96 protein-coding genes and 4 pseudogenes (1 of these 100 running past the window's edge) are annotated in these 92,751 nt (G+C 30.1%); 60 read left to right on the forward strand and 40 right to left on the reverse strand.

Translation table 11 applies throughout. From position 1 onward, the window contains the following. On the reverse strand, positions 1-229 hold the 5' portion of the coding sequence (locus tag AJ884_RS04440; RefSeq protein WP_002854354.1) for a DUF362 domain-containing protein. 56 nt of this gene lie to the left of the window's left edge; only the first 229 of its 285 coding nucleotides appear in the window; it begins with the start codon at positions 227-229; its stop codon lies off the left edge, out of view. 204 nt (positions 230-433) lie between these two features. Here AJ884_RS04440 and AJ884_RS04445 point away from each other — a divergent pair, with 204 nt between their 5' ends. After that, complete coding sequence (locus AJ884_RS04445; RefSeq protein ID WP_002854219.1) at positions 434-1,030, forward strand: peroxiredoxin; 597 nt, start codon at positions 434-436, stop codon at positions 1,028-1,030. A 118-nt stretch (positions 1,031-1,148) separates the two neighbouring features. Then, a complete protein-coding gene (flhB, locus tag AJ884_RS04450; protein WP_002861110.1) occupies positions 1,149-2,237 on the forward strand; it encodes a flagellar biosynthesis protein FlhB in 1,089 nt (362 codons plus the stop codon). Between the two features lie 5 nt (positions 2,238-2,242). Here flhB and motB read toward each other — a convergent pair whose 3' ends face one another. The 3 genes from motB to polA are packed head-to-tail and all read right to left on the reverse strand — an operon-like array spanning position 2,243 to position 6,421. Further along, complete coding sequence (gene motB, locus AJ884_RS04455) at positions 2,243-2,986, reverse strand: flagellar motor protein MotB (protein WP_002861111.1); 744 nt, start codon at positions 2,984-2,986, stop codon at positions 2,243-2,245. Between the two features lie 2 nt (positions 2,987-2,988). Continuing rightward, positions 2,989-3,765, reverse strand: a complete 777-nt coding sequence (gene motA, locus AJ884_RS04460; RefSeq protein WP_002854170.1) for a flagellar motor stator protein MotA — start codon at positions 3,763-3,765, stop codon at positions 2,989-2,991. 16 nt (positions 3,766-3,781) lie between these two features. Next, on the reverse strand, positions 3,782-6,421 hold the full coding sequence (gene polA / locus AJ884_RS04465; protein WP_070233660.1) for a DNA polymerase I: 2,640 nt from the start codon (positions 6,419-6,421) through the stop codon (positions 3,782-3,784). Between the two features lie 161 nt (positions 6,422-6,582). Here polA and AJ884_RS04470 point away from each other — a divergent pair, with 161 nt between their 5' ends. Then, complete coding sequence (locus AJ884_RS04470; RefSeq protein WP_070233659.1) at positions 6,583-7,944, forward strand: MFS transporter; 1,362 nt, start codon at positions 6,583-6,585, stop codon at positions 7,942-7,944. Then, complete coding sequence (locus AJ884_RS04475; protein WP_070233658.1) at positions 7,941-8,948, forward strand: nucleoside hydrolase; 1,008 nt, start codon at positions 7,941-7,943, stop codon at positions 8,946-8,948. Before AJ884_RS04470 ends, AJ884_RS04475 begins: the two co-directional genes overlap by 4 nt. On the opposite strand, the gene AJ884_RS04480 is transcribed toward AJ884_RS04475, so the two are convergent. The 6 genes from AJ884_RS04480 to AJ884_RS04505 form a co-directional block, all read right to left on the reverse strand. Beyond that, positions 8,904-9,347 (reverse strand): YqaA family protein, encoded by a 444-nt coding sequence (locus AJ884_RS04480; protein WP_002859441.1) that lies wholly within the window; start codon positions 9,345-9,347, stop codon positions 8,904-8,906. The genes AJ884_RS04475 and AJ884_RS04480 overlap by 45 nt on opposite strands. Beyond that, positions 9,347-9,943: a hypothetical protein gene (locus AJ884_RS04485; protein WP_070233657.1), complete on the reverse strand. Its 597-nt coding sequence runs from the start codon at positions 9,941-9,943 to the stop codon at positions 9,347-9,349. Before AJ884_RS04485 ends, AJ884_RS04480 begins: the two co-directional genes overlap by 1 nt. Then, on the reverse strand, positions 9,924-10,631 hold the full coding sequence (locus AJ884_RS04490) for a hypothetical protein (protein ID WP_002894535.1): 708 nt from the start codon (positions 10,629-10,631) through the stop codon (positions 9,924-9,926). Before AJ884_RS04490 ends, AJ884_RS04485 begins: the two co-directional genes overlap by 20 nt. A 19-nt stretch (positions 10,632-10,650) precedes the next feature. After that, positions 10,651-11,202: a hypothetical protein gene (locus tag AJ884_RS04495; protein ID WP_002870756.1), complete on the reverse strand. Its 552-nt coding sequence runs from the start codon at positions 11,200-11,202 to the stop codon at positions 10,651-10,653. A 1-nt stretch (position 11,203) separates the two neighbouring features. Then, positions 11,204-14,026: an excinuclease ABC subunit UvrA gene (gene uvrA, locus AJ884_RS04500; RefSeq protein WP_070233656.1), complete on the reverse strand. Its 2,823-nt coding sequence runs from the start codon at positions 14,024-14,026 to the stop codon at positions 11,204-11,206. Between the two features lie 73 nt (positions 14,027-14,099). Then, complete coding sequence (locus AJ884_RS04505; RefSeq protein ID WP_070210135.1) at positions 14,100-14,885, reverse strand: sulfite exporter TauE/SafE family protein; 786 nt, start codon at positions 14,883-14,885, stop codon at positions 14,100-14,102. 122 nt (positions 14,886-15,007) lie between these two features. On the opposite strand from AJ884_RS04505, the gene AJ884_RS04510 reads away from it, so the two are divergent. From AJ884_RS04510 to AJ884_RS04550, 9 genes are all read left to right on the forward strand, one after another. After that, the gene (locus AJ884_RS04510) at positions 15,008-15,133 is read left to right on the forward strand and encodes a hypothetical protein (RefSeq protein WP_002854718.1); all 126 of its coding nucleotides are present in this window, start codon (positions 15,008-15,010) and stop codon (positions 15,131-15,133) included. Positions 15,134-15,302: 169 nt separating this feature from the next. After that, positions 15,303-16,553: an anthranilate synthase component I family protein gene (locus AJ884_RS04515; RefSeq protein WP_002861115.1), complete on the forward strand. Its 1,251-nt coding sequence runs from the start codon at positions 15,303-15,305 to the stop codon at positions 16,551-16,553. Continuing rightward, entirely contained in the window at positions 16,550-18,151 is a 1,602-nt protein-coding gene (gene trpD / locus AJ884_RS04520) for an anthranilate phosphoribosyltransferase (protein ID WP_070210136.1), read from the forward strand. Before AJ884_RS04515 ends, trpD begins: the two co-directional genes overlap by 4 nt. Then, positions 18,138-18,737, forward strand: coding sequence for a phosphoribosylanthranilate isomerase (locus AJ884_RS04525; RefSeq protein ID WP_002854429.1), 600 nt, complete (start codon positions 18,138-18,140; stop codon positions 18,735-18,737). Before trpD ends, AJ884_RS04525 begins: the two co-directional genes overlap by 14 nt. Then, entirely contained in the window at positions 18,734-19,912 is a 1,179-nt protein-coding gene (gene trpB / locus AJ884_RS04530; protein ID WP_002857405.1) for a tryptophan synthase subunit beta, read from the forward strand. The genes AJ884_RS04525 and trpB overlap by 4 nt, the downstream gene beginning before the upstream one ends. After that, entirely contained in the window at positions 19,905-20,654 is a 750-nt protein-coding gene (gene trpA / locus AJ884_RS04535; protein WP_070233655.1) for a tryptophan synthase subunit alpha, read from the forward strand. Before trpB ends, trpA begins: the two co-directional genes overlap by 8 nt. 70 nt (positions 20,655-20,724) lie before the next feature. Then, positions 20,725-21,147 (forward strand): chemotaxis protein CheX, encoded by a 423-nt coding sequence (locus AJ884_RS04540; protein WP_002854524.1) that lies wholly within the window; start codon positions 20,725-20,727, stop codon positions 21,145-21,147. Beyond that, positions 21,147-21,455, forward strand: coding sequence for a flagellar motor switch protein FliN (gene fliN / locus AJ884_RS04545; RefSeq protein ID WP_002824739.1), 309 nt, complete (start codon positions 21,147-21,149; stop codon positions 21,453-21,455). The genes AJ884_RS04540 and fliN overlap by 1 nt, the downstream gene beginning before the upstream one ends. Then, positions 21,456-22,253 carry a hypothetical protein gene (locus AJ884_RS04550; protein ID WP_070233654.1) on the forward strand — a complete coding sequence of 266 codons (798 nt, stop codon included), beginning with the start codon at positions 21,456-21,458 and terminating at the stop codon, positions 22,251-22,253. Here the strand turns inward: AJ884_RS04550 and AJ884_RS04555 are convergent. The 5 genes from AJ884_RS04555 to plsY form a co-directional block, all read right to left on the reverse strand. Then, positions 22,250-23,710, reverse strand: a complete 1,461-nt coding sequence (locus tag AJ884_RS04555; protein WP_070233653.1) for a Ppx/GppA phosphatase family protein — start codon at positions 23,708-23,710, stop codon at positions 22,250-22,252. The genes AJ884_RS04550 and AJ884_RS04555 overlap by 4 nt on opposite strands. Next, entirely contained in the window at positions 23,710-23,955 is a 246-nt protein-coding gene (locus tag AJ884_RS04560) for a YfhL family 4Fe-4S dicluster ferredoxin (protein ID WP_002854647.1), read from the reverse strand. Before AJ884_RS04560 ends, AJ884_RS04555 begins: the two co-directional genes overlap by 1 nt. Positions 23,956-24,067: 112 nt before the next feature. After that, positions 24,068-24,739: a homeostatic response regulator transcription factor HsrA gene (gene hsrA, locus AJ884_RS04565; RefSeq protein ID WP_002857553.1), complete on the reverse strand. Its 672-nt coding sequence runs from the start codon at positions 24,737-24,739 to the stop codon at positions 24,068-24,070. A 78-nt stretch (positions 24,740-24,817) separates the two neighbouring features. After that, positions 24,818-25,135 (reverse strand): dihydroneopterin aldolase, encoded by a 318-nt coding sequence (locus tag AJ884_RS04570; protein WP_002857609.1) that lies wholly within the window; start codon positions 25,133-25,135, stop codon positions 24,818-24,820. After that, entirely contained in the window at positions 25,120-25,728 is a 609-nt protein-coding gene (gene plsY / locus AJ884_RS04575; protein WP_002921511.1) for a glycerol-3-phosphate 1-O-acyltransferase PlsY, read from the reverse strand. The genes AJ884_RS04570 and plsY overlap by 16 nt, the downstream gene beginning before the upstream one ends. A 199-nt stretch (positions 25,729-25,927) precedes the next feature. Here plsY and AJ884_RS04580 point away from each other — a divergent pair, with 199 nt between their 5' ends. The 4 genes from AJ884_RS04580 to hemJ all read left to right on the forward strand — a co-directional run bounded on the left by AJ884_RS04580 (position 25,928) and on the right by hemJ (position 29,284). Further along, on the forward strand, positions 25,928-26,953 hold the full coding sequence (locus AJ884_RS04580; protein ID WP_070233652.1) for a cytochrome-c peroxidase: 1,026 nt from the start codon (positions 25,928-25,930) through the stop codon (positions 26,951-26,953). 94 nt (positions 26,954-27,047) lie between these two features. Beyond that, complete coding sequence (gene glmM / locus AJ884_RS04585; protein WP_070233651.1) at positions 27,048-28,385, forward strand: phosphoglucosamine mutase; 1,338 nt, start codon at positions 27,048-27,050, stop codon at positions 28,383-28,385. Next, positions 28,378-28,848, forward strand: coding sequence for a signal peptidase II (gene lspA, locus AJ884_RS04590; RefSeq protein ID WP_070233650.1), 471 nt, complete (start codon positions 28,378-28,380; stop codon positions 28,846-28,848). The genes glmM and lspA overlap by 8 nt, the downstream gene beginning before the upstream one ends. Then, a complete protein-coding gene (hemJ, locus tag AJ884_RS04595; protein WP_070286472.1) occupies positions 28,832-29,284 on the forward strand; it encodes a protoporphyrinogen oxidase HemJ in 453 nt (150 codons plus the stop codon). Before lspA ends, hemJ begins: the two co-directional genes overlap by 17 nt. On the opposite strand, the gene AJ884_RS04600 is transcribed toward hemJ, so the two are convergent. Continuing rightward, a complete protein-coding gene (locus AJ884_RS04600; protein ID WP_070233648.1) occupies positions 29,281-30,627 on the reverse strand; it encodes a coproporphyrinogen III oxidase family protein in 1,347 nt (448 codons plus the stop codon). The genes hemJ and AJ884_RS04600 overlap by 4 nt on opposite strands. A gap of 127 nt (positions 30,628-30,754) precedes the next feature. Here AJ884_RS04600 and cmeU point away from each other — a divergent pair, with 127 nt between their 5' ends. Beyond that, positions 30,755-31,006 carry a CmeU family protein gene (cmeU, locus tag AJ884_RS04605; RefSeq protein WP_002861128.1) on the forward strand — a complete coding sequence of 84 codons (252 nt, stop codon included), beginning with the start codon at positions 30,755-30,757 and terminating at the stop codon, positions 31,004-31,006. A gap of 22 nt (positions 31,007-31,028) precedes the next feature. Here the strand turns inward: cmeU and cmeC are convergent, their stop codons facing one another. From cmeC to ccoG, 5 genes and pseudogenes are all read right to left on the reverse strand, one after another. Next, positions 31,029-32,507 (reverse strand): multidrug efflux transporter outer membrane subunit CmeC, encoded by a 1,479-nt coding sequence (cmeC, locus tag AJ884_RS04610; RefSeq protein WP_070233647.1) that lies wholly within the window; start codon positions 32,505-32,507, stop codon positions 31,029-31,031. Then, positions 32,500-35,622 (reverse strand): multidrug efflux RND transporter permease subunit CmeB, encoded by a 3,123-nt coding sequence (gene cmeB / locus AJ884_RS04615; protein ID WP_079860145.1) that lies wholly within the window; start codon positions 35,620-35,622, stop codon positions 32,500-32,502. The genes cmeC and cmeB overlap by 8 nt, the downstream gene beginning before the upstream one ends. Next, positions 35,622-36,734, reverse strand: coding sequence for a multidrug efflux RND transporter periplasmic adaptor subunit CmeA (gene cmeA, locus AJ884_RS04620; protein WP_070233645.1), 1,113 nt, complete (start codon positions 36,732-36,734; stop codon positions 35,622-35,624). Before cmeA ends, cmeB begins: the two co-directional genes overlap by 1 nt. Before the next feature lie 94 nt (positions 36,735-36,828). Next, positions 36,829-37,461: a multidrug efflux system transcriptional regulator CmeR gene (gene cmeR, locus AJ884_RS04625; RefSeq protein WP_002861132.1), complete on the reverse strand. Its 633-nt coding sequence runs from the start codon at positions 37,459-37,461 to the stop codon at positions 36,829-36,831. Continuing rightward, positions 37,448-38,825 (reverse strand): annotated as a pseudogene (ccoG, locus tag AJ884_RS04630) (cytochrome c oxidase accessory protein CcoG). Before ccoG ends, cmeR begins: the two are co-directional and overlap by 14 nt. A gap of 159 nt (positions 38,826-38,984) precedes the next feature. Between ccoG and rpsU the strand changes: the two are divergent. From rpsU to AJ884_RS04670, 8 genes are all read left to right on the forward strand, one after another. Continuing rightward, positions 38,985-39,197, forward strand: a complete 213-nt coding sequence (gene rpsU, locus AJ884_RS04635) for a 30S ribosomal protein S21 (protein ID WP_002780697.1) — start codon at positions 38,985-38,987, stop codon at positions 39,195-39,197. 116 nt (positions 39,198-39,313) lie between these two features. Further along, complete coding sequence (locus tag AJ884_RS04640) at positions 39,314-39,919, forward strand: UPF0323 family lipoprotein (protein WP_002870776.1); 606 nt, start codon at positions 39,314-39,316, stop codon at positions 39,917-39,919. 9 nt (positions 39,920-39,928) lie between these two features. Continuing rightward, positions 39,929-41,098 (forward strand): glutathionylspermidine synthase family protein, encoded by a 1,170-nt coding sequence (locus AJ884_RS04645; RefSeq protein ID WP_070233643.1) that lies wholly within the window; start codon positions 39,929-39,931, stop codon positions 41,096-41,098. 3 nt (positions 41,099-41,101) lie between these two features. After that, a complete protein-coding gene (locus AJ884_RS04650) occupies positions 41,102-42,037 on the forward strand; it encodes a D-2-hydroxyacid dehydrogenase (RefSeq protein ID WP_070233642.1) in 936 nt (311 codons plus the stop codon). After that, positions 42,027-42,518, forward strand: coding sequence for a YajQ family cyclic di-GMP-binding protein (locus tag AJ884_RS04655; protein WP_002854188.1), 492 nt, complete (start codon positions 42,027-42,029; stop codon positions 42,516-42,518). The genes AJ884_RS04650 and AJ884_RS04655 overlap by 11 nt, the downstream gene beginning before the upstream one ends. 8 nt (positions 42,519-42,526) lie before the next feature. Further along, complete coding sequence (locus AJ884_RS04660; RefSeq protein ID WP_044778510.1) at positions 42,527-43,003, forward strand: hypothetical protein; 477 nt, start codon at positions 42,527-42,529, stop codon at positions 43,001-43,003. A gap of 10 nt (positions 43,004-43,013) precedes the next feature. Then, positions 43,014-43,838, forward strand: coding sequence for a hypothetical protein (locus AJ884_RS04665; RefSeq protein WP_044778512.1), 825 nt, complete (start codon positions 43,014-43,016; stop codon positions 43,836-43,838). Beyond that, positions 43,838-45,550 carry an AAA family ATPase gene (locus AJ884_RS04670; RefSeq protein WP_044778513.1) on the forward strand — a complete coding sequence of 571 codons (1,713 nt, stop codon included), beginning with the start codon at positions 43,838-43,840 and terminating at the stop codon, positions 45,548-45,550. Before AJ884_RS04665 ends, AJ884_RS04670 begins: the two co-directional genes overlap by 1 nt. Here AJ884_RS04670 and AJ884_RS04675 read toward each other — a convergent pair. The 7 genes and pseudogenes from AJ884_RS04675 to AJ884_RS04705 all read right to left on the reverse strand — a co-directional run bounded on the left by AJ884_RS04675 (position 45,515) and on the right by AJ884_RS04705 (position 50,315). After that, positions 45,515-46,087 carry a ferric reductase-like transmembrane domain-containing protein gene (locus AJ884_RS04675; RefSeq protein ID WP_044778515.1) on the reverse strand — a complete coding sequence of 191 codons (573 nt, stop codon included), beginning with the start codon at positions 46,085-46,087 and terminating at the stop codon, positions 45,515-45,517. The two genes, AJ884_RS04670 and AJ884_RS04675, sit on opposite strands and share 36 nt — an antisense overlap. Beyond that, the gene (gene msrP / locus AJ884_RS04680; protein WP_044778516.1) at positions 46,087-46,980 is read right to left on the reverse strand and encodes a protein-methionine-sulfoxide reductase catalytic subunit MsrP; all 894 of its coding nucleotides are present in this window, start codon (positions 46,978-46,980) and stop codon (positions 46,087-46,089) included. The genes AJ884_RS04675 and msrP overlap by 1 nt, the downstream gene beginning before the upstream one ends. Before the next feature lie 57 nt (positions 46,981-47,037). Beyond that, positions 47,038-47,715, reverse strand: a pseudogene (pyrF, locus tag AJ884_RS04685) (orotidine-5'-phosphate decarboxylase); the annotation flags it as partial. Then, positions 47,712-48,110: a transcription antitermination factor NusB gene (gene nusB, locus AJ884_RS04690; protein ID WP_002854405.1), complete on the reverse strand. Its 399-nt coding sequence runs from the start codon at positions 48,108-48,110 to the stop codon at positions 47,712-47,714. The gene nusB and the pseudogene pyrF, both read right to left, overlap by 4 nt. Further along, positions 48,110-48,574 (reverse strand): 6,7-dimethyl-8-ribityllumazine synthase, encoded by a 465-nt coding sequence (gene ribE / locus AJ884_RS04695; RefSeq protein ID WP_002870785.1) that lies wholly within the window; start codon positions 48,572-48,574, stop codon positions 48,110-48,112. Before ribE ends, nusB begins: the two co-directional genes overlap by 1 nt. Then, complete coding sequence (gene kdsA / locus AJ884_RS04700; RefSeq protein ID WP_053872456.1) at positions 48,571-49,386, reverse strand: 3-deoxy-8-phosphooctulonate synthase; 816 nt, start codon at positions 49,384-49,386, stop codon at positions 48,571-48,573. Before kdsA ends, ribE begins: the two co-directional genes overlap by 4 nt. Then, complete coding sequence (locus AJ884_RS04705; protein WP_002861143.1) at positions 49,383-50,315, reverse strand: DMT family transporter; 933 nt, start codon at positions 50,313-50,315, stop codon at positions 49,383-49,385. Before AJ884_RS04705 ends, kdsA begins: the two co-directional genes overlap by 4 nt. 100 nt (positions 50,316-50,415) lie before the next feature. Here AJ884_RS04705 and der point away from each other — a divergent pair, with 100 nt between their 5' ends. The 5 genes from der to pflB are packed head-to-tail and all read left to right on the forward strand — an operon-like array spanning position 50,416 to position 56,956. Next, on the forward strand, positions 50,416-51,798 hold the full coding sequence (gene der / locus AJ884_RS04710; RefSeq protein ID WP_002861144.1) for a ribosome biogenesis GTPase Der: 1,383 nt from the start codon (positions 50,416-50,418) through the stop codon (positions 51,796-51,798). Continuing rightward, a complete protein-coding gene (locus AJ884_RS04715) occupies positions 51,785-52,282 on the forward strand; it encodes a shikimate kinase (RefSeq protein WP_002861145.1) in 498 nt (165 codons plus the stop codon). The genes der and AJ884_RS04715 overlap by 14 nt, the downstream gene beginning before the upstream one ends. Further along, positions 52,279-53,238 (forward strand): tryptophan--tRNA ligase, encoded by a 960-nt coding sequence (trpS, locus tag AJ884_RS04720; RefSeq protein WP_070233641.1) that lies wholly within the window; start codon positions 52,279-52,281, stop codon positions 53,236-53,238. The genes AJ884_RS04715 and trpS overlap by 4 nt, the downstream gene beginning before the upstream one ends. Positions 53,239-53,248: 10 nt before the next feature. Further along, on the forward strand, positions 53,249-54,484 hold the full coding sequence (serS, locus tag AJ884_RS04725; RefSeq protein WP_070233640.1) for a serine--tRNA ligase: 1,236 nt from the start codon (positions 53,249-53,251) through the stop codon (positions 54,482-54,484). Between the two features lie 9 nt (positions 54,485-54,493). Then, positions 54,494-56,956: a motility protein PflB gene (gene pflB, locus AJ884_RS04730; protein ID WP_070278293.1), complete on the forward strand. Its 2,463-nt coding sequence runs from the start codon at positions 54,494-54,496 to the stop codon at positions 56,954-56,956. 30 nt (positions 56,957-56,986) lie between these two features. Here the strand turns inward: pflB and AJ884_RS04735 are convergent, their stop codons facing one another. The 7 genes from AJ884_RS04735 to AJ884_RS04765 all read right to left on the reverse strand — a co-directional run bounded on the left by AJ884_RS04735 (position 56,987) and on the right by AJ884_RS04765 (position 63,152). Beyond that, entirely contained in the window at positions 56,987-57,622 is a 636-nt protein-coding gene (locus AJ884_RS04735; protein WP_070276415.1) for a hypothetical protein, read from the reverse strand. A 97-nt stretch (positions 57,623-57,719) separates the two neighbouring features. Beyond that, the gene (gene pyk / locus AJ884_RS04740; protein ID WP_070276417.1) at positions 57,720-59,162 is read right to left on the reverse strand and encodes a pyruvate kinase; all 1,443 of its coding nucleotides are present in this window, start codon (positions 59,160-59,162) and stop codon (positions 57,720-57,722) included. A gap of 48 nt (positions 59,163-59,210) precedes the next feature. After that, on the reverse strand, positions 59,211-60,557 hold the full coding sequence (locus tag AJ884_RS04745; protein ID WP_070276419.1) for an FAD-dependent oxidoreductase: 1,347 nt from the start codon (positions 60,555-60,557) through the stop codon (positions 59,211-59,213). A gap of 118 nt (positions 60,558-60,675) precedes the next feature. Beyond that, positions 60,676-61,305 carry a type III pantothenate kinase gene (locus AJ884_RS04750; RefSeq protein WP_070276421.1) on the reverse strand — a complete coding sequence of 210 codons (630 nt, stop codon included), beginning with the start codon at positions 61,303-61,305 and terminating at the stop codon, positions 60,676-60,678. Next, complete coding sequence (locus tag AJ884_RS04755; protein ID WP_002859475.1) at positions 61,292-61,582, reverse strand: hypothetical protein; 291 nt, start codon at positions 61,580-61,582, stop codon at positions 61,292-61,294. The genes AJ884_RS04750 and AJ884_RS04755 overlap by 14 nt, the downstream gene beginning before the upstream one ends. Next, positions 61,579-62,577, reverse strand: a complete 999-nt coding sequence (locus AJ884_RS04760; protein ID WP_002869933.1) for a hypothetical protein — start codon at positions 62,575-62,577, stop codon at positions 61,579-61,581. Before AJ884_RS04760 ends, AJ884_RS04755 begins: the two co-directional genes overlap by 4 nt. Next, positions 62,574-63,152 carry a hypothetical protein gene (locus AJ884_RS04765; protein ID WP_002895444.1) on the reverse strand — a complete coding sequence of 193 codons (579 nt, stop codon included), beginning with the start codon at positions 63,150-63,152 and terminating at the stop codon, positions 62,574-62,576. Before AJ884_RS04765 ends, AJ884_RS04760 begins: the two co-directional genes overlap by 4 nt. Positions 63,153-63,295: 143 nt before the next feature. Here AJ884_RS04765 and gatC point away from each other — a divergent pair, with 143 nt between their 5' ends. From gatC to AJ884_RS04805, 8 genes are all read left to right on the forward strand, one after another. After that, positions 63,296-63,580 (forward strand): Asp-tRNA(Asn)/Glu-tRNA(Gln) amidotransferase subunit GatC, encoded by a 285-nt coding sequence (gatC, locus tag AJ884_RS04770; RefSeq protein ID WP_002858734.1) that lies wholly within the window; start codon positions 63,296-63,298, stop codon positions 63,578-63,580. Between the two features lie 67 nt (positions 63,581-63,647). Next, a complete protein-coding gene (locus AJ884_RS04775) occupies positions 63,648-64,211 on the forward strand; it encodes a CvpA family protein (protein WP_002869932.1) in 564 nt (187 codons plus the stop codon). Between the two features lies 1 nt (position 64,212). Next, positions 64,213-64,686 carry a Fur family transcriptional regulator gene (locus AJ884_RS04780; RefSeq protein WP_002854230.1) on the forward strand — a complete coding sequence of 158 codons (474 nt, stop codon included), beginning with the start codon at positions 64,213-64,215 and terminating at the stop codon, positions 64,684-64,686. Next, a complete protein-coding gene (gene lysS, locus AJ884_RS04785; RefSeq protein WP_002869930.1) occupies positions 64,687-66,192 on the forward strand; it encodes a lysine--tRNA ligase in 1,506 nt (501 codons plus the stop codon). It begins immediately after the preceding gene. Next, positions 66,189-67,433: a serine hydroxymethyltransferase gene (locus AJ884_RS04790; RefSeq protein WP_002870802.1), complete on the forward strand. Its 1,245-nt coding sequence runs from the start codon at positions 66,189-66,191 to the stop codon at positions 67,431-67,433. Before lysS ends, AJ884_RS04790 begins: the two co-directional genes overlap by 4 nt. After that, positions 67,430-67,975: a DUF1882 domain-containing protein gene (locus tag AJ884_RS04795; RefSeq protein ID WP_002870803.1), complete on the forward strand. Its 546-nt coding sequence runs from the start codon at positions 67,430-67,432 to the stop codon at positions 67,973-67,975. The genes AJ884_RS04790 and AJ884_RS04795 overlap by 4 nt, the downstream gene beginning before the upstream one ends. A 13-nt stretch (positions 67,976-67,988) precedes the next feature. Next, complete coding sequence (locus tag AJ884_RS04800; protein WP_004313898.1) at positions 67,989-68,825, forward strand: SPOR domain-containing protein; 837 nt, start codon at positions 67,989-67,991, stop codon at positions 68,823-68,825. Continuing rightward, positions 68,822-69,610, forward strand: coding sequence for a shikimate dehydrogenase (locus tag AJ884_RS04805; RefSeq protein ID WP_070233630.1), 789 nt, complete (start codon positions 68,822-68,824; stop codon positions 69,608-69,610). The genes AJ884_RS04800 and AJ884_RS04805 overlap by 4 nt, the downstream gene beginning before the upstream one ends. 51 nt (positions 69,611-69,661) lie before the next feature. On the opposite strand, the gene AJ884_RS04810 is transcribed toward AJ884_RS04805, so the two are convergent. Further along, positions 69,662-70,561, reverse strand: coding sequence for a membrane lipoprotein lipid attachment site-containing protein (locus AJ884_RS04810; protein ID WP_070233629.1), 900 nt, complete (start codon positions 70,559-70,561; stop codon positions 69,662-69,664). A gap of 89 nt (positions 70,562-70,650) precedes the next feature. Between AJ884_RS04810 and lgt the strand changes: the two genes are divergently transcribed. The 11 genes and pseudogenes from lgt (at position 70,651) to AJ884_RS10255 (ending at position 82,827) form a co-directional block, all read left to right on the forward strand. Continuing rightward, positions 70,651-71,466 (forward strand): prolipoprotein diacylglyceryl transferase, encoded by an 816-nt coding sequence (gene lgt, locus AJ884_RS04815; RefSeq protein WP_070233628.1) that lies wholly within the window; start codon positions 70,651-70,653, stop codon positions 71,464-71,466. A 67-nt stretch (positions 71,467-71,533) separates the two neighbouring features. Further along, positions 71,534-72,316, forward strand: coding sequence for a fumarate reductase cytochrome b subunit (locus tag AJ884_RS04820; RefSeq protein WP_002854660.1), 783 nt, complete (start codon positions 71,534-71,536; stop codon positions 72,314-72,316). Then, complete coding sequence (locus AJ884_RS04825; protein ID WP_002861159.1) at positions 72,300-74,291, forward strand: fumarate reductase flavoprotein subunit; 1,992 nt, start codon at positions 72,300-72,302, stop codon at positions 74,289-74,291. The genes AJ884_RS04820 and AJ884_RS04825 overlap by 17 nt, the downstream gene beginning before the upstream one ends. Beyond that, positions 74,284-75,009 carry a fumarate reductase iron-sulfur subunit gene (locus AJ884_RS04830; RefSeq protein WP_002854302.1) on the forward strand — a complete coding sequence of 242 codons (726 nt, stop codon included), beginning with the start codon at positions 74,284-74,286 and terminating at the stop codon, positions 75,007-75,009. Before AJ884_RS04825 ends, AJ884_RS04830 begins: the two co-directional genes overlap by 8 nt. Positions 75,010-75,036: 27 nt before the next feature. Then, the gene (locus tag AJ884_RS04835) at positions 75,037-77,223 is read left to right on the forward strand and encodes a dynamin family protein (RefSeq protein ID WP_070233627.1); all 2,187 of its coding nucleotides are present in this window, start codon (positions 75,037-75,039) and stop codon (positions 77,221-77,223) included. After that, the gene (locus AJ884_RS04840; RefSeq protein WP_070233626.1) at positions 77,213-79,042 is read left to right on the forward strand and encodes a dynamin family protein; all 1,830 of its coding nucleotides are present in this window, start codon (positions 77,213-77,215) and stop codon (positions 79,040-79,042) included. The genes AJ884_RS04835 and AJ884_RS04840 overlap by 11 nt, the downstream gene beginning before the upstream one ends. Then, entirely contained in the window at positions 79,042-79,746 is a 705-nt protein-coding gene (locus tag AJ884_RS04845; protein ID WP_044780457.1) for a tetratricopeptide repeat protein, read from the forward strand. Before AJ884_RS04840 ends, AJ884_RS04845 begins: the two co-directional genes overlap by 1 nt. Positions 79,747-79,881: 135 nt before the next feature. After that, on the forward strand, positions 79,882-80,610 hold the full coding sequence (locus tag AJ884_RS04850; RefSeq protein WP_070233625.1) for a gluconate 2-dehydrogenase subunit 3 family protein: 729 nt from the start codon (positions 79,882-79,884) through the stop codon (positions 80,608-80,610). 1 nt (position 80,611) lies between these two features. After that, positions 80,612-82,333, forward strand: a complete 1,722-nt coding sequence (locus tag AJ884_RS04855) for a GMC family oxidoreductase (RefSeq protein WP_070233624.1) — start codon at positions 80,612-80,614, stop codon at positions 82,331-82,333. A gap of 170 nt (positions 82,334-82,503) precedes the next feature. After that, a pseudogene (locus AJ884_RS10095) lies at positions 82,504-82,590 on the forward strand (hypothetical protein); the annotation flags it as partial. A 31-nt stretch (positions 82,591-82,621) separates the two neighbouring features. Beyond that, positions 82,622-82,827, forward strand: a pseudogene (locus tag AJ884_RS10255) (hypothetical protein). A gap of 61 nt (positions 82,828-82,888) precedes the next feature. Here AJ884_RS10255 and AJ884_RS04870 read toward each other — a convergent pair. Further along, positions 82,889-83,593 (reverse strand): putative metalloprotease CJM1_0395 family protein, encoded by a 705-nt coding sequence (locus AJ884_RS04870; RefSeq protein ID WP_070233623.1) that lies wholly within the window; start codon positions 83,591-83,593, stop codon positions 82,889-82,891. A gap of 106 nt (positions 83,594-83,699) precedes the next feature. On the opposite strand from AJ884_RS04870, the gene AJ884_RS04875 reads away from it, so the two are divergent. Next, positions 83,700-84,062, forward strand: a complete 363-nt coding sequence (locus tag AJ884_RS04875) for an HIT family protein (protein WP_002857306.1) — start codon at positions 83,700-83,702, stop codon at positions 84,060-84,062. Positions 84,063-84,136: 74 nt separating this feature from the next. Then, positions 84,137-84,709 carry a YceI family protein gene (locus tag AJ884_RS04880; protein WP_002870418.1) on the forward strand — a complete coding sequence of 191 codons (573 nt, stop codon included), beginning with the start codon at positions 84,137-84,139 and terminating at the stop codon, positions 84,707-84,709. Positions 84,710-84,713: 4 nt separating this feature from the next. On the opposite strand, the gene AJ884_RS04885 is transcribed toward AJ884_RS04880, so the two are convergent. Both AJ884_RS04885 and AJ884_RS04890 read right to left on the reverse strand, forming a co-directional pair. Then, positions 84,714-85,670: a hypothetical protein gene (locus AJ884_RS04885; protein WP_070233622.1), complete on the reverse strand. Its 957-nt coding sequence runs from the start codon at positions 85,668-85,670 to the stop codon at positions 84,714-84,716. A gap of 60 nt (positions 85,671-85,730) precedes the next feature. Continuing rightward, positions 85,731-85,940, reverse strand: a complete 210-nt coding sequence (locus AJ884_RS04890; protein ID WP_002778401.1) for a transcriptional regulator — start codon at positions 85,938-85,940, stop codon at positions 85,731-85,733. A gap of 168 nt (positions 85,941-86,108) precedes the next feature. Here AJ884_RS04890 and AJ884_RS04895 point away from each other — a divergent pair, with 168 nt between their 5' ends. From AJ884_RS04895 to AJ884_RS04920, 6 genes are all read left to right on the forward strand, one after another. Continuing rightward, positions 86,109-86,336 carry a superinfection immunity protein gene (locus AJ884_RS04895; protein WP_002855619.1) on the forward strand — a complete coding sequence of 76 codons (228 nt, stop codon included), beginning with the start codon at positions 86,109-86,111 and terminating at the stop codon, positions 86,334-86,336. An 8-nt stretch (positions 86,337-86,344) separates the two neighbouring features. Then, the gene (locus AJ884_RS04900; RefSeq protein ID WP_002818736.1) at positions 86,345-86,977 is read left to right on the forward strand and encodes a toxin-antitoxin system YwqK family antitoxin; all 633 of its coding nucleotides are present in this window, start codon (positions 86,345-86,347) and stop codon (positions 86,975-86,977) included. A gap of 12 nt (positions 86,978-86,989) precedes the next feature. Then, a complete protein-coding gene (locus tag AJ884_RS04905; RefSeq protein ID WP_070233621.1) occupies positions 86,990-87,406 on the forward strand; it encodes a hypothetical protein in 417 nt (138 codons plus the stop codon). Positions 87,407-87,535: 129 nt separating this feature from the next. Beyond that, positions 87,536-89,113: an ABC-F family ATP-binding cassette domain-containing protein gene (locus AJ884_RS04910; RefSeq protein ID WP_070233620.1), complete on the forward strand. Its 1,578-nt coding sequence runs from the start codon at positions 87,536-87,538 to the stop codon at positions 89,111-89,113. Further along, a complete protein-coding gene (locus AJ884_RS04915) occupies positions 89,103-89,438 on the forward strand; it encodes a hypothetical protein (protein ID WP_002859498.1) in 336 nt (111 codons plus the stop codon). Before AJ884_RS04910 ends, AJ884_RS04915 begins: the two co-directional genes overlap by 11 nt. 74 nt (positions 89,439-89,512) lie before the next feature. Beyond that, positions 89,513-89,896, forward strand: a complete 384-nt coding sequence (locus AJ884_RS04920) for a hypothetical protein (RefSeq protein ID WP_070233619.1) — start codon at positions 89,513-89,515, stop codon at positions 89,894-89,896. 43 nt (positions 89,897-89,939) lie between these two features. On the opposite strand, the gene AJ884_RS04925 is transcribed toward AJ884_RS04920, so the two are convergent. Beyond that, a complete protein-coding gene (locus AJ884_RS04925; protein WP_070233618.1) occupies positions 89,940-90,524 on the reverse strand; it encodes an IMPACT family protein in 585 nt (194 codons plus the stop codon). 126 nt (positions 90,525-90,650) lie between these two features. Between AJ884_RS04925 and AJ884_RS04930 the strand changes: the two genes are divergently transcribed. Both AJ884_RS04930 and AJ884_RS04935 read left to right on the forward strand, forming a co-directional pair. Beyond that, on the forward strand, positions 90,651-91,877 hold the full coding sequence (locus AJ884_RS04930) for a hypothetical protein (RefSeq protein ID WP_070233617.1): 1,227 nt from the start codon (positions 90,651-90,653) through the stop codon (positions 91,875-91,877). After that, positions 91,870-92,607 carry a hypothetical protein gene (locus AJ884_RS04935; RefSeq protein WP_044778549.1) on the forward strand — a complete coding sequence of 246 codons (738 nt, stop codon included), beginning with the start codon at positions 91,870-91,872 and terminating at the stop codon, positions 92,605-92,607. Before AJ884_RS04930 ends, AJ884_RS04935 begins: the two co-directional genes overlap by 8 nt. Positions 92,608-92,751: the final 144 nt, after the last annotated feature.

The raw sequence follows: 92,751 nt of genomic DNA on the forward strand, positions 1-92,751 counted from the left end.
TTGGTTGTCCTGATTCTACAGCACTCCAAACTATACATCCATCTGTTGGGCAAGCGCTAGCACAGGCTGGTTGATCATTATGTCCTACGCATTCAACGCATTTGTTTGCATAAACATAATATCTATCTTCACCTTCTGGATTGTTAGCATCATCAACGATAGCACTCACTGGACACTCATCAATACAAGAACCACAAGCAATACATATATCTGTAATTTTTACAGCCATTTTTTCTCCTTTTTAATATTAAGATTTAAATGATTTTAGCATAAAATTCTTAAATAAGGTAAATTTTGATAATCAAAATTTACCTTATTTGATAATAATTATAACTTTCTTAAATTTTTAATATTATTTTGGATATTTAAAAAAAAATAAAGATTTAAACGATATAATTTCGTTATCAATAAAATTTATTATTTAGGAGAAAATATGATAGTTACTAAAAAAGCTTTAGATTTTACTGCTCCAGCGGTATTAGGAAACAATGAAATTGTTCAAGATTTTAATCTTTACAAAAACATAGGCCCAAAAGGAGCGGTAGTATTCTTTTATCCAAAAGATTTTACTTTTGTTTGTCCTTCAGAAATTATAGCTTTTGACAAAAGATATCAAGAATTTAAAAACCGCGGTATTGAAGTAATTGGAATTTCAGGAGATAATGAATTTTCACATTTTGCTTGGAAAAATACTCCAGTAAATCAAGGTGGTATTGGTCAGGTTAAATTTCCGCTTGTTGCTGACTTAACTAAGCAGATTGCTAGAAATTTTGATGTACTTTATGCAGAAGCAGTTGCCCTTCGTGGTTCGTTCTTGCTTGATGCTGATGGAACAGTTCGCCATGCTGTGGTTAATGATTTACCACTAGGTAGAAATATAGATGAAATGTTAAGAATGGTTGATACTATGCTTTTTACAAATGAGCATGGTGAAGTTTGTCCTGCAGGATGGAATAAGGGCGATGAAGGTATGAAAGCTAACCCTAAAGGCGTGGCTGAATATCTTGGTAAAAACGAAGCTAAACTTTAATTTCTTAGTATAAAGCCTCTTCATGAGGCTTTTTCTTCATTTTTATTCTTTAATTGAAATTCATAAATTTTCTACTATAATTTTACACACATATTAAAATTTTTACTTAGGCTAAAATATGGCAGGCGAAGATCAAGAAAAAACAGAAGAACCCACGTCCAAAAAGATAGAAGATGCGCGTAAAGAAGGTAATGTTCCAAAGTCTCAAGATGCGGCAGCTATTGTAACTTTGATAATTGGAGTAACTATAACTTTACTTATGATGAGTTTTATGGGCGAGAGAATTGTAAATTTATATAGATACTATCAAAGTTTTATTGGTGTTGAATTTGATTTGCGTATTATTCAAGCCATTATGATTAAAAGCATTTTTGAGGTTTTAATTATTCTTGCACCTATTGTTTTAAGTATTATGATTGCTGGGGTTTTGGGAAATATTATGCAATTTGGTTTTATTTTTACAACTAAACCTATTATGCCAAATTTAGGAAAAATCAATCCTCTAAAAGGTTTAAAAAACCTTTTTTCATTGAAAAAAATTGTTGAAAGTATAAAAATTATTTTAAAAGTGGGTATTGTTTTTACTATAGCTTTTATAGTTTTACTTAAATTTATGCAAGAGCTTCCAAGAGTTGAGCTTTATACTATGGTTGCACAGCTTACTTGGCTAAGAGACAGAGCTATTGTTTTAGCAGCTATTGTTATAGTTGCTTTTTTAATTATTGCTGTTTTAGATGTTTTTTTGGTGCGTTTTCAGTATTTTAAAGGTTTGCGTATGAGCAAACAAGAAATAAAAGATGAGTATAAACAAATGGAAGGAGATCCTCAGGTTAAAGGTAGAATTCGTAGACTTCAAATGGAAGCTGCGCGTCGTCGTATGGTTCAAGATGTTGCAGGTGCGGATGTGGTGATCACAAACCCAACGCATTATGCCGTAGCTATTCGTTATGATACAAGTAAAGAACAAGCCCCTAGGGTTGTTGCCAAAGGAGTGGATTTTCTCGCTCTTCGCATAAAACAAGTAGCCTATGAAAATAATGTTGTGGTTTATGAAAATCCTCCTTTAGCAAGAGAGCTTTATAAAGCTTGTGATGTTAATGATCTTATTCCTAGGGAAATGTTTAAAGCTGTAGCTGAGGTGCTAGGATTTGTTTATAATACAAATAATAAGAGTCGTTTAGCTGGTCAAGTAAAAAAAGGAAACTAAAACTTTTAAGGTGTTTTAGTTCCTATTTTATTGATAAGTTCAAGAACAGATTTTTGAGTGCTTGTATCTGCTGTATCGACTTTAAAATATATTTCTACTCTATTATTTTCTAAGGCTTGCGGATTTCCATTGATGGGATTATTAAGCCCGTAGCTTTTAATGCTAATATTTTTCAAATTTGCTCCACCTTCTATAAAATATTTTAATACATTTTCTGCTCTTTGGTAGGCGAGTTCATAACTTCTTATAATAGAGTCGCTATTGTCTGTATAGCCTCTAATTTCTATTTTTGCTTGAGGTGGCAAATATGTTGTTAGTTCAGCCATACGTTTTAAATAATCTTGTATATCAGCTGAAACGATTTGAGCGCTACCTCTTTCAAATTCAACTTTGGATGGAAGGTTAAGAGCAACCTGATTGTCGCTTTGATCTAGAGCCGCTTGAAGACGTTTGATGGTTTCTTGCTGTGTCATAGTCATTTGTTTTAACGATTTGAGTTCATCACTTTCTTCTTTTGCTGCACCCTTATATTTTTCTTGGGTTTTGCTCTCTTCTTTGACTGTTTGAGTAGAGGTATAATCAAAGATTTTAACAAATTCGGTTTTTAAAGCCTCTACTTTAGCAGGATTTGTTTTAGAAATTGCCCAAAGAGCAATAAAAAGCGCCAAAAGCAAACTTAGAAAGTCTGCATAAGGTACAGCCCATTTTTCACCTGCAGGACATTCTGGACATTTATGTTTCTTGGCCATTTTTAACCTTTGTCAAATTGTGAAATTTTTGGATCATCGTGACTTAAGAAATTAAAAAGCTTAGCTTCCAAATCTCTAGGATTCGCACCTTCTGCAATTCCTTTTATGGCTTCAGTGATGACAATTTGCTCTTTTACAAGATCCATTCCATTAGCTTTCATTTTTCTTCCCCAAGGTGCAAAAAGCGCATAAGCACCAAAAATCCCAGTAACCGTAGCTGTAAAAGCACCTGAAATACCCGCTGCCATTGCTTGAGGATTGTCTAGCAATTTAAGAGCTAGAATAAGACCAAAAACCGCTCCAACAAGTCCCATGGTAGGGCAAGTTTCTCCAAATACTATCCAATATTCTGCACATTCTTTATAATGCTCTTCAAGTTGTTCGGTTTGTATTTCCATGCTTTCGTGAATTTCTTCAAAGCTTTTACCATCTACAAGCATCATCATAGCATTTTTTAAAAATTCATTTTCAATCTCATTGGTTCTTGATTCTAATGCTAAAAGCCCATCTCTTCTTGCAATAATGGCAAATTCTATTAACTGGGCTATCCTTTCAGGTAGATTTACTCCAGAGCCTTTAAAGACAACTTTGAGTTCTTTATAAGCTGCTTTTACAATTTTTTTATGTGTAGAAGTCATTGCACAAAATGCAGCTGTTGGCATAACTATAAGAAAGGAAGAAAGATGTACAACATGTAAAGGATTACCACCTTCTAGTATATCTCCTACTGAAATACTAGTAACTGCAAGCACCATTCCCAGTATGGTTGAAAGATCCATATAAATATCTCCTTGATTATTTTAAATCGCCCCAATTTTTGGCAATACTTGAGCTTGTTTTTAATTTTATTTTTAATTTTACTATATTTTCCATAATATCTCTAGTTTTTTTTACAAAATTTTCACATAAATCATCTTTTACTTCAAAAATTAATTCATCATGAATTTGCAAAATAAGCTTTTTGTCTTCATTTAATTCTTTATTGATTTCTAGCATTGCAAGTTTGATTACATCTGCTGCTGAACCTTGCAAGATTGAATTAATGCTTTCTCTTTCATACATGGCAATTTGCATAGGTTTTGCATTTTCAAAATCAAAATAACGCTTGCGACCGCTTAAAGTAGTGATAAAACCATTTTGTTTAGCTTCGTTTTTAACTGTTTCAAAATATTTTTTAATGCTAGTAAAATTTTCAAAATATTTTTCTATATAAGATTTGGCTAAATGAGCTTCTATTTTTAAATTTTGACTTAAAGTTTTATAGCCCATGCCATAAATAAGTCCAAAATTTATACTTTTTGCAACACTTCTGGTTTCATAATTGCTTTCTCCAAAAATCATTATAGCTGTTCTTGCATGTATATCTTCATCGTTAGCAAAAGCATTTAAAAGTTTTTCATCTTCGCTAAAATGTGCAAGCATTCTCAGTTCGATTTGAGAATAATCAAGAGAGATAAAACTAAATCCATCTTTAGCTACAAAGCAAGATTTATAATCTTTTGCGTATTGTCCGTGTGCAGGAATATTTTGCAAATTTGGATCTTTAGATGAAAGGCGACCCGTTGCAGTTCCAGTTTGTAAAAAACTTGAGTAAATGCGTGAATTTTCATCTTTTAACGCTAGTTTTAACAAAGGTTCGCAATAAGTGGAATAAAGTTTGGCAAGTTCTCTATAATCTAAAATTTTGGCAATTACAGGATGTTTATCTAAAAGTGCATTTAAAACTTTTTCATCGGTAGAATATCCTGTTTTTCCTTTTTTTCCACTTGGAAGTTTAAGTTTTTCAAAAAGTATATCACCTACTTGTTTAGGTGAGTTTAGGTTAAATCTATCCTCACAAAGAGTATAAATTTCTTCACTTAAATTTTTGATTTCATTTTCAAATTTTTTCATAAGGGCTTCAAGTGCATTTGTATCAAGCTTTATGCCATTTTCTTCCATCATCATAATGATTTTAATGAAATCAAATTCACAGTTTTTAGCAAGTTCTAATAAAGGAGTTTCAAGATTTTTTAAAAAATAAAGATAAAATCTTAACGTGATATAAGCATCTTCTGCGGCGTATTTGCAAGCTTTTTCAAGTTCTACACTTGCAAAATTTTCTCCTTTTTTAACAAGGCTTTCAAAATGCAAGGTTTCGTAATTAAAAAGTCTTAAGGCTAAATCATCCATATTTACTCTTAAAGAAGGATTTTTAAGCCATGCTAAAATCATTGTATCTGCGTATTTTTGAGGTAAATTTAATCCAAAATTATTTTGAATGATTTTAAAATCATATTTGAGATTGTGCCCTATAACAAAATGATTAAAGATTAGTTCTATGGCTTTTTTGGCATTTTGCAATGAGATTTGCTCACCTACTCCAAGATAATTATGAGTTAAAGGCACATAAAAGGCTTCGTTTTCACTCATACAAAAACTAAAACCAACAATTTTTGCCTCTTTTGTATCAAGTCCTGTAGTTTCGGTATCAAAAGCAATAATACTTTCTTTATCAAGAGTATTTAAAATTTCAAAAAGTTTGTTTTCATCTTGTATTAAAGTGGCTTTAAAACCTAAATTTTTATCTTTATTATCAGGATTTTGACGCAGTTTTTTAAGCAAAGCATTAAGTTCGTAATGTTCTAAAATTTCAAGTATTTTTAAAAGAGGTTCTTCATCAGGATAAGTGGCTTTTTCTATAAGATCTTGCACTTCTAAATTTTCATACAAAGAAGCTAATTTTTTGCTTAAAAATGCATTTTCCTTACCCTCTAAAAGCAAATTACGACTTCTTTCGTTGCGTACTAGGGTTAAATTTTCATAAATTCCTTCTATGCTGCCAAATTCATCAAGTAAGGTTTTGGCTCCTTTTGCGCCTATACCTTTAACGCCTGGAATATTATCAGAACTATCTCCGCAAAGAGCTAAAAAATCTCTGATTTGATGAGGTTTTACTCCGTATTTTTCTAAACACGCTGCTTCATCATAGTCGTTTTTAGAAATAGGGCTATAAATACTTGTTTTACCATCTTTTATGAGTTGATAAAGATCTTTATCTTGAGTGATAATGCGTACAAAAATATCCCTATCTTCACAAGTTTTTACAAAAGAAGCGATGATATCATCGGCTTCATAACCTTCCCTAGAAACGCTTATAAAACCCATTTTTTCTATCATCTCTATGCAAATTGGAATTTGTTCTAGAAGTTCAGGTGGTGGTGGAGTGCGATTTTGTTTATAGTTTGGATCAATTTCGCTACGAAAAGTTTTTCCTTTGGAGTCTAATGCAAAAACAATATAATCACTTTTATGTTCATTTTTTAAGCTATAAATAAAATTTGCAAAACCGCTAATCATTCCACTAGCTTGTCCTTGTGAATTTTTAAAACCTTTTAATGCGTAGTAAAGTCTGAAAAAAAATCCAAAAGTATCGATAATAGTTAAAGTTTTCATAATAATTTCTTCTTTTGATAAAATATATTTTTAAGTTGTATTATTTCAAAATTTTGCTTAAAATGTCTACAATTTAAGATCTTTAAGCAAAAACACTGCAATTTTTAGCCATAATTACAAATTATTTATAAAAAAATATATTAAAATATAAGGATAATGTAATGACAAATCAGCAAATTGATGGAATTGCGGATAAGAATTTTAACACACCTAAAGGTAGGAAAGTTTTTAAAAAGGCAGTTTTTTCTTGCTGGTTGGGAACTGCTATGGAATATGCAGATTTTGCACTTTATGGTTTAGCAGCTGCAACAATTTTTTCAGAAGTGTTTTTTCCTGAGCAAACTCCAGTAATTGCACTTTTGCTTAGTTTTGTAACTTATGGCATAGGTTTTATTGCAAGACCTATTGGGGCTTTGTTTTTTGGTTATTTAGGTGATAAACACGGAAGAAAAAATGTTATGATGGCTACAATAGCTTTAATGGGAATTTCAACTACTCTGATAGGTTTTATTCCAAGTTATGCAGTGATTGGTGTTTGGGCGCCTATTTGTTTGGTTGCATTGCGTTTTATGCAGGGTTTTGGTGCGGGAGCTGAACTTTCAGGTGGAACAGTTATGCTTGGAGAATATGCTCCTAGCAAGAGAAGAGGGCTTGTTTCTTCTGTGATTGCTTTAGGATCAAATAGCGGAACTTTGCTTGCGTCTTTTGTATGGCTTTTGATGGTACAAATGGATGAAGCAAGTTTTAAAGAATGGGGTTGGAGAGTTCCTTTTATGGGAAGTATTTTAATCGCTCTTTTTGCTGTATATATTCGTTTTCATGTCAAAGAAACCCCTGTTTTTGAAAAGCAAAAAAATGAAATGATGAAATTGCGTCTTAATAACGAAAAGCATATAAAAAAAGATGAAAGAAGTTTTTGGCAAAGAAGTCGTGCTTTTTGGACTATGGTGGGCTTAAGAATAGGCGAAAATGGACCTTCTTATCTTGCGCAAGGTTTTATTGTAGGTTATGTGACTAAAATTTTACTTTTAGACAAATCAGTTGCTACTACAGCGGTAATGATAGCTTCATTGGTAGGGTTTTTAGTTATTCCTTTGGCGGGTTATTTAAGTGATAAATTTGGAAGACGTATTACTTATAGAATGTTTTGTTTGCTTTTAATGATTTATGCTTTTCCTGCTTTTATACTTTTAGATAGTAAAAATGAAATTATTGTGATTTTAACTATTATTGTAGGTATGTCTTTAGCATCTTTAGGGATTTTTGGTGTGCAAGCGGCTTGGGGTGTGGAGCTTTTTGGGGTAAAAAACCGTTATACAAAAATGGCTTTTGCTAAGGAGCTAGGTTCTATTCTTTCAGGAGGAACAGCGCCTATGGTGGCTTCTGCTTTACTTGCGTATTATGGCACTTGGTGGCCTATTGCAACATATTTTGTATTAACTGCAAGTATAGGTTTTGTGACTACATTTTTTGCGCCAGAAACTAGAGGTAGAGATTTAAATAAAATAGAAGATGCGATATGAGACTTATTTTAGACACGGACATAGGCAATGCTATTGCAGGAGCAAATACTGATGATGGTTTAGCACTTGCTTTGATTTTGTCATCTAAAGAAATCAAACTTGAAATGCTAAGCACAGTTTGCGGTAATGTTCCAAGCCTTGTTGCCTATAGTGTGGCTAAGGATTTATTTAAACGTTTAAATTTAAATATCCCCGTTTATTTGGGAGCGAATGAAGCCTTAAAAGAATCAAGTAAAGCTTGGCGTCAAAGACTTGATGAAAGTGTAAAAAATTTTAAACTTGAATATCTTTGGGAAAATATAAAAAGTCCTGAAATTTTAGAAAATATAAATCCTGATGCGATTTTTAAAATGGGTGAGTTAGTGAGTAAAAATCCTAAAGAAATTTCTATTTGTGCGATAGGACCTTTGACAAATATCGCTATGGCTATGAAAATTTTTAAAGATTTTGATATAAATCTTAAAGAGCTTTTTATTATGGGAGGCAGTTTTGATATGCCTTATTACACTAAAGATACAAATTTTGGTTTTGATCCTGAGGCGGCTAGTATAGTGCTAAATTCAAGAGCTAAAATTACACTCGTACCTTATAATGCAACCATGCAGACTTTATTGACTCATGAGGATTTAAAAGAGTTGCAAGGTAAGAATATTTTATGTGATTTTATCGTTGAAACTTTAGGTGTTTGGATTGATTATGCCTCTAAAACACGTGGTACAAAGGGAACTTGGATACATGACGCTTTAACGATAGCTTACGCATTAGATTCTAGTATTGCAGATTTTGATGAGTGTTATGCTGATGTTATTTGCGATAGTTCTTTGGCAAGAGGTATGAGTTGGCGTTGTTTTAAAGAACCAAAAATGAGTATAGGGGTGGATTTAAGCACTAAAAATTGTGTTAAAATTTTAAAAAATGTTAATAATGCAAAGCTTTTAGAGTTGATAAAAATGAGGCTTTTAAAAGGAGTTTGCTATGAAAATTATGAAAGCATAACGACTTAATTTTCCAAGTAAGATAAAAAATATAGTTTTTAAAAAAGAATATTTTGCAAAACCAAGTCCCAAGGCAAAAAGATCTCCTACTAAAGGCAAAAAAGTAAAAAAAGCAAATATACTTCCAAATTTAGCAAAATTAGCATTGAAATTTTCTAATTTTTTCAAGGATTTGCTAAAGTATTTTTCTAAAATTTTTTCTTTTCCAAAATACGCTAAAGCATAAGTACTTAAACTTCCTAAGGTATTACCCAAAGTGGCTACGATAAGTACCAAATTCGGATTAAAATCAAGTTTTATAAAGCCTAAAACAAAGGCTTCACTTGCTAAGGGTAATAGTGTGCTTGAAAGAAAACACACCATGAAAAGCCCTAAATAGCTAATATCATTATATAAAAAATCAAACATTAAAACTCTTTTTTACGCATTAAAATAAACAAAATAAAAAGATGGATAGGAAATAAAAAAGATTTGATAATTTCAAAATACAAATTTAAATTTCCAAGATCTAATCTTAAAAAAATAGCACCTACAATGATAAAAATAAAATAAATTTTGAAAAGATGGCTTTGAAAAAATTTATCTAAAAGAAATATATAAATAAAAGAAAGAATAAAAGCTAAATAAATGAAAAATTGCCATAAGTTAGCGTTTTCTAGATGAAAATACATATCAATACAACAAACAAACATTATATAAATAAAACAAAAAGCCAAAGGAAATATCAATTTTTCTTTTCTAAAAATAAAAAAATAAAATAAATGTATAAAACAAAATAAAATTAGCAGTAAAAAAGTTAAAATAGAATTTAAAAAACGCAAATTTTCTCTTAGATGATAAAGCTTTTGATCGGCTAAATTTAGCATTTGAAGGTTTTGCGGCGGTAATTCATAAAGGCTATAATCAATGGTTAAATAGTGATTAAAAACAAAAACTAAGGTGATTTGACTTAGGCTTAAAAAGATAACAAATAAAATACTATAGTTAAATATTTTCTTTTTCATTGGATAAAAGCTTTAAATTTGGGATAAATTTGATATTTTGGTTTTTACTAAGTGCGAAAGCAAATAGGGCGTAATAAATGACAAACAATAAGCCTGTAAAGAAAAAAAACATAAACAAAGTTATGGCTAAAGCAAGTGAAGGCTTGCTATGAATTAAAAAAAGCATAAATATAAAAACAATTATCAAAATCATACTTTTAAAAATAAAACATAAGAGAAAATAAATTTGATTTTCACATAAAGCTCTTAGTGTTTTAAAAAATATAAAAGTACAAAAAATGGCTACTATAAGACATAAAAAAGAAAAGCTATATAGAGCAATACGCGTCTGACTGAGAGGATAAGCACTCATAATAAGAATTAAGTTAAACAAAGCGATAAATTGAGTGCTTGCAGCTATAAAAAAACTTATCAACAAAACTTTACTTTTACTTGTAAAATAAAGTTTTAAAATCATAATTGAATAAGAAATTAAAAAAATCACACAAAAAATTATAGTTAAAATGTTAGCGATAGAATCAAAATTATACAATTTTAAATCATAGATAAAATCAAGAACGATAGGTAAAAAATAAAAACAAATTGAAAGTAAAAAACTTATAAAAACTATCCAAGCAAACTTTTTAACGCTTTTAAAATCATTTTGTCTTCGAATTTCAAACATTTGATGAAAGTTTAAATTTGACACTTTTCTTCTTTAAAATATTTCAATCTAGCTTTTTTAAAATTTTATACCTTTCAAAGGCATAAGCAAAACTCAAAAAATGCAAAGTAAGGAAAAGAAATAAAAGGCTTGATTTATAGACAAATATAAAAGATAAAAATGCCAAAAGCATGCACAAAAATGCAAATAAAAAAGACATTTTCACTTCTTTAAAAAGCAAAGCAAGGGTAAGTGAAAATAAAAAATAAAAAACGAAAAATAAAGCTAAAAGCCCTAAAAATAAAATTTTATTTTCCAAAAGAAAAAAAGATGCACCAAGGTTTATAATGGCAAGCAAAAAATAAATTAAAATCTTATTAGAAGAAAATAAAAAATGAATTCTGACCACCATAAAAATAAAAGCAAGAACTATGTAAATACAAGAAAAGAAGCATAAAAATATACCGCCAATATAAAGAATTTCGTTCCCAGCTTCATATGAACTCGTCACCCCTTCATAAGAAAAAAAGTAATAAAAATTATATAAAGCACAGAAAAATATATAAACACTTAATCTTTTAATCTTAAAAAATGCAATTTTTTGTTCGTGTGTCATTTCAACTCCTTGCGTTTTTAAGCTCTAGATCTAAATAATATCCTGTATAGGATTTTGTTTTCTTATGCTCTTTAGCGACTTTTTCCACGCTTCCTGTGCTTATAACTTTTCCACCTTTAACTCCGCCTTCAGGCCCCATATCGATAATATAATCAGCATTTTTAATCACATCTAAATTATGTTCTATCACAAAAACAGAATTTTTAAGATCAACCAAATGTTGTAAAACTAAGATGAGTTTATTAACATCTTCAAAATGCAGTCCTGTTGTAGGTTCATCAAGTATATAAAGCGTTTTTCCTGTATCGCTACGACTTAGTTCTTTAGCAAGTTTGATTCTTTGTGCTTCACCCCCGCTTAAGGTGGTGGCATTTTGTCCTAGGGTTAGATAATCTAAACCCACTTTTACTAGAGTATCTAATTTTTGTTTGATTTTAGGAACGGCTGTAAAAAATTCACTCGCTTCTAAAACACTCATATTTAAAATTTCGCTGATATTTTTACCCTTATATTTGATTTCTAGCGTGGCGTCATTGTAGCGTTTGCCCTCGCAAGTATCACAAACTACCATAACATCAGGTAAAAAATGCATTTCTATTTTGATTTCTCCATCTCCGCTACATTTCTCACATCTTCCACCCTTGACATTAAAAGAAAAGCGTCCTGCTTTATAACCACGCATTTTGGCTTCTTTGGTGGCGGCAAAAAGATTTCTGATTTCATCCATAGCACCTGTATAGGTAGCAGGATTTGAACGTGGTGTGCGCCCAATTGGGCTTTGATCAAGATAAATGACTTTATCAAGTTTTTCAAGTCCTTCTATTTGCACTCCGCCAAGTTTTTTAACTTTTTTCGCACGGTTTAATTCCTCTTGTGCAAAAGGAAGTAGGGTTTGAAGTATCAAAGAACTTTTTCCAGAACCTGAAACTCCCGTTATAGCGACTAAATTTTGTAAAGGAAATTTTACGCTTAAATCTTGGATATTGTTAATATTTACATTTTTAAGTTCAAGCCATTCTTTTTGCGTTCTGTTTTGAAGTTGTGAAATTTGTTTTTTACCATTCATATAAAGTGCAGTTTCACTTTTGCTTTTTAAAAGTTCTTTATAAGTTCCACTAAATACAACTTCACCCCCAAATTTTCCTGCTTTTGGACCAATATCTACGATAAAATCAGCTTCTTCTATGGTCATTTTATCATGCTCTACGACAATTAGAGTATTGCCCTTTTGTTGTAAATTTCTTAAAGTTTTAATCAGTTTTGCAGTATCTCTTTCATGAAGTCCTATGCTAGGCTCATCTAAGACATACATCACTCCACTTAAACCACTGCCAATTTGTGAAGCTATACGGATTCTTTGTGCTTCACCCCCACTAATCGTTCTTGCATCACGCCCTAAAGAAAGATAACCTAGCCCCACATCATACAAGAAAAACAATCTTTCGTTGATTTCTTTTAGGATAGGTTTAGAAATAAGTTTTTGCTGCTCGCTTAAATAGGAAAAATTTTTCTCATCTGCAAAAAAGGCCGTACTATCTTCTATGCTCATATCTAAAATTTCATCCAAGCCTTTTTTGGCTACTTTCACGGCTAAACTTTCGGGTTTTAAACGATGCCCACCACAGTCTTTGCAAATTTTTTCACTCATATATTCGGCTAAATCTTTTTCATCTTTTAGCATTTCATAAGCCATTTTAACCACGCCTTCAAAAGTGCGTTTTAGACGATTTCTTTTCCAAAGAAATTCTATAGTTTTGGCATTACCATATAATACAAGGCGTTTTTGCTCTTCGCTTAATTGCATAAAAGGTATTTTGATAGGAATTTCATTTTGTTCGCAAAAGGCGATTAGGAATTTATAATAATAACTTTTGTTAAAACCATACATGATTTTAACAGCACCATTTTCGAGGCTTAAATTTTCATCGATGATTTTTTTCATATCTAAAGTATAACGAATTCCAAGTCCATCACAAGCTTCACATGCTCCTTTTGGAGAATTAAAAGAAAAGCTTAAAGGTTCAAGTGGAACAAAGGAAATTTTACAATCAAAACAAGCGCAGTGTTCGCTAAAATGATAGTGTTTATTAAGATTTATTTCTTCATGATTTAAAACTTCTATTTCTATTTCTCCAAAGCTTTCTTGTAAGCCTTTTTCTATATCGCTTGCAAGGCGAGAAAGTAAATCTTCTTGAATTTCAAGTCTATCTATGACAAGTTTAATGGTGTGTTTTTTGGTTTTAGCCAGTTCAATTTCTTCATCAAGTCTTACTAAAACTCCATCAATTTGAGCTCTTACATAGCCTTTGTTGCGCAAATTTTCAAGTAAATCTGCATAAGTTCCTTTTTTTTCTCGTATGAGTGGGGCGTAGATGATGATTTTTGCACCTTTTGGAAATTTTAAAATTTCACTGACTATATCACTTGCACTCATAGATGAGATTTTTTGTCCACATTGATGACAATGTTGAATGCCAACTCTTGCATATAAAAGTCTTAGATAATCATAAATTTCAGTGATGGTTCCCACGGTCGAGCGTGGATTTTTAGAAGTAGTTTTTTGATCTATGGCAATGGCTGGAGTTAAACCTTCGATTTTATCGACATCAGGTTTGCCTACCTTATCTAAAAATTGTCTGGCATAAGCACTTAAACTTTCTATATAACGGCGTTGTCCTTCAGCATAAAGAGTGCCAAAAGCAAGGGTTGATTTTCCACTTCCACTCAGTCCTGTAAAAACAATGAGTTTGTTTTTGGGAATTTCAAGGTGGATATTTTTTAGGTTATTTTCTCTTGCACCAATGATTTTGATGGTATCGTTCATAGTCTTTCCTAAACATTAAAATAAATTTAAGATTTTAGCATAATAATATTAAAAGAACTTGGATAAATCCAAGTTAAAAATTTATAAGATTTAGCTTATTAAGCAAAGAGTGGGTGGTTCCAAGTATTGATAAGGCATATACGCAAAGTAAAATTTTTCTATGAGCTGAAATATGCATTTTTTCTATGATTTTAATTCCTATAAAAACTCCAACCATAGAAGCTATACCTACTAGTATTCCTTTATGAATAACTTCAGAGTCTATAACTCCAGAATTTGAAAAAGATATAACACCAGAGACTGAAGCAAAAATAACAAAAAACAAGGATAAGGAAACAACTTTTTTACTATCATAGCCTAAAAAATAAGCTAAAATTGGAGCAATTAAAAGTCCACCACCAATTCCCAAAGAAATAGCAAAAATACCAGTAAAAGCTCCAGCAATAAATAAAATGACATTCTTTACCCAAACGCTTCTTTGAATTTGCACAATGTTTTCTTTAATTCCAAAAGCATATTTGATAAAAAATATACAACTTACCGTCAAAAATACGCTAGTAAGAGCTACATCGCTTAAAGCTTTTAAAAGTATTCCGCTAAAGCTTGCCCCTATGAGCCCTCCAAAACCTATCATAACACCATCTTTAAGATTTAGATTTTTTTTCTTATAATTAATATAAGAGCCAAAAACTGCTGCAAAAATCATTTGCAATACTGAAATTCCGATAGCATGGTGAGCGCTTGCTCCAAGTGCGAACATAGAAGGAACGATAATCATACCTCCACCAATGCCAAAAAGTCCAGAAGCAATACCTGAAATGATTCCTATGATTAGATAAGGTAAATCTGTGATTTCCATAGCTTTTCCTAAAAAATATTAAATATTTCAAATACGGAATAATTTTATCTTATTAAGCTAAGTATTATCTTAGTTTTTTAAAACAATAGAATATTTTTTTGGTAACTTTAAGCATCGTAAAAATGTTTCAAAATATTATAAAATATAAAGATTTTATAATATTTATTTTAAATTTAAAGCAAAATTTATATTTATTGATTAAAATTAACTTAGACTTTAAAAATTTTCATAAAAGTCTTAATTTTTGAAATATTTTATAAGAAAGGTAAAAGATGAGTGAAAATGATTTTTTTGGTAATTCTTTGATTTTAAAACTTACACACACTCTTCGCTCTTGGCGTTTCTAAACTTCTTTTTATCTAAATTTTTTCTTTAGTATTATTTTTATTTATTTTATTTTTTTAAAAAAGGCCTATTATGTTTGTTAAAAATGTAAATTTTTATTACAGACAAATCCTTGAAAAATTTGAAAATTCTTATTTTGCAGAGGATTTGACTAAGGTAATTATAGGGATTGATTGTGATTATTTAGATGCTAATGAATTATCATTTAGCGAGTTTAAGGCAAAATATTATGAAGCTTTAAGTAAGAATAAAATTTGCGACTTTGCTGGATTTTTTGGAGTTTTTAGTGCGAATTTTGTATCTTTGTTTGAGAAAATTCCACTTTCTTCTAAGAAAAATTATGATTTTCCTTTATTTTTATTTGCCAATGCTAAAGCTTATTTGATTTATGAGAAAAATAGTAAGATGTTTTTTAAATTTGGCGCTTCAAAATATTTTGAATATTTAAAAGATGATATTGAACCAATTAAAAAGAAACAAAAAAATGCTTTTGAAATTTTAAATTCTTTAGAAGATGAAAAAAATGATTTTTTAAAAATGTGTGAAAAAGCTAAAGAATATCTTTTAAGTGGAGATATTTTTCAAGTGGTCTTAAGTAAGCAACTTTGTATCAAGCATCAAGTAAATGCTTTTGATTATTATGAGAGTTTAAGTGCTTTAAATCCAAGCGCTTATATGTATTATTTTCCAAGTAAATATGGTGTTGTTTTGGGTTCTTCTCCAGAGTTTTTATTGAAAATTAAAAAAAGAGAGATTTATTTAGCCCCTATTGCTGGAACTAGAAATTTGGAAAATAACTGTGATCTTTTAGCTTTAGAAAAAGATCTTTTAAGTGATGAAAAAGAACTTAGTGAACATAAGATGCTTGTAGATTTAGCAAGAAATGATGCTTCTAAATTTGGCGCTCAAACAAGAGTGGAAAATCTTTTTTCTATTATTAAAAATAAATTTGTAATGCACATAGTGAGTGAAGTGTATGCCAATATGAAAGAAGATGCGAGTATTTTCGATGTGATTGAAGCAGTTTTTCCAGCGGGAACTTTAAGCGGAGCTCCTAAAATAAGAGCTTTAGAGATCATTAGTGAGCTTGAAGATTGCGATCGTGGAATTTATGGTGGTGCGGTAGGATTTTTAAATTTTAACGAAGACATAACTTTAGCGATTTTAATTCGTTGCGCTTTTTTTACTCAAGATAAGGCTTATTTGGCAAGTGGGGCGGGTATTGTTTTGCAAAGTGAGAGTCAAAAAGAATATGCAGAAATTTGTGCTAAACGCAAGGCGCTTTTGGTAGCTTTTGAAAATTTAAAAAAGGAAAATCAATGATACTTTTAATTGATAATTATGATTCTTTTGTTTTTAATGTCAAAAGCATGTTAGAGCAACTCAGCAATGATGAAATTTTAGTAAGAAGAAATGATGAAATTTCTCTGAGTGAAATTAAAAATTTAAATCCTACTCATATTATTTTAAGTCCTGGTCCAAAGCATCCAAGTCAAAGTGGGATTTGTCTTGAAATTTTTAAAGCAAGGCTTAATATCCCTGTTTTGGGCATTTGTTTAGGACATCAAGCTTTAGCTTTAGCTTTTGATTCTTTAGTGGTTAAGATGCAAGAGCCTATGCATGCAAAAAATTCTTTGATAAAACAATGCAAGGAAAATGAATTATTTTCTAATTTGCCTCCAAATTTTAGCGTGATGCGTTATCATTCTTTAGAGGTTAAACAGCTTAGTGATGAGCTTGAAATTTTAGCCCTTGATGAGAAGGGTGTGATTATGGCTTTGGGACATAAAAATTTACCTTATTATGGTGTGCAATTTCATCCTGAAAGCTATTTTAGTGAATATGGCTTACAGCTTTTTTCTAATTTTTTAAAACAAGATATAAAAAAATCACAAAAACAAGAAAATCCTTTAAGTTTTTATTTGCAAAAAATGAGTGAAAATCATTTTTTACAAAGCGATGATTTTGAGCAAATTTGTAAGATTATTATGTCTAAAGATTATGAAATTTTACAAGTGGCGGCTTTGTTGATTTTAATCACAGAAAAGTCTTTAAACGAAAAATCTTTAAGTGCTTTTGTAAGACAAATTTTAAGATATTCTCAAACTTTTAGTGATGAGAGTGAGATGATTGATATTTGCGGAACAGGTGGAGATGGTTTTAAAAGTATCAATGTTTCTACGACTAGTGCTTTTATTTTAGCAGCTTTAGGGGTAAAAGTAGCCAAACACGGAAATCGTGCCATTTCAAGTTCTAGCGGAAGTACAGATGTGTTAGAAGCTTTAAATATAACTACTCTAAACACTTTAGAATCAGTTTTAAAACAACTAAATAATCAAGGGCTTAGTTTTTTACATGCTCCATTTTTTCATCCTTTAGTAGGAGAACTTAAAGAGATCAGATCAAGACTTGGAGTAAGAACGGTTTTTAATGTTTTAGGTCCTTTATTGCACCCTAATTTAAAGTTAAAATATCAACTTATGGGAAATTATCACGCACCTGTGCATAGGCTTTTGATAGAGGTTTTAAAAAATTTAGGACGCAAAAAAGCTTTAGTGGTAAGAGGAAATGATGGTATGGATGAGCTTAGTATTTGTGATGAAAGTAAAATTTATGAGCTTTGTGAGGGAGAAATTTTAGAGTATTCTATCTGTCCTGAACAATTTGGTTTTAAAAGAGCTTTTCATAGTGAAATCATAGGATCTAGTGCATATGAAAACGCTAAGGATTTAAAAGATATTTTAAGTGGTAAAATGCAAGGGGCAAAATTTGATTTAGTAGTTTTAAATGCTATGTTTGCACTTTATACAGCCAATAAAGCAAGTTCGCCTTTAGTGGCTAAAGATATGATTTTAGAAGCCATTTATTCAGGTAAGGTTATAGAGTATTTTAAGGAGTATCAAGCTTATGCTAAAGCTTAAAATTTGTGGCATTAAAGATGAAAAAAATGCTAAAGATTTAGCTTTTTTAAATATTGATTTTTTTGGACTTATTTTTGCTAAAAGTCCAAGAAGAGTGAGTTTAGAACAAGCAAGAAATTTAAGTGCAATTTTTCATGAAAAAGATAAAAAAGTTGTCGGTGTTTTTGTAGATGAGAATTTGGAACAAATTTTAAGATGTATTCAAGAAGTTAAGCTTGATGGAGTACAAATTTATCGCACTATTACCAAAGAAGAATTTGAAATTTTAAAGGTACAAAATGTTTTTGTATGGCAGGTGATAAGTGTGGAAGATAGTTTAGATTTAAAAAGTGAAATTTTTGCTGATTTAGTGCTTTTTGATGCTAAGGGAATTTTAAAGGGCGGTAATGGAATAAGTTTTAATTGGACTTTATTAAGTTCTTATACTAAAGATTTTGTATTAGCTGGAGGCATAGGTTTGGATAATATTCATAAGGCCGTAAAAACAGGAGCTAAAATTTTAGATCTTAATTCAAAACTTGAAGATGAAAAAGGCTTAAAAGATATCAACAAAATAAAACAAATTTTAAAGGAGCTGAAAAAATGAAAAAAGCATATTATGGGGATTTTGGTGGGCAGTTTTTGCCTGAAAGTGCAATGTTTGCTTTAAATGAGCTAGAAAGTGCTTTTTTGAAATTTTCTAAAGATAAACTCTTTAAAAAAGAATTAAACGAGCTTTTAAAAACTTATGTGGGGCGTCCTACTCCGCTTTATTTTGCTAGAAATTTAAGCAAAAAATATCAGCATGAAATTTATTTAAAACGCGAGGATTTAAATCATACTGGAGCACATAAAATCAATAATGCCATCGCTCAAGCCCTTTTAGCAAAAAAAATGGGAAAGAAAAAAATCATAGCAGAAACAGGAGCAGGTCAACACGGACTTGCAACAGCCACTGCAGCAGCACTTTTAGGACTTGAATGTGAAATTTATATGGGGGCAACTGATGTACAAAGACAGGCTTTAAATGTTTATAAAATGGAGCTTTTGGGTGCTAAAATTCATGCAGTACAAAGTGGGCTTAAAACTCTAAAAGAAGCTACTACTGCAGCTATTCAAGCTTGGGTTGGAGATATTAAAAATATTTTTTATGTGGTTGGAAGTGCGGTAGGTCCTTATCCTTATCCTAAAATGGTAACCCATTTTCAAAGCATTATAGGAAAAGAATGCAAAATGCAACTTCAAAAACTCAATAAAAAAGTAGATTATATTATTGCAGCTGTTGGGGGTGGAAGCAATGCAGCTGGGATTTTTTATGATTTTATCAAAGATGAAAATGTTAAACTTATAGGTATTGAAGCAGGGGGGCTTGGCATCGATACACCTTATCATGCAGCGACTTTAAATAAGGGAAAAACAGGCATTATTCACGGTATGAAAACCAAGGTTTTACAAGATGATTTAGGCAATATCTTGCCTGTGCATAGTGTTTCTGCAGGGCTTGATTATCCAGGAATTGGCCCTTTGCATGCTTTTTTATTTGAAAGTAAAAGAGCGCAATATCATGCTATAAGTGATGAAGAATGTATGCAAGCTTTAAAATTACTTTGCAAAGAGGAAGGTATTATTGCAGCGATTGAAAGTTCGCATGCTTTAGCGTTTTTAGAAAAACTTTGTCCAACTTTAAAAAAGAAAAGCGTGATAGTAGTAAATCTTTCAGGTAGGGGAGATAAGGATATGCAAATGATTAGAGATTATAAAAAAGGGGTGATTTATGGTTGATTTTAGAAAATTTTATAAAGAAAATGCAAATGTGGCTTATACGGTTTTAGGTTATCCAAATCTTCAAACAAGTGAAGCTTTTTTGCAAAGATTGGATCAAAGCCCTATTGATATTTTAGAACTTGGTGTTGCTTATAGTGATCCTATTGCCGATGGTGAGATTATTGCAGATGCGGCAAAAATAGCTCTTGATCAAGGTGTAGATATTTACAATGTTTTTGAGCTTTTAGCTAGGGTAAAAACTAAAAAAGCTTTGGTTTTTATGGTTTATTATAATTTAATTTTTTCTTATGGTTTGGAAAAATTTGTGAAAAAAGCAAAATCTTTAGGGATTTGTGCTTTGATTATACCTGAATTAAGTTTTGAAGAAAGTGATGATTTAATTAAAGAGTGTGAAAAATATAATATAGCTTTAATTACACTTGTAAGTGTTACAACCCCTAAAGAAAGGGTTAAAAAGTTAGTAAAACATGCTAAAGGTTTTATTTATTTATTAGCAAGCATAGGTATTACAGGTACTAAAAGTGTCGAAGAAGCAGTCTTACAAGATAAAGTAAAAGAAATCAGATCTTTTACAAATTTGCCTATTTTTGTAGGTTTTGGCATTCAAAATAATCAAGATGTAAAAAGAATGAGAAAAGTTGCTGATGGAGTGATTGTGGGAACTAGCATAGTAAAGTGTTTTAAACAAGGAAATTTGGATATAATAATGAAAGATATTGAAGAAATTTTCAAAAAATAAAATTTTAAAACATATTTTTATTTTATATTTACTATAATTTTAAATTAAGTTTTTTATAAAGGTGGTAGCTATGTTAAAGATTCTTGAGTATTCCATCACTCATTTTTGCGAGCATATCTTAAGACTTCGCATTGAAGCAGCTCAAGATATAAGCGGTGAACTTTATGGAGCGAGTATTCCTATCATGGGCAAAAGCGAAGGAGAATGTAATTTTTATTTATTTTTTCCAAAAGAATTTTTAAAAAAAATTGCAGAAATTTTAATTAATGATGAAAAATTTAAAGAAGATGACTGGTGCGATTTAACTAAAGAATGTGCCAATCAGATTATAGGTTATGCTAAAAATTTGTTAAATGATGCTAAGGGTGATGACGAGTATAAACTTGGAATTCCCGAATATTTAGGAAAAGTTGATTTTTCTGAAATAGTTCTAGATGAAGCTTTAACTTATAAATTTGAAAATTGTTATTTTAGAATAGGATATTGCAAATAATGAGCGATGATATAGAGTTTAACATTCATCATGGGCTTTTACAATCTTATGAAGATATCTTAGATATTACAGTAGATTTTGTAAGCGAGCTCGGAACTACAAATATGAGTGTAGCAGAGCTTTTAAAACTTGAAGTAGGTTCGGTTATTGATCTTGAAAAGCCTGCTGGAGAAAGCGTTGAGCTTTATATCAATAAAAGAATTTTTGGCAAAGGCGAGGTTATGGTTTATGAAAAAAATCTCGCTATAAGAATTAATGAAATTTTGGATTCTAAGACTGTGCTTCAATACTTTAAAAAAGAAATTTAAATGAGATTACTAGTATTATTTTTTTTAATTTTACCTTTATATAGTGTTGAGCTGATTAGTTATAATATCTACGATAGAAATGATCGAGTAGATTTAATGCTTTCTTTTGATAATGCTTATAATGGCAATATTTCTCAAAAAAAAGAAAAAAATTTAACTCTTTTAACTTTTAGTGATTTAACGTATTCTAAAGATGAATTAAAAGAACTTAACTCTCAACTTGTAGATAAAATTAGTATTAGTTCTAAAAATAATAATACCTATATTATGCTACAAAACAAACAAAATATTAATTTAGAACTTAGCTCTATCAATGATAAATTTGGAGTAAGGATACGAGCTATAGAGCAAGGGAAAGCAAATATCGAATCTGCACCTACAACAACTGCGAATAATTCTCAAGAATTAATGCCTAAACCAAAAAGTACAAGTTTAGAAGGGTATGATTATACAAATTATATCTTAGTAATGCTGATTTTAGTTATTTTGTTAATAGTGCTTTGGTGGTTTAAAAAGACTATGGTTTATAAAAATAACAATGTTTCTAGAGATTTTACTATGATTTTCCAAAGATTTTTAGATAAAAATAATCAACTTGTTGTTTTTGATCACGCTAATAAACGTTATACAATGATAATAGGTAATTCCAATGTGCTTTTAGAAAGTGTTGAAATTCCAGAGGAACAAACAATAAAACATACAGAAAAAACAGAGAAAAATTTTGATTCTTTTTTTGAAGAGAATAAAAAAAGAATTCAAAATCTTATAGAGCAGCGTCAAAAAGGTAAAAAATCTTAAATTTTTTGATTGATTGCTAATGCTATGGTAGCTGGTTTTGCAATTTTTTTGAGCTCATCTTTGGGTAAATTAAGAATTTTGTTTTCTTGATATATATAAAGAGTATTGTTTGCAAAAGCAAAATCAATCTTATCTTCATTTGTGCTTAAAGTTTTAGCTAGGCACAAAATAAAATTAAGCCATGAAATGGTATGAATATTGGGTAAAAGTTGTTTATAGGGTTCAAGATTATAAGGATTAACTTTTTTTCCATTAAGCTTAATAATGCTAGCAATTAAAGCTTTTTCTTTATGTGAAAATCCATAATTTAATCCACCTAGTACAAAATGAGCAGAGTGTTCATTAGCAAAATAGAAATTTAAATATTCTCCAATATGGCATAATTTAGCAGCATTTAGTAAAGTATGCTTATAGTTATCGTTAAGTTTATGAAGATTTTTAAGGGTTGTAAAAATTTGCAGAGCAAAATGTGGAGTTTTATTTTTTTGTTTTGATTGTAAAAATTTATCTTGTAAACATTTTAAACTGGGATTGAAATTTGGTGGAAATGTGATTTTAGGACGAAGCAAATCTTGTAAATAAACTCCTTCTCTGATTCCAACCCCACTCGTGATAACTTGTTTGGCTTTTATTTTTTCCGCAATCTTTAAAAAAATAAATATACCCTCTTTAATGGTATCAAAACGATCCTTTTTTATTCCAAAATTGATTAAAGAGTCTAAGTTTGAATTAAAAATTTTTAAAATATGTCCTTTTTCTTCATCTAGCATATAGCGAAAATCATGTAAATTTTTCAGTGGATAGGAATTTTTTTGCATGATGGAATTAGATATTGCTCTTAAGCTTCCACCTATTGCAATAAGGTTTTGATTGCAAAATTCTTTAGGAATTTGTTCTAAAATTGGTTTTATAAATTCTTCTAAAGAATCCATTTTTCCAGTATCATAGAACAATTCTTTTAGCCTAACAGTGCCAATATCAAGAGATATACAAGAAATAATTCTATTATTTTTTATTAAACACAATTCACTAGAACCACCACCTATGTCTAAAGTGGTTCCATCCTTAAAAGGACTTAATAAATTTAAAGCCGCAAGACCACCTAAGTAACTTTCGCTTTTTCCATCTATACAGCGTATATTTAAAGACAGATTATCTTTGATTCTTTTAATGAAATTTTTTGAATTTGGGGCATCTCTTAAGGCTGATGTGCCTACTATAAATATTTTTTTGCACTTATGCTTTAAAGCGCATTGTTTGAAAAAAGCTAAGGCATCTTCGGCTCTTTGCATGGCTTCTTCTTGGAGAATTTTGCCATTATTATAAGCATTTTCTCCAAGTCTTATTTTGCGTTTGTATTCGCAAGTTGTATAAAAACCATATCTAGAAGTTTTTTCAAAAATCACCATTCTAATGGAGTTTGAGCCAAGATCAACAACGGCTGTTTTTTTTGCCATTAAAATTCTCTATCTCTATGTTTGAGTTTTAATTCTTCTATAGTTTCTACATTATCAGGATCAGGAATGATACATTCATATGGGCAAGCAACAATACAGGCAGGCTCTGAAAAATCATTAACGCACTCTGAACAAAGATCAGGGTCTATTACATAAATTGGACTATTTTCATAAATAGCTTCATCAGGACATTCTTCTCTGCAAGCATCACAACATACGCAGTCTTTTGTAATTAAAAGAGACATCATAACCTTTCAAAAATTTAAAAAATAATTTTAGTTTATACAATAACAAAACTTAAATAAAATATAAAAATAGAAATAAAGATAAATTTTTTGCACCGAAGGTGCAAAATTGTTAAGATTTTTTAGGGAAGCAGAAACGGTATCCTCTACGACGAACTGTTTCTATGGTAGATATGTTTAACGGTTTATCCATTTTTTGACGAATTTGATTGATAGCTACTTCGATAACATTTGGAGTTACTAGCTCAGGTTCTTCCCAGATGGCATCTAAAAGTTGTTCTTTGGATACAATTTGATCCGAATGTCTTGCTAAGTGCGTTAAAACTTCAAAAGGTTTTCCTTTAAGTTCTATATCTTGACCTTTATAAGTAATTTTTTCCTCATCTGGATCAATAACTAAGTCTTCAATTTTAATAACATTGGTTCCACCAAGTCTTAGTCTTGCTTCAATTCTTGCGAGTAGAATATCAAAATCTAAAGGTTTTTTAACAAAATCATCGGCTCCAGCTTTCAAAGCTTTGATTTCTGTTTCTTTGTCTGTTTTTGAAGACATAATCATAACTGAAGTTCTTGGAGATTTATGCTTAATAGTGTTAACAAGTTCCGCTCCATCTCCATCAGGTAAAGTCCAGTTTGCTAAAACTAAATCATAATGTCTAATGCCGATAAAGTATTCTCCATCTTTAAAATTTTCAGAAGAATCGGTTTGATAACCAAATTCATTAAGATTGTCTATAATTGTTTTATTTAGGCTAATCTCATCTTCTATAACTAAAATTCTCATTTGTTCTATCCTTATTAAGAAAAATTTAAAGAATTATATCATAGCTTAAGTAAATGTTTAGATATCTTTAAAAAAAAATTAATATTTTTTTTTCAATTTAACCCCAACTGTAGCATTTTTTATTATATGGGGTTTGAAAATTTTTATGTTAAGATTGGTTAAATTAGGAAAATCTTTTTTTAAATTTAAGCTTACAAAGTCTAAAGACTCTTCAAGGGTGTAAAATTCTTCTTTTTTATACCATTTTTTAATTTTGGTAATTACCTCTGCATAATTTAAAAATTCATTTGCTTTAGCTTTAAGCTTGATAATAATTTTTTGTTTTTTCCTTCTTTCGAAATCTAATATACCGATGATACACTTAAAGTGAAATTTTATTTTTATATGACTTTGCATTCTTCTTTAAAAATCAATCTTTTAATATTAGGTAGATGTTTATATACTATAATAAAAGCGATAATGAAAACGGGTGCATGTGTATGAATTTCTAAGTCATAATTAAATATAAAAGAACTTACAACAAAAGCAAGTAACGCTGCTAAAGAAGCTAGCGAAGATATTTTAAAAATTTTTCCAATAACCACCCATACAATAAATGCTGTAAGCACTTCCAATGGAAGCAAAACTATCATAGCACCTGCTCCTGTTGCTATGCCTTTTCCTCCTTCAAATAACAAGTAAATTGAAAAACAGTGTCCAAAAATAGCCAAAACTGCCACGCTCCAAAGCAAAGCTTGATCATAATGAAGAAATTTTAAGATTAGTAAAGGAATAGCTGCTTTTGCAAAATCTAAAATTATTGTAGCAATGGCAAGTTTTTTTGCTAGTTTGGGATTTTTTTCTTTTACTACTCTTAAAACATTGGTTGCCCCTATACTTTTTGAACCTTCTTTTTTGATATCAGTTTTAGCAAAAAATTTAGCTAGGATTAGCCCAAAAGGGATTGAACCTAAAAGATATATAAAAGCGTAAATTATTAAATTTTCCATAATATCCTTTTCAAATCATCTTAAAATTTTAAGATTTATAACTAAAAATTATATCTTATGAAAATAAATAAACAAAAAATAATTTTTAAGATAAAAATAGTATTAATTAATTATAAATATTTTTTAATAATATTTATTTTTATTTAAGCTCTAAATGATTATTATTTTATTTTAATTTATCTTTAATAGGAGTTTGTAAATGAAAGTAAAATCATTGCTAATCGCATCCTTAGTTGCTTTTTCAAGCTTAAATGCTGCAAGTCTTATAGATGAAGCTAAAAATTCAGGTCTTGTTGCCTTACCAAAAGATCAAAAAGGCGTTGATGAAATTTTGAAACAAAATGGAGTAAAGGCTAGTGAATTTACTCTTGAAAAAGCAGAGCTTGGTAAAAAGCTTTATTTTGAACCACGCCTTTCAAAAAGTGGTATCATTTCTTGTAATACCTGTCATAATGTAGGACTTGGTGGAATAGATGGAATCAGTACTGCAATAGGTCATAAATGGACAGCAAATCCCCATCATTTAAATTCACCAACAGTTTATAATGCAGTTTTAAATAGTACTCAATTTTGGGATGGTCGTGCAGGTACTCTAGCTGATCAAGCTAAAGGTCCAATCCAAGCTGATCCTGAAATGGCAACTCCTGCTAAACTTGCAGTAGAAAAAATTTCATCTTTGCCTGAATATGTGAGTGAGTTTAAAAAAATCTATGGTAAAAGCGGTGTAAATTTTGACAATATTGCTGATGCAATTGCAAATTTTGAAAGAACTTTGATCACTCCATCTCGTTTTGATAAATTTTTAGAAGGCGATGAAAAAGCTTTAACAAAAGAAGAGCAACAAGGTTTAAAACTTTTTATAGATAAAGGTTGTGTAGCTTGTCATAATGGTGTGAATTTAGGTGGCAATATGCAAGCGTTCGAAGTTGCTGGTAAATATAAATTTGCAAATTTAGGCGATTTTAAAGGTGATGCAAATGGCATGGTAAAAACTCCAACTTTAAGAAATGTTGCTGAAACTGCTCCATATTTTCATAATGGCGCTATTTGGAATCTAAAAGATGCTATTAAGGAAATGGGTAGTGTGCAACTTGGCATTAAAATTTCTGATAAAGAAGCAAAAAGTATTGAAACTTTCTTAAAATCTTTAACAGGAACAAAACCAGCAATTGTTTATCCACAACTTCCTATTTCTACTGAAAGAACTCCTAAACCTGAACTATAAGGTTCTAAACAAGCTCTATTTTTAGAGCTTGTTTAAATTTCTTTATCTTAGCTTTGTTATAATTGTCTTTAAATTTTTGCTAGAAAGGTTTGCAATGAAACTTTTTGGAACCGATGGAGTTCGTGGAAAAGCGGGTGAATTTTTAGATAGTTTTTTGGCTATGCGTTTAGCAATGGCTGCGGGTATTTATTTTAAAGATAAAAGTATTACTAATAATATCTTAGTAGGAAAAGATACAAGAAGAAGTGGCTATATGATAGAAAATGCTATTGTTTCAGGGCTTACTTCTATAGGATATAATGTTATACAAATTGGTCCTATGCCAACTCCTGCGATTGCATTCTTAACTGAAGATATGCGTTGTGATGCAGGGATTATGATTTCAGCTTCTCACAATCCTTATTATGACAATGGTATTAAATTTTTTGATGCTCATGGAAATAAACTCAGTGAAGATATAGAGAAAAAAATAGAAGAAATTTATTTTGATGATAAGCTTATACAAGCCTCTAAGGTAGATATGGAAAAAATTGGTCAAGCAAAAAGAATTGATGATGTTATAGGAAGATATATTGTTTCTATTAAAAATTCTTTTCCAAAAGATCTTACTTTAAAGTCTTTGCGTGTGGTTTTAGATGTGGCTCATGGGGCAGCTTATAAGGTAGCACCTACTGTTTTTAAGGAATTAGGCGCTGAAGTTATAGTAATGAGCGATAAACCTAATGGACTTAATATCAATGAAAATTGTGGAGCTTTGCATCCTGCAAACTTAGCTGCTGAGGTAAAGCGTTTGCGTGCAGATGTAGGCTTTGCTTTTGATGGTGATGCAGATCGTTTGGTGGTTGTAGATGAAAAAGGCGAAGTGGCTAATGGAGATAGTTTATTAGGGGTTTTAGCACTTTATCTTAAAGAACAAGGTAAATTACAATCAAGTGTTGTAGTCACTATAATGAGTAATGGTGCTTTAAAAGAATTTTTAAATAAACATGGTATAGAACTTGATACTTGTAATGTGGGCGATAAATATGTGCTTGAAAAATTAAAAGCTAATGGTGGAAATTTTGGTGGAGAGCAAAGTGGGCATATTATTTTTAGTAATTATGCAAAAACTGGAGATGGTTTGATAGCTGCTTTGCAATTTAGTGCTTTAATGCTTTCTAAGAAAAAATCTGCAAGCTCTATTTTGGGTCAAGTCAAACCTTATCCTCAGCTTTTAACCAATCTTAAAATTGCAGAAAAAAAAGATTTAGATAAAATTAAAGGTTTAAAAGAATTAAAAAAAGATTTAGAAAATAAAAATATTAATACCTTATTTCGCTATTCTGGAACAGAAAATTTGATAAGACTTTTGCTAGAAGCTAAAGATATTAAGCTCTTAGAAAAAGAAATGAAAAATGTTGTGGAGTTTTTTAAGAAAGCTTTAAATGGCTAAAACTTTTAAATTTATTTTTTATTTTTGGGGTGTCTTTGTTTTGGTTTTTGCCCTTGATCAATGGGTAAAATCCTTAACTTTAGCAGGACTTAGATGGCAGAGTGAATACTTAGATTTAACTTATGCTCTAAATACAGGCGTAGCTTTTTCAATGTTGAGTTTTTTAGAACATAATTTAAAATATTTACATCTTGCTTTAATTGGCGTGCTTTTTATTTATCTTTTTTGGCAAAAAACACTTTTAAAAACTCATAATATAGCTTTTGGAATGATGCTTGGTGCTGGTGTTTCAAATTTATTGGATCGTTTTATACATGGAGGTGTAGTGGATATGTTTTTTTGGCATAAATGGTTTAATTTTGCTATTTTTAATGTTGCAGATGTCATGATAAATATAAGTGTGGCTTTGATTTTAATACAAGAAATATTTAAAAAAAGGAAAAAAGATGACAGAATGGATTAATGATTATTATTTTTGGATTAAATGGGTGCATTATTTGGCATTTGTTTCTTGGATGGCGGGTCTTTTTTATTTACCTCGTCTTTTTGTGTATCATGCTGAACATAAAGACAATAAAGGTTTTGTCGAGATTGTAAAAATTCAAGAAAGAAAACTTTATTTTTATATACAAACTCCTGCAATGATTGTGACTTTAATCACAGGAAGTTTAATGTTGCATGCTCATAAGGAAGTTTTAATGGTAGGTTCGGGTTTTATGCATGTTAAACTTGCCTGTGTTACACTTTTGATTATTTTCCATATACATAATTATTATTGTTTAAAAGCTTTAGCAAATGATACTTCTGCTAAAAGTGGGAAATATTTTAGAATTTATAATGAATTCCCAACTATAATGTTTATTATTATCGTTTTAATGATGGTTGTTCGCCCCTTTTAGTTTGTCTCCGCTTTAAATTCCATACTAGCGGAGTTAAGCGGATCAATATTTTCTTTCATGATATCGATATAATCTTTATTTTTAAGACGCTTATCATCTCTAAATACTGCACGCACAAGATCCATTCCTATGTAAAAATCTTTCATTAAAACCACAAAAAGATATTGACCAAATTCGGTTGCGATTAAAGCATTTTGATCTTTTATGATGGCACCACTTGTTTTAAGCCCTAAAAGTTCTATGAAAAGTTCTTTTTCGAGGTTGCAATTTAGAGTTTTATTAAATTTATCAATTTCTATTTTCCCTGAAAAAATTTCAGTTAAAAAGACATATTTGATAATCTCTTTTTTATCAAAACAAGCTTTGGCTATATTAGCATTTTGTTTTTCTTGTATAAATTTAGCATAATCATTTAGATTAAATGCATTAATTAAAAGCTCCCCATCTAAAAAGCTAAAAGCCCCGCTGCCTACTCCTAGGTATTCATGATGAGAACTGACATATTCGTCATTAAGCTTGTTTTTTTCTAAAGAAAAACTCCAACCATTGTTTTGGGTATAGTCTTTAAAAAATTCGCATATGATTTGATAATAAGTAAATTCATTATCTTTAATGCTCACTCCTAGACTTTTAGCGATATTATCTTTGGTAAGATTTGATTTCATTAAAGGATAGGTTGTGATTTGTTGTGGGGCTAAATTTGTAGCAATTTCTAAGTCATTTAAAAGTTGTTTTTCGCTTTGTCCTGGAAGATTGAAAATAAGATCTATACTAAAAATAGGTAAAATTCCTAAAGCTTTTGAAATTTTTTCTTGAAGTTCTTTAGATGAACCAAATTTATTATATCTTGCCACTTTTTTTAAAGTTTCATCATCAAAACTTTGAATTCCGCAACTTAAACGATCAATTATACCTTTAAACATAAAAAGCTTATTTGGATCAATATGATTTGGATCACTTTCGCATGAAATTTCTTTTATATTAAATAATTTTTTACAAAATTCTAAGGTTTTTAATAATTCCTCTTCGTTAATCAGTGTTGTACCACCACCCACATACATGGAAGTAAAATCAAAACCTTTATCTTTCATGATTTTAATTTCTTCTCTAAGATTTTGAAAATACACTTTGGCTAAATTTTCATCATAATAATATTTATGAAAGCTACAATAAGGACAAAAAGTATGGCAAAAAGGTACATGGGCATAAAGCATATAGCTTTTGTCTTGTTTTGGAATTTTTTCTTCGGGTTGTTTTAAAAGTTCGACATTGAAACCTTTTTGGAGGGATTTTTCCATCATAGTATGAGAGTATTTTAAAGCTAAATTTTGAAATAAATTCATAAGTGGCCTATATATTAAAATATTTAAGATATAACTTTATCAATTTTTAGCTAAAATAGGAGTAAATTTTTTATTTCTTAAATAAAAAATGGGATTAAGTTTTTAAATTATTTAAAAAGGATATAAAATGGATAAAGCCAAAATTGTTCAAAATTTAAATGCTTTGTTTAAACAAAGAGCAGAGTTTTACTCTTATTTTGATGAAAATATTGCCAAAATCAATAATACTGAAGTATTTGATTTTAAGAATGCTAAAAATTTAAATCCAGAAGAGGTATATAGGCAATTTTATCATTTTGATTATGCTATAAGAAAATTATTGCCTGCTATTTACAAGGCTTATGAAATTACAGATGCAGATTTAGACAAAGATTTTTAATTTATTTAGAGAATAGAATAAACTATTCTCTAAAAGACATATCTAAATTTTTTGATTCTTCTTTTATATTTTTACTCATATCTTCGCTTTGCTCAAATCCTCCACCAAATGCTTTGATTACATCTACTATGGAATTAGCATAAGAATATTTAGTATTATTAAAAGCAACCGCAGCATTAAGCCAATTTTGACGTGCTTCTAAATAATCTTGCAAAGACATTTCTCCTATATCATAGCGTTCTTTAGCAATTTCATAGATTCTTTTGTAAGATTGTTCGCTTGCTTGTGCATTATCGTATTGTAAGCGTATAGTTTTTCTAGCTACTAAAGCATAGCGAATTTCTCCAAAAGCAGTAATCAAAGTATTTTGATAATTTACAAAAGCTTCATCTTTATTAAGCTTAGCTAAATTTACATTTTGGTAAATTTCACCCCAATGAAAAATAGGCAGAGTAAAGTTTCCACCTATATTCCAAGTCTTAGAACCTCCTTTAACCAAGGTATCTAAATCCCCACTTTCAAATCCCAATAATCCTGTTAAAGAAAGACTAGGTAAGAAAGCCGTGCGAGCTACTCCAACAAGATAATTTTGCTGAGTTAATTTTTCTAAAGAAGAGCCAATATCTGGACGTTGAAGCAAGATGGTACTTGAAATTCCAGTTGGAATGTCAAATTCTTTAAGATTAAAAACTTGATAGTTTTGATTTTTGTAAAGTATGTCATTTAAATCATTTGAAGTTAAAATTTTTAAAGCTTTAAGGTAATTTTCTTTATTTAATTTTGCTTCATTATATTGCAAAGCCATACTTTCTAAGTTGGCTCTTGCTTGAGCAAGTTCATATTCACCTACAGCGCCAACTTGAAATTTTTCATCATTAATCCTATAAATTTCTTTTGCAGATTCATAGGCTTCTTTAAGAGCATTTTCATTTTCATAAGCATTTACAAGATTAAAATAAGTTTGAACCGTATTTGAAATAACAGAAAGTCTTGCAGCTTCATAATCATACTCACTTGCTTTAAAGCCTGATTTTGAGGCGCGATATGTATCGCGATATTTTCCCCAAAGATCGATTTCATAGCTTAAATTAAGCCCCATTTTAAAATCATTACCGTAACTTACTTCCCCGGTTCGATTGCTTGGAGCATTTATAGCTGTTTTTGAACGATTACCGCTTGCGCTACCATCAAATTTTGGCAACAAACTGCTAAAATCTATACCTAATTGAGCAGCAGCTTGTTCCATGTGTATGAAGGCAAGTTTTAAATCATTATTATTTTTAAGTGCTAAATCAACCACTTTATTTAAATTTTCATCATCAAAATCTTTCCACCAATTTTTTGTGATAGAGCTATTGTTTTCTTTTTCCCAGGATAAGGCTCCAAACTTATTATCAATGCTATAGTTTGCTTCGGGAATATTTAAATTTGGACTTAAAGAGCAAGCTGAAATCAAAAGAGTAAAACTTGCTATAGCACTAATTGAAATTATTTTATTCATGAACCTTACCTCTTTTTTTATCTAGCCATTCATTAAAATTTTCTAAAAGATAGAAAAATAAAGGCACAAAGAATATCGCTAAAGTTGATGCTGCGATCATTCCACCAATAAGCCCTGTTCCTAAAGAGTGTCTTGAAGCACTTCCTGCTCCTGTTGCGAAAATCATTGGCAAGACCCCAAAAGTAAATGCCAAAGAAGTCATTATGATAGGACGAAAACGAAGTTTTGCTGCTGCAACAGCTGCTTCAAAAACTCCTTTGCCTTTTTTAAAGCGCTCTTCCATTGCAAATTCTACGATCAAGATAGCATTTTTAGCTGAAAGTCCAATCAAGAGCAAAAGTCCTGTTTGAAAATATATATCATTGCTAAATCCTCTTAAATATACCAATAAAAATGATCCAAATACCGCAAAAGGCACAGCTGTTACAACTGCTAAAGGTATAAGCCATCTTTCATATTGGGCAGCTAGAATTAAGAAGACAAATATCATCCCTAAAGCAAAAGCATAGCTTGCTGTTCCTTTGCTAGAAACTTCTTGATAGGCTGATCCACTCCAAGCTATGGAATAATCATCCCCTAAAGTTTCTTTTGCTACTTGAGCAATCGCTTCTATAGCTTGACCTGAAGTATAACCTGGTGCGGGTTGACCTTGAACTTGTGCCGCTGGGAAAAGGTTGAATCGTTTTACATCATCAGGCCCTGAACTTCTTTGTAAAGTTAAGAAAGAATCAAGTGGTATCATTTTTCCATCGTTTGATCTTACAAAAATATTTTTTAATGCATCTTGTGTATTTCTAAAATCACCTTTTGCACGGATATTTACTTGGAAGTTTTTGCCTAACATAGAAAAATCATTAACATAATAAGTGCCTATAGTTGCATTCATTGTGTTAAAAACATCTTGCATGTTAAGATTGTAGTGTTTTAATTTATCTCTATCAATTATAAGCTTGTATTGAGGGAAAGTTGTATCAAGGGTTGTTCTTACTCTTGATAGTTCTTTTCTTTGGTTGGCTACAGCAACAAGTTTATTTACATCTTTTTGTATTTCATCATAACTTTTTCCACTTTTGTTTTGAACATACATTTCAAAACCACCTGTGATGCTTAATCCAGGTATAGGAGGTAGGCCTATAAATATACTTGAAGCGTTGCGATCAAAAGCAAATTTTTTATTAAGTTCCATGGCGATTTCATCAGCACTCACATTTCTATCTTTCCAATCTTGCAAGCCTATAAACATTGCAGCAGCGTTTTCTTTTAATGAGCTTGTAAAAAGATCAAATCCTATCATAGCCATTGCATCTTTAATTCCATTGGTTTTTAAAACTTCTTGACTTATATGATCAACTTCTGAGATTGTTCTATGAAGTGCTGAAGCCGAAGGAAGATTAATAATGCCAATCATCAAACCTTGATCTTCTTCAGGAACTAAAGAGCTTGGTACAGCTTTATAAAGATAAAAAATTGCCCCAAGCATAATACAAAAAATTAAAACAAAGCGAATGGTTCTTTTTAAAATATATGCTACTCCTGTGCTAAATACAGAAGTACTCCAATCAAAAAAATCATTAAATTTCTTTACAAATTTAAATGGCTCTCCTTCATTACGTCGTAAAAAGAGTGCACATAAAGAAGGTGTTAAAGTAAGAGCAACAAAACCTGATATGGCTACAGATATTGCTAAGGTAAGGGCAAATTGTCTTTGAATTTCTCCAACAAAACCTGATATAAAAGAAACGGGTATAAAAACAGCACAAAGTACAAGAACAATTGAAATAACCGGAGAGCTAACTTCTTGCATCGCTTGGATAGCAGCATCTTTTACGCTTATTTGTTCATTTTCGTGTAAAATCCTATCGATATTTTCCACAACTATAATTGCATCATCTACAACAATCCCTATAGCTAAAATCAAGGCAAAAAGCGTAAGCAAGTTAATACTAAAGCCTAAAACATAAAGTCCAGCAAAAGTTCCTAATAATGAAACAGGTACTGCTATCATAGGAATAAGCGTTGCACGGAAATTCTTTAAGAACATATACATAACAATGATAACTAAAATTAGAGCTTCAACAAAAGTTTTAATTACTTCTTTGATTGATTCTATCACAAATTTTGTTGTGTCGTAAGGAATTTTATATGTTAAACCTTTTGGGAAATTTTTTGAAAGTTCTTGCATTTTAGCCTGGACAAGTTCTGCTGTATGCAATGCGTTTGCCCCTGATTGAAGATTGATTATAATCGGAACTGCATCATTGCCATTTAATCGTCCTTGTGAGCTGTATTGCTGTGATCCTATTTCTACATCAGCTATATCTTTAAGTCTTAAAAATGATCCATCATCATTTGTTCTTAAAATAATATTTTCAAATTCGCTAGGATTTTGTAGTCTTCCTTGCATAGTGATTGAATAAACATAAGGGGATTTTTGAATTACGGGCTCTTCGCCAATTTTACCAGTTGCGTATTGAGCATTTTGGTCATTAACCGCAGAAATTACATCAGTAGCTGTGATTCCAAATTTATTTAATAAATCAGGTTTTAGCCAAATTCTTAAAGAATAATTACGATTTCCTATAGCGTTTGCATCCCCAACTCCCGGAACTCTTTTTAACTCATCTAAAACATTTAAAGCGATGTAGTTGTATACATCCACTGCACTCATTGAACCATCATTTGAATACATAGAAATTGCAGCAAGTGTTGCTGAAGAAGTTTTTCTAACAGTTACTCCAAGTTTTTTAACTGCATCTGGCATTTTTGCAGTTGCAGCTGAAATTCTATTATTAACATCTATAGTGGCTTGATCGGGATCTGTGCCGATATCAAAATAGACAGTCAAACTCATAGTTCCTGAAGAACTTGAAGTTGAATCCATATAAATCATATTATCTGCACCATTGATTGCATCTTCGATAGGACTTGCAACCGTTGAAGCAATGGTTTGTGCATCAGCTCCTGTGTAAGTTGCGCTTACCTTAACCGTAGGAGGAGTTAAAGAAGGATATTGTTCTATGGGTAAATTTGTAAGACCGATGACTCCAGCTAAAGAAATGATAATTGCAACAACTGAAGCAAAAACAGGTCTTTCGATAAAAAATTTAGAAAACATTATTGTGCTCCAATTTCTTTAACTTCGCTACCAACTTGAATTTTTTTAAAGTTATCTAAAATGATTTTGTCGCCATTTTGTAATCCTTTGTCAATGATAGCGTATTCATTGTTTTGGTAGCTTATATGTACAGAAGATTTTTCTACTTTTCCATTTTTAACAAGAAGAATATAAACATCATTTTGATCTTGTTTAATAGCTATTTGAGGCACTTTAAAGCCATTTTTTTGTATAAAACCTTCTGAAGTAATTGTTGCAAAAGCACCCGGTAAAAGTGTTGAGTTGTTGTTATCAAATACAGCTTTGGCTTTTACTGTTCCACTATTAGCATCTATAACGGAATCAATAAAATAAAGTTTGCCTTGAACGGTTTCTCCATTAAGATTTAAATTTGCATGAATGCTGTCTAAATCCCATTTTCCGCTTTGAGTATTGCGGACTAAATTTAGTTTATCTGTATCTGAAATAAAGAAATCTGCGTAAATAGGATTTAAATTTGTAACTCTAACTAGTTCAGTTGTTGAAGCACTTACATAATCCCCTATATTAACTAAAGCATCTCCTATAGTACCATCAAAAGGAGCTTTTATTTCGGTATGATCTAGATCAATTCTTGCATTTGCAAGTTGTGCTCTAGCAGTTGTTAGACTAGCTTTTGCATTATTAAATGTAGCAAGAGAAGAGTCGTATTCTTTTTGAGAGATTGCATTTTTGCTAAAAAGAGCCTTGGAACGATTAAAATCCTTGCTCGCGTTTTCAAAAGTTGCCTTAGCCATTAAAGCTTGTCCGTAAGCTGAATCAACGCTAGCTTTAAATTTATCTTGCTCTACAATAAATAATGTTTGTCCTTTTTTTACCTTATCTCCAGCCTTAAAAAGTTTATTTACTATTACGCCACTAACTTGAGGTTTTATAATAACATCATAATCACTGACAAGTTTAGCAGGATAAGTAAAACTAAGTGGCAAATCTTCAGATTTAGCACTCATTGTTGTTACAGGTTGAGGCGGCATTTGTATTTTTGGTGCTTCTTCTTTGCTACAAGCAGTGAGTAAAAGCACAACACTTAAAGCTAAAATAGTTAAAATAGTATTGTTTTGAAATAATTTCATGGTTTTGCCTTGAAAAATTAAATTAAAAATTGTAATATTTATTACAAAAATTTTTGGCTAATTATATCTTAATTTTGGTTAATAAAATTATTTTTTAAGCTTTGGAACCATTGATCCCATTTAGAAAAACGTTTACAACAAATTCAACATGTTCTTTTTGTTCTTTTTTATTTTTCAAAGGAGCATTAATTAAAACATTAAGATGATGATAAGGTTCTTTTAACATAGTGCAAAAAAGAACAGCAAGTTTTTCTGCGTTTTTTTTCATATAAGAATTATTTTGTTGCTTAAAAAAATCCATAAGTATGTTATAGGAAAAATTTTGTTGATTGTTTTCTATCCAATTAGCAAGGTGTCTATCTTTATCATAAACTTGAGAATAAACAATTTTACCAAAAGCTACAGCTTCTGGTTGATTAAAAATTTCTATAAAAGTTAAACCAAAAGAAGTTAAAATTTCTTTTAAAGTACCATTTTCAATTTCTTGTGTTTTGGAATAAATAAGATGAAAATGTTTTTTACATATGTCATCTAAAATTTCAAAGAATAATCCTTCTTTGCTTTTAAAACTATTATAAATATTAGAATAAGATCCTCCGGATAATTTAATAATATCACTCAAACTTGTTTCTTGGTAACCTTTTGTTAAAAAAAGCTCTAAGGCCACTGCTTTGATTTTCTCTTGTCTAGCTAAAACTTTTTGTGATGGTGTTCTATTTGAGTTCATTTTTTATCCTTTGTAAGAGTGTTTTTGGGGTATACAAATATACTTTTTCTAAAAACCGAAATTTTTTCATTATCTTTTGCATAAGCTTTTATATGTAAAGGAAAGATTATATCTTTTTTATCGTTGTTTGCTAAATTTTTTGTAGCTTTGATAACAACTATTTTTTTAACTTGTTCTCCTGCTTTTAATTTAAAAGGTTTGTTTGGTCTTATGATTTCAATTCCATCATTTATTCCTTCTAAATTTGCTGTAAAATAATATTCATGAGGTTTAGAATCTGTATTTTGAAACAAAAAGGTATAAGCATTTGAAATGACTAATTTACCTTTAACATTTGAAATATTATATAATTCACTACTACGATTGATATTTAAAAGCATGCTTTCTTTTTTGCTTCCCATGATAATTAAAGCCAATAAAGCAATTAAAAGAACTATAAAATATGCTATCGTTCTAAATCTTAAATAATGAACCTTAGAACGCGTTTCAATAGCTTTTGCACTTGTCCAATTGATCAAACTTGGACGATTAAATTTGCTTTGTACCTTAGAACAAGCATCGGCACATTCAAGACAATTAATACATTCAAGTTGCATTCCTTTGCGTATGTCAATATGAGTTGGACAGATGCTAACACAGGCTTCACAACCTATGCATTCTCCTTCAGGCGGTTTTTTATGAAGTTTGATGTGTCCATCATAAATCAAACCCCCGCGTTTTTCATCGTAGATCACTTGCATTGTATCATGATCAAACATTACAGATTGTATTCTTGCATAAGGACAGACATAAATACAAAATTTTTCTTGTAAATAGGTAATATCCAAAGTAAAAAGTAAGCTAGCACAAAATAAAACTCCAAGTAAAAGTAGATGCTCACCAGGATTTTGAATATAATTGAAAAAATCTTCAGGAGGAATAAAGTACCAAAGTAAATTACTAACAGCAACTAAAGATATAAAATAAAAAATTATTACTCCAAGAAATTTTTTAAAATATTGTCCCTCATATTCTTTTTGTTTATTATTAATATTTTTGCGAATTTTAAGAAATTTAGTTTGTATAATATCCCTATATATAACTCTAAAAATCGTTTGTGGACAACTCCAAGCACACCAAATTCTTCCGCCTAAAGTTGTAATAAAAAAAATAAATAAAAAAAGAAATATAAGAATAAAAGGCATGAGATAAAATTCTTGTGTTGAAAAAGAAATAAAAAATAGGTTTAATTTAGAGTGATCAAAACTTAAAAGAAAAAAATGATTTTCATTAATTCTTATGAAAGGTAGAGCAAATATGACAATACTTGCAATTAAATATATAAAATATCGTTTTTTTGTATAGTTTGTAATGTGTCCTTGCATTTTTAGACCTTAATTATAATTTTTAGCACTTTGTAACTAAAGATTATAGCCGATAAAAACTAAAACAATTTTTAAATGCTTTCTAAGTTAGAATTAATAAGAAGTGTTTTATAATTATATTTCACAACAAAAATTTACACATGAAAGGTGGTGAGGACTGTGCCAGGAATCAAGGTGCATCCTAACGAGTCTTTTGATGAAGCGTATCGTAAATTCAAAAAGCAAGTAGATAGAAATCTAGTTGTAACTGAAGTAAGAGCAAGAAGATTTTTCGAGCCTATGACTGAAATTCGCAAAAAACAAAAAATTTCAGCACGCAAAAAAATGCTTAAAAGACTTTATATGCTTAGACGCTACGAGTCAAGACTCTAACCCAAAAGCCCGAAAGGGCTTTTTTTATACCTACAAATCTTCATTCGGTATTAAAAAGTATTTATTATTTTTTGTTAAAATTTCTAATTTAAATTTTCTGTTTTTAGGATAAACTTATGAAAAAAATCAAAAAAATCATTCAAATTGGTATGATAGGTGGTTTAGCAGCTGTTGCTGGAGGTGCTTTAGCAGGTTGTGGAAGTAATAATGACAATGCAGATACTTTAAATCAAGCAGCTAATGTTCAAGGAGCTTTTGTAATTATCGAAGAAACAGCTCCAGGGCAGTATAAAATCAAAGATCAATATCCAAGTGATGAAACAAGGGTAGTTTTAAAAGATCTTAATGGTACAGAAAGAATTTTATCCAAAGAAGAAATGGATGCTTTGATTAAAGAAGAAGCAGCTAAAATTGATAATGGAACTTCAAATTTAACTAAAGACAATGGACAAATCAGTAGTGGAGGATTGAGTTTGGGAGAAACTTTACTCGCAAGTGCTGCAGGCGCTATTTTGGGAAGTTGGATAGGTTCAAAACTTTTCAATAATCAAAATTTTGCCAACCAACAACGCGGTGCTTTTTCAAATCAAAGTGCTTATCAAAGGAGTGTTAATAGTTTTAATAAAGCAGGTACAACAAGCTCCGCTTCAAGTGCTAAAAAATCAGGTTTTTTTAGTGGAGGCTCTAAAGCCACAAGTTCTAGTTCTTCTTTTGGTTCTTAAGGATAAATAATGCAATTATTACAAGTAGACAAACTTCAAAAAGATTATTTAGAAAATATAGGTTTTTCTTGGCATACAGATGAAGATGGAAGTGATTATATTAGCAATAAGTTAGTTTGTGTTAAGGAAAGTGAAGTTAATGCTTATTATGAAGCGGTAAATGAGCTTTATGATATGTTTATTGCTGCAGCGCAAGAAGTGATTGACAATGATCGTTTTGATGAGCTTGGAATCCCTTTTAATCTTATTGATGCGATTAAAATGAGTTGGGAAAATGAGGTTCATTGGCATTTATATGGGCGTTTTGATTTAGCGGGTGGGCTTGATGGTAAGCCTATAAAACTTATAGAATTTAATGCTGATACCCCTACTGCTCTTTTTGAAAGTGCGATTTTACAATGGGCACTTTTAAAACAAAATGGAATGGATGAAAGCGCACAATTTAATAGCATTTATGAAAGTTTGATGGATAATTTTAAAAGACTTATTACCCTTGATGAAAGTGTTGAAGAGTTTGAAGAGCATTACCAAGGGTGGAAAATTCTTTTTTCAAGTGTTGCAGGAAGCAAAGAAGAAGAAATCACTACAAAATTACTTTCCCATATAGCCAATGAAGCAGGTTTTCAAACTAATTTTTCCTTTGTAGATGAGGTAGAATTTAGTGAAGAAGGAATTTTTAAAGAGGGTGAAAATTATGAGTATTGGTTTAAGCTTATTCCTTGGGAGGATATAGCTATAGAAGAGGGTGAACTTGCTATGCTTTTAACTCAGATCATGCGTAATCAAAGAGCGATTATTTTAAATCCTGCTTATACGCTTTTATTTCAATCTAAGGGAATTTTAAAAATTTTATGGGAGCTTTATCCAAATCATCCATTACTTTTAGAAACAAAAGATACTCCTTTAGAGGGTAAAAATTATGTTAAAAAACCTGTTTTTGGTAGAGAAGGTGCAAATATCAGTATAATTAAAGATGGAAAAACTTTGCATGAGAATGTAGGTCCTTACGGGAATAATAAGGCTATTTATCAAGAATATGTAGAGTTTAATTCATGTGAAAACGAATACTATCAAGCAGGTGTTTTCTTTGCTTATGAAGGGTGTGGCTTAGGATTTAGAAAAGGAGGACTTGTGCTTGATAATTATTCTAAATTTGTAGGACATATTATAAAGGATTGAAAAATGAAAATTGTTTGTTTAGATGCGGCAACTTTAGGGGATTATGATTTAAGTGTTTTTGAAAAATTTGGTTCTTTGCAAATTTATACTACAACAAATAAAGAGCAAACCATAGAGCGTTTAAAAGATGCTAATGTCGCCATGACAAACAAGGTTGTAATTGATAAAGATGTGATTGATGCTTGTAAAAATTTAAAACTCATTTTAGAAACTGCTACAGGGGTTAATAATATCGATATTGAGTATGCTAAAGAAAAAGGTATTATTGTAAAAAATGCTGCTGGGTATTCTACCATGAGTGTTGTACAACATACTTTTGCGTTTATGTTTACTTTTTTAAATCAAGTGCTTTATTATGACAAATGGAGCAAAGAGGGTAAATGGTGTGAAAGTTCTATTTTTACAGATTATAGTAGAATTTTAAACACCTTAAGTGGTAAAAAACATGGTATTATAGGTTTAGGAGCTATAGGTAAAGAAGTGGCAAAAATTTCAAAGGCTTTTGGAGCCGAAATTTATTATTATTCTACGAGTGGAGCTAATAAAAACGCAGATTTTGTACATTTGGAATTAAAAGATTTATTGAAAACTTGCGATATTATAAGTATCCATGCACCTTTAAATGAAAAAACTAAAAATTTACTCACCTTTGAAGAATTAAAGCTTTTAAAAGATAATGCGATTTTGATTAATGTAGGAAGAGGTGGGATTATCAATGAAAATGATTTAGCTAAAATCATAGATGAAAAAAATATTCGTGTAGGGCTTGATGTTTTAGAAATTGAACCTATGATGAAAAATCATCCGCTTTTAAGCATTAAAAATAAAGAAAATCTTATTATCACCCCTCATGTTGCATGGGCGAGTAAGGAAGCTTTAAATGCTTTAATGGATATAGTTTATAATAATTTAAAAGAATGGATAGAAAATGGCAAGTGAACATAGTTTTGATATTTCAGCAGCTTTAGATAAGCAAGAGTTAAAAAATGCTTTTGAACAAGCTAAAAAAGAACTTGATAGTCGTTATGATTTAAAAGGAATTAAGTGTGAGATTGATTTAAGCGAAAAAGAGAGTATTTTTAAACTCAGTTCTTCTAGTGAAGGAAAACTTGATGTTCTAAAAGATATAGTGATTTCTAAACTTATCAAAAGAGGAATTAATCCTAATGCTATTAAAGAGCTTTCTCGTGAAAGTGGAGCAATGTTTCGTTTAAATTTGAAAGCAAACGATGCTATTGATAGTGAAAATGCTAAAAAAATCAATAAAGCTATTAAAGATAGCAAGCTTAAAGTTAACTCTTCGATTCGTGGTGAAGAAATTCGTGTTGTAGCAAAACAAATCGATGATTTACAAGCTGTGATGAAGCTTGTAAAAGAGCTTGATTTAGAGTTAAATATCAGTTTTAAAAATCTCAAATAAGGTTAAATTTGAAACATTGTTTAGCTCTATGTTTTGTTTTTTTTCTTTGTGCTTGTAGTGTGAAAAATCAAAATTTTTCAAGTCAAAGCTTGATGGTTTTGATTGCTTCTCCTATGATAAAAATCAATGATGCAGCTTTTTTAAAAAAAGAAAATAATGCTTTAAATTTGGAAGTTTATAAACTAGGGCAAGCTTTTTTTGAACTCAAAATCAAGGATAAAATTTGCATCAATGCAGTGTGTTATGATAAAAAAGTGTTTAATCAAAAATTTTTTAAAAATGTATATTATGATGATATTTTAAGTGATATTTTAAAGGCAAATGCTTTATGGCGGGGTAAAAATTTAGAAAAAACTGATTGTGGTTTTGAGCAAAATTTAAAAGCAAAAAATTATGAAATTTTTTATCAAGTTTGTGATAATAAAGTAAGTTTTTTTGATAAAATTTCACATACTAAAATTATCTTAACGCATATTCAAAATTGAAGGATAGAGTTTGAAATTTTTTTTACTGGTATTTTGCTTTGTCAATCTAGCTTTAGCACAAGTTTATAAAGGTGAATTGTATTTTTATCATTTGCAGGATAAAGAAATTTTTGCCATAGTTTATGATAATGCACCTATGACTCCACTTTTTGACAGGGATAAAAATCAAACAAGTTCTAGTTTTTTAATTATTGATGATATAAATGGAAATTTAGAGATTCCGCTCGTTAAGACAAATGATTTTTGGCAGGATGAGCGTAAAAAATATAAAATCAATTCTTCTAAAATGCTTACATATGATAATAAAAATTTTCAAGGAGAAAATTTAGGAACAACTACTTTAGAACTTGTTGAAACGCAAGATGGCATTCGTATAAAGCGTAGTCTTGATTTTATAGGTTTTAATGATGATTTTAAAGAATTTCATCCTGTTCATAAGGGTGTATTTAGTTTTGAACAAATTCGCCAAAAACCTATTTTTTTACAAGATGGAAAAATTAGTTTTGAAGAATGGTATTATTTTTATGAAGATGGTATGAGTCGTGCTATTTTAGAGTTAAATAATTTTGTTTATGATATTAATGCTCACGCATTTGTAAAACTAAATGATTTGTATAATACTGAAAATAAAAAATTTCAAAATCTTTTACATGAGAAGCTTAAAAATACATGTGATGAGTGTTTTGAAGATCTGCAAAATTTACAATTTAATAATAATTTTTTGCTTAATAATGGAAAACTAAAAATTTGTTATCTACCTTTTGAAGGTCATTTTTTAGATGAAAATATTTGCGTAGAATTTAACGAAGATGAGCTTAAGGAATTTAAAAAATAATGGAAAAATTAAAAAATTTTTTAAGTTTGAAAAATATAGAAGATACCCAAATTTATAAAGAGCTTAAGTGTGCTAAAAATGAGGCTTTGATTCTTAGAGAGCTCTGTAGAAATTATGTCGTTTCTATTTCTTCTATCAATGCCTTTACTTTATTATCGACAGTTTTTGGAAATGATAAGTATCTTTATCTTGATGCTTTGGAGGATTTAAAAAAACTTATCGAAAGAGGTTTTGTAAATCAAAATTCGAGTTTTTTTAAAAGTTTAGAAAATAATAAAACTCAAACATTAACTCTTGCCTTATTGCAAAGCGAGCTTAGTCTAAGTGAATATTTTTTAGAATTTTTAGAAGCAAAACCTCGTTTAAACTTTGAGAAACAAGAGGCTTATGCAGATTATTTAGAATATTTAAAAGATGAATTTGTGCGTATTCAATTATACGAAAGATTAAGTTTTATACAAAAAAGTGCTTATAATAGTGAAATAAAAAATCAAATTAAACTTTATGAAAAACATATCAAAGAAAGACTAAAAAAAAGTAAATTTTATAATGTATTGGCTGATATTTTTAAAGAATACAATCTTGAACATAAAGAACAAATTATTTTTCTAGCACTTTTAAAAGAAGAATACGCCTTAAGTAATGAAAGTTCGATTTCTAGAGAAATGAATTCTTTACTTTCTTTAATCAGTGAAAATGATTTAGAAAGGCATAAAAATAAAAAACTATTACAAGAAAATGCTCCTCTTTTAAACTTAATCGAGTATGATGAATATTTAAATGCTTTTGGAGATATTTCTAAAAGTTTTTTTATTATTGATGAAATTTTACAAAGAATTATAAATTTTGAACCAAAACAAAGTAAAAAAATCAAAATTGAAAGTGTTTTAAAAGATCAGGATATTTTTGAGCTTATAGAACCAAGCACTGATATCAATGATATTATTATGCCTGAAAATACAAAAGAGCTTTTAGAAAATATTTTAAAACAACAAGATAAAAAAGTCCTAGAAAGACTTCATTCTTGGGGTATAAAGAGTAATAAAAATATAGAAGCTAAAATTATTTTTTATGGTCCTGCTGGTACTGGAAAAACTATGTCAGCTTTAGCTATGGCTAAATCAATGAAAAAATCTGTTCTTAGTTTTGACTGTTCTAAAATTTTGAGCAAATGGGTTGGAGAGAGTGAGCAAAATGTAAGAAAAATTTTTGATACCTATAAAAATATCGTGCAAACTTGCAAACAAAGTCCTATTTTACTTCTCAATGAAGCCGATCAGTTTTTAAGTACGCGTGTAGATGGAAGTAGTGGTAGCGATAAAATGCATAATCAAATGCAAAATATATTCTTAGAGCAAATTGAGCGTTTTAGCGGTGTGATTATCGCTACGACAAATTTTTTAGAAAGCTTAGATAGTGCATTTTCAAGAAGATTTGATTATAAGATAGAATTTAAAAAACCTGATTTTAAAGATAGGCTTAAAATTTGGGAAAAATTTCTACCTAAAAAAGCATTATTTGAAAAAGATTTTGATATAAATATTTTATCAAATTATGAATTAAGTGGAGCACAAATTTTAATGGTGGTGAAGAATACAGCTTTGAAAGTAGCTGTATCACAAGATGGGGTTTTTAAAATGCAAGATTTTATAGAAAGCATACAAAAAGAATTAAATTCAAGTTTTGATAAAAGTAAGATTGTTGGATTTTAACTTTTTTAATGTTTTTGTATAGCGAACTATAAAATAAAACAAAGCTACAATTAAAGTACTCCATTCCCAAAACATAGGAACTTTTGGAGTTAAAAAATAATGATAACTTGCCAAAACTAAGCTTAAATATCCTAGTTTTCTAATTTTACTAAGTTTTTTAAAGATTTTAAAAGAACTTAAAAGCATTAAAAATATGATTAAAAATGCGATAAATCCACTTACTTCTAATAAACGATGTGAAATATCATCAAAAAGCCTTAAAATTTGAGCATTTCTATCAAAAATAAAATAATTTAAAAAGTGTAAAATCGCCCAAAAAGTTGCAAAAATACCTAAAATTTTAGGATAATTTTTTGTTTTTTTAAATTTAAGCAAAGAAAATAAAAGACTTAAATTTAAAAAGATCAAAGCAAATATTCCGGTGTAAATATAGGCTTCTTTTACAAAATCAAAGGCTTTTATGATATGATAAAAGCCATAGATTAAACTTATGATAAAGCTAAAATAAGCAAGAAATTTAAAGTATTTTGTCTGCATTAAAAATTCACTTTCAAGTCCATGTTTTTATATAAACTTGCTACTTCTTTTTCATAGCCATTAAACATTAAAGTAGGCTTGGTAAAGAAATCTCCTAAAGTCCTCTCGTTAGCTTGAGACCATCTAGGATGAGAGACATTAGGATTGACATTGGCATAAAAACCATATTCGTTTGGAGCGTAACTTTCCCAAGTGGATTTAGGCTGTTCTTTGGTAAATTCTATTTTAACTATGGATTTAATACTTTTAAAGCCATATTTCCAAGGAACAACAAGGCGTATTGGAGCGCCATTTTGAGGCTTTAAGGCTTTTTTATACATTCCTACTGCAAGCAAGGTAAGAGGATGCATAGCTTCATCCATGCGAAGTCCTTCTACATAAGGATAGTCTATAGTTGGAAATAAAGCGTCTTGATCGGGAAATTGACTCTTATCTAAAAGAGTGGTAAATTTAACAAATTTTGCTTTGCTTGTAGGCTTTGCCATTTCAATCAAACGACGCAATTCAAAGCCTACCCAAGGTACCACCATAGACCAAGTTTCAACACAGCGAAAACGATAAATTCTTTCTTCTAGAGGGAATTTTAAAATATCTTCCATGCTTAGAGTTAAAGGTTTTTCTATTTCTCCACTGATATCGATTTTCCAATTTTGAGTGTTGAAATTTTGTGCTAATGATACAGCCTTTTTTTTGTCTGTTGAAAATTCATAAAAATTAACATAATTTGTAGCCAGTTCTTCATCGCTGATTTCAAGTTTGTTTGGATTAGTATCGTTTGTGAAATTTAAAGCAGATAGTTTAGAAGTAAGCACGCTTGAACTTATTAAAGCACCTGCTCCAAGTTTTAAAAAATCTCTTCTTTTTTTATATAAATTCTCAGGAGTTATAATCATAATTTTTCCTTATTAAAAATTTTTATTATTAAAATATAACAAGGATAATGATTATTAAATTTCTTGTAGAATTTTTTCACAAATTTTTCTAGGGTTATTATCTTTATAAATAGGGCGTCCAACTACTATAAAATCGCTTAAATTTTCTCTAGCCATTGTTAAATTAGCGACGCGTTTTTGATCATCATTTTTCTCTCCAAATGGACGAATTCCTGGAGTGAGAGTTAAGAAATTTCTTTGGGTGTGTTCTTTGATGATTTTACTTTCAAAAACAGAGCATACCATACCATCAAGTCTATTTTCATAGGATATTTTTGAAAAATTAATTACAGCTTCTTCGATTTTTTGTCTATAAATACTAAAGAAATTTTCTTCATCAAAACTCGTAAGAGCAGAAACTGCTAAAACTAATGGTCTTTTTGAAAATTTGCTAAGCCGTGTCATAACTTCTTGCATGGCTATTTTTCCAGCACTTGCGTGGATATTGATCATATCAACACCAAGTTTTGATATTTCTTCGCAAGCATCTGCCATAGTGTTGGGAATATCATGAATTTTAAGATCAAGAAATATTTTAAAATCATCAACTTTTTTAAGTTCTTCTATGAATTTAAAACCATCTCTTAAATATGCTCTTAAACCTACTTTTAACCATATGTCTAAATTTTTTAATTCTTTAGCAAGTTGTAAGCATTCTTCTTTTGTAGAAAGATCAAGTGCGACACAAAGCTTCATTTTTTAGCCTTTATTAAGGCATCTAAAACTCCATTTATAAATTTTGGAGAATTGTCATTAGCAAGTTCTTTGGCAAGTTCTATAGCTTCATTGATAACAATGGCACTAGGAGTATCGGTAAAAAGTAACTCATAAGCTCCAAGTCTTAGTATAGCTCTTTCTACATGTCCTAAAGCTGTAATTTGATTATCATTTAGAAATGAATTTAAGGTTTCATCAATATTGTTTAAATTATCTAAAATTCCATGATATAAATTTAAAGTAAAATTTTTTTGTTCATTGCGTATTTTTTTTTCATCTAAAATTTCATCTACAAAAACGTTGTTTTGAGAATTTAATTCAAAAGCATAAAGTAAGGAGATGACGCTTTGGCGAACTTGATGACGCGTTGCCATTAAAGCTCCTTGCTTAAATTTAACATCTCAATTACAGTTGCCATAGCTTCAAAGCCTTTATTACCTGCCTTGCTTCCAGCTCTTTCTATGGCTTGTTCTATTGTATCTGTAGTTAAAACACCAAAGCTTACAGGGATATTATGATTTAAACTCACATTGGCTATGCCTTTGGTAGTTTCTGCTGAAACATAGTCAAAATGCGGAGTTGAGCCACGAATTACTGCACCTACGCAACAAATTGCATCAAATTTTTTGCTTTCTATAGCTTTTTTTAACGCATACGGAAGCTCAAAAGCACCAGGAACAAGTATAAGGCTTAGATTTTCCTCTTTGCCTCCGTGTCTTAAAAAAGCATCTTTTGCTCCTTCTACAAGGCGATCTGTGATGATATGGTTAAATCTTGCATTAATGATAGCAATTTTTGTATTTGAGTCTAAATTTAATTTTCCTTCAATAATATTCATTTGTTTTCCTTTATGATATTTTGTATTTCTAGTAATGTATTAACGCAATTTTTAAGGCGTGTAAGATCAAGCATATTAGGTCCATCGCATAAAGCCTCGCAAGGATTAATATGTGTTTCAAAGAAAAAGCCATCTATGCCTACGGCTGCTGCCGCTCTTGCTAAAGGTTCTACAAATTCGCTTTTTCCTCCGCTACTTCCACCTGCAGCCCCTGGCATTTGTACACTATGGGTAGCATCAAAAATAACTGGAGCAAATTCACGCATGATAACTAAAGAACGCATATCTACTACTAGATTTCCATAGCCAAAGCTAGCTCCTCTTTCAGCTACAAAAACACCATTTTTTTGAGCAGCTTCATAGCCTTCATCTTCTATGCCACGGGTTTGTAGAATTTTTTTAACGCTGTATTTGATATCGCTTGGGTTTAAAAATTGTCCTTTTTTGATATTAACTTTTGCCTTAGTTTTTGCTGCGGCTACAAGTAAATCGGTTTGACGGCATAAAAAAGCAGGAATTTGCAAGACATTAGCTACTTCACTTACAGGGTTTGCTTGATTGCTTTCGTGTATATCGGTTAAGATTTTCATACCAAATTCATCTTTTACGCTTTGTAAAATTTTTAATCCTTCTTCAAGGCCAGGACCTCGAAAAGAATTAATACTTGTGCGATTGGCCTTATCAAAACTTGATTTGAAATAAAATTCTATATTTGGATTTTCATTAAAATTTTTTAACTGTTCAGCAACTTTAAAAATCAAATCTTTGCTTTCTATGACACAAGGACCAGCAATGAGTATCATTTTTTTCATTTTTTTCCTTTGTTCTTAACTAAAATTAATCCACCAAAAATAATGCCTATTATACCTAAAAAAACCATAGTACTTGGTAAATTATCTCCTAAAATTATCCCAACTATCATACTAAATACTACATCAAGATAACTAACCCCAGCAACCACTCCTGCTTGTTTAGCGATACCATAAGCTTTGGTGACATGAATTTGATAAATGGTACCTAAAGTTCCCATAATGGCAATGATAAGCCAAGCTGTAAGACTTGGCATCACAAAAGGTGCTAGAATGAAATCTAAATGTAAAGAATCAAGATGCTGTGGTTCAAAAAATTCAGCACTGATCATAGAAATTAAAGGCATTAAGGTTCCTAAAAGGATAAAAGAAAAGGCAATTTGTTCTGTAGTGTAAGATTTTCTAAGTTCTCTTACACTTGTAAGAGCTAAAGCGGCTAAAAATCCACTCGTGATACCTATAACTGAATTTTTTAAATCAAAGCCTGAATGATTTAAATTATGAGCCCAAGGCTGAGCGATTAAAAGCACTCCGCCAAATGCTATTAAAATTCCTATCCAGCCTTTGATGCCAATATTTTCTTTAAAAACAACAAAAGCTATTAAAGTAATAAAAATAGGAGCAGTTTTTTGAAAAGCAAAAGCTCCACCTAGTGTAATATTTGAAACATTATAGAAAAACATATATAGTGAAAGCGTGCCTACTACTCCACGAAATACCAAGAGCCAAAAATGTCCCCCTTCTTTATGTGCCTTAGATCGTTTTAAAAGATAGACTATAAAAAAAATTCCTATGATATTTCTAAAAAACATAATTTCTATAGAACTCATTTCCTTGCTAAGAATTTTTGCACAAGCTCCCATAAGTGCAAAATCCAAACATGCTAAAATCATGAAATAAATTCCTAAATTATGCTTGATTATTTTTAGCATTTTTTTCCTTGACTAAAATCTGGGTTAATTCTAGTCTTTTTTTGCTTAATATTAAGCCAAATTTTATATAATTTTAAAAATATAATTTTCTAGGAAAAAAATGCAAAGCATCATACTTATAGGCAAGCCAAATGTGGGAAAATCAAGTCTTTTTAATAGAATGGCAAGACAAAGAATAGCTATTACAAGTGATATTTCAGGCACAACTAGGGATACAAATAAAACAGAAATTCATATTCATTCAAAAAAAGCCATGCTTATTGATAGCGGGGGGCTTGATGAAAGTGATGAACTTTTTAAAAATGTGAAAAAAAACACTTTAAAAGTAGCTAAAGAAAGCGATATCATACTTTATCTAGTTGATGGGAAATTAGCGCCTGATGATGAGGATAGACAGTTTTTTTATTCTTTAAAAAAACTTGGAAAACCTATAGCCTTAGTGATTAATAAAGTAGATAATAAAAAAGATGAAGAAAGGGCTTGGGAGTTTGCAAATTTTGGCGTAAAGGAAATCTTTAATCTTTCAGTAACTCATAATGTAGGCTTAGATGAACTTTATGAATGGCTTGGAAAATTTTTACATGAAGAGTTTTTAATCCCCGATGAAGAAGAAAATTTAGAAGATTTTTTAGAGCATTATGAAGAAGGAAAAGAATTTCAATTTAAAGAAGTTGATCAAAATCATATCAGAGTGGGTATTGTAGGGCGTGTAAATGTTGGAAAATCAAGTCTTTTAAATGCTTTGGTTAAGCAAGAACGCAGTGTTGTAAGTTCTATCGCAGGAACTACTATAGATCCTGTTAATGAAAGTGTAGTTCATAAAGATAAAGTGATAGAATTTGTTGATACTGCAGGTATTAGAAAAAGGGGTAAAATTCAAGGACTAGAACGCTTTGCACTAAATCGCACGGAAAAAATTTTATCTCATTCTCAAATAGCACTTTTGGTTTTAGATGCGCATGAGGGCTTTAACGAGCTTGATGAACGCATTGCTGGGCTTGTGGCTAAGCATTATTTGGGTGTGATTATTGTTTTAAATAAATGGGATAAAAGTGAGATGGATTTTGATAAGACTGTAAAAGAATTGCGTCTTGATCGTTTTAAATTTCTAGCTTACGCACCCGTGATTAGTGTATCAGCTTTAAGTGGAAAAAGGGTGCATGTTTTACTCGATAAAATTTTGCAAATTTTTGAAAATTTTACTCAAAAAATCCAAACTTCTAAGCTTAATACCTTGATAGAAAATGCCACAAGAGCACATCCTTTGCCGCATGATTATGGGAAATTGGTTAAAATTTATTATGCAGTACAATATGACTTAGCACCGCCAAAAATTGCACTTATTATGAATCGTCCTAAGGCCTTGCATTTTAGCTACAAGCGTTATTTGCAAAATCAAATCAGAAAAGAATTTAATTTCGAAGGTGTGCCTTTAGTGATTGCTTCGCGTAAAAAGGGCAGTAAAGAAAATGATGAAAGTTAAAAATATCGTTTTTATAGGATTTATGGGTTCTGGAAAAAGCACTTTAGCAAGAGCTTTAGCTAAGGATTTAGATCTTGTTTTTTTAGATAGTGATTTTTTAATAGAACAAAAATTTAATCAAAAAGTCAGTGAAATTTTTGTGCAAAAAGGGGAGAATTTTTTTAGAGAACAAGAGCAAAAAATGGCTGATTTTTTTAGTTCTTGTGAGAAAACTTGTATTGCTACAGGTGGGGGCTTTGTTAATGTTTCAAATTTAGAAAAAGCAGGTTTTTGTATTTATTTAAAAGCAGATTTTGAATATTTAAAAAAGCGTTTAGATGAAAATGAAATTTCTAAAAGACCTTTATTTTATGATGAAATTAAAGCAAAAAAATTATATAATGAGCGTTTAAGCAAGTATGAACAAAAGGCAAATTTTGTTTTAAATATAGAAAATAAAAATATAGATGAGCTTTTAAGCGAGATTAAAAAGGTGATAAAATGAGAGTATTAACAGGCCTTCAGCCAAGTGGCGATTTGCATATAGGTAATTATTTTGGTGCGATTAAACAAATGGTAGATGCGCAAGAAAAAAGCCAAATGTTTATGTTTATTGCTAATTATCATGCCATGACTTCTTCTCAAGATGGAGAAAAAATTCAACAAAATTCCTTAAAAGCTGCTGCGGCTTTTTTAAGCCTTGGTATAGATCCACAAAAGAGCGTTTTTTGGTTGCAAAGTGATGTTAAGGAAGTTATGGAGCTTTATTGGATTTTATCGCAATTTACTCCTATGGGTTTATTAGAGCGTGCGCATAGTTATAAGGATAAAGTTGCTAAGGGGCTTAGTGCTTCACACGGACTTTTTTCTTATCCTGTTTTAATGGCGGCAGATATTTTGCTTTTTGATACACAAATTGTCCCTGTAGGAAAAGATCAAATCCAGCATGTTGAAATCGCACGCGATATTGCCTTAAAAGTTAATAATGAATGGGGTGAAATTTTTACCCTTCCAGAAGCGAGAGTTAATGAAGAAGTAGCTGTAGTTGTAGGCACTGATGGGGCAAAAATGAGTAAATCTTATCAAAATACTATAGATATTTTTAGCAGTGAAAAAACCTTAAAAAAACAAATTTCTTCCATAGTTACAGATAGTACCGCTTTAGAAGATCCAAAAGATCATGAAAACTGCAATGTTTTTAAAATCGCAAAGCTTTTTTTAGATGAAGCAGAGCAAAAAGAATTGCAAATACGCTATGAAAAAGGTGGCGAGGGTTATGGACATTTTAAAATGTATTTAAACGAGCTTGTAAATGTTTATTTTAAAGAAGCGAGAGAAAAATACAATGAGCTTTTAGAAAAGCCTTCACATTTAAAAGAAATTTTAGATTTTGGTGCAACCAAAGCAAGAAAAATCGCCCAAGAAAAAATGCAAAAAATTTATGAAAAAATCGGACTTTAAGGAGTAGAAAATGCTAGATTTAAAAAATTTGCAAAATAATTTTGATGAAGTGGCTAAAAAGTTAAAAAATAAAAAAGTTGATGAAAATATTTTAAAAAAACTTGCTGAACTGTTTGCAAGTTTAAAAAAAGAAAAAACAGCTTTAGAAGAATTTCAAGCTTTTCAAAATAAATTCAGCAAAGAGCTTGCTACAGCCGAAGATAAAGAAAATTTAAAAGCAAAATTAAGCGAAAATAAAAGCAAAATTAATGAGCAAAGCGCTAAAGTAAATGCTTTAGAAAATGAGCTTGAAGAAATCGCTCATGCCATCCCAAATATCCCTGATGAGTCTGTGCCTGTGGGTGAAGACGAAGATGAAAATGTGGAGCTTAAAAAAGTTTTAAATCCACCTAGCTTTGATTTTACTCCAAAAGAGCATTTTGAATTAGGAGAGAGTTTAAATTGGCTTGATTTTGTGCGTGGGGTGAAAATTTCACAAAGCCGTTTTTGTGTGCTTAAGAACGAAGGAGCTTTATTAAGCCGTGCTTTGGTAAATTATATGATAGATTTTAATAGAAGTCGTGGATTTGAATTTGTTAATGTACCTTTTTTGGTAAATGGTGCTACTATGTTTGGGACAGGTCAGTTGCCAAAATTTAAAGAAGATATGTATAAGGTAGATGATGAGGATTTGTATTTAATCTCAACTTCTGAAATTCCAGTAACCAATCTTTACAGCGGAGAAATTTTAGCTAGTGAAACTTTACCTATAAAAATGACTTGTTATAGCGCTTGTTTTAGAAAAGAAGCAGGCAGTGCAGGGCGTGATACAAGAGGTATTATAAGACAACACCAGTTTGAAAAAGTAGAGCTTGTAAGTATCACTAAACCTGAGCAAAGTGATAGCGTGTTTAATGAAATGCTTGAGTGTGCAAGTGATTTACTCAGTTCTTTAGGTTTAGCGCATAGACATTTGATGCTTTGCACTGGAGATTTGGGTTTTAGTGCGGCAAAAACTGTAGATCTTGAAGTGTGGCTTCCAGGACAAAATAAATATCGTGAGATCAGCTCGGTTTCAAATTGTCGTGATTTTCAAGCAAGACGCGCTAAAATTCGCTATAAAAACGAACAAGGAAAAAATGAACTCGTCCACACTCTTAATGGCTCATCTTTGGCAGTAGGAAGAACCTTGGTAGCGATTATGGAAAATTATCAAGACAAAGAAGGAAAAATTCATATTCCTGATGTTTTGAAAAAATATTTTTAAAGAGTATAGATGGCTGAACAAGAAGATATAATACTAGAAAAACCCGAAGATGGCTTAAATCAACCAAGACTTGATGAGAGTTTAGAGGGATTTAAAGGGCAAGAGGGGCAAGCTCCAGAAGATGAAGAATTTGCATCATTGCCAGAAGAATTACCTCAAGAAAATAGTGAAAGTGGTTTTAAATTTACAAGAGAAAGTGCGCCTGAAGATGTATCAACTTTTGAAGAAGTTGAAAGTCAAGAGCCTACGCCTTGGTATAAAGATCGTAAGTTTATGTCTCTTGTGGGTTTATCTTTGGGGATTATTTGTATTTTAGTTTTTACACTTTTTTATTTAACTTTTAGTGAAGGAAAAATTAAACCAGATATTATAGCTTCTAAGCCTTTAGAACAACCTGTTGTTATGCCTGATGAATCATATAAATACAATGATATGCAAAGAATTGATGGTATGATCCAAAAAGCAAATGCTTTATATTTAAAGGGTGAGGTTGAACAGGCTTTAAAAGTTTATGAGCAAGTTGCCGTATATAATGAATCTTTATCTAATTATAATTTAGGCGTTTCTCAAATGAATGAGAATAAATTCCAAGAAGCTTTTGAAAGCTTCAAGAAAGCTATAGCCAATGGAGAAAATCAAAGTGTAGCTGCTATCAATGCTGCTGTTTGTGCTTTAAAGCTTAATGATAAGGAAAAATTTAGATATTATATTGATTTAGCTCAAGTGTATCTTCCAAAAGAAGGAAAATCAAAATTATATGATTATTATTTAAGCTTGATTAATTATTACAAAGGATATTACCCTGAGGCCTTACAAATGTTGCAAAGAACAGATGTGGAGCCGTATTCTGATGTTGCAAAGTATTTGTCTGCTAAAATTTATGCAAAAATGGACTTTGATTCCAAGGCTATACAGCAATTAAATTCTCAAGGCAATTTTGAATCTAGTTTATCTTTAGGTCTTTTATATGCTAGAATAGGAGAATATGCTAAAGCTAAAGTCGCTTTAAGTACAGCGATGAAAATTGAAAGAGATTTTAATCAGAGTTTGGCGGCTTTGACATTGGTTGATATTAAAACAGGAAATTATCAAGATATGTTAGCACGCTTGCAAAATTCTTATGATAATGATAAAGATAGATATAAGATTTTAGATACTTATAAAATTCAAGTTCGTTTAAATAAGGATCTTTTTAATATAGCAGTTGCTCAAAATTCTTTTTCAAAAGATTTGTTAAAAAAACAAAAAGATCAATTCGATTTACTTTTTTATTTTGCACCTTATCAAGTGTTTGATAGTAAGCAGGCTGCTTTGTATATTAAAAAAGCTAATGTTACAGATTTCGTAGATGATAGTACTGATGCGGGAATTTATCTTAATGCAAGCAAAGCTCTTTCATCTACCAATGTAAAAATTGCCAATATTATTAACTATGCATTAAATCAGAAGTTACGCCTTGCTAACCAAGAATTTCAAAAACTTATCAAGGATTATCCAGAACATAGTATTTTACATTATAATTTGGCTTTAACCTATGCCCAAATGCAAAATTATGAACTTGCTTATAAGCATTTTTCAAGTTCATATCATCTTAATCCTAAAAATTACTTAGCAGGTGCTTTTGCTATGTTTTGTGCAAAATTAATTGATATTGATACAACTAAACTTTACAATGAAATTCTTGATAATATAGCTGCTGATTCTAATTTTAAAGCTAATATGCAAAAAAGTATGTTGTTTTTAGTTAATAATAATTATATTTCTATGCTTCCTTATTTAGATGAAACAAAAAAAGACACGCCTTTGAGTTTGATTTTTGAAGCTATTGTTGCTAAAAATAATAACCTTAATAATCAAGTAGATGTGAAAATTGCTAAATTGCGTTCAGAGTTGCCTGAAGATATTTTGACAAATATTTTGTATTTTAATTCTTTAAATTCAAATTTAAATATTAAAGAATATGCTCAAAATGCTCAAATTCATTTTAAAAATTTAAAACTTGATTATCGTAGTGTTTTTGGTGGGCCAAATATAGCTAGGGAATTTTATGTTAATTTAATGCATATTGCAGGGCTTTTAAATTTAGAAAGACAGAAATTTAAAGAGTTGATTAATGTTTCAGGAGCAAAAGATGAGGGTATTTTACAAACTTTAGCTTATTTGGATATTTTTGCACAGCAATACGAGGAGGCTTATGCGCTTTATAATTCTTTGATTGATGATTATGGAGCTAAAGATACTAAAACTTTATTTTTAGCAGCCGTAGCAGCCGTAGGTGCAAATAATCCAAATTCAGCTATAGCGCTTTTGCAGCTTTCTAAACTTACAGATAAAAATAACAAAGAGAGTAAAGCAGCTCTTGGTATGTTGTATCAAGAAGTAAAGAACTATGAAGCTGCGATATCTCAGTATAAAACTTTACCTAATAATTTTAAGAGTGAATTTTTTACTTTTGATATTAATAACAACTAAAAATGCTTAGAAATTTCTAAGCATTTTTAGTTAAGCTTGAAGATCTAGAGTTTTTCCGCCTAGTTCATCAATGCGATCGCTAACTTTTTTAAGTGCCGCATCTATTGTATTTTGACTGATTTGAGGAAGTTCTCCGCCCCACATTTTTTCTGCTTGCTCAAATCCTTTTTTCATACCTTCAAGACCTTTTTTCAATTTTTCAACATCGTCGCCACCGCCTTTAATAACAAAATCCGCGATGCGATTGGCTGTATTTTCCACTCCAAAAAAACCATTTTCACTTACAAGTTGTTGAAGTTCATCTGTATTCATATCAAGTGGATTTTTGCCACTGTAGCCTAAGGATGCAAAATCAATATTTGTAAGTATAGATTTCGCAGTATCTAAATTGGCACCATTTAAAAGACTATCTAGTCCAGTTTGGGCATTGCTCGAACCTATTACAGCATTCATTGTTTGCTGTTGAAATTGAACTAGGTAAATTTGTGTAATGCCCTTTCCACCAAGTGCATTTAATTTTTCAAGGGTATTTTTATCTACATCCTTGCTAGAATTAGCACTTTGAACATTTTTGTCTTTTGTGTTTTCCTTAGCATCATCTGCCTTCTTATTGCTAACTTGTGTTTGTGCCATGCTAGCGATATTTGAAAAAGTATTCACTTGCATATTTGCTCCTTTGTGTGAGGCTTTAATTTATATCGACTTTTGACTTAAAAAATTTATAAGAACATTAAATTCCTTATTTTCAAAGGAATTTAATGTTTTATTGTAGATAATAAGCAATTTGCTCTTTATTGAGAATGCGGATAAGATTGCTAGTACCTTCTACTCCTGTTGGAAAGCCTGCAGTTAGAAGATAGCATTTGTCTTCATCCATAAAACCTTTTTCAACACTTGATCTTACAGAGTCTTTTAATAATTCTGTAAGTTCATTACTCTTGTTAACCAAAATCGCAGGATTAACTCCCCAAACTATACTTAAAGAGTTTAAGGTTTTTTCAGAATGCCCTACTGCTATGATTTCTATATTTGGGCGATATCTTGCAATCTTAATAGCAGATTTTCCGCTACTTGTTAAAGAAAAAATAGCATCAGAGTTAAGATCTGTTGCAAGATGAGCTGAAGAACGCATGATTTTATCTGTATTGTCTAAATCATTAAAATCATTAAATTTGTTATATGGATAGCGTTTTTCTGTTTCTATTATAGTTTGGCACATTATATCAACAGCGTTTGCAGGATCTATACCAACGGCGCTTTCTTCACTTAGCATTACTGCATCTGTTCCATCTAAAACAGCATTTGCAACATCTGAAATTTCAGCTCTTGTGGCGGTTTTGCTTTTGGCTAATGAAAAAAGCATCTGAGTCGCAGTAATAACAGGCTTAGAGGCATTGTTTGCTTTTTGTATAATTTCTTTTTGGATATTAGGAACTTTATAATAAGGTACTTCAATACCTAAGTCTCCTCTTGCAACCATTATACCATCGCTAGATTTAATAATCTCATCAATATTTTCTACTGCATCAAATTTTTCAATTTTTGCAAAAATAGATATTTTTGCGTTATTTTGTGCTAAAATTTCACGAACTTCATCAATATCGTGCGCATTTTGCACGAAAGATATTGCTAAAAAATCTACTTCATTTTTTATACCCCAAAGTAAATCATTTTTATCTTTTTGTGTAATAACATCAATATTGATTTTAGTATTCGGAAAATTAATACCTTTATTTGAGTTTAAAAAACCATCATTTTCTATAATGGTTTCAATTTTTTGATTATCTATATTTAGTACTTTAGCACGAATTGATCCATCATACAGATAAATATATTCATCAATTTTTAACATATCTAAAATGGATTTTTGATTGATACTGATTTTATAATGATTTTGAGCAATCTTCTCCCCTAAAATTGTTTCACGATAAAAATCAAGTCTATCACCCTTTTTTAATTCAAATGGTTCTTTAAGTTCACCTGTACGAATTTTAGGACCACTAATGTCTTGTAAAATTCCAATACGAGTATGCAATTCTTTAGCTACTCTTCTTATGGTATCTAAGTTTTTTTTATGATACTCATGTGTTCCATGAGAAAAGTTTAAACGGAAAACATTTACACCATTGATAATCATTTGGCGTAGAATTTCTTCCTTTTCACTTGCTGGACCTACTGTGGCTACAATTTTTGTTTTTTTAAGCATGGTAAACTCCTTTTGAAATTATTGTAGCTAAAAATAGAAACAAAATGATTACAATAATTCTGAAGAAAATTTATCTTCGTTAAATTCCATTCCTAGGTAATTACATACAAGCTTTGCATCTCTTTCAGCATTTCCTAGACAACTTGTTGCTCCAGGACTTGGAGTCATATTGAAAATAATACCAGGGGTTTCTGTGATGCTTGCTTCACCTAGCATTAATTCTCCTTTAGTTTTATCAATAACTTGTGGTCTTACGCCTCCAAAACCTTTTGCATAATAAATATCGCTTGCTTTAAGACTTGGGACTATTTTTTTGGCATCTTTAACAAATAAGCTTTTATCAATAAAAGGTAGTTCAAAAAGATAATTATAAAAGATGTAATTTCTAATTGTTGCATCTTTAAACATATTAAAAGTTACTTTTAAAACAGTTTTATCAAGTTTTAGTGCTTCAAAAAATTCTGGAACTGATTTTAGACCATGATAACGTTCTAGTTTTGGAATAACAAGTGCAGTAGGTCCAAAGCGAGTGTTCATATTAGCAAGTAAATCAGGATCTCCATGAAGAGCTGCAAATGGAAGTTTAGGATTTTGCACCATATAAACCTTGCCATTTAAAAGTTTTTGTTTGGTTAAATAAAAACTTCCTGCAACAGGCCAACAAGACTTATCCATACCTAAGTTCATTTTATGTGCTAAATATAAAGAGTGCGCTCCAGCATTGACAACTACGCTTTTGGCATGGTATTCTTGATGATTTGAGGTTTTTAATATAAAAATATCATCCTTTTTTTCTATGTGAATAATTTCTTGATTAAAGGCAACGAAAGTATTTTTATTTTGTTTTTGGGCTTGTTCTATTAGATTTATACTCATTTTCCCAAAATCTACAGTTGTAAAAACCTCGCCGCTTTCAACACCCATGGCGCAGATATTTTCAGGTCTATCTTGATTGCAATCTTCTCCTAAAACAACCTTGGGTTCAATTTGTTTGATTTTTGCTTTATCGAAAAATTTTATATAAGGATAAAGTTCTTTAAATTCTTCATAGCGTTTTTTCATATAATCACATTCTATATCTCCAACAGCTAGAGCCATTTTTTGATGAGAAAACATGAAATTATTTTGCGCATTTTGCATGAGTCCATATTTAACTATCATATCAGCTGTTCTTTTTACTTTTCGCGCTTTTTCTAAAGTATAATTGGTTTCAATATCTCCACAATGAATGGTTTGAGAATTACTCGTTCCCTTAGAATTTAATGTTGCAGCTGTATTATATTTTTCTATCAAAGCAATATTTTTAATATTTGTATATCTTGCAAGCTCGTAAAATAATGCTGCTCCTGAAATTCCAGCTCCGATGACAAGCACATCAAATTCTTGTTGGCTCATTGTTTTTCCTTTTTTTATTTTAATAAACTTTTTTCTAAATAGAAGTTTAATTGAATTTGTTTTACAAAAAGTTAAATTTCATTAAGGTTTGATATCAATGAGAATTTTTGTAACATTTTTAATAAAGTAAATTGGGATTTTCTTTTATAATCTTTTTCATTCCTCGAAAGATTAAAAGTTTATCATAAATTGCGTGATCGAAATAATTTGCTAAAAATTGCCCATCTCCACCAGTGAAATAAAGCTTTTTATTTTGAGCGGTATCTTTTATCAGTAGGTAAATTCCTTTAAAAACACCATAACTTAAAGCATCCATGGTTTTTTGTGGGAATGCATCAAGACTAACTTGAGTGTTAAATTCACTTTTTAATCGTGGTGAAATATGGCTATAAATTTTTTTATAATTTGCAATACCTGGCAAGATAAAACCACCAAGATGTATAGAATTAGAAATAATATCAATTGTAATAGCACTACCTGCATCTACAACAACTCCATCTTCAATAGTATAACAAGCTGCTATGCGATCGATTCCTAATCCTTGATAAATTGTATCAAATAAAAAATAAGGTTCAAGATTGATAAATTTTTTTTGATTTTTTAAATGTTCTTTGAGATGTTCATTGACATTGATATAAAAAATTTTTTGTTCATTTTTAAATTCTAAAAACTGATCTATACTAAGAGTAAAATATTTGTTATCATCTAGGAAATTAGCATTTGAATTCCCAATATCACAGAGCAACATAGATATTAAATCCTTTCATTTCTAGATGATTTTTTGCTTTAGAGCAAAGAGAAGCCATACTAAAAAAATATTTGTTATTTATGTTAATTTGCTGTGCTAGATTTTCTAAAAATAAGGCATCTTTCATTAAAAATTTTGTTTTTCCTGTATACATAAAAAGAATGTTATTTTGATCTTTAGCACAAATATAACTTTTTTTTCTAGTCAACATACTTAAGTCATAGGGCTTTAAATTTAATTTTAAAGACTTTATTGTTTGTTCTAAAATTTTTATCATAGCAAATCTAAAATTTTATCTCCGTAGTAAAATTTACCATTCCCCATGAAAGAAATTTTATCAACAGCTTCTGAAAGTTTAAATACTTGTGTATTATCTAAATTTAGATTCATTTTGATAAGATAGCCTGTTTTTTCAAAAATGTATAAATAATTATTGTATATATTGCTTTTTACAAAAATAGCAAATTCAAATTTTTTTTCTGCAATTTTTCTTAAGTTATAATCAGTTTTAATAATAGTGCCATCTTTTTCTAGTATAAAAATACCATCATCACTAAGTGCAACATCTTTTATGTCAGCGTCAAGATAAAGAGTTCTAGCAGGGCTTACAACAATGATTTTTTTAGCTGTTGCTGCTATAAGTTTATCTCCGATTACACTTAGATGGATTACATTGTTGAAAAAATTTTCTGCTGAAATAACCACATCTTTAATGACTTGAAGATTGTTTCTTGAAAGAATTAAAATTTTGCCATCTAGCGTTGGATATACGATGATATTGTCTAAAAATATAGGATTAGCGGTACGACTGTCTTGAGCTGGAGCTGAGGTTAGGGTTTGACTAAATTTAATACCCAAAGAACGATTTGCAAGAACTATAGTATTGTTTGCAAGTACAAGGGCTAAATCATCTCCATTAGAAGCTACTCCTACAACACTAGCGTCAAATTGAAAATTATAAATTTCATTATAAGAATTGTCAAAAATTTTTAAATTTCCATTATTATCTGCAGTAAAATATTCCCCATCTTGATAAGCTAGAAGCATATAATTTTTAGGAAGTTTAAACTTGTCTATGGAGATATTATTTTTTAAGATAGCTGTATTATTGCTAAGTTTTGCAGAAACTAGATTCCAATCAACGATTTTACTTTTTAAATTGCTATTATGACTTAAATCTCCATCGGTTTGTTTTGGTTCAAAATATTGTCTTTTGGTGCCACAAGCACATAGAAATATTAAACAAAATAGTGTTAAAAATATTTTTTTCATTGTGTAATGCCTTGATAATGTTTGAGGTTTTTAGCTATTTGATTTAAACTTGAATTTTCTTTTATCCGAGAAAGTAAAACATTAGCTTCTTCGATTTTATTTTGCTCTAAAAGTTTGTAAGCTTCTAATAATTTATCATAATTTTTTAAAAATATTGATTTATCTCCTAAAGATAATGCAATAATATTTTTAAGTAAAGTGTTTGTTTGAGCATTATTATAAATTTGTTTTAGTTCATTTTGAAAGGCTGTATTATTAAGATCATTAATATTTTCTTTTAGCAAAAAGATAGTGTAAAGATTAGTATTTTTATTTTTAAGTTGTTCTAAAAGATTTTTATTGCTAGGATCTTGTATTAGATTGGCATAAATTTCATTTGCTTCTTTTGTTTTATAATCGTTTATTTTTGAGATTATAAAATTTCCAGCAAACCAAGCAACTAAAATTATCACAACAGCAGATATATAAAATTTATACTTGCGTATAAATCTCTCTCCTTTGATAAAATTTTCTATAAATCGTTCTTCTGTGTTAAGTTCATTTTTAACAGCTTTTAAATTATCTTTTAGTCCCAAAATTTATCCTTGAAAAAATATTTTTATTTTTGTATAGAAAAATTATGATATTGTATCATATAAATTGCAAAATATCCTAAACAATTTAAAGCTTTTTATGATATAATTTTCAAAATTTTAACTTTTTTATTAAGGTTTAAGAAATGCAAATAGATGAGAAATTATTAAGCAAGCTTGAAAAATTAAGTGCTTTACAAATAACAAAAAACAGAAATGAAACTATTGCACAGTTAAGTGAAATTGTGAATTTTGTTGAAAAATTAAACGAACTTGATTTAGATTCCCAAGAGATTACTGTGAGTACTATAAAAGGTGGAGCTCCTTTGAGGATTGATGAGATAAGAAATAGCAATGTTATTGATGAGGTTTTAGATTGTGCTCCAAAAAAACAAGAACATTTTTTTGTTGTTCCTAAAATCATAGAATGATTAACTTAGCATTTAGTGCTTATTTGTAGAATAAATTTAAAACAAAAAAAATCAGAGAGTGATTGAAATGAATTTTTATTGGTTTGATGCTTTTATTTTAGGATTTACCTTGCTTTTAGGGCTTAAGGGTATTATCAATGGTTTGATAAAAGAAATTTTTGGACTTTTGGGTATTATTGGTGGTGTTTTTATTGCTTCAAAATATGCAACTCAAGCAGCTGAATTTATACAAAGTACTTTTTATAAGATAGAAAATCAAAGCTTAGCTGGATTTGCTGGATTTTTAGCCATATTAATTATTTTTTGGATAGTTTGTTTATTGGTGGGTAATTTTCTTTCTAGGTTGATTAAATTAAGTGGCCTAGGTTTTTTAGATCGTATTGGTGGCTTTATATTTGGTGGAGCAAAAATCTTTTTAATTTTTGCAATTTTAGTTTTTTGTGTGGCAAGAATTGATTTTTTAAATGATAAATTAGATAATTTTGCTAAAAATAGCTATACTTTAAATTTACTTAAAGAAACGGGATCTTTTATTATGAATCAACCTTTAACAGAAAATAGTCTAGATCATGCTAGTGAAAAGTTGCAAGATATTGTAAGTGATTTAAACAATACTCAAAAAGGGGAGTGATATGCTGATAGAAAATGTGGAATATGATGTTTTACTTGAGAGATTTAAAAAAATATTAAGACAAGGCGGACTTAAATATACCAAGCAAAGAGAAGTACTTTTAAAAACTCTTTATCACAGTGATACTCATTACACACCCGAAAGTTTATATATGGAAATCAAACAAGCTGAACCTGATTTAAATGTAGGAATTGCAACTGTTTATCGTACTTTAAATTTACTTGAAGAAGCAGAAATGGTAACTTCCATTTCTTTTGGTTCAGCAGGTAAAAAATATGAGCTTGCTAATAAACCTCACCATGATCATATGATATGTAAAAATTGCGGAAAAATTATAGAGTTTGAAAATCCTATTATAGAAAGACAGCAAGCCTTGATTGCAAAAGAACATGGTTTTAAACTTACAGGGCATTTGATGCAGCTTTATGGTGTTTGTGGTGATTGTAATAATCAAAAAGCAAAGGTAAAAATATAAATGTTTGATAATATTTTAGAGCAGCAAAGAATAGAAAAAGCTAAAGAGTTAAAAAAATTAGGGATTAATCCTTATCCTCATTTTTTAGAAAAGGAAATGTCTTTAAAGACTTTTAAGGATAAATTTTCTTATATTTTAGAGCAAGTTGAAAAAAGAGATGAAAGTGTCAATGCTGTTGTTGCAGGACGTTTGAAACTTTTGCGTATAGCTGGGAAATCAATTTTTGCAAACATTGAAGATGAGGATACAAATTTACAAATTTATTTTAGTAAAGATAGCGTAGGCGAAGAGCTTTATACGATTTTAAAAAAGAATTTAGAGGTGGGTGATATTGTTTTGGTTAAAGGTTTTCCTTTTGTAACTAAAACAGGTGAATTTAGTTTGCATGCAAGCGAAGTAAAACTCGCTACAAAAGCTATTGTTCCTTTACCTGAAAAATATCATGGATTAACAGATATTGAGCAAAGATATCGTAAACGTTATGTTGATATGATAATGAATGTCGAAGTTAGAAAAGATTTTTTAGTGCGTTCTAAAGTGGTGAGTTTAATCCGTCATTTTTTTGAAAATAAAGGCTTTTTAGAAGTAGAAACTCCTATGATGCATCCGATTGCAGGTGGAGCAAACGCTAAGCCTTTTGTAACTTTTCATAATTCTTTAGGCGTAGAAAGATTTTTAAGAATTGCTCCAGAACTTTATCTTAAAAGACTTATAGTAGGTGGTTTTGAGGCGGTTTTTGAAATCAATCGTTGTTTTAGAAACGAAGGTATGGATTTAACTCATAATCCCGAATTTACAACTATAGAATTTTATTGGGCCTATCATAATTATAAAGATTTAATGGATTTAACCGAAGAACTTTTTGCTTTACTTTTGGATAAACTTAATTTAGGAAAAACAATAGAATTTGATGGAAAAATGATAAATTTTTCCAAACCTTTTGAAAGAATAACCTATAAAGACGCACTTTGTAAGTATGGTGGTTTAGATAGGGATTTAATCGAAGATAAGGAAAAAATTCTTACTAAATTAAAAGCAGATGGTTTTGAAGCGAATGAAAAGCTTGAACTTGGACATTTGCAAGCTGAACTTTTTGACAATTATGTGGAAGAAAAATTGATCAATCCTACTTTTGTGATTGATTTTCCTATTTCCATAAGTCCTTTATCAAGACGTAGCGATGAGGATTCTCAGATTGCTGAGAGATTTGAGTTGTTTATTTGCGGAAGAGAATTGGCAAATGGTTTTAATGAGCTTAATGATCCTCTTGATCAATATGAGAGATTTTTAAAACAAATTGAAGCTAAAAATGCAGGCGATGAAGAGGCTTGTGAAATGGATGAAGATTTTGTAAATGCTTTGGGTTATGGAATGCCTCCAACGGCAGGGCAGGGCATAGGTATAGATAGACTTGTTATGCTTTTGACAAATAAAAAATCCATTCGTGATGTGATATTGTTTCCTGCAATGCGTCCATTAAAATCAGAACTAAAGGAGAAAGAATGAGTTTAGAAATGTTTGATAAAGAAATTTTTGATTTAACAAACAAAGAGTTAGAGCGTCAATGCGAAGGTCTTGAAATGATAGCGAGTGAAAATTTCACTTTACCTGAAGTAATGGAAGTTATGGGAAGTATCTTGACGAACAAATACGCAGAAGGTTATCCGGGTAAAAGATATTATGGTGGTTGTGAATTTGTTGATGAGATTGAAACTCTAGCCATTGAAAGATGTAAAAAACTTTTTAATTGTAAATTTGCTAATGTTCAGCCTAATTCGGGTTCTCAAGCTAATCAAGGTGTTTATGCGGCTTTGATTAATCCAGGTGATAAAATTTTAGGAATGGATTTAAGTCATGGTGGACATTTAACTCATGGCGCAAAAGTAAGTTCTTCAGGTAAAATGTACGAAAGTTGTTTTTACGGTGTAGAACTTGATGGAAGAATTGATTATGAAAAAGTAAGAGAAATTGCTAAAAAAGAAAAGCCAAAACTTATAGTTTGTGGAGCTAGTGCTTATGCAAGAGTGATTGATTTTGCTAAATTTAGAGAAATTGCCGATGAAATAGGTGCTTATCTTTTTGCTGACATAGCTCATATTGCAGGCCTTGTTGTAGCAGGCGAACATCCAAGTCCTTTTCCGCACGCTCATGTAGTGAGCTCAACTACACATAAAACTTTGCGTGGTCCAAGAGGTGGTATTATTATGGCAAATGATGAAGAGCTTGCTAAAAAAATTAATTCTGCGATTTTTCCAGGTATTCAAGGTGGTCCTTTGATGCATGTAATTGCTGCAAAAGCAGTAGGATTTAAATTTAATCTTAGCGATGAGTGGAAAGTTTATGCAAAACAAGTAAGAACCAATGCTCAGGTTTTAGCTAATGTTTTAATGGATAGAAAATTTAAACTTGTTAGCGATGGAACAGATAATCACCTTGTTTTAATGAGTTTTTTAGATCGTGAATTTAGTGGAAAAGATGCAGATTTAGCTCTTGGAAATGCAGGTATTACTGCAAATAAAAATACCGTTCCAGGAGAGATTAGAAGTCCTTTTATCACAAGTGGATTAAGACTCGGAACTCCAGCCCTTACTGCCAGAGGTTTTAAAGAAAAAGAAATGGAAACTGTGTCAAATTATATTGCAGATATTTTAGATGATATTAATAATGAAAAATTACAAGAGAATATTAAACAAGAATTAAAAAAACTTGCAAGTAATTTTATTATTTATGAAAGGGCTATGTTTTGATTTCACCAATGGATATGTCGCTAATTAAAATAATTGGCGATCATTATTATATAAGACGCGATAAAATTGTAAATAAAACTACACATAGAGGTCGCTTATTTTTTGATAAATTTGAAAGAGTTGATGCTCCTTTAAATTTAAATGTCATGAGAGAACACGCTGCTAAAAAAATTGTTGTCGCTCATGATTTAATAACAAAAGATAATAAAGTAGAAAATATTGTCTTTGATTATAATGGTTTTAATGCTGAAAGATTTTATCACCGTGCACAACTTATTTTAAGAGAAGAAGGTTTTATAAATTTCACAGCCTATAAGACTAAAACTCCAGGACATTTACATCTTTATATTCACAAAGGACACACGGCGTTAAACGAAGGTTATTCTTTAGCGTCTAAACTTTCAATGATGTTTGCAAGTAAAATGCCAGTAGAATGGAAGGTGTTTCCTAGTATGGATGTACCTAGAGAATTTAATATTTTAATATTGCCTTATGAGGTTTATCAAAAAGAACGAGGAAGTTCTTGGTCTAAGCACATGTAAGAAAGGACAAATTATGGAAAATCAAAAAAATGAATTTGATGATATTATTTTAGAAAAAAGTAATAAAAGTGAAAAAGTAAAAAAAATTCTTTTACGAGTTATTGCTTTAGTTATTTTGTTTTTAGCTATCATGATAGTTATGAAACTTATTAATGGTAGTGGTGATGAAAATACGCAAAATCAAAGTGTATTACCAAGTGAACCTATAGCAACTCAAGACAATAACAATGATACTTCTTTTGAAAGTATGCCAATTACAGATAATACTTCAGCAGAAGATCAATTTGAGGCATTAAGAAAACAATTTCAAGATGAACAAAATACAACTCAAAATACAACAACCTCTAGTTCAAATAACAATGATACTACAAATTTTGCTATGCCTGATCAAGAAGTTCCAGCAGAACCAACAGCAACTACTTCAGAAAATACCACTCCGCAAGCAAGTGCTCCCAAACAAGAAGTAAAACAAACTGCAAAACCTAAAGAAGAAGTAAAAAAACAAACAGCTGTAAAAAAAGAAAAAGAAAGCACAAAACAAACTCCTAAAAAAGAACAAAATGCAAATGATTTATTTAAAAATGTTGATGCTAAACCTGTACATCCAAGTGGTTTAGCATCGGGTATTTATGTGCAAATTTTCTCAGTAAGTAATTTGGATCAAAAATCAAAAGAACTTGCTTCTGTAAAACAAAAAGGTTATGATTATAAACTTTATAAAACTACAGTTGGAGGTAAAGAAATTACTAAGGTTTTAATAGGACCATTTGAAAAGGCAAATATTGCAGTAGAACTTGCTAAAATCCGTAAGGATATTGCAAAAGATGCTTTTTCTTTTACTTTAAAATGAAATTTTTAGCAGTTATAGGCGATCCTATTTCTCACTCTAAATCGCCTAGAATGCATAATAATGCTATTAAAGCCTTAGGGCTTGATAGTATTTATACACGCTATCATTTAAGAAATGCTAACTGTTTAAGAGAAGATTTTTTTAAATTAGGACTTAGTGGAGCTAATATTACTTTGCCTTTTAAGGAAAAAGCTTTAGATATTGCTGATGTGAAGGATGATTTTGCTAGAAATATTGGCTCTGCAAATACTTTATGCTTAAAAGAAGACAAAATTTACGCTTATAATACTGATGCTTTAGGTTTTTTAGAAGCTATTAAGGATTTTGATAATATAAAAAAAGCTTTGATTTTAGGTGCTGGAGGTACAGCTTTGGCACTTGCTTATACATTAAAACAAAAAGGCATAGAAGTGTATATAGCTAATCGCAGCAAAGAAAGATTTAAAGATTTTTTAGCTTATCGAACTTATCTTTATAAAGACTTGCAAGATTTTGATTTTGATTTGGTTATAAATTCAACTTCTGCTGGATTAAAAGATGAAAATTTACCTTGCGATAGGGAGCTTTTAGATAGAATTTTACCTAAAGCTAAATTTGCTTTTGAGGTAATTTATGGCAGAGAAACACCTTTTTATAGATTGTGTAAAGAGCATCATTTAAAAATTAAAGATGGACTTGATATGCTTTTATGGCAAGGGGTTTTTGCTTTTGAGCTTTTTTTTGAAATACAAGATAAAAGAGAGATGATAAAAAATGCAATGCAACAAGCATTGATTTTAAAGTAGAATGATAGTTATTTTTTTGTATGAGAAAATTTAATTTTCTCACAAGTTTTATCATTCAAATATTTCTACCCCATCTTGATTTTTACTTTGATTATTTTGATTTGTTGAAGATGGATTTGTAAGAATATTTTGCGTAGGTGTGTTTTCAATTGTATTATTTTGATTAAAATTTGTTTGAGGTAAGCTTTCTTCAAAGGTAGCATCGCCATCGAAACTATTAAAACTACTGTTTGTATTAGGTATAGTTTTGCCTATGTCTGTTGCTTTTGGAAGATTGTTATAAAGTGTATTTAATGTATTTTTATAAAAAGCTAAAAAACTTTTATCAATTTCAAAAGCAGGTTGCTCCAAACCTTTATTGAGTTGAGTTGGTACGGTGGAGATAGTAGTTTTAAACATATTAACCCCATCATCATTTTTAATAGGATAGTTAAGCGCAACTAAAGAATCCAGTTTGGTGCTGCTTGAAAGATTGGTTGAATTTTGTGGATTGTGTGCATCTATAAAATCTATTTTACCTTTAAAATTTATACCTAAATTGGATTTTACATAATCTCCACTCATAAAATTGCTTGTTTTTTGTGCATTTTTTTCTTCTGTATAAATACTGATTGAACTTTTAAGAGTGTAGTCTGGATTAGTAGTAACTATTTTATAGCCTTTTAGTTGAGCGATGGTTTTGATCTGCTCTTCTAAATTTTGTTTTAAAAGATCAATTTCTTTTTCTATGCGAATTTTAAGCACTGAATTTTCAAAATAATCAGAATAATTGTTATTTTGTTCTATATTAATAGGCTCAAGAGCAATGCTTACTCCAGAATCAATAGGTTCAACCTTTGTTGGAACTTGGGGTTTAAAATTTGGCATAGAAACATTGACAAAATTACTACTTGTACCCCCACAAGCTGCTAAAATTAACATACTACTAGCAAGTAAAATATATTTTTTCATTTTTTACCTTTATTTAATGTGTTTGTGTTAATTATAGCAAGTTAAAGTTTTTTTGTTATATTTTTATAAAAGAAAATTAGGAAAGATATATGGAATTTTGGCAGCATATTTATTCAAATTTTAATGTTATAGCTTTTAGCATCTTTGGTTTAAAGGTGCATTGGTATGGCATTATGTATGTTATAGCTTTGCTTTTGGCTTTGCTTTTGGCTAAATTTTTTGTAAGAAAATTTCAACTAGACATTAATGAAAAACATTTGGATAGTTATTTTATATGGGTTGAAATAGGGGTTATTTTAGGTGCAAGGCTTGGATATATTTTGATTTATGATGCAAATACTATGTATTATATTACTCATCCTTGGCAAATTTTTAATCCTTATATTAATGGTGAATTTGTAGGTATTCGAGGTATGAGTTATCATGGAGCAATTATAGGATTTTTGATAGCTACTTTATTGTTTTGTAAAAAATATAAAACAAATCCTTGGATTTTTCTTGATTTGGTTGCTTTAAGTGTTCCATTGGCTTATGTTTTTGGTCGTATAGGAAATTTTTTAAATCAAGAGCTTTTTGGTCGCATTACAAATGTGCCTTGGGGAATTTATGTTGATGGAGTATTGCGTCATCCATCGCAACTTTATGAAGCATTTTTAGAAGGTATTGTTGTTTTTATTATAGTTTATTTAGCAAGATTTAAGCAAAGTTTTCAAGGGGAATTGATTCTTGTTTATGCTGGTGCTTATTCATTGGCAAGATTTATATGTGAATTTTATCGCGAGCCTGATTTTGGTATGGGTTTTGTTTTATGGGGTATGAGTATGGGACAAATTTTAAGTTTTATAATGTTTATAACAGCTTTGTTAGTTTATATTTGTATAAAGTTTAAAAAAGTAAATATTTAATCTATCTTAAAGACTTTTGTAATATAATGAAATGGATTTTTTAATTTCTTTTTACAAAGGAGTAAAGATGCGTGAGCTTATCGAAGGTTATTTGGGTAAGAGCATTGAGGGCAAAAAAAGTAAAATGCCTGCGAAATTAGACTTTATCCAAAGCGCCTCAGGGCTTTTTTTAGGTCTTTTTATGTGGGTGCATATGCTTTTTGTTTCTACAATTTTAGTCAGTGAGGATTTTTTTAATTCTGTGGTACATTTTTTAGAATTAAAATTTGTTTACGATAATCCTGTTATGAGTTATCTTACTTCATTTTTGGCTGCCTGTGTTTTAGTGGTTTTTTTCGTTCATGCTTTACTTGCAATGAGAAAATTTCCTATTAATTACCGTCAGTATCAAATACTAAGAACACACAGTAAAAAAATGAATCACAGCGATACTTCGTTATGGTGGGTTCAAGCTTTTACAGGTTTTATTATGTTTTTCTTAGGTTCTGCTCATCTTATTTTTATTGTAACCAATGCAGATAAAATTAGTGGTGATATGTCAGGAGATAGGGTTGTAAGTCATTTTATGTGGCTTTTTTATGCTGTTCTTTTAGTGTGTGTTGAGCTTCATGGAAGTATAGGGCTTTATAGACTTTGTGTTAAATGGGGTTGGTTTGAAGGAAAAAATGTAAAAGAAAGTCGTAAAAAGCTTAAAACTGCTAAATGGATAATCAGTATTTTCTTCCTAGTTTTAGGTGTGTTAAGTCTTGCAGCATTTATAAAGATAGGTTATGAAAACTACCAAAATCAAACCCAAACTACTGCGATGATAAAAAACTACAATGGAGCAAATTATGAATATACAATATAGTGATGCTTTAGTAATAGGCGGAGGATTAGCAGGTCTTAGAGCGGCTATTGAAGTAGCAAAGAGTGGCCAAAGTGTAACACTTTTAAGTATTTGTCCAGTGAAGCGTTCTCACTCTGCAGCGGTGCAAGGAGGTATGCAGGCAAGTTTAGCAAATGGGGCAAAAGGTGAGGGTGATAATGAAGATCTTCACTTTGCAGATACAGTAAAAGGAAGTGATTGGGGCTGTGATCAAGAAGTAGCAAGAATGTTTGCTCAAACTGCGCCAAAAGCAGTGCGTGAGCTTGCGGCTTGGGGTGTGCCTTGGACTAGAGTTACCAAAGGTCCAAGAACTGTTGTAATCAATGCACAAAAAACTGTGATTGAAGAAAAAGAAGAAGCGCACGGGCTTATTAATGCTAGAGATTTTGGTGGAACTAAAAAATGGAGAACTTGCTATATCGCAGATGCAACAGGGCATTGTATGCTTTATGGTGTAGCAAATGAAGCTATTAAACATCAAGTAAAAATTATTGATAGAATGGAAGCAGTAAGAATTATCCATGATGGTAAAAAATGCTTAGGTGTGATCGCTAGAGATTTAACTAATGGACAACTTATTGCTTATATTGCAAGAGGAACCATGATAGCAACAGGGGGCTATGGTAGAATTTATAAGCAAACTACAAATGCAGTAATTTGTGAAGGAACGGGCGCAGCCATTGCTCTTGAAACAGGGCTTTGCAGACTTTCAAATATGGAAGCAGTGCAATTTCATCCAACTCCTATTGTACCAAGCGGTATTTTGCTTACTGAAGGTTGTCGTGGTGATGGTGGAATTTTACGTGACGTGGATGGATATCGTTTTATGCCTGATTATGAACCAGAGAAAAAAGAACTTGCAAGTCGTGATGTGGTAAGTCGTAGAATGATGGAACATATTCGTAAAGGCAAAGGTGTAAAAAGCCCTTATGGGGATCATTTATGGCTTGATATTTCTATATTGGGTCGTGCTCATGTGGAAAAAAATCTCCGTGATGTACAAGATATTTGCAAAACTTTCAATGGTATTGATCCAGCAGATGAAGGTCCAAAAGGTTGGGCGCCAGTTCTTCCAATGCAGCATTATTCTATGGGTGGAATTAGAACTAAACCAACAGGTGAAAGTCAATGGTTAAACGGACTTTTTGCTTGTGGAGAAGCAGCTTGCTGGGATATGCACGGATTTAATCGTTTAGGTGGAAATTCATGTGCTGAAACTGTTGTAGCAGGTATGATAGTGGGAGATTATTTTGCAGATTATTGTAAAAATAATGGTGAAGTAATTGACACAAATGTAGTAAAAGACTTCTTAACTAAAGAGTATCAATATTTAAAATCTTTAGTAGATAAAGAAGGTAAATATAATGTTTTTGAAATCAAAAACAGAATGAAAGAAATCATGTGGGATAAGGTGGCCATCTTTAGAACAGGTGAAGGTTTGAAAGAAGCAGTAGATGAACTTGAAAAACTTTATAAAGATTCTCAAGACGTTAAAGTACATTGTAAAGAACTTGATTGTGCAAATCCAGAGCTTGAAGAAGCGTATAGAGTGCCAAGAATGTTAAAAATAGCACTTTGTGTAGCTTATGGAGCGCTTTTAAGAACAGAAAGTCGTGGGGCGCATTATAGAGAAGATTATCCAAAAAGAGATGATTTAAATTGGATGAAAAGAACCAATACTTTTTGGGTAGAAGGCGAAACCTTACCGCGCATAGAATACGAAGAGCTTGATATTATGAAAATGGAAATTCCACCAGCATTCCGTGGATATGGAGCTAAAGGAAATATTATAGAAAATCCTTTAAGTGAAAAACGCCAAGCTGAAGTGGATGCTATCCGTGAAAAAATGGAAGCTGAAGGCAAAGGTCGTTATGAAATTCAAAATGCTTTAATGCCTTATGAATTGCAAGCTAAATATAAAGCACCAAACCAAAGAATAGGAGTTGATTATGAGTAGAAAATTGACAATAAAGGCATTTAAATATAATCCTTTAAGCAAAATTTCTAAACCACATTTTGTGACTTATGAGCTTGAAGAAACTCCTTTTATGACAGTTTTTGTATGTTTGACTTTGATCCGTGAAAAAATGGATGCGGATCTGAGTTTTGACTTTGTTTGTCGTGCAGGGATTTGCGGATCTTGTGCAATGATGATTAATGGAGTGCCAAAACTTGCTTGCAAAACTTTAACTAAAGATTATCCTGATGGAGTGATAGAGCTTATGCCTATGCCTGCATTTAGACATATTAAAGATTTAAGCGTGAATACAGGCGAGTGGTTTGAAGACATGTGTAAGCGTGTTGAAAGCTGGGTGCATAATGAAAAAGAAACTGATATTTCTAAACTTGAAGAACGCATTGAGCCAGAGGTTGCGGATGAAACTTTTGAACTTGATCGTTGTATAGAGTGTGGAATTTGTGTAGCTTCTTGTGCAACTAAACTTATGCGTCCAAATTTCATAGCTGCTACAGGACTTTTAAGAACAGCTAGATATTTACAAGATCCGCATGACCATAGAAGTGTGGAAGATTTTTATGAATTAGTGGGCGATGATGATGGTGTTTTTGGTTGTATGTCATTGCTTGCTTGTGAAGATAATTGCCCTAAAGAATTACCTTTGCAAAGTAAAATTGCTTATATGAGAAGACAACTTGTGGCTCAAAGAAATAAATAAATCTTTCCCCTTTTTAAGGGGAAGATTATGAAAGAATTATTCCAAAAAATTTGGCAAAATGAACTCCAATTTTTAAATTTTGATGCTAAATTTCAAAATAAAAGCAAACTTGATACGGCCGAGTGTGCGATTATTTTAAGTGTCAATAAAGACAATTATGAAAGATATTTTCTCTTAAAAGAATTTCAAGAGCTTTGCAAAAAAATTGATTTAAGAGTGGATATTTTTAGTATACAAAATGCTCAAATTTGTATTTTAAATCTTTTTAAATCAGGTTTTATTTCAAAGCAAGATTTGCTTAAGGCTCTAAAAATTTTAGAAAAAATTTCAAAAAATACTGAAATATTTGATTTTATTTCACAAGAAAAAGTTCAAAGTATAGATCAAAAAGCTTTATTTCAAAATGATTTTAAAGAATTAAACGCCATTAATTTGGAGCTTCAAAAGCTAAGTTTTGATGAAAATTTAAAATCAAGACTTCAAAAAACTTTGGAAAAAATTCAAAATTTAGAGTTTAATATAGCCATCACTGGCGTGATGAATGCAGGAAAATCAAGTCTTTTAAATGCTCTTTTAAAAGAAGATTTTTTAGGGGTTTCAAACATACCTGAAACAGCTAATTTAACAGTATTAAGCTATGGTAAGAGTGAAGAAGCAAGGATATATTTTTGGGATAAAAAAGAATGGCAAAATATACTTGAAAGTTCGCACTTTAATGCAGATTTAAAAGAATTTATTGACAAGCTGGATAAGAGTGTAAATATAGAGGATTTTATCAAAGATAAACCTTTAATACAAAATATCGCACTTTGTGAGCTTAAAAATTTCAGTTCAGCTAAAAATAAAATTTCAGCTTTAATTAAAAAAATAGAAATTAAAAGTCATTTAGATTTTTTAAAAAATAATATTTCTATAGTTGATACTCCAGGGCTTGATGATGTTGTAGTTCAAAGAGAAATTGTTACAAATGAGTATCTTAGAGAAAGTGATTTTTTAATTCATTTAATGAATGCTTCTCAAAGCTTGACTCAAAAGGATGCGGACTTTTTGGTGCATTGTCTTTTAAACTCAAGGCTGAGTAAGTTTTTAATTGTTTTAACTAAAGCGGATTTGTTAAGCAAAAAGGATTTAGAAGAAGTCATTGTTTATACCAAAGAAAGCTTAAAATCAAGACTTGTGGATTTAGATGAAAATTTGGTGGAAAAGATTGATTTTTTATGTGTGAGTGCTAAAATGGCAAGTGATTTTTATAAGGGTTTAGCGCCTAAGGAAAGTTTGCAAAAAAGTGGTATGCAAGAATTTGAAAACTATCTTTTTAACGAGCTTTATGCAGGAGAAAAAAGTAAGATTGCCTTAAGAGCTTACAAAAAAGAATTACATTTAGAGCTTAAAAATATTCTAAGCGAATATGAAATGCAAAATCGTCTTATTAAGGAGAATAAACAAGGTGTAAGTGAAGAAAATCAAAAGCTTTTACTTGAACTTCAAAAGCAAAATACCTTGTTAAAAGAAGCACAAGATGAAATTTCAAATTCCATTGCAAAACTTAAAAATATAGATAGTGGCATAGATAATCTTGTTTTACTTTTGGCTAAAAAATTAAAAGAACGCTTGATAGATGAGTTTAAATATCTGAAAAATAATGCACAAAAGCTTAATCTTTCTCGTATTTTAAATATAGTTGATATTACTACAAAAGATGGAATTAATGATATTTTAAGAGAAATTAAATTTGAAAATATTAAAAAAATCGAGGAGCTTAAAACAAATTTATCTTTAAAATATGATTTTTTAAAAGATGATTTTGATAATGGTTTTGAAGGTTTTAAAGATGGAATTTCAAAAAATATAGATAGTATTTTTCAAAGCGAAAAATTTGCACTTTTAAGATTGAAAATTGAAAAATTAAGCAATCTAAAATCAGATTTATATGAGCTTGAAACGAATTTAGATACGGTTATTTTTGATACTTTTAAAGAATTTAAAATGAGCGAAATTTTAAACTCTTTAAATATCAATGAAGCATTTTTTGAGTTTTTAAATGATAAATTAAAACATTATGAAAAAAATCAAAAATCAAAATTAGAAAGTCTTGAAAAAGTTTTACAGAGTCTGAAAAATCAAGATATTAATATTTTAAATTCTTTTGAAGAAAATTTAGAAAAAATTGAAAAATTAAAACAACTTGAAATGGGGCTTTTAAATGCAGATTAATCTTTTAAATGATTTTATAAAAGCCTATGAAAATACTTATAGTGTGAGTTTTGATGATAGCTTTAAAGGGCGTATTCAAGAGCTTTGCAAGGAACTTAACGAGCCTTTTATGCACGCAAGTTATGCTTTAGAAAATGAATTAAAAGAGCTTGTGTTTTCTTTGGATAAGAATGTTAATATCGCTATTATAGGGCAGTTTTCAAGTGGTAAATCAAGTTTGCTAAATTTGATCTTAGGGTGTGATTGTTTGCCTACGGGTGTTGTTCCTGTTACTTTTAAACCTACTTTTTTACGCTATGCAAAAGAATATTTTTTAAGAGTAGAATTTGAAGATGGAAGTGATATTATCACAAATATAGAAAAATTAGCCTTTTATACGGATCAAAGAAATGAAGTAAAACAAGCAAAAAGTTTGCATATTTTTGCACCCATTCCTTTACTTGAAAAAATCACTCTTGTAGATACTCCAGGTTTAAATGCAAATGAAAATGATACTTTAACAACTCTTGATGAGCTTAAAAATATTCATGGGGCGATTTGGTTAAGTTTGATTGATAATGCGGGTAAAAAAAGTGAAGAAGATGCCATAAAAGCAAATTTAGAACTTTTAGGAGAAAATAGCATTTGTGTATTAAATCAAAAAGATAAATTAAACACAGAAGAGCTAGATAATGTTTTAAATTATGCAAAAAGTGTGTTTTTAAAATATTTTAATGAGCTTATTGCTATTTCTTGCAAAGAAGCCAAAGATGAGCAAAGCTATGAAAAATCTAATTTTCAATCTTTGCTTGATTTTTTAACTCAGCTAGATACAACAGCTTTAAAAGAAAAATTTGTTAAAAGAAAAATTTTAAATTTATGCGAAATTTTAGAAGATGAAAACCAACTTTTTGTAGGTATTTTTGATCGTTTATTAAATCAATTTCAAAGTTATGAAAAGCATTTACTTTTAGCGTATGAAAATTTTTTAAAAGAGATTGAAATTTTAAACCATCAGATTTTAGAACAGCTTAAAAGCATTAGCGAAAGAATTTCTAGTGAAATTTTTGCAAGTGTTAAGGAAAAAGATGCTTATTTTTACAAAGAAAGCAAAGGATTTTTAAAGAAAGATTTATACACAAGATATGATTATAAAGCGCCTTATATTTCAAGCGACGATGCTTTTTTGGCGATGTTTTATAATAGTGATGTGATGAGTAAAGAGTTTAAAAAAATCAAAAATGAACTTTATAAATCTTTTGAAGAAATCAAGATGAAATTAAAAGATTTTATAAACATACTTGAAAGAGAAATTTTGCTTTTTAAAGCAGAATTTTCAAACATACAAAAAGATCACATTTTCCAAAGTGATAAAAATTTTAGTGAATTAAGAGCTTTTTGTAATGCAAGCGATGAGTACTTTTTGAAAGATTTTAAAGAGCTTTTATTTAAAAGTATTTTAGAGCTTGATTTATTTTTTGAAAAATTAAATCTTAAGGCTTTTACAAATTATGAAAATGCTACAAAACTAAGCCTTGCATTTTTTAGTCGTAAAATCAATGAAAGCCGTGTTCTTTATGAGCTTGATAGTTCTGAATTTGTACTTTTTTATCCTAAAAAAAGCGAAATTTATGAAAGAGTTTTAAATGAATTAAATGTTTATGAGTTTGAAGCTTTGCTTATTAATAAGCCTATTCTGATAAAAATTGCAAAAAATTTCTTAGAACAAAGTCAAAATTTAATCCAAGAAAAAAATAAATTTTTAGATCTTAAAAAAGCAGAACTTCAAAAAAGAAGAGCACAGATTTTAAATGTTAGAGAAAATATAAAGGAAGATTGATGAGAATATTTTTAGCTTTATTTTTATTTTTTAATTCATTATTTGCATTAAGTGAGCTAGAAGAGGGTTTAAAACTTTACGAGGCAAATAAATTTGATAAAGCTTATGAAATTTTTAAGAATCTTTGCGAAAAAGATATTTCTAAAGCTTGTTTTTCTTTAGCTTTTATGCATGAGAGTGCTAAGGGTGTGAGTAAGGATTTAAATCAAGCTTATAAATTTTATGATAAAGCTTGTAAATTGGGTTTAGCAAATGCGTGTTCTAATATGGCTTTGCTTTTGCAAAATCAAGGTTATAAAAATGAAGCTCTTTTGGCTTTTAATAAAGCTTGTGCTTTAGGAGAATCGTTAAGTTGTAATAATATAGCTTTATTTTATGAAAAAGAAAAAGATGGACAAATGGCTTCAAGTTTTTATAAAAGATCTTGTGATTTAAAAAATGCAAGAGCTTGTTATCAGTTAGGATCTTTATATGATAAAGGAGAGCTTGTTAAGGCAAGTGTAAAATCTGCCCTTGCTTTTTATTCTAAATCTTGCACTTTAGGTTTTAGTGAGGCTTGTTATTTGTTAGGACGCTATAATCAACTAGAAAAACAAGATCTAACAAAGGCAAAAAGATATTTTGGTATGGCTTGTGATCAAAAACATCAAGAAGCTTGTGCAGCTTATAAAGAACTTAATTCTAAAGATATAGAGCTTTATTAAAAGTTCTATTTTCATTACTTTCAAAGATATACTTAAATAAAATTAAGAATAACACAAAATTTATCGCTTTTTAAAGTTAAATTTATATTAATAGGACTAATATAGTCTTGTTTAAATTATTATCAAGGAGAAGTAATGCAAGACAATATTATTGATCGCAGAAGCTTTTTTAAACTAGGGCTTCTAGGTGGTTCTGTAGTAGCAGCTAGCACTATAGGTGGCGGTGCTGTTTTAAAGGCAGCAGAACTTACGCATTCGCATCAAGCTTCACAAGGAAAATCAAATAAAATTAGAGGTAGAATGTTTTTTCAAACTCAAACTGAATTTGATACCTTAAGTGCAGCCTGTGAAAGAATTTATCCTAAAGATGAGCAAGGAGAAGGAGCTATAGGTTTAGGCGTGCCTTATTTTATCGATAATCAGCTAGCTAGTGCTTATGGTTATAATGATAGAGAATATATGCAAGGGCCTTTCATGGAGGGCAAAGCCGAACAAGGTTATCAAACCCCTATGCAACGCAAAGATATTTTTTTAGAAGGCGTGCATACTCTTGAAGAAAATGCTCAAAAGCGTTATAAAAAATCTTTTTCTTTGCTTAAAGGTGGAGATCAGGATAAAATTTTAAGCGATTTTGAAAAAGGAAAAATTCAAACTACAGGTTTTAAATCTTCTTATTTTTTCACACTTTTAAGAGATATGACAGTAGCTGGAGTTTTAGCTGATCCAATTTATGGCGGAAATGATAATAAAAATGGTTGGAGAATGATGCAATATCCAGGCGCACAAATGAGCTATGTGGATAAAATTGCAAGTGATGAATTTTTTAACATTGAACCTATGGGTTTAGCAGATATGGAGAGTTAAAATGGCTGAAGTATTAAAAAAAGTAGATGTGGTAACAGTTGGAGCAGGATGGACTGGAGGTATAGTGGCTGCAGAGCTTACTAAAGCAGGTTTGAATGTACTTAGTTTAGAACGCGGACATATGCAAAGTACTGAAAATTTTAATTTTATCCATGATGAGTGGAGATATGGGATTAATTATGGTTTGATGCAAGATTGCTCAAAAGACACTGTGACTTTTCGCCATGATCCTAGTGGTTTAGCCTTACCTTATCGTAAAATGGGTTCGTTTTTATTGGGTAATAATGTTGGCGGTGCAGGGGTGCATTGGAATGGTTGGACTTTTAGGTTTATGCCTTATGACTTTGAAATTCAAACCCTAAGCAAACAAAGATATGGTAATAAATTAGGTAATGATTATACCTTGCAAGATTGGGGCGTGACTTATAAGGATATGGAGCCTTATTATGATAGATTTGAAAAAACCTGTGGGGTATCAGGTGAGCCAAATCCTTTAGCGGAAAAAATGGGAGCTTTTAGATCCAGTCCTTATCCACAAGAACCTCTTGAAAATACTAAAATGCTTAAACGATTTGAAAGTGCAGCAAAAAGTTCAAATTTACACACTTATCGTTTGCCAGCTTCAAATTCTAAAGGTAGCTATACAAACCCTGATGGTCAAGATTTAGCTCCTTGTCAATACTGTGCGTATTGTGAGCGTTTTGGTTGTGAGTATGGCGCAAAAGCAAGTCCTTTAAACACAGTAATTCCAAAGGCTATGAGCACAGGTAAATACACCATACGCACTTATAGTAATGTAACGCAAATTCTTAAAAAAGACGGAAAAGTAACGGGGGTAAAATTTGTCGATACTAGAACGATGAAAGAGTATATTCAGCCTGCTGATATAGTTGTACTTACAAGTTATATGTTTAACAATGCTAAGCTTTTAATGGTAAGCAACATAGGTGAGCAATACGATCCAAAAACAGGTAAAGGAACTTTAGGTAGAAATTATTGTTACCAAATGAATATGGGCACAACAGCTTTCTTTGATGAGCAATTTAACACCTTTATGGGTTCAGGTGCTTTAGGAACTACGAGTGATGATTTTAACGGAGATAATTTTGATCATTCTAAGGAAAAATTCCTTCATGGAGCTATGATTTATAGCGTTCAGCTTGGAACTCGCCCTATACAATCAGCCCCACTTCCAGCAGGAGCTCCAACTTGGGGTGCCGAATTTAAAAAAGCATTAAACTATAATTTCACAAGAGCTATTACAGTAGGAGGGCAAGGTGCTTCTTTGCCTCATAAGAATAATTATTTAAGTCTTGATCCAACTTATAAAGATGCATTTGGTATGCCACTTTTACGCTTAACTTATAATTTCACCGATCAAGATAGAGCTTTGCATAAATTTATTACAGATAAAACAGCTGAGGTAGCAAAAAGAATGCAAGGAGTAAAATCAATCAAAAAAGGTGTTTATCTTAAGGATTATAGCGTTGTGCCTTATCAATCTACTCATAACACAGGTGGAACAACCATGGGCGCAGATAGAGAAACTAGTGTGGTTAATACTTATTTACAACACTGGGATGCGGATAATCTTTTTGTTGTAGGAGCAGGAAATTTCCAACACAATAGTGGATATAATCCAACTGATACTGTAGGAGCTTTGGCTTATCGCTGTGCTGAAGGTATTTTAAAATATCATAAAAGTGGAAAAAGCTTAGCTTGATAATAACTTGAGAGTTTTTGAAAACTCTCAAGATTATAAATTTTTAATTTTCTTCCGATATAGTATATAATATCAAGGAAGGCAAAAATGATTAATGGTATAAATTCTTATTCAAACTATAATTATACAAAAAGGCAAATGGAGTCTGCTCTTGGAGGGTGGTATGCAAGATGATTACTTTAAGTTCTTTTAATAGATATTTTGGAAATAATCCCCTGCAGACACTTACTAAAATTAGAGATGAAAGTATTGAAAATGCAAAAATTTAAATTATAAAAAGGATAAAAAATGTTAAATATTTTACATGCAAATTCAAGTCATCGTTTCCATAAATGTATGCCCAAGGAAGTTCATCAAATATATGATACTTTAAAGCTTATGGAACAGCAAGAAGATACAAAAAAGTAGAAGCCAAAAAAGAAGAGCAAAGTAATACTACAAATGTGGATAAAGCAGATAATAAAAAAGATAAATTTTTAGACATGTCCGTTTAGTTTTAAAAAAGCTTTATTTATAAGGAAGATTGGCATAAATTTTTTATTTAAATTAAGAATTTTAAGATGCGATATTGAATTTAATGTCGTTATTTTGCGAGTTTTGTTGATAAGTTTTGGCTATGAAATTTTTAAAATCTTTATCAAAATTTGAATTTTTATCGTTGTTTTTTGAATCTTTATTTGTTTTTTCTAAGCTATTTTCTGAATTTTTGTCATCTTTTTCTTTATTTTCTTCTTCTTTTTCTTTGGCTTCTTGGGCTTTAAGCTTCATTGCTTCAGCTCTTGCTTCAAATTCCATTTTTGCAGCATTTGCTGCAACTTTATAGTCTTGTGGGCTAGGATCAGCAGGAGCCATAGCTGCTGCTGCGATTTGTCTTGCATTGGCTATAGTTTCTTCTGGTGTGTTTCCTTTTTGCATGCTGATAGGAACTTCGCCCGCTGTAGCATACATTTGATTATCAGGGCCTCTTGTGTAAGTAAAACTTGCAGCACCTGCTAAGCCGCCGCCCGCTGCTTGATGTGCAGCTTCATGAGCTTTTACATTTCTATCGATACTTTGGAGTTCGCGAACTTGAGCTACTTCTTTTTGGCTTAGCTCTACGCCATTAACCATTTGGGTTTGTTCGCCATTTTTTTCTTTATCATCTTTATTTTCACTAAGATTTTTTTCATCTTTTTGAGTGGAATCAGATTGATTTGTTTTATCAAAAGAAGGTTTGCTAGAGTAGTAATCATAAGAGTTATAACTTGAACTAATTTGCATTTATCCTCCTTTTTGTTTTTTAAATTTTAGGAATTTTAACGCATTTTGACTTAAAAATTTGATAAATTTTGTAAAATAATCATAAATACAATTTCAAAGGAATGTAATGATTTATGAAAATGATTTGATTTATATAGAGAAAGAGGAGGCTCAAGTGCCTTGGCTTAAAATTTTTACTAAAGAAATTTATAAAGAATTTAGCGATTGTCCTTTAGAGTTGCAAAAAGAACTTTTTGAAAAAATTTTACTTTGTGAAAAGGCTATGATAGAATTTTACAAACCTGAAAAAATCAATATCGCCTCTTTTGCAAATTATGTGCCAAGGGTGCATTTTCATGTTATGGCAAGATTTAAAGAAGATGCGTTTTTTCCAGAGTGTATGTGGGGAAAACAGCAAAGAGAAGCAATAAAGCTTGATTTGCCTAAATTTGAAGAATTTGTAAAATTTTTAAATAGTAAAATTTTTTAATTTTTATTAATGATTTATTATGTTTTATCTAATAAAATTTTTATATTGAAAATTACTATAAAAAAAGGAAAAAAATGAAAAAAGTTTTATTAAGTTCATTGGTTGCGGTGTCTTTGTTAAGCACAGGTTTGTTTGCTAAAGAATATACTTTAGATAAAGCACATACAGATGTAGGTTTTAAAATCAAACATTTACAAATTAGCAATGTAAAAGGAAATTTCAAAGATTATTCTGCGGTGATTGATTTTGATCCTGCGAGTGCTGAGTTTAAAAAGCTTGACGCAACTATAAAAATCGCATCTGTAAATACAGAAAATCAAACAAGAGATAATCACTTACAGCAAGATGATTTTTTCAAAGCAAAAAAATATCCTGATATGACTTTTACAATGAAAAAATATGAAAAAATCGATAATGAAAAAGGCAAAATGACAGGAACTTTAACTATAGCTGGAGTTTCTAAAGATATCGTTTTAGATACTGAAATCGGCGGTGTAGCTAAAGGCAAAGATGGAAAAGAAAAAATAGGCTTTTCTTTAAATGGAAAAATCAAACGCTCTGATTTTAAATTTGCGACAAGTACTTCAACTATTACTTTAAGTGATGATATTAATTTAAATATCGAAGTTGAAGCAAACGAAAAATAATTTTTTAGTCTAAGAGTCTTGCTCTTAGACTTTGTAAATTTTTATCCAAATTTTCTTCACTTTCTTGCCAAATCAATTTAAAATCTGGTTTAAAATTTTCATTTTCTAAATTAAATTCCGTGTTTTTCAAGGTGGATTCTAAAAAAGCAAGATGATTTAAAGCTTGATTTTTGTCATTAAAAATGAAAATAAAATCATTTTCTACGATGAAAATTTTTGCTCTAAAGCGTTTTAAAATTTTTGCAATTTGTTTTAAGATGAGTTTGGCATAGCTTTCTTTAGTATCTTTTAGTTCATTAAAATGAAGCAAGGCAATGATATAGTTGTTTTTTCCCTTTGTAAAGCGTGTAAGGCTTTTTTCATTAGGTAGTTTTGTTAAGGTGTCAAAAAAAGCCAATCTATAAGCGTGATTTAAAAGATAAAAACAAAAAACTAAACTTGCAAATTCAAAATACCTTATTCCTGCTCCTTCTTGGAATAAAAACTGAAAATATGCAGCAAAAAATGCGATAATAAGATAATATTCTTTAGTTTTAAAGGTTTTGATAAAAATGAGTATTAAGCCGACTAAAAAAAATAAAAATCCTAATTCACTCACAGGCTTAAAAAAATCTAATGCAATAAAATGGAATTCTAAACCAGCGCTATTAAAAGTAGTATTTCTAGGTAAAATGATGCTTAAAACGCCTATAAAAATAAGGGTTGTAATTGAAGCGATATTTTTTTTACTTAAAATTAAAGCATGGTGTTTTCCAAGGCAAAATAGAGTAAAAATCATAGGTAAAAACAAGGCCACAAATAAATTAGCTTGAAAAAAACTTGTATAAAAATAAGGCAACTTAGCTCCTAATAGCACTAAAGTTAAAAAGAAAATTCTTGAATTTTTAAAGTAAAAGGATAATACAAGTGCTGAAATTTCAAAAATAAAACTCAATGATATTAAAAAATCTAATAAAAACATTTCAAATCCTTGATTTTAATAAAAGTGATAATTGTATAGAAAAAAGCTTAAAAGTGGACTTTATTTAAATTTAGCAATTTCATCTTGTATAGTTTGTTCTATATGAAGCAATTCTTCATGAGTTTTTTTACTATTTTCTAAAAGTTCATCAAATTTAAAGCCAAGCATAACAATACGATATAAATTGGGTTTATATTTTCTCCAATTATATAAAGTGCTAACATCAATGTCTAGTTCATATGCCATATCACGCTTGCTCTTTTTTGTCATTTTTTACCTTAAAAATTTAGCCTTTGAAAAATTTTACATTAAAATTTCTTTATTAAAAACACTTGAAATATTCAATCTTTTATATAAAATATATTTAATATTTCAATATTAATTAAGTTATAGTATGGAATAATAGTTTTTATAAAATTTTTATTTAAGGAGAATTACATGGAAGGTGCAAGTGGCGGGTCTATTTTTGTAACAATATTATTGTTTGTATTATACATGTTGCCCGCTATTATTGGTTTGAGCAGAAAGCATTCTAATTGGCTGATAATTTCTTTGCTAAATTTGTTTTTTGGTTGGACTATTATTGTTTGGCTTGTTTGTTTAATATGGTCTTTTACGGGAAGTTTTAAGCAAACTATTATTATTAAAGAAAAAAATGAGAAATAGGAGAAAAAATGACAAAATTTTTAAGCATTTGTAGTTTAATTGCGATGTTGTTAAGTGGTTGTGGAAGTGATTTTCCTGGACAACCTAGCGATGTGGCTAGAGTTCAGCAAAACAAATATCCAAATGGAAATTTAAAAGAAGAAATTCCCTATAATAAAGATTCAAGAATACATGGGTTAAAAAGAGCTTTTTATGACAATGGTCAGCTAAGAGCTGAAGAAAATTATAAAAATGGAAAAAAAGATGGAATTAGCAGGGAATATTCTAGAAATGGGCAATTGCTTGAGGAGGTGCATTTTAAAGATAATCGCGGATATGGTGATTTTGCAAGCTATTATGAGAATGGAAATATGAGAGCAAAGGGAAAACTACTTGGCTATAATGAAGATGGTATGCCAGAATTTGAAGGTAATTACAAGGAATATTATGAAAATGGAACTTTAATGTGTGATTATAATTTTGATAATAAAGGTAAATTTGATGGAGTACAAAAGCGTTATGATGAAAATGGTGCCTTAGAAGACGAAGAAAATTATAAAAATGGACTTAAAAATGGAGTCTTTAGAGAATATAAAAAAGGAGAGATTGTAAGAGAAGAAGAATATAAAAATGGTATTTTAGTAGCAAAACCTAAAAATTAGAGGAGTTTAGATATGTTTAAAAAAGTAATTTTATTTTTCTTAATGGGGTTTGCCTTGCTTCAAGCCAACTCATTAGACAAATGTGATAATACGGCAGTTGTTTTAAATCTTAAAGAAAAAATTCCTAGTGAAATTTTTAAAAATCTTTATGAATTATCCGGACTTAAAGCCCAAGGGATTGATTATGAAGATTATGCAAAAGGCCTCAAAGAAATGGCCAAGCATGATGGAATGGTAAATTACACTGATATGATCGAAATTAATTCCATTTCAAATTTTGATCTTAATTTTGATTCTTGTATGGCTACGATTAATGCTGTCTTAAAAGGGGAACAGAGAAAAGGTCTTTGGAGTGTTGTTTATAAGGTTTCTAACATAAATCAAGTGAAAATTACAGATATAACTTATATCAATGGAGATTTCCAATAATATTTTTATTAAAGTAAGTCAATAGAATTAATTTCATGGCTTACTAATATTTTATACTCAATTAATTTCAAGTCTTTTTTTGATACAATTTCTTAAAAATTTTTATAAATAAAAAATTTAAGGAAAATCATGGTTGAAGTAAAAAATCTTACTATGCGTTTTGCAAATCAGCTTTTATTTGAAAATGTTAATTTAAAGCTTGTTAGAGGACAAAGATACGGACTTATTGGTGCTAATGGTGCGGGAAAATCGACTTTTTTAAAAATTCTTTCAGGAGAAATTGAGTCAAGTAGTGGTGAAATAGTATTTGATGAAGGTTTAAAAATCGCAGTTTTAGGACAGGATCAATTTGCTTTTGAAAACTACACCATCAAAGATGCAGTGATGTGTGCAAATAAGCGTTTATATGAGGCCTTAAAAGAAAAAGAAAAGCTTTATATGAGCGAGGAATTTACAGATGAGATCAATGAGCGTTTAGGTGAGCTTGAGATAATAACGGCTGAAGAAGATCCAAATTATGATTGTGAAACACGTTGTGAAAAAATTTTAAGTTCTTTAAAGATTAAAGATTTTGATGCTTTAATGAGCACCTTGCAAAGTGCGGATAAATTTAAAGTTTTGTTAGCTCAAGTTTTGTTTTTAGGTGCGGATGTGCTTTTCTTGGATGAGCCTACAAATAACCTTGATTTAGAGGCGATTTCTTGGCTTGAAAATGAACTTTTAAGACATGAAGGAACTTTAGTTGTCATCTCTCACGATAGGCATTTTTTAAATAAAATTTGCACAAGAATTTTGGATGTGGATTTTAAACAAATTCGTGATTTTGCGGGAAATTATGATGATTGGTATATGGCTTCAACGCTTTTGGCAAAACAAGCTGAGCTTAAACGCGATAAAACCTTAAAAGAAAGAGAAGAATTAGAAAATTTCATTCGCCGTTTTAGCGCAAATGCTTCTAAGGCAAAACAAGCCACAAGCCGTGCTAAGGCACTTGAAAAACTAGAGCTTGAAGAGATTAAAATTTCAAGCCGTAGAGATCCTAGCATAGTTTTTAGAACCAATCGTGAAATAGGTAATGAAGTTTTAGAATTTAAAGGTATAGGCAAGGCTTATGATAAACAATTGTTTTCAAATTTGGAGCTAAAAATAGAAAAAAATGATAAAATCGCTTTGATCGGGGCAAATGGTGTGGGCAAAAGTACTTTGGCAAAAATCATCGCCCATGCTATAAGTCCAGATAGTGGATCTATGCACCTTGGGGCAACTATAGAGCTTGGATATTTTCCTCAAGATACAAGTAATTTAATTTGTGAAAATTTGAAACTTTACGAATGGCTTATGAGTGAAAAATTTAAAGATCTAGATGAAATCCGCAAGTGTTTAGGTAGAATGCTTTTTAGTGGCAGTGATCAAGAAAAAATGGCAACAAGTTTAAGTGGGGGTGAAAAACACCGTTTAATGCTTTCTCGTTTAATGCTAGAGCGTCCAAATTTCTTGCTTTTAGATGAGCCTGATAACCATTTAGATCTTGAAAGTATTATTGCACTAGGTGAGGCTTTGTATAATTTCAAAGGTGTAGTGCTTTGTATCAGCCACGATAGGGAATTAGTTTCTGCTTTTGCTAATAGAATTTGGCATTTAGAAAATGGTAAGCTTACAGATTTTCGTGGAACTTATCAAGAATTTTTAGGAGAAAATGATGGCTAAATTTAGAATTCAATACAGCGCAGGTTTTGGGCATTATACACAAAATCACAAGGGTTTTGGGCCTACGATTTATATAGAAGAAGTGGTAGAGTTTGATAATGGCAAGGATTATTTTGATTATATAGATTTTTATAAAACTTATTCAAAGAGCGATGATACTTATTTTCATATCAGTTTTTTAGAAGATAGACCTCTAAGCGATAAAGAAATCACCATTCGCAATGAATACCGCAAAATGCGTGATGAAAACTGTAAAAAAGCCAAGGAGGAATTTATAGCCAACAATGAGCTTGATGTGGAGCATTTGCCTACTCATCATGATTGAAAAACATTAATTTTTGCATAAAAAGGAACACTTTTTGCTTGTATAGTTTTTGCATATTTTGAAAGGAGAAAACTATGCAGGTAAATTATAGAACGATCAGCTCGTATGAATACGATACTATTAGTGGTCAGTATAAACAGGTGGATAAGCAGGTTGAAGATTATTCTTCATCTGGAAATTCTGATTTTATGGATATATTAAATAAGGCGGATGAGAAGTCAAGCGGAGATGCTTTAAATTCTAGCAGTAGTTTTCAAAGCAATGCGCAAAACTCAAATTCAAATTTAAGTAATTATGCTCAAATGTCAAATGTTTACGCTTATCGTTTTAGACAAAATGAAGGCGAGTTGTCTATGAGAGCCCAAAGTGCTAGCGTTCACAATGATCTTGCGCAACAAGGTGCAAATGAACAAAGTAAGAATAATACTTTGTTAAATGATTTATTGAACGCAATTTAATCAAAAGCTCCATTTTGGAGCTTTTGTATTTACTTGCAAGAATTTATAATTTCTCTATTTCAAAAGGTGTAAAATTTTTACAAAAAATTTTAAATTCTTGCTCCTCTTTTTCATTTAATTTGATATGTAATATAGCTTTGCAATCCTTAAAATCTTTTGTGAAATTAAAAGAATAAGTTTTTAAAAAATGTTCAAAACGATTTAAATTTTTTAAATCAATAGCAATGGTTATATTTTGCTTCAATTCGAATGAAAGTAAAGAAGAATTATTGATCACGGCATTTGCCGCATCGCTATAGGCTCTTACAAGTCCCCCTGTACCAAGTTTTATGCCGCCAAAATATCTTACAGTGATTAAAGCCGCATTGATAAGATCATAGCCCCTTAGAACATTTAAAGTTGGCATTCCAGAAGTTCCTTTAGGTTCTCCATCATCGCTTTTATCTTCTACAATTTGATTAAAATCATTTAAAACACGATAAGCATAGACAAAATGAATAGCTTTTGGATGCTCTTTTTTTAGCGTTTCTATTAAAAATTTAAAATCTTTAAAAGGGCAAAGAAAAGATAAGAAAGTAGATTTTTTAATATCGATTTGCGTTTGAAAAATTTGATCAATAGTTTGCATTTTTGCCTTTTTTGTTTAACATTATACTTATAAAAACTAAAATCAATTTGATGTTAATTTTTAAGATATTTGATATTTATATGATTTGCATTGATATTTTAAGTTTAATTTTGTAAAATTTTCATTATGGAAAAAATCAAAAATTATAAACTTATCATCATTTTACTTAGTCTTGATTTGTTGGCTTTACTTTATGGAATTTCAACACTGAGTATTAGTACTGATGAAGCTGATATTTATTTTGGCGAGCAGGGTAAATCACTTATTTTTTCCCATAGTTTGCTTTATTATATATCTCATTTTGGAACTTTTATTTTTGGGCAAAATGATTTTGGCTTAAGGCTTCCTTTTTTATTTTTTCATTTTTTAAGTTGTTTACTTTTGTATTTGCTAGCTTTAAAATATACTAAAACTAAAATCGATGCTTTTTTTGCTTTATTGTTATTTGTTTTATTGCCGGGTACTGTTGCAAGTGCTTTACTGGTTAATGCCGCATCTTTGGTGATTTTTTTAACCCTTGCTATATTATGTGCTTACGAATATGAAAAAAAATGGCTTTTTTATATATTATTGATTATAGTATTATTTGTTGATAAATCTTTTAATATTTTATTTTTAACTTTTTTCTTTTTTGGGATTTATAAAAGAAATGTTATTTTATTTACCTTATCTCTTGTTTTGTTTGGAGCGAGTATCAGTTTTTATGGTTTTGATACAGGTGGTCGCCCAAGAGGTTATTTTTTAGATACTTTAGGAATTTTTGCTGCATGTTTTTCTCCTTTGGTTTTTGTGTATTTTTTTTATACTATTTATCGTTTGACTTTTCAAAAATATAAAAATTTATTATGGTTTTTAATGAGCGTAACATTTGTATTTTGTTTGTTGCTTTCTTTAAGACAAAAACTTTTTTTAGATGATTTTTTACCTTTTTGTGTTATTTGCACTCCTTTGCTTATAAAAACTTTAATGCAAAGTTATAGAGTGAGATTGCCAGTTTTTCGATTAAGGTATAAAATCTTTATAGAATGTTCTATAATTTTTTTGATATTTTGTTACTTTTTAATCGTCGCTAATCAATTATTGTATTATTTTATAAACAATCCAAATCGTCATTTTGCCAATAATTATCATTTTGCTAAAGAATTGGCGCTAGAATTAAAAAAACAAGATGTTTTAGAGCTTGCAACAGCTCCAAGTTTGCAAAAAAGATTGCGATTTTATGGAATAAAAAATAGCAATAAGTTTTATTTAAAAGCTTTAAAACAAGCCGATAAGCATGATATGGACAAAAAAATTGTTAAAGTAAAACTTGGAAAATATGAAAAAGTATATCAGATTTTAAACTATGATTAAAGCTTTCAGTTTGTTGGAATTTGTGTTTATAATTCTCATTTTAGGTATAGTTTTTAATTTAGGCAGTCTTTACTTAAAAAAAGACAATCTACTAGAAGGTGCAATACAAATTCTTAATGATATCCAATACACCCAAAATTTAGCCATGATGCAAGAAGGTATAAGAGTTGATGAGTTGGCTATCGCAAAAAGAGAGTGGTTTAAAAGTAAATGGCAGATTTATTTTATAAAATCAGCTGCCACGGGTTATGATCAAACATATACTATTTTCTTGGATAAAAATGGCGATGGAAATGCTAATTTAGGTAAAACTGAAATCAATATAGATAGAGAAATTGCTGTTGATGTAATCAATCATAACAAATTAATGAATTCAGGTCAAAGTGGAGTTATTAGTAAAGATGATGAAAAAACTACACAAAGATTTAATCTTACAAAAAGATTTGGAATAGAAAAGGTTGAATTCAAAGGATCTTGTTCAGGATTTACTAGATTAGTATTTGATGAAATGGGCAGAGTGTATTCTCCGTTAAAAAATGCCAATTATGCATATGAAAAAACTTTAGCAAAGAATAATTCAGATTGCATTATACGTTTGTTATCAAAAAAGCATGCTCTTTGTATCGTTATAGATACGCTTAGCGGTTATGCTTATATTCCAGATTTTAAAACACTTAAAAGTCAATTTGTTAATATAAAAAATAAAAATTACGAGTGCTCTAAAATATAACCCCCATTTTTTAACCCACCAAATACTTATATAAATACTTACACAAATATTTATACTATTTAATCCTTTATTTAATCCCCTTTTAAGTTTAATTGGTTATACTTTCATTTCCTTTTTTGAAAAAAGGACTTAAAATCTTTTAAA

Origin of the sequence: Campylobacter sp. BCW_6463 (assembly GCF_001762785.1) — a bacterium.
GTDB classification, from domain to species: domain Bacteria; phylum Campylobacterota; class Campylobacteria; order Campylobacterales; family Campylobacteraceae; genus Campylobacter_D; species Campylobacter_D jejuni.

Excerpts from the sequence above, each read along its gene's own strand:
- der (WP_002861144.1), top strand. The coding sequence starts at position 50,416 with ATGCAAAGCATCATACTTATAGGCAAGCCAAATGTGGGAAAATCAAGT.
- AJ884_RS04805 (WP_070233630.1), top strand. The coding sequence starts at position 68,822 with ATGAAATTTTTAGCAGTTATAGGCGATCCTATTTCTCACTCTAAATCG.
- AJ884_RS04850 (WP_070233625.1), top strand. The coding sequence starts at position 79,882 with ATGCAAGACAATATTATTGATCGCAGAAGCTTTTTTAAACTAGGGCTT.
- cmeR (WP_002861132.1), bottom strand. The coding sequence starts at position 37,461 with ATGAACTCAAATAGAACACCATCACAAAAAGTTTTAGCTAGACAAGAG.
- AJ884_RS04510 (WP_002854718.1), top strand. The coding sequence starts at position 15,008 with ATGTTTCAAAATATTATAAAATATAAAGATTTTATAATATTTATTTTA.
- AJ884_RS04470 (WP_070233659.1), top strand. The coding sequence starts at position 6,583 with ATGACAAATCAGCAAATTGATGGAATTGCGGATAAGAATTTTAACACA.
- AJ884_RS04550 (WP_070233654.1), top strand. The coding sequence starts at position 21,456 with ATGAGATTACTAGTATTATTTTTTTTAATTTTACCTTTATATAGTGTT.
- AJ884_RS04830 (WP_002854302.1), top strand. The coding sequence starts at position 74,284 with ATGAGTAGAAAATTGACAATAAAGGCATTTAAATATAATCCTTTAAGC.
- AJ884_RS04495 (WP_002870756.1), bottom strand. The coding sequence starts at position 11,202 with ATGACACACGAACAAAAAATTGCATTTTTTAAGATTAAAAGATTAAGT.
- AJ884_RS04895 (WP_002855619.1), top strand. The coding sequence starts at position 86,109 with ATGGAAGGTGCAAGTGGCGGGTCTATTTTTGTAACAATATTATTGTTT.
- AJ884_RS04930 (WP_070233617.1), top strand. The coding sequence starts at position 90,651 with ATGGAAAAAATCAAAAATTATAAACTTATCATCATTTTACTTAGTCTT.
- motB (WP_002861111.1), bottom strand. The coding sequence starts at position 2,986 with ATGGCCAAGAAACATAAATGTCCAGAATGTCCTGCAGGTGAAAAATGG.
- glmM (WP_070233651.1), top strand. The coding sequence starts at position 27,048 with ATGAAACTTTTTGGAACCGATGGAGTTCGTGGAAAAGCGGGTGAATTT.
- AJ884_RS04775 (WP_002869932.1), top strand. The coding sequence starts at position 63,648 with ATGAATTTTTATTGGTTTGATGCTTTTATTTTAGGATTTACCTTGCTT.
- AJ884_RS04650 (WP_070233642.1), top strand. The coding sequence starts at position 41,102 with ATGAAAATTGTTTGTTTAGATGCGGCAACTTTAGGGGATTATGATTTA.
- trpB (WP_002857405.1), top strand. The coding sequence starts at position 18,734 with ATGAAAAAAGCATATTATGGGGATTTTGGTGGGCAGTTTTTGCCTGAA.
- plsY (WP_002921511.1), bottom strand. The coding sequence starts at position 25,728 with ATGGAAAATTTAATAATTTACGCTTTTATATATCTTTTAGGTTCAATC.
- kdsA (WP_053872456.1), bottom strand. The coding sequence starts at position 49,386 with ATGAAAAAAATGATACTCATTGCTGGTCCTTGTGTCATAGAAAGCAAA.
- AJ884_RS04475 (WP_070233658.1), top strand. The coding sequence starts at position 7,941 with ATGAGACTTATTTTAGACACGGACATAGGCAATGCTATTGCAGGAGCA.
- cmeB (WP_079860145.1), bottom strand. The coding sequence starts at position 35,622 with ATGTTTTCTAAATTTTTTATCGAAAGACCTGTTTTTGCTTCAGTTGTT.
- fliN (WP_002824739.1), top strand. The coding sequence starts at position 21,147 with ATGAGCGATGATATAGAGTTTAACATTCATCATGGGCTTTTACAATCT.
- trpS (WP_070233641.1), top strand. The coding sequence starts at position 52,279 with ATGAGAGTATTAACAGGCCTTCAGCCAAGTGGCGATTTGCATATAGGT.
- serS (WP_070233640.1), top strand. The coding sequence starts at position 53,249 with ATGCTAGATTTAAAAAATTTGCAAAATAATTTTGATGAAGTGGCTAAA.
- AJ884_RS04935 (WP_044778549.1), top strand. The coding sequence starts at position 91,870 with ATGATTAAAGCTTTCAGTTTGTTGGAATTTGTGTTTATAATTCTCATT.
- AJ884_RS04760 (WP_002869933.1), bottom strand. The coding sequence starts at position 62,577 with ATGAAAAAAATATTTTTAACACTATTTTGTTTAATATTTCTATGTGCT.
- lgt (WP_070233628.1), top strand. The coding sequence starts at position 70,651 with ATGGAATTTTGGCAGCATATTTATTCAAATTTTAATGTTATAGCTTTT.
- AJ884_RS04515 (WP_002861115.1), top strand. The coding sequence starts at position 15,303 with ATGTTTGTTAAAAATGTAAATTTTTATTACAGACAAATCCTTGAAAAA.
- msrP (WP_044778516.1), bottom strand. The coding sequence starts at position 46,980 with ATGATTATAACTCCTGAGAATTTATATAAAAAAAGAAGAGATTTTTTA.
- trpA (WP_070233655.1), top strand. The coding sequence starts at position 19,905 with ATGGTTGATTTTAGAAAATTTTATAAAGAAAATGCAAATGTGGCTTAT.
- AJ884_RS04870 (WP_070233623.1), bottom strand. The coding sequence starts at position 83,593 with ATGCAAATTAGTTCAAGTTATAACTCTTATGATTACTACTCTAGCAAA.
- AJ884_RS04480 (WP_002859441.1), bottom strand. The coding sequence starts at position 9,347 with ATGTTTGATTTTTTATATAATGATATTAGCTATTTAGGGCTTTTCATG.
- AJ884_RS04560 (WP_002854647.1), bottom strand. The coding sequence starts at position 23,955 with ATGTCTCTTTTAATTACAAAAGACTGCGTATGTTGTGATGCTTGCAGA.
- AJ884_RS04670 (WP_044778513.1), top strand. The coding sequence starts at position 43,838 with ATGGAAAAATTAAAAAATTTTTTAAGTTTGAAAAATATAGAAGATACC.
- AJ884_RS04910 (WP_070233620.1), top strand. The coding sequence starts at position 87,536 with ATGGTTGAAGTAAAAAATCTTACTATGCGTTTTGCAAATCAGCTTTTA.
- polA (WP_070233660.1), bottom strand. The coding sequence starts at position 6,421 with ATGAAAACTTTAACTATTATCGATACTTTTGGATTTTTTTTCAGACTT.
- AJ884_RS04640 (WP_002870776.1), top strand. The coding sequence starts at position 39,314 with ATGAAAAAAATCAAAAAAATCATTCAAATTGGTATGATAGGTGGTTTA.
- AJ884_RS04780 (WP_002854230.1), top strand. The coding sequence starts at position 64,213 with ATGCTGATAGAAAATGTGGAATATGATGTTTTACTTGAGAGATTTAAA.
- AJ884_RS04840 (WP_070233626.1), top strand. The coding sequence starts at position 77,213 with ATGCAGATTAATCTTTTAAATGATTTTATAAAAGCCTATGAAAATACT.
- AJ884_RS04790 (WP_002870802.1), top strand. The coding sequence starts at position 66,189 with ATGAGTTTAGAAATGTTTGATAAAGAAATTTTTGATTTAACAAACAAA.
- AJ884_RS04505 (WP_070210135.1), bottom strand. The coding sequence starts at position 14,885 with ATGGAAATCACAGATTTACCTTATCTAATCATAGGAATCATTTCAGGT.
- AJ884_RS04485 (WP_070233657.1), bottom strand. The coding sequence starts at position 9,943 with ATGAAAAAGAAAATATTTAACTATAGTATTTTATTTGTTATCTTTTTA.
- AJ884_RS04915 (WP_002859498.1), top strand. The coding sequence starts at position 89,103 with ATGATGGCTAAATTTAGAATTCAATACAGCGCAGGTTTTGGGCATTAT.
- lspA (WP_070233650.1), top strand. The coding sequence starts at position 28,378 with ATGGCTAAAACTTTTAAATTTATTTTTTATTTTTGGGGTGTCTTTGTT.
- cmeU (WP_002861128.1), top strand. The coding sequence starts at position 30,755 with ATGGATAAAGCCAAAATTGTTCAAAATTTAAATGCTTTGTTTAAACAA.
- AJ884_RS04920 (WP_070233619.1), top strand. The coding sequence starts at position 89,513 with ATGCAGGTAAATTATAGAACGATCAGCTCGTATGAATACGATACTATT.
- AJ884_RS04810 (WP_070233629.1), bottom strand. The coding sequence starts at position 70,561 with ATGAAAAAATATATTTTACTTGCTAGTAGTATGTTAATTTTAGCAGCT.
- hsrA (WP_002857553.1), bottom strand. The coding sequence starts at position 24,739 with ATGAGAATTTTAGTTATAGAAGATGAGATTAGCCTAAATAAAACAATT.
- flhB (WP_002861110.1), top strand. The coding sequence starts at position 1,149 with ATGGCAGGCGAAGATCAAGAAAAAACAGAAGAACCCACGTCCAAAAAG.
- AJ884_RS04645 (WP_070233643.1), top strand. The coding sequence starts at position 39,929 with ATGCAATTATTACAAGTAGACAAACTTCAAAAAGATTATTTAGAAAAT.
- AJ884_RS04820 (WP_002854660.1), top strand. The coding sequence starts at position 71,534 with ATGCGTGAGCTTATCGAAGGTTATTTGGGTAAGAGCATTGAGGGCAAA.
- lysS (WP_002869930.1), top strand. The coding sequence starts at position 64,687 with ATGTTTGATAATATTTTAGAGCAGCAAAGAATAGAAAAAGCTAAAGAG.
- AJ884_RS04715 (WP_002861145.1), top strand. The coding sequence starts at position 51,785 with ATGATGAAAGTTAAAAATATCGTTTTTATAGGATTTATGGGTTCTGGA.
- AJ884_RS04745 (WP_070276419.1), bottom strand. The coding sequence starts at position 60,557 with ATGAGCCAACAAGAATTTGATGTGCTTGTCATCGGAGCTGGAATTTCA.
- pyk (WP_070276417.1), bottom strand. The coding sequence starts at position 59,162 with ATGCTTAAAAAAACAAAAATTGTAGCCACAGTAGGTCCAGCAAGTGAA.
- AJ884_RS04600 (WP_070233648.1), bottom strand. The coding sequence starts at position 30,627 with ATGAATTTATTTCAAAATTTAGCTTTAAAATACTCTCATACTATGATG.
- AJ884_RS04570 (WP_002857609.1), bottom strand. The coding sequence starts at position 25,135 with ATGCAAAGTCATATAAAAATAAAATTTCACTTTAAGTGTATCATCGGT.
- AJ884_RS04835 (WP_070233627.1), top strand. The coding sequence starts at position 75,037 with ATGAAAGAATTATTCCAAAAAATTTGGCAAAATGAACTCCAATTTTTA.
- AJ884_RS04755 (WP_002859475.1), bottom strand. The coding sequence starts at position 61,582 with ATGATAAAAATTTTAGAACAAACAATAAAGTCTTTAAAATTAAATTTA.
- AJ884_RS04825 (WP_002861159.1), top strand. The coding sequence starts at position 72,300 with ATGAATATACAATATAGTGATGCTTTAGTAATAGGCGGAGGATTAGCA.
- hemJ (WP_070286472.1), top strand. The coding sequence starts at position 28,832 with ATGACAGAATGGATTAATGATTATTATTTTTGGATTAAATGGGTGCAT.
- AJ884_RS04735 (WP_070276415.1), bottom strand. The coding sequence starts at position 57,622 with ATGCAAGTGAATACTTTTTCAAATATCGCTAGCATGGCACAAACACAA.
- AJ884_RS04875 (WP_002857306.1), top strand. The coding sequence starts at position 83,700 with ATGATTTATGAAAATGATTTGATTTATATAGAGAAAGAGGAGGCTCAA.
- pflB (WP_070278293.1), top strand. The coding sequence starts at position 54,494 with ATGGCTGAACAAGAAGATATAATACTAGAAAAACCCGAAGATGGCTTA.
- AJ884_RS04905 (WP_070233621.1), top strand. The coding sequence starts at position 86,990 with ATGTTTAAAAAAGTAATTTTATTTTTCTTAATGGGGTTTGCCTTGCTT.
- AJ884_RS04705 (WP_002861143.1), bottom strand. The coding sequence starts at position 50,315 with ATGCTAAAAATAATCAAGCATAATTTAGGAATTTATTTCATGATTTTA.
- AJ884_RS04540 (WP_002854524.1), top strand. The coding sequence starts at position 20,725 with ATGTTAAAGATTCTTGAGTATTCCATCACTCATTTTTGCGAGCATATC.
- AJ884_RS04855 (WP_070233624.1), top strand. The coding sequence starts at position 80,612 with ATGGCTGAAGTATTAAAAAAAGTAGATGTGGTAACAGTTGGAGCAGGA.
- nusB (WP_002854405.1), bottom strand. The coding sequence starts at position 48,110 with ATGGCAACGCGTCATCAAGTTCGCCAAAGCGTCATCTCCTTACTTTAT.
- AJ884_RS04890 (WP_002778401.1), bottom strand. The coding sequence starts at position 85,940 with ATGACAAAAAAGAGCAAGCGTGATATGGCATATGAACTAGACATTGAT.
- AJ884_RS04555 (WP_070233653.1), bottom strand. The coding sequence starts at position 23,710 with ATGGCAAAAAAAACAGCCGTTGTTGATCTTGGCTCAAACTCCATTAGA.
- gatC (WP_002858734.1), top strand. The coding sequence starts at position 63,296 with ATGCAAATAGATGAGAAATTATTAAGCAAGCTTGAAAAATTAAGTGCT.
- AJ884_RS04845 (WP_044780457.1), top strand. The coding sequence starts at position 79,042 with ATGAGAATATTTTTAGCTTTATTTTTATTTTTTAATTCATTATTTGCA.
- cmeC (WP_070233647.1), bottom strand. The coding sequence starts at position 32,507 with ATGAATAAAATAATTTCAATTAGTGCTATAGCAAGTTTTACTCTTTTG.
- ribE (WP_002870785.1), bottom strand. The coding sequence starts at position 48,574 with ATGAATATTATTGAAGGAAAATTAAATTTAGACTCAAATACAAAAATT.
- AJ884_RS04925 (WP_070233618.1), bottom strand. The coding sequence starts at position 90,524 with ATGCAAACTATTGATCAAATTTTTCAAACGCAAATCGATATTAAAAAA.
- AJ884_RS04800 (WP_004313898.1), top strand. The coding sequence starts at position 67,989 with ATGGAAAATCAAAAAAATGAATTTGATGATATTATTTTAGAAAAAAGT.
- AJ884_RS04880 (WP_002870418.1), top strand. The coding sequence starts at position 84,137 with ATGAAAAAAGTTTTATTAAGTTCATTGGTTGCGGTGTCTTTGTTAAGC.
- uvrA (WP_070233656.1), bottom strand. The coding sequence starts at position 14,026 with ATGAACGATACCATCAAAATCATTGGTGCAAGAGAAAATAACCTAAAA.
- AJ884_RS04580 (WP_070233652.1), top strand. The coding sequence starts at position 25,928 with ATGAAAGTAAAATCATTGCTAATCGCATCCTTAGTTGCTTTTTCAAGC.
- AJ884_RS04885 (WP_070233622.1), bottom strand. The coding sequence starts at position 85,670 with ATGTTTTTATTAGATTTTTTAATATCATTGAGTTTTATTTTTGAAATT.
- AJ884_RS04675 (WP_044778515.1), bottom strand. The coding sequence starts at position 46,087 with ATGCAGACAAAATACTTTAAATTTCTTGCTTATTTTAGCTTTATCATA.
- AJ884_RS04445 (WP_002854219.1), top strand. The coding sequence starts at position 434 with ATGATAGTTACTAAAAAAGCTTTAGATTTTACTGCTCCAGCGGTATTA.
- AJ884_RS04655 (WP_002854188.1), top strand. The coding sequence starts at position 42,027 with ATGGCAAGTGAACATAGTTTTGATATTTCAGCAGCTTTAGATAAGCAA.
- motA (WP_002854170.1), bottom strand. The coding sequence starts at position 3,765 with ATGGATCTTTCAACCATACTGGGAATGGTGCTTGCAGTTACTAGTATT.
- trpD (WP_070210136.1), top strand. The coding sequence starts at position 16,550 with ATGATACTTTTAATTGATAATTATGATTCTTTTGTTTTTAATGTCAAA.
- AJ884_RS04525 (WP_002854429.1), top strand. The coding sequence starts at position 18,138 with ATGCTAAAGCTTAAAATTTGTGGCATTAAAGATGAAAAAAATGCTAAA.
- AJ884_RS04900 (WP_002818736.1), top strand. The coding sequence starts at position 86,345 with ATGACAAAATTTTTAAGCATTTGTAGTTTAATTGCGATGTTGTTAAGT.
- AJ884_RS04750 (WP_070276421.1), bottom strand. The coding sequence starts at position 61,305 with ATGTTGCTCTGTGATATTGGGAATTCAAATGCTAATTTCCTAGATGAT.
- cmeA (WP_070233645.1), bottom strand. The coding sequence starts at position 36,734 with ATGAAATTATTTCAAAACAATACTATTTTAACTATTTTAGCTTTAAGT.